Raw genomic sequence first — 115,343 nt, 5'->3', positions numbered from 1 at the left:
GCGGCCTGTGCCGCGCCCTCGGGCACGATCCACGAGAAAGGCGGGGCGGCAAGCGCCGGTAGATGCGGTGCCAGACGCGCCCAGTTCAGCGGTGCGAAAAGGCGGTTTCGGGCGGTGGGGTCGCGCAGGGTCGACAGGATCTCTGCCACGGCGGTGCGCATCGGCAGCATCGCAAGCCCGTCCAGCCGTCCCAACTGCGCCGACAGGGCCGCATTGCGTGCCAGTGCGCCCCCGTCCCCGATAGGGCCCAGTGCCAGCACCGAGGCCGGGTGGCCATCGGCGCGGCGGCGCTCGGCCAGCGCCTCCATCGCCGCATTGGCAGCGGCATAGGCGGCTTGTCCCGGATTGCCGAGACAGGCCGCCACGGAAGACAGAAACAGCACCGCATCGGGGGACTCCGCCCGCTGGCGCAGCACCTGATCAAGGCTGCGGGCCACCCCCAGTTTGGCGCGCAGCACCAGCGCCGTCTCGACGGGGTCGAGGTCGCGGATCAACCGGTCTCGCAGCACCATTGCCGCATGGATCACGCCGCCCAGACGGTGGCCGTCGGCATCGATCTGCGCCATATAGGCCGAAAGCGCGGTGGCGTCGCGACCATCCAGCGCGTGGAGCACCGTGCCCTGATCGGCGGCAACCCATGCGCCCGCCGCCCCGCTGCCAAGGTTCGGCGTGCCCGAGCGTGACAGCAGATGGACCCGTTTGGCCCCGTTCTCGCGCAGGGTTTTGGCCAGAGCCAGCCCCACGCCCCCTGTGCCGCCCAGGATCACCCAGTCGTCGCGGATGGGCCGGTAGGGTGCTGCGGGGCCCGTGGGAAGTGGCGGCGGGGTGATGATGATCTTGCCCACCTGTCTTGCGGCAAACATATGCCCGAAGGCTTCGGCGGCGTCTTCTGCCGCAAAAGGGGTCACCGGTAATGCGGGCAGGCGGCCTTCGGCAAGCGCCGCGCCGATCTTGTGCAGCGTTCCGGCCAGTTGTGCGGGGCGGGCCGCCAGACGCCGGTCCAGATCGAAGCTGTGATAGCTAGCCTCTTCGGGCAACTGTCCGAGCGGCAGGATCGCATTCTCGACAAAGCCACGCTTGCCCAGTTCGATGAAACGGCCGAAAGGGGCCAGTGCCTCGACGGAGCGCAGCATCGCCTCCCCCGCGAGGCTGTTGAGCACGATATCGGCCCCATGTCCGCCGGTCGCGGCGCGCAGCGCATCGGCAAAGTCCAGTGTGCGGCTGTCAAAACAGGCCTCCGCCCCTGCGGCAACCGCCAGTGCCTGCCGCTCTGCGCTCGAGGCTGTGGCAAAGACCCGCGCCCCGAAAAGCCGCGCCACACGGATCGCCGCCAGCCCCAGGCCCCCCGCGCCGCCATGCACCAGCACGATGTCGCCATCCGAGACACGCCCCACACCCCGCAGTGCCTCCCATGCCGTGACATAGGCCACCGGCAGGGCCGCCGCCTGATGCAGGTCCAGCCCCTCGGGCAGGGGCATGACTGCCGCTGCGGGCACGGTCAGATGTGTGGCGAAGGCATCGGCTGCAAAGCCCATGACGGCCATGCCTTTCGCCAGCGGGGCATCGCGGCCCACCCGCTGCACGATACCGGCAAATTCCATACCCAGACCGCCACCGGACGCCCCGCTACGGATCAGCCGCTCGGGCAAAAGACCTTTGGCCAGCATCACATCGCGGAAGTTGAGCCCTGTCGCGGCCACCGCGATTTCGACCTCGTCGGCGCGGGGACGTTGGCGCGGTCTGGGTTGCCACGAGAAGGCAGAGCTGTGGGTTTGGCCCCCGTTCAGGGCCCCGTTCTGGCCCCCGTTCGCTCTGTCATTCAGGCCCAATGCTGCGGCGGGTTCTGCGGGGCGGGGCTGCGGCAGCAGGCGCGGCGCGCGCAAAGCGGAACCGGCGCAATCGACCCAGGGTTCGCGGTCGGCAAGGGCAAAGAGCGCCTCCCAGTCCGGCAGACCGTCGGTCTGCACCGAAATCAGTGAGGCAGCGGCTGCCGGAGCCTCGTTGCGCAGCACCATCACGGCGGCCGCGAGGCCTGCTGTCAGCTGCGCAAATCCGCCCGTATCGCCGTCCCCCATCACCACCAGACGCAGCGGGCGCATGTCGTCTGCATCCAAGGTGGCACGACGCAGCTCCGCCAGCATATCGGCCAGCGCCGTGACCGGATCATCTGCGCCCTGATGCAGCCGCACGATGAGGCGCAGATTGCGTCCGCCGGTATCCAGCCCGCGCAGCTCGGGCGGGCCCTGAGGCGGCGTGGCTGCCGCTGGCCTGTCTGTGCTCGTTGGTGCCACGGAGAGGGACGGGGGCTTGGGGACGGGGCTGCGGCAGGCGGAAATGGTCACCGGCACGGGGCCTGTTCCATCGTAAAACAGCGGCTCGGTCGGTGGCGGTGCGACCGGTGGCGTCGCCCCGTGTTGATCGCGCCCGTCGGGCGGGGACCCGCAGACCGGCTCGGTGGAGAGCGCGACGCAAATGCCACCTGCGGCCAGCGGTGTCAGGAGAGGCGGGCTATGGGGCAGGGCCGTCACCATGATGTCGAACATCCCTGCCTCGGGAGGATCGCGCAGCAGGGGCGCGCAGGCCGCAGGCAACAGGCGGCGCAGGCTTTCACGCGCCGTCTCGTCGGGATGGGACAGCCTGAGGTCGTCAAGGCGCGGATCGGCGGCAAGACGGGTGACAAGCCAGCCGGGGGGCAATCCGACCAGCAGCAAGGCGCAACGTTCTTCTGCGGGCCATTGCCCGAGCAGATCGTCGAGCAGCCGCTCTGCTGTCTGCCAGCAGGCGCGCGTTGCCGCAGAGTGGCGGCGGATATCGGGCTGGTCCATCCCGCGGGCCTGAAGCATGGCCAGTTGCAGGTCGCTGGCGCGGTCGGGGTGCAGACGCAGCACGGTTCCGGCATCGGACAGGTCCGTTTCGGCGCGGGGCGGGGGCGTGCCATAGCCCAGACGGGCCAGCGCGGCCTTGGGCTCATGCCAGCTTTCGGGGCCTATGACCGGCTGTTCTGGCGGGCGCAGCCGGACGGCGCGTCTGTGCCATAAGGCGGGGGCGATCGGTAAGGCATCGGGCCGCGCAAGGGTGAACTCCACCGCGTCCAGCGCCGCCAGTGTCCGGCCGTCAGCGGTTTCAAGTGTGAAGGACGCCTCTAGTCCGCGCTGCCATAGCCGCCCCGGAACAAGCCGCACAGTGGCCGCGGGTCCGGCCTCGGGCCAGAGGGTCAGCCGCCCGATACGGGTGGGCAAAAGCGCCGCACCCGCCGCAAGGGCCTTGGCCAGTGCAGGCGGTGTATCCCCCGCAAGAGCCACCTGTCCGGCATAGGGGGCCAGAAGGTGGAACGCGGCATCCAGCGCCGTCGGGTCCAAAAGGAACTGTCCCGCTGGCGGGTCTCCCGTAAGGGTCGCGCCCAGACCACCGGCTTCCTCGGCCCAGATCCGGCCCAGCCGCCGGAAGGCCGGACCATAATGCAGCCCCTGCGCCGCCAGTGCCGTATAAAGCGCCTCGGTGGGGATGCTCTCGTGGGTGGGTCTGTCCCGACGCGGCGGCGGGGCAATCGCGTCGGGGCGCAAGGTGCCACGCGCGAGCGGCGTCCAGTCGGTTTTTGCAAGCCGTGGGCGCATGTCGATCCCGACACGCCCGCCATCCAGAAGCTTGGTGCGCAGGCGGAGGCCCTCGCCCGCGATATCGGCAGGGTGCAGCAGATCGAACCCCGACAGCGTCAGCGGCGTCTCGGGCCATGTTTCCTGCGCGGCAGACAGGGCCAGCTCGACCAGCGCCGCAGCGGGCAGCACCTGCGCCCCGCCGATCCGGTGATCGGCCAGCCATTCGGGGGCGGTCGGGGTGATTTCGGTTGTCCAGACCGGCAGTTCGCGGTCCGGCCTGCGTCCGGCGAAATGCCTCTGTCCGGCCTCCCCCCAAGCGTCATAGCCGTCCGGCGAAAGCTGCGTGGCATGTTCCACCTCCTGCCACGGGTAAAGCGGCAGATCGGGCGGGGGGGCCTCGGGGAGGCCCGAAAGCTGCGTGCGGTCGATGCGCGCGCCGTGGCACCAGCAGCGCAGGACGGTGGCCTCGGCAGGTTCTGTGCCCTGTGCGGGTGTCGCCGCGCAATAGCTGAGCGGCTGCCCCTCAAGCCGTGCCAGATCGCGGATATTGGCCGCCAGCAGGCGACGGGGCGAGAGTTCGACCACCACGGCGGGCGCTTCGGCACACAGGCTTTTCAGCGCATCGGAAAACCGCACGGTATCCCGTGCATTGCGCCACAGATAGTCGGCGGTCAGATCCTGCGTCTCCAGAAGGCGCCCCAAGGCCGATCCCGCAATCCGGCAGGTCGGCGCGGCAAGCTGTAGCCCCGCGATGTCGGCCATGAACGCGGCGCGCAGCGGTGCGACGGCGGGGGAATGGTAGGGCACCTCGACCCCGAGCGGCATCATGGCAATCCGTTTGCCGCCGATACTGACCTTTGCCAGTTGTTCCAGCGCCTTCTGCGGCCCCGAGACCGTGACCGAGCGCGGGGCATTGACGGCGGCAAGGGCCAGCAGCGGTGCCCCCAATCCGGCAATGGCACGGCTGGCCTCGGCCTCGGACAGGGCCAGCGCGGCCATGCCGCCGCTGCCGCGCAGCGCCTCGAACCGGCGCGAGCGCGAGGCGACAACCCGCGCCAGACCTTGGGGAGTGAGGCATCCCGCAACCGTCAGCGCCGAGAGTTCGCCCACCGAATGGCCGATCACCGCATCGGGGCGCAGCCCTGCGGCCATAAGGCTTTGCGCCTGTGCCACCTGACAGGCCACCAGCAGCGGCTGGGCCACCAGCGGGCTGGCCAGACGCCGGTCGAGATCTGCGGCAAAGAGCTGCTCGGCCAGAGCGTCGATCCCTTCCTGTGCAAAGGCCGCAGCGATCTGGTCGAACCCGTCGCGGAAACGGGCATCATGGCGATAGGCGTCCTGCCCCATCCCCATGATCTGCGCCCCGTTGCCAGGAAAGGCGAAGACGGTCTGCGGGCGCTCGAAGGCCGCGCGCCCGCCAAGGGCTGCGGCCTGACCAAGGGCGATGTCGCGCAGCCGCGCGCTGGCGGTTTCATCGCAGCGCAACGCCAGCCGGTGCGGTAGGGCGGTGCGGCGCGTGGCGGCGGCGGCAAGGGCCTCGCGGGCGTGCGGGCTGGCGTCCAGTCGGGCCGACCAGTGCCCCGCAAGCTTTGCGAGGCTGTCGGGCGAGGCGGCAGACAGGCACAGCCAAGGCGTCCCCGATGACACCGGCACGAAACGGCGGGCAGGCGTGGCTTGTGTCCCGCCCTCGATCAGGGCAACGGCATTGGTGCCACCAAAGCCGAACGCGTTGACCCCCGCCAGCAGGGGGCCCTCCGGCAAGGGCATTGGCGTTGCGGCCACCGCCAGATTGAGACCGTCGAAATCGATATTCGGGTTCGGCGTGTTGAAATGCAGCGATGCGGGCAGAACCCTGTGCTGCATGGCCAGCAAGGCCTTGACCAGCCCGACCAGACCGGAGGCGGGCTCGGTATGGCCGAAATTGCTCTTGGCCGAGCCGATCAGCAGCGGAGCCCGCCTGAGCGATGCGACCGCCCGACCGATGGAGTGCGCCTCGGCAGGGTCGCCGACCTGTGTGCCGGTGCCATGTGCCTCGTAGAAGGCAAGGTCTTCGGGGGCCCGGCCCGCCTGGTCCAGCACCGAGCGGATCAATGTCTCCTGACGGTCGCTGGAGGGCACCAGAAGCGGCGAGGCCCCGCCATCGGTATTGACGCCGGTTGCAAGGATGCGCCCCCTGTGCCGTGCGTGCAGGCGGGCCGCGATTTCGGGCCGCAGAAGGACCAGTGCGATCGCCGCTTCCGAACGGACATAGCCATCCGCGCCCGCATCAAAGGCCCTGCAGCGCCCGCTGGGGCTGAGCATCCGCGCCTGGGAAAAGCCGACAAAGCCGCCCGGTGCGCGCAGCACATGCACGCCGCCGACAATGGCGATATCCAGATCCCCCCGCGACAGCGCCTTTGTGGCGGTGTCCAGCGCCGTCAGGCCGGAGGAACAGGCGGTATCGATGACCTGACTCGGGCCGCCGAAATCGAAACGAGCCGAGATCCGGTTGGCGATGATGGCCAGCGTGTTGCCAAGTGTGAAGGTCGAGCCGCCGCGCGCGGTGTCGTAGTAGTAGGACGAGAGGTTCTCGACGATGGAAGACCCGATAAACACGCCGGTGCGCGGCCCCGACAGGTCGGCCATGTCAAGGCCCGCATCCTCTACCGCTTCCCATGTCGCAACCAGCATCTGGCGTTGCTGGGGGTCCATTTCGGCGGCCTCGCGCGGGCTGATGCCGAAGAAGGCGGCATCGAAATGGTAGAGGTTGTCCAGTTGTCCTGCGGCCAGCGAATAGGTCTTGCCGCGACGGCCCTGCGCCGGATCGTGGTAGAAGGCCGGATCGAAGCTGCGCGCGGAAACGGTTGTGACGGTGCAGCGCCCCTCGGAGAGCACGGACCATGCGGCGGCCAGACCACGCGCGCCGGGCAGGCGCAGTCCGATTCCCGCCACGATGGGCGCGTTGTCATGGTCACAATTCATCGGGCCGCCTTCATGTCAGATCCGCATGAAATAGTTGCCGCCCAGATGGGTGGCCCCACCAGAGCGCAGCACCGTATCGGTTTCTTCGATCGCGATGCCGGAGGTGACGTTAAACATCACCCCTTTCGACCCGCGCGGGGCCGACCAGCCACGCACGGCCATCATGATGCGCTGCCAGATATAGCTGCCGACGGCTGTCGACCGGATATCGGCCCGCAGATAGAGCGTATGCATCACCGTGACCCATGATTTCCGGCTGCCCATGAAGGGGCGGAAGACGTAATAGGCAAAGGCCACCGGCTCGCCGTCATATTCGACATAGAGCGCACCGTTATAGCCGGGATTGTCGCGGATGAAGCCGATGATCTGGTCGAATTGCGGCTGGTCGAAGGGCAGATCGGAAAACAGGCTTTCCTTGTGCATTTGCCGTACCAGCGGCAACACATGCGGGACATCGGCGACATCCTCGCCCAAAACGATACGGACTTTGCCGCGCTCTTCTTCGGAAAGGCTGCTTTCCAATGGCTGTACCTCGCAGATGGTGCCCGACCGGTCCTGTGTGTGGTTTCATAAGGTTACCTTCTGGTTCATCTCATGACCAGAGGGGTTTGGCATTGCGCCGATGCCGTTCGACCAGCGCCCGCGCCTCGCGGTTTTTCACGAGGGGCAGCGCGGGAACGGCCTGATGTCCGGGATCTGCCAGTTCGGGAAAGAGAGACAGGACTTCGGCGCGCCCGTCCGGTGTCAGGAAGTTGAGCGCATGGAGGCCGGGATAAAGCGTTTCGGCCTCCATGCCCTCGGCCATGACCACCGCATGGTGATCCAGCATGAAGTGGTAATACCGGATCTCCTGTGTCTCGCCCTCGATACGGATATCGCCCACGCCCACCAGCAGCTTGGCGGGAACCAGAACTTCGGGCGTGCCGAAGATCCGCTCGGCAATCTTTGACCGGACGGCCAGCCGGTGCTGCGGCGATACGCGCAGGTCGCTATGCGGACGGCCTGTGCCGAAGGCTCCGGCGGGGATGCGGATCGGCAGGAGCTTGGGGTTTGTCATCAGATCGATCAGGTCCAGCCGCCTTTTGCCGATCCAGCGGATCGGGCGCGGCCCGTTGCGGGTAGTCACCAGATCGCCTTCGCGAAGCTGCTCCACGGCGATCTCTCCCTGCGGTGTGGCGATGCGGGTGCCCGCGGCGAAACATACCGCCTCCAGCGCCTCGAAATTCGAGAATGTCGCCTCGGCCAGAACCGTGTCGCCATTGCTGAGGGTGATCGTGTCGCCCCAGCGCACGGTGCCCGACAGCACCGTGGGCATGCCCAGCACCTGCCCGTATTGATCCGAGCGCAATACATTGGTGACGCTGTCGCCAATGCCGTCATTATTGGTGTCGAGCGTGATGCTGCCCGCCGCCAGTGTCAGCGTCCAGTCTCCCACCAGATTGAGCGTATCCGACCCCGTGCCGCCATCCAGATCAATCGCGGCCTGTCCGACTTTCTGGGCCAGTTCCTCTTCCGAGGCGGCACCGGCTTGCGACATATCGAGCTGCACACGGTCATTGCCTGCCCCCATGACGACATCGCGGCCACCGGAATTGTCGAGGATCAGCGTGTCATCGCCATCGCCCATATCGAGCGTGTCGTAAAAGGCGCTGCGATGCAGTTCGACAAGGTCATTGCCGGTGCCCATGCTGATATTGTCAAACCCGATGGTCGATCCGCTATCGGGATGCACCCAAGGCATGTTGGTGGCCACAAGCGTGTCATTGCCACCAAGAAAATTGACGTCATAGAAACGACCGGTGCCGGTCACCGTCGCGCTGGAGGTCTGCAATGTGACATCGGACTGGTTCTGGGAGGGCTTGCCGCTGCCATCGGCGGCGTTTGTCAGCGTGGCGCCATTGGCCCCGCTATTGCCGGTCAGTGTTGCATTGGCCATCCCGAATTCCGCCTGTCCCCTTGAGGTCGGCCCCTCGGGTCAAAGCGACGCGAAAGGTGAGATGAATAGAACGGGAATAGGGTGACTATTCAGTTAACTACGCAGCGCAGGCCCCCTGTGCAGACCGATTTTCCGCCCTGCGGCCTTGGCCTGTGGGGGGGCTTTTAGCCGAAGACGGACCAGCCGGTGAATTTCGCGATCTGTTCTGCGGCATATGTGCCCATATGGGAATTGCCGTAAAGATTGAGGCCGGGCGACCAGACGGCAATCGAGGCGACGCCTGGGGCGATCACCAGAATGCCGCCGCCCACGCCGCTTTTCCCTGGCAGGCCGACACGGAACGCGAAATCGCCCGACCCGTCATAATGGCCGCAGGTCATCATCAGAGCATTGAGCCGCCGCGCCTTTTCGGCGGTCAGCAGCGGCGAGACCCCGGGCAGTTGTGCAATGATCCGGCCTGCGCGTGCCAGTTGGTCTGTGGTCATCTCTATGGCGCATTGATGGAAATAGGTGCCCAGTGTCAGCTCGGGCGCGTTTTGCAGGTTATCGAAGGATTTCAGGTAGTTGGCTAATGCGATATTGCGAAACCCGGTCCGTTCCTCCGAGAGGGCCACTGCGGGGTCGATATGGATGTCATCCTCTTCCGCGGCCTCGCGCAGGAAGGCCAGCACTTCGCTCAGTGCTTCGCGCGGCGCACGCCCTGTCAGCAGGGCATCGGTGGTCACCAGCGCGCCCGCATTGATGAACGGGTTGCGCGGGCGGCCTTTCTCCTGCTCCAGCAGCAGGATGGAATCGAAGCGCGTCCCCGAGGGTTCGCGGCCCACGCGGGTCCAGATCTGTTCGCCATGCCGCCCCAGAACGCAGGCCAGCGTGAAGACCTTCGAGACGCTCTGGATCGAGAAGCGGCGCGCACTGGCGCCCGCATGCAGCAGGCGGCCATCGGCCAGCGCAATCGACACGGCGAATTGCGCCGGATCGACCTTGGCCAGTTCGGGGATGTAATTGGCCACTTCGCCCCAATCGTGGCGGGCGTGGATATCGGCGGTCAGCCTGTCCAGAAAAGCCTGTAGGGCCTGAGCGTCAACGGTCACTTCCGACCTCCTGTCTGAGCGCATCCCAAAGCGCCTCGATTTCCGGCGCAAGATCGCGGCGCGGGCGATAGGCGCAGATCTCGACATCCAGCGCCCATTCCGGCCCGCCAATCGGCCCGATGACCTGCGCGGCCGAGGCATCCACCGCAGAGGCGGGCAACCAGCCGACGCCATGCCCCTCCATGATGATCTCCTTGAGCACGTCGGACATGTCGCATTGCACGGTGATCTTGTAGGCGGGCAGGGCGGGCGCGCGTTCAAGGACATGTTCGAACAGGCGCATGAAATAGGCCTTGTGCGAATAGGAAATCAGCGGGAAAGGATGGCGCGCATTGCCCGGAAAGCCGAAGGTGGTGCGTTTATCCTCGTTCAGCACGGCATAGGGCATGAAGCGGTCGCGGCGCACGACAAGCCGCTCCTGTGCGTCCGAATGCACGGGGCTGGGCAGGGCCAGATTGTCATGGCACAGCAGGATATCGGCATCTCCGGCCATATAGCGGGCCGTCACATCCTGCGTATTGCCCACAATCACCGAGAAAGAGGATTTGACCCGCCCGCGCAGCATCTGTAGCACGCGCTTGAAATCCGACCGTGCCAGACAGTTGGGCGTGGCGATACGCACCTGTGACATCAGCTCGAACTGGTTGCAGCGGATCTTGGAACGCGCCCCCAGCAGGCGCTCGACAGAGGCGGCGGCATCCTCGCGGAACTGCTCGCCCGCCTCGGTCAGGCGCACGGGCACCGCCCCCTTGACGATCAGGGCGGAGCCGACCCAGTGCTCCAGTGATTGTATGCGCCGGCTGAAGGCGGCCTGCGAAACATTGCGGAATTCTGCCGCACGGGTGAAATTCCGCATTTCGACAAGCGCGAGGAAATCCTCCAGCCAACGCATATCCATTCAGTGCACCCGTTACAGTCCGATCGCGCGATAATAATCCGCAATTCGGGCAATGGAAACGGCATAGGCGGCAGTGCGCAGATTTGCGTCGGGCAGGGCCTGTTTCTGGGTGGCGATCTCGTTGAAGGCGCGGGTCATGATCTCTTCCAGACCCGAGCGCACAAGGTCGATTTCCTGCGTGTCGCGGGCGATGCTGGCGCGCAGTTCCTCGGCCAGAGTGTGACCTGAGACCTGCTCGAGCGCATTCACCATCGACAGCCCGTTCGCGATTTTCTGGCGGCGTTCCATCAGGCCGAAGGGGATATGGGTGATGTTTTTGACCCATTCGAAATAGCTTACCACAACCCCGCCCGCATTGACGAAGAGATCGGGCAGGATATGGATGCCACGGCGACCAAGGCAGTCTTCGGCGGCAGCGGTCACCGGCCCGTTCGCGGCCTCGACGATCAGCTTGTAGTTGATGTCTTCGCAATTCGCCTCGGTGATGGCGGCTTCCTTGGCGGCGGGGATCAGGATATCGGCGGCCATATGGGTCAGGCCTTCGGCGCTTGGCACGGTTTCGGCACCGGCAAACCCGCCGATCGAACCGGTCGCGCGGCGATGGGCGGCCACGGCCTCGACATCCAGACCTTCGGCGGTGAAAATGGCCGCGTCATGCTCGACGATCCCGACGATCTTAGCACCGTCCTCGGCAAGGAATTTTGCCGCGTGATAGCCCACATTGCCGAAGCCCTGTATGACAACGCTTAGGCCCTCGACGGTTTTCTGGCCCGAAACGGCGGGCATTTCGGGATGGGCGAGATAGGCGCGCACGGCATATTGCACCCCACGGCCCGTCGCCTCGACACGGCCTTCGATGCCACCACGCGCCACGGGTTTGCCGGTTACGCAGGCATTGACATTCATGGCATCGGCACGGCCGGTCTTGCGGTATTCATCGGCGATCCATGCCATTTCGCGTTCGCTGGTGCCCATGTCGGGGGCGGGAACGTTGCGACCGGGATGGATCAGGTCGCGGCGCGCCAGTTCCTGTGTGAAGCGGCGGGTGATGCGCTCCAGCTCGTCCTCGCTCCAGTCGGAGGGGTTGATGCGCAAGGCACCCTTGGAGCCGCCGAAGGGCACATTGACCAGCGCGCATTTAAGGCTCATGAGCGCGGCCAGCGCCTCGACCTCGTCCATATTCGCGTCGGGCGCATAGCGGATGCCGCCTTTGGCCGGTTCGATATGTTCGCTATGGACCGAACGCCAGCCCTCGAAGCTGTAGATCCGGCCCCGCAATTTCACCCCGAAGCGCACCGCATAGGTGGAATTGCATTGGGTGATCCGCTCGTCCAGTCCTTCGGGCAAGGCAAGATGCGGTGTCGCGTTGGCGATGAAACGTTCGATATTGGCGAAGAATTTTTGATCCGACATGCGTCTGGTCCGGTCCCTGTGAGAAGCGCGATGCCCTGAGCGGGCACCGGTTGCGCCACCAAGCGCGTGGCCGGAGGTAAAGTCTAATGCGTATCCTGCATGGTTGATGCAGGAAATAGCGTTAGCGGCTGAACTTGCGCGGTTTTCCACCCGCCAGCAGAGGCCGGATGCCTGGGCCCCCGCGTGCGCCGCCTGTATTTTTGTGCGGGCGGGGCGCGGGGATAGGTATTTGTTACCTTGCGGCACATTTCCGCCGGACGGGCGGGCAAAACGGGCGGCTGCTATGTGCGACCGGCGCTAAGGGATTGCCTCGAAACACAGAAATTTTCCCACAAAACCGATCAATTTTGCTTTTCAAACTGTGAACATGCCCTAAAACCAGCCTTAGCCAGACAATTTGTCGCAGCTTCTGACGGGAAATGCGCCATGTTGCAGGGCGCGCCACATAAGACCCAACCTATTGTCAGAAAGGTATCCGATGCCCAGTTCCTCTTTCGCCGCGACACGACGCGGGTTTTTGAAAGCGGGCGCTGCGGGTTTCGCCCTAAGCCAGGTGACCAACCCAGCTGCCGCCCAGACCAAGGACGCTCCGCCGCTTGACCAGTACGAACCCGTTTATCTGACGGCGGCGGAATGGTCGTTCCTGATGGCGGCCTGCGCACGGCTGATCCCCGGTGACGAGGCGGCTCCCGGCGCGATCGAGGCGCGGGTGCCGGTGTTCATCGACCGGCAGCTTGCCGGTGAGTATGGCAATGCCGATGACTGGTATATGGACGGCCCGCATGATGCCGCCGCCGATCCGCTGCTGGGCTGGCAGACGCCCCTGACCCCGGCTCAGGTCTATCGCAAGGCCATTCCGGAATTCGACACATGGTGTCGGGCCCAATTCGGCGCGTCTTTCGTTGAGCTGTCTTCTGCCGATCAGGATGCCGCCCTGACCGCCTTGCAAAACAACAAAGGAGACGGCACCGGAGGCGGGCGCGCCGAGATCCTTCCCCCCGAGCTGCGTGACTTCTTCACCATTTTGCTGAGCAATACCAAAGAGGGGTTCTTTGCCGATCCGATGTATGGCGGCAATTACAAGATGGCGGGCTGGAAGCATATCGGCTTTCCCGGCGCGCGGGCGTCCTACACCGAATGGGTGGAGATGCGCGACCAGCCCTATCCGCTCGGGCCGGTGTCGATCAAAGGCGAGAGGGGGTAATCCATGACACGTCAGGCACCCAAAAAAGACGTTGTTGTGATCGGGCTTGGCTGGACCGGTTCGATCCTTTCGATAGAACTGTGCAAGGAAGGGCTGGATGTGCTGGCACTGGAACGCGGCGAGGACCGCGATACCGTGCCCGATTTCAAATATCCCGATGTGGCGGACGAGCTGAAATACGGCATCCGCTACAAATTCATGCAAAAACCGGCCAAATCGACGCTGACCATCCGGCGCACGCTGCAAGAGACCGCCTTGCCCTACCGGCATCTGGGCTCTTTCCTGCCCGGGGATGGTGTGGGCGGTGCGGGGATCCACTGGAACGGCCAGACATGGCGTCCGCAAGAGGTGGAATGGCGGCTGAAATCCTATGTCGAGGAGACCTTCGGCGCGCAGACCATCCCCGAGGGCATGACCATTCAGGATTGGGGTGTGACCGCCGAAGAGATGGAGCCCTATCTGACGCGTTTCGAGAATATGGCGGGGATTTCCGGCAAGGCGGGCAATATCAACGGTAATATCATTGAGGGCGGCAATCCGTTCGAGGCCCCGCGCTCGACCGATTACCCGCTGCCGCCGCTGGTGCAGAACCTTGATGGCGAGATGTTCGCGCAGGCCGCCCGCGCGCAGGGGCTGCATCCCTTCCCGCGCCCCTCGGCCAATGCCTCTGCGGCCTATGTGAACGAATATGGCATGCAGCTTGGTCCGTGCAATTATTGCGGCTTCTGTGAACGGTTCGGCTGTCTGAACTATTCGAAATCCTCGCCGCAGACATGCGTTCTGGGGGCTCTCAAGCGGATGCCGAATTTCGAATATCGGGTCAATTCGGAAGTTCTGAAGATCGAGAAGGCCGAAGATGGCAAGACCGCAACCGGCGTCACCTATTGGGACGAAAAAGCCGGTGAGGAAGTCTTCCAGCCCGCAGATCTGGTGATCGTGGCGGCCTTTTCGCTGCATAACGTGCATCTGATGCTGCTTTCGGGCATCGGCCAGCCTTACGATCCGGTAACGGGCGAGGGGGTGGTGGGCAAGAACTATGCCTATCAGGTGACCGGCGGCACGAGCCTGTTCTTCAAAGAGCATAATTTCGACCCCTTTATCGGCACGGGATCGGTTGGCTATTCGCTGGATGATTATTCTATCGGCCAGATCGATTTTGCCAAGGAAGGCTTTATCGGTGGGAGCTATATCACCGGCGGGCATACCGGCGGTCGCCCGATCCAGCAGATGTCCCTGCCGCAGGGAACGCCAAGCTGGGGGGCGGAATGGAAGGCGGCGACGCAGGAATGGTACGGCCATTCGATGTCGATTGCCTCGCACGGGTCGAATATGGCCTATCGCGATGTCTATCTGGATCTGGACCCGACCTATAAAGACCGTCACGGGCGCCCGCTGATGCGGATGACCTATAACTGGCAGGACAACGATATCCGCATGACACAGTTCATGAAATCGAAGATCGAGCCCATCGCCCAGAGCCTCAATCCCGATATGATGAAATCCTCCTACAAGGAGGCGGGGGCGCAATATGATGTGCGTCCGTACCAGACGACGCATAATACCGGTGGCGTGATCATGGGCACCGATCCCAAGACTTCTGCGATCAACCGCTACCTGCAAAGCTGGGACTGCCACAATGTCTTCGTGATGGGGGCCTCGGCCTTCCCGCAGAACCTGCAATACAACCCCACCGGAGCAGTCGGCGGGTTGGCCTATTGGGCGGTGGATCACCTCCGTAAGGACTATCTGCCCAATCCGCGGCCTTTGATGTGAGGAGGATGAAAGATGCTTAAGTTTCTACGCCTCATCATGTGGCTGGCCATTGCCGCGATCATTGTGATCGCCGCCATGATTCTGGTGCCCCAGCACCGTAGTTCGGCGAAGGACCTGTCTTTCGATGCGCAATGGTTGCCCGCGCATCAGGATAAGACCGGCGAATATGTGGCGCGTGTGGCCGATTGCGCGGCCTGCCACACGGCGGAAGGCGGCACGCCCTATGCGGGCGGGCGCGCGATCGCCAGCCCCTTCGGCACGATCTATGCCTCCAATATCACCCCCGATAAGGCGACGGGGATTGGCGACTGGACACTGGACGAGTTCCGTGCCGCCTTGGTGGACGGCATCGGTAAACATGGCGAAAACCTTTATCCGGCCATGCCTTACGACAATTATCGCAAACTGTCCGAGGCCGATATAGAGGCGCTCTATACCTATTTCCATGACACGCTGGAACCGGTCGAGAACAAGGTGCAGGCGACGGCGTTAAGCTTCCCCTTCAACCAGCGTTGGGGCATTCGCGCATGGAAATGGGTGGGGCTTCCGAAGGTCGGTTTCGTGCCGCCCTCGCAGGATGCGCAGATCGCGCGGGGGGCCTATCTGGTGGAAGGGCCGGGCCATTGTGCGGCCTGCCATAGTCCGCGCAATCTGGCCTTCGCGCAGAATGGCACGGACGCCTCCGATCCCGATTTCCTGTCGGGCGGTGTGATCGATGGCTGGACCGCCCCCGATCTGCGCAGCGCCGATGCGACGATCAAATCGTGGTCGGCGGCCGATCTGGACCTGTTCCTTGCTTCGGGGCGCAATGCCCATGCGGGGGTCTCGGGCGAGATGGCGCTGGCGATCCGCGATTCGCTGCAATATCTCAGCGATGAAGACCGCGCCGCGATGGTCGCCTATCTGCGGTCGATCGCTGCATACCAGCCCGTGGCGGTGACCGGCGAGGCGGCCCCGAAAGCGGCTGTGGCACGACCGGCAGAGCTGAAAGCCGATCTGGATGACGCCACGCGCAAGCTGTTGTTGACGCCCGAGAACCAGCCTTTGGGTGCGCGCCTGTTCATGGATAATTGCGCGGCCTGCCATTTTGCCGATGGTAAGGGGGCGGCGGGGATCTTCCCGGCTCTGGCAGGCAATGCCACTGTGACGGCGAAACAGTCAAACGGGCTGGTGGACACCATTCTGCATGGCGCGGCCATACCGTCGACCGCGCAGCGACCGGCAGAGCTGAAAATGCCCGGATTTGCCGACCGCCTGTCCGATGACGATGTTGCGGCACTGGCCAGCTTCCTGCGCAGCGCATGGGGCAATTCTGCCGATCCTGTCAGCGCCAAGGATGTCAGCGCCTTGCGCTGACCCGCGCCATAGGGATCGATTGCAACAGGAACGGGGCGCCCAGCAGGCGCCCCGTTTTCAATTTCCGGTCTTTGTCCGTTGGCGTGTTCCGGGCCATATCGGCAGGCCCTGCGCCCCAAGCCGGTCAGTCCTAGTTGGTCAGTCCAAGTTGGTCAGTCGGCGCAAGGACGGGGCCTTTCGATTACTTCGACAACTTGATCCATGTGGTCTTGAGCTCGGTATATTTATCCAGCGCATGCAAGGACTTGTCCCGCCCGATCCCGCTTTCCTTGAAACCGCCGAACGGCACGGTCATGTCGTCGCAGTCATAGCAGTTCACATAGGTCAGACCGGCCCGCAATTCCTTCGCGGCGCGATGGGCGGTGCTCAGGTCATCCGTCCAGATCGAGGAGGCCAGCCCGAAGGGCGTGTCATTGGCCACGCGGAGTGCCTCGTCCACATCCTTGACAGTGATGACCGACAGCACCGGCCCGAAGACCTCTTCCTGCGCGATCCGCATGTCATTGCGCACATGGTCGAAGATCGTGGGTTCCAGATAGCAGCCTCCGCTGTCCATGCAGACACGTTTGCCCCCCGTTGCAAGGGTCGCGCCGTCTTCTTGCGCGATATCGACAAAGCCCAGAACGCGCGTCGTGTGGCGTTCGTCCACCATCGCACCAAAACGGGTTGCCGGATCAAGCGGATGACCGGGGGCGAAGGCTTTGCTTTGCGCAAGAAGCACATCGACCACCTCGTCATGAACGCTTTCCTCGACGATCAGGCGGCTGGGGCAGGTGCACATTTCCCCTTGGTTGAAGAAGGCGGAATTGGCCGAGGTTTCGGCGGCGTGGCGGATGTCGTGATAGCTTGACAGGATGATATTGGGGCTTTTGCCGCCCAGTTCCAGCCCGATCTTTTTCAGGTTCGAACGCGCGGCATATTCCATATAGAAGCGCCCGACCGCAGTCGAGCCGGTAAAGAACAGCCCGTCCACATCCATATGCAGCCCCAGCGCCTTGCCCGTTTCCGGGCCCCAGCCGGTCACCACGTTGAACACGCCGGGCGGCACACCCGCTTCCAGTGCCAGTTCGGCCAGCCGGAGCGCCGAGAGCGACGAGTTTTCCGATGGTTTCAGCACAACCGAATTGCCTGCCGCCAATGCGGGCGCGACTTTCCAGCTGGCCATGAGCATCGGGAAATTCCACGGCACAACCGCAGCAACCACGCCCAGAGGCTCGCGGCTGACCAGCGCCAGCGTGTCCGAAGGGGTGGGGGCGATCTCGTCATAGATCTTGTCGATCGCCTCGCCATACCATGCAAAGCAATTCGCCACCGCGCGCACATCAATCGAGGTGCTGTCGGCAATCGGCTTGCCCATGTCCAGCGTTTCCAGCAGGGCCAGTTCGTCGCGATGGGCGCGGACCAGATCGCCCAGACGGCACAGCACGGCCTTGCGTTCGGCAGGCGCGCGCTTGGACCAGCGGCCATCCTCGAAGGCGCGTCGTGCTGCCGCGACGGCCAGATCGACATCTTCCTGACCGCAATCCGCGACCTGCGCGAGGGTGCTGCCATCAACCGGCGAGACCGAGGCAAAGCTGCGCCCCGAAGACGCCGCCACAAATTTCCCGTCAATCAGCGCCTGTGCACGGATCGTCAGATTCTGACGGGCATCAAGCCAGTCCTGATGCGTTTTGAGTGCCATCTGAAGACCCCCATGTTGAAATTGGTATTACATTTTCAAAAATAGTATCACATTTTTTAGAAAGCAATATCATTATATCCGCTGCTCATGGCTGCGGTTTCGGGTCAAACATGGTGATCCCGATACGGGCGGCGCGGTTTAGTGCAAAAGCGGCTGGGTGCGCTGCGCCTCTTTTTGTAGCTTCTCGCGACCCGAGCGCACAATCCCGTCGCGGATATCATTCTCGATGGCCACCACAAGCGCCATCGGGTCCCGCTGGCGCAAGGCATTCAGGATCTCTTTATGGCGGTCCACGCTGTAATATTGCTTTACCTCGCGCACCACCTGCCGCTGGAACGGCCCTAATTGCAACCACACACTTTCAATCAGCGGGATCGCTTGGGAATTGGGGTTGGCGGCATAGAGGCGGCGGTGGAAATCATGGTTCAACTGGGTCAGATCTTCCGTGCGATGCTCCAGAACGGCCTGATCCATTTCATCGTCCATTCTGGTCAAGTCGTTGATAATGACGTCAGAAAAATAGGGAAGGGCACGTTCGGCCGCGTGGGTTTCCAAGGTGATCCGGAGTTGGATCAGCTCCTCGAAACGCCCCGCTTTCATATGCGGGATCGACAGGCGGCGATTGTTGAGAACCTCGAGCGCATTCTCCGAGCTGAGCCGCCGGATCGCCTCGCGCACAGGGGTCGGGCTCAGATCCAGATAGGAGGCCAGACCGCGTATGGTCAGGTTGGTTCCCGGAGCAATCGCGCCCAGCATGATGGCATTGCGCAAGCGCAGATACGCGTATTCCTGCACGGTCAATCCGGGGGCTGCTTTGATATCGGGGAGGTTCAGGTCGCTTGTCTTGCTCATTAAGCGCTACGCTTTTCCGTGCCTTGAAATGTTATGTCACCACCGTGTCAGTTGACTGGAAGTGAAAAGAAGATACAAGTCAGAAAAATGATATCACATTTTTCGAATCAGTATCGCATTTGGGGGGAGCGATGGAACGACAGGATGCGAATCTGTGGTTGCAAGACCATCCGGAGATCGAAAGCGCCCTTGTGACGGTCTGCGATCTGAACGGGATGCTGCGTGGAACGCGCGTTCCTGTGGCGCAGATCGGCAAGCTCTGCGATGCCGGATTGCGGATACCTCTTGCGGCTTTGGGGGTGGATGTCTGGGGGGAGGAGATCGCGCAGCAAGATCCGCTTTTCCCCTCCCGCGAGGCCATCGGACGCGGTGGCATGATCGAGCGCGGGCTGTTACCGATGACATGGGCCGATCCGCCCGCCATCCTTGCCCCGATGACGCTTTCCTGCGCGAATGGCGATCCCTTTCCGGCGGATCCACGGCGCGCCCTTGAAGAGATCACCCGCCGTTTCGCCGCGCTTGGCCTGACCCCCGTTGTCGCGACCGAGCTGGAATTCTACCTCGTCAATCCCGAACCCGATCTGCCGGAACCTCCGAATTCGCCGGTTTCGGGCAAGCAGCTTCACTCCGATGATGTCTATTCCGTCGATGAGCTGCTGCATTTCGATGATTTTCTCAGCGATGTTTTCGATGCCTGTCGCGAGCAGGGCATTCCCGCCGATGCGGCGATTTCCGAAAATGGCGCGGGACAGTTTGAAATCAATATGATGCATGTCCCCGACCCGCTGCGCGCCGCCGATGATGCGATCTTGTTCAAGCAGACGGTGCGGGGGGTGGCCCGCAAGCACGGCCTTGCGGCGACCTTCATGGCCAAGCCCTATGGTGCGCTGTCGGGCAGCGGCTTCCACGTCCATTTCTCGCTGATCGACAAAGACGGTCGCAATGTGTTTGACGATGGCGGGCCGCAGGGCACGGATCTGCTCTGGCATGCGGTGGCGGGGCTTTTGCATACGATGGCCGAATGCACATTGACCTTTGCGCCGCACGAAAACTCCTATCGCCGTCTGGCGCCAGGGTCGCACGCGCCTTCCGCCATTGCATGGGGCTATGAAAACCGCACGGTCGCGGTGCGTATTCCGGGCGGCAGCCACAAGGCACGCCGGATCGAACATCGCGTTGCCGGTGCGGATGCCAACCCCTATCTGGTGCTGGCCAGCATTCTGGGCGGGGCCCTGATGGGGATCGAGGGCAAATGGGACCCCGCCGCCCCGATTACCGGCAATGCCTATGATCAGGATCTGCCGCATCTGCCGCTGGACTGGGCCTCTGCAATCGAGGCCTTCAAGGTCGGGGCGCATGTGCCCGCGATCTACAACCCGCAGCTTCAGCGTATGCTGACGGCCTGCAAGACGCAGGAATTGCGTGTGTTCAACCGCCGCGTGACCGATTTCGAATATCACACCTATCTGGAGACCGTCTGATGAATGCGATGACCGCTTCCTATGCTGGCGCGGGCCAGCACACCGGCAGCTATTATGCTGCCTCGGCCAACCCGTCGCCCCGTCGCCCGCAACTGACCGGCGATCAGGATATCGATATCTGTATTGTCGGTGCGGGATATAGCGGGCTGTCGGCGGGGCTGTTTCTGGCCGAGAAGGGCCATCGTGTGGCGATTGTCGAGGGCGCGCAGGTCGGCTGGGGGGCCTCGGGGCGCAATGGCGGGCAGATCGTGAACGGTCTGAACGCCTCCTTGCAGACCATCGAACGGCGCTATGGCCGCGATACGGCCTCTTTCGTGGCGGGGCTCGTGCAGGAGGGGCAGGAGATCATCCGGGACCGGATTGCCACTTATGACATCCGTTGCGATCTGAAAAACGGCAATATCTTTGCGGGCTATACCGCTGCGCATATGCGCGAACTCGAAGAGCGCAAGGCGCTTTGGGAGAGCTATGGCCATCATAATCAGGAAATCCTGAGCAAAGCGCAGCTGCGCGAGAAAATCGGTTCGGATGTGTTCTCCGGTGGGATGATCGACCATACCGGCGGGCATATGCATCCGCTCAATCTGGCGTTGGGAGAGGCTGCGGCATTCGAACAGAATGGTGGCGTGATCTACGAGCATTCGCCGGTAACCTCTGTCGATACCGAGGCCGCGCGGCCCGTCGTGCGCACCGCCAAAGGCAGCCTGACCTGCAAGACGCTGATCCTGTGTGGCAATGCCTATCTGGGGAAGGTGGTGCCGACGCTGGAATGGCGGGTGATGCCGGTCTCGACGCAGATGATCGCCACCGAACCTCTGGGCGAGGCACTGGCACAGGAAATCCTGCCGGGGGACGAATGTATCGAAGATATCCGCTATATCCTCGATTACTTCCGCCTTTCGGGGGATAAGCGGCTGATTTTTGGCGGCGGGCTTGTCTATGGCGGCACCGATCCGGCGGATATCGAGGCCAAGATCGTGCCGAACCTCAAGAAGGTCTTCCCGCAGCTGTCCAATGTGAAGATCGATTACCGCTGGTCGGGCAATTTCGCACTGTCTTTCTCGCGCGTGCCGCAGATGGGCCGGATCGGTAGCAATACCTATTTCGCGCATGGCTATTCCGGTCACGGGGTCACTGGCGCGCATCTGTTCGGGCGGATCCTGTCCGAGGCCGTGGATGCCGATCTGTCGCGCTTTGATACCTTTGCCAAAATCCCGTGGATTCCGTTCCCCGGCGGGCGGACCTTCCGCGTGCCTTACACGGTCATGGGCGCGTGGTGGTATGCGCTGCGCGATCGTCTGGGTATCTGACCACCGTCCGTTACCTCGTTTTTCAACCCTCGCGCCCCGAAGGGGCCGACACCCCAAAGCGGCACGCCACTGCCCGACGCGTGCCGCAACAAAAACAAAGGGCCAGAGAGGAACTAACCATGGAACAAATGACGCGCACCATTCTTGCGTATCGTAATCATCCGAAAGCGGCATGGGTTCTTGCCAGTGTGCTCGCGGTGATTGCCTTTTTCTATTATCTCTACGTCACCCATACCCCTGACACGTCCTGGGGCGCGCTGAGCCTTTTGCCCACGCTGCTGGTTCTTGTCATGGCCATTGTCACGCGCCGTCCCTTCGAGGCGCTGATCATTGGCGGCTTTGCCGGCCTGATCATGCTGGGCGGGGGCGATCTGATCGCGCATTTCTCAGACCGGCTTTCCAGCGTGATGGGCAGCGAGACCATCGTCTGGATCATTCTGGTCTGCGGCTTGATGGGCGGGCTGATCGCGCTGCTGGAGCATTCGGGCTGTCTTGGCAGCTTCTCGTCATGGCTGCGCACCAAGATCAAATCCCAGCGCCAGTCACTGGTGGTGACGGCCATGATCGGGGTGATCGTATTTATCGATGACTATCTGAACTGTCTGGCCGTCTCGTCCTCGGTCAAGAAGCTGACCGACCATTACAAGGTCTCGCGCGAGAAGCTCGCCTATATCATCGATTCCACCGCAGCGCCGATGTGCGTCATCGTGCCGGTCTCGACTTGGGCGGTGTTCTTTGCGGGGCTGCTGGAAGAAAACGGGATTGCCGCAAGCGGCAAGGGCCTGTCGCTCTATCTCTCGGCGATCCCTTTCATGATCTATGCATGGGTCGCGCTGATCCTCGTGTTTCTGGTGGCTTTCGGCGTCATCAAGGATTTCGGCCCGATGAAAAAAGCCGAAGCCCGTGCCAAGGCCGGACAGCCGATCCCGCCCGATTTTCAGGGCACCGAAATCGAAGCCGTGATCTATGACGGCAAGAAGATGAGCAATGGCGTCGGCATGTTCAACTTCCTCTTCCCGATGGTGCTGCTGGTTGTGGCGACGATCTATTACGAAATCGACCTTCTGCGCGGCGTGCTGCTGACGCTGGTGGCCACGGTCGGACTGTATTACCTGCAGGGCCTGCTAAGCTTCGAGCGCCAGATGGAAGCCATCTTCGACGGTTTCAAGGTCATGCTCTATCCGTTGTCGACGGTGATCGCGGGCTTCCTGCTCAAGGATATCAATGACGCTCTGGGCATGACGCAATATGTCATCGAGTCGCTGACCCCCTTGATGAGCAAGGAACTTCTGCCCGCGCTGGTCTTTGTCTCGCTGGCTCTGGTGGTGTTTGGCACCGCATCGAGCTGGGGCGTGTTCATCATCGCCATTCCGATTGTCGCACCGGTTGCACAGGGCATCCATGCCAATATGGCGCTGGTGATCGGCGCGCTCCTTTCCGCATCTTCCTTCGGCAGCCACGCGTGTTTCTTCAGTGACTCGACCGTGCTTGCCGCACAAGGGGCAGGATGCTCACCCATTTCCCACGCCTTCACGCAATTCCCCTATGCGTTGTTCGGCGCGGTTGTCACGGTGGGCGTCTTTCTCGTGCTGGGCTACGTGATGGCCTGACACGAATGGGGCGGAGGGCTGCGCGGGCAGGTCTCCGCCTCTGGTCTTTCTGGCAGTGAGTTTCAAAGGAGTGGCCATGAAAATCGGAATTTTGCAGACGGGCACGTCGCCCGATGAGCTGAAGCCTATTCACGGCGATTATGATGACCTGTTCAAGCGGCTCTTGGCAGGCAAGGGCTTCAGCTTCGCGACATGGCGCGTTCTGGATGGCGAACTGCCGCACTCGGTGCATGATGCGGATGGCTGGCTGATCACGGGGTCCAAATTCGGGGTCTATGAGGATCACCCCTGGATCGCCCCGCTCGAGGCCTTTCTGCGTGCGGCCTATGCGGCGCAAGTGCCGATTGTGGGCGTGTGTTTCGGGCACCAGATTCTGGCGCAGGCCCTTGGGGGCAAGGTCGAGAAATTCGCGGGCGGCTGGTCCGTCGGGGCCACCGAATACCGGATGGAAGATGGCAGTAAGCAGATGATGATGGCCTGGCATCAGGACCAGGTCGTGGTGCCGCCGCCCGAGGCGCATGTGATCGGGCAATCCGACTTCTGTGCCAATGCGATGCTGGCCTATGGTACGAAAGCCCTGAGCGTCCAGCCGCATCCCGAATTCAGCCCGAGCTTCCTGAGCGATCTCCTCGAAGCCCGTCAGGCGGTCCTGCCGCCCGAGATTGCAGAACGCGCCTATCAGCGTCTGGATGTCCCGCTCAGCTCGGACCGCTTTGGCGAGAAGATTGCGGATTTCTTCAAGATGCCCAGATAGGTTCTGCCGGTTTGAAAACGCGATGCGCGCGGTCTTGCCAAGGACCGCGCGCATTTTTGTGTCTGCCATAGGGGCCGCTGTCTGGTGCGGATCGGCGCTGTTGCAGGACGGGGGGCTGGCCAATCTGGGGACAGCCCCCGCGCCCGACAGGTGCGGACCGGCGGGGGGAGCGCCGATCGCACGGGAGTGTCTTGGGCCGCGCCCTTACACGCTGGGGAAGGTCGCCACCGCCAGCACGGCAGAGGCCGATCCCAGCAGCAGGACTGCAGACGAGAACAGCGTCACATTCGCATCGCATTCGCCCAGAATGGGCAGCATGAAGGGGGTGACACCGTTCACCTCGTCCACCAGCGAAAGCTGAAGGCGCTTGCGCAGGAAAACCGCTGTCCAGAAGCCGCCATAGGCGCAAAGGGCCAGAATGGCGGGCACCCAAAGCCGCCAGCTGTCATCGCCTGCCGTCCAGATCAGATACAGCGAGACAAGCCCGATATACACATAGGACATCACCTGCCAGACGCAGTGGAAGCGCGCATGCGAGGTCCAGGAATGGTTGAACCAATGGGTTTTATTGGTGTCGAACGCGAAGGGAATCGCGCTGTAGCCCAGCGTCGATACGGTCAGCAAAATCTTGGCTGCCAAAAGCATAGGTGATCCTCCCAGATGCTATATATGGGCCGCTCCTCAACGGCTCTGCACCGTAATGTGGTGCACTGTATCGCAATGTGGTAAAATCGCGAAGTGATGTCAAGCGACAGTTTTTGAGATAGATCAAATTTCTCCGCGCCGGTGGGGACGCGGAACGGGGCCTGTTGCTGCCTTGAATCTCGGTAAGTTGCGAAGAATTCGCCACAAAAAAGGGCCTTTTGCCCTATGCGGGGCGGCGGCGCGGCGGAAGGATTTTGGGGCCCGCAGGGTGCGCGCAGGGCGCAGGACAGCCCCGCAGGGCACGAGGCTCTGGGGGACCGCTTGGCAATACAGTGGATCGGGGGCGGGCGTTCAGACGGTGGCGCCGAAGGCGTCCTGCACCCGCTTGCGGAACAGCAGAAGCGCCGCCTTGACGGCAGCGGCATGGCGTTCAAAACGGAATTTCGGCATCGCCACGCCCAAGGCGAGGTTCTGGCCGTTGATCACCGGCAGGGTGATCGCGATGGCGCAGGTCTGTTCCGAGAATTCCTCGTTATCCAGAAACAGTCCCGACTGCGCCTGGGTGCCGACCTGGTCCAGAATGGCCTGCGGATCGGTCAGCGTGTGTTCGGTAAAGCGCTCGGGAGCCGCGCCCAGACGGGCAAGGGCGCTTTCGCGGCCCATCTGGGACAGATGCGCCTTGCCATTGGCGCTGGAATGGATGGGGTGTTCGCGCCCGACATAGGACAGCACGCGGATGCCTTCATGCGCGGCCAGCTGTTCGATCACGATGGCCTTGCCATGATCAAACAGGGTGAGGTCGATATTCTCGCCCACCTCGCGATGCAGGTCTTCCATCAGCGGGCGCAGAAGCTGGCGGATGTCGATCTGGACCTTCGCCCCGAGACGCGCCAGTTCCATGCCCAGCGAAACGCCCTGATGGCCTGCCGTCTTGGCCAGAAGCCCCTCGGCATGCAGGGCGGCGACCAGTCTTTGCACGGTCGATCGCGCCAGCCCTGTGGCTTTGGCGATCTCGCCCAGACTGGCTCCCGGATTGTCCGCTACCACGCGCAGAACGAAGACCGCCCGACTGATCGACTGGCCATCTCTGACCCGGTCCTTATCGCTCACCTGACTCTCCTTTGCGCGGCTTGATCTGTGTTCCAGCTATCGCGCCCCTAGGGTGAACGCAAGCATCCCGCCGCCGGAACGCAGAAAACGCGCCGGATTCTTGCCGCAAGCGCCGGAAACCGGCAGGATCTTACAAGAATTGCGGTGCAAGCGCCTGAGTCAACGCATCCTGCCGCCCCTCAACGATCTGGGCCAGAATCTCGCCTGTGGTCGGTCCAAGGGTGAAGCCCTGATGGCCGTGGCCGGTATTGAGCCATAGCCCCGCCTCTCCGGCGACCGGCCCGACCATCGGCAACATGCCCGCAAGGCAGGGGCGGTGCCCGTGCCACAGGCTGTCGGGAACGGCCTCGCCGATCTCCATCAACTCACCCGCCGCCTGACGGCCGCGTTCCAGCTGCCTGAGGCAGCGCGGGGCCGAGGCGGCGGTCAGCTCGGCGCCGGTGGTGATGCGCAGCCCGCGCGTCATCGAACTCAGCACGATGCCGCTATCGACATCCACATAGGGGCGGCTCAGGGTCTGGGCGGTCCGGTAATGCCCGTGATAGCCGCGTTTGAGGATCATCGGAACCCGCCGCCCGAACCGCGCCAGCAGCGCAGGCGACCACGGCCCCAAGGACACTACCGCCTGTTCGGCATGGATCTTGCCGTCGGAGGTCATGACCGACCAGCCCTGCGCAGGCTCTCGGGTCAGGGTCATGGCCTCGCCGGTGACGATCTGCCCGCCGCGTTCCACGAAGAGGTCGGCATAGGCGCGGGTCAGCGCGCCCGGGTCCATGCTGCTCCACGGGCTGGTCCAGAGCACCATACCCGCGACCTCGCCGGTCAGGGCGGGTTCGGCGGCCTGAAGCTCGGCGCGGCTATGGGTTTCGAAGGGGATGCCATATTCCGCCTCGATCCTTGTGGCATGGGCCTGTGCCGCCTCCAGCGCCTTGGGGCTGCGATACAGTTCGCCCATTCCGCTGCGCCGGATCAGCGGTTCCGCGCCCGAGGCAGAGATCAGCGGCGCATGGTCGAACAGCGCGCGCCGGATCAGCTCGACATAGCTGGCCGCTGCGCGCTTATGCGCGGCCGGAGCCGAGGCACGGAAATAGCGCCACAGGTTCGGCAGCATCGGCAGCACATGTCCGAGATGCCAGACGACATCATTGCTTTGCCCGCTGGCATAGCTCCACAATGTCGCCAGATCGCGGGGGATGGCATAGGGTTCGACCGCTTCGGACTGGATGACGCCCGCATTGCCGTGGCTCGTCTCCAGGCCGGGGGCCTGACGGTCGATCAGGCATACCTCATGTCCGCGTGCCTGCAGGGCAAGGGCCGATCCGACGCCCACCATTCCTGCGCCTAAAACAATAAAGTCAGTCATCTATACAGTCTTTCCGGCCTGAATGCGGCTGAATATGTATCCCTGTATTCGCCATAACCATCAAGCCGATTGTTTGCCGCCCCGTCACAAGGCGCGGTAATGGGCCGGACCACGCCGCCACAGGCAGGGTGTGGCGGCGTGGTCCGCGCAGGGCGCAGAGCTGTGTTTCAGGCCCCTATGGCCCCGTCGTTTATACCCGTCGTTTAAAACAGATGCTCGACCTCTGGCGCGGGGACGAAGCGCCAGTTGCGGCGGGGGCCTGCCATGACGTTGAGATAATACATCTCGAACCCGTGCGGCGCACCGCAGGGATGGTGTCCGCGCGGCACACAGACCACATCGCCATCCCTGACCGCCATCACCTCGTCCAGGGTGCCGTCATCGGTATAGACGCGCTGCACCCCCCAGCCCTGCGCCGGATTGAGCCGGTGATAATAGGTCTCTTCGAGATAGGTGATGCGGGGGAAGTCATCCTCGTCATGGCGGTGGCTGGGATAGGAAGACCAGTTGCCCGCAGGGGTGAAGACCTCGGTCACCAGCAGGCTGTCACAATACGGTTCGGCCTCCATCGCGATATTGTTGATGAACCGGCTGTTGGACCCTTCCCCGCGTTGGGTGAGGGTGATGTTGTCCGGCCCGATCCGGCGTGCTTCATGGCCGCCCTTGCCCGGTGCCTGACAGACGGCGATGGTGCAATCGGTCTGAGCGGCGGCCTCCCAATCGCTGCCATTGGGCAGATAGAGGCAATGCGGCGGGGTCTTCTCGAAGACATCCATCCGCTCGCCCAGAACCCCCCAGTCCTTCCCTGCGCCGCTCACCGCAGCGCGGCCCTCGACCATGACAAGGATCACTTCGTTTGACCCTGTCGCCTCATGCGCGCGGTCGCCCGCTTTCAGCCGGTAAAGCGAGAACCCCACATAGCGCCACCCTGCCGAAGCCGGTGTGATGTCATGGACCTTGCCGCGTGTTCCGAACGGCTTGTGCTGCAAATTCGACATTCTACTCTCCTCTTGCTCCGGCGCGTTTCCGCTGCCGGGCCTCCTCCTGTTTCAGGTTAGAACATGGGGTCCGCGTGGCTTCAACCCGCGCAGGGCGGGTATCGCAAAGGTGTCGTTGGCCTGTTTTTGCAAAGCCCGATTGTGGAAGGTCGTTTTGGAAGGCCCTATCAGCAAGGCGCCTTCAGCAAGGTCTGTGAGGAAGGCCCATGCAAAAGCTCACGCAAAAGCCCGGCCAAAAGGCCGGGCTTGCGTCTGAAAAGCAGGCGGGTTTGCCCGCAGGGGGATCAGTTGGTCGTGGTGGTGGTCGAGGACGAGTCGTCTTCAGCCACAGCGATCCCGACAGCAACGGCCAGAACCAGACCGCCCGCAATATAGGCACCAGCGCCCACGCCCGGCAGGCTGGTCGGACCGGCAAGGCTGTCTGCGCCTTGAGCATGTGCGGTGGAAGCGGCAGTCAACAGCGCGAGAGCGGCGAGAACTTTTTTCATGGGTACACTCCAGTTTGGACAGCAATCACGATTAGGGTAGCAGGCTTAGGGTCACTTTCAATTTTTCTTGTGCGGCGGCGCGCGTTTTTTCGCTCATGCAGAAAATGCCTGTGTCCTATTGCCCGGTCTTTCAGCGGATAATCTGCCGGAATCGGACATAGCCAAGCCGCGGCCCGCCCCATTGGCGGGACTGCCAGAGCGCCCCATCCGCCTTGCCCAGCCAGTAATCATTGACGATCCGCCCACCCTCGGGCGATGTGCAGCGTTCCTCAAGGTGACGCGTGGCGTGATTTTCACCAAGAATTTCAACCATCTCGTCTGGTTGTGCCGTCAATGTGCATTGTAGCGTCAGGCGGATTTCGGAATAGTCGTCGGCGCGGATGACGTAGTGGCGTTCGCCGCCATGTGCCGGACCCATCCGGCCCTGTGCGCCGATCGGCGCGGAGGCTGAGAGCAGATCGAAGCCCAGCCCGCGTGACGCAATCAACACACCATTCCGAAAAGTAAAGGTCGCTTTGTCGGAGCTTTGCCATGTCACCACGGTTCCGGGCAGCGAATCACTCTGCCGCGTGGCGGGGGTGACATAGCCTGTCAGGCCGGTCCGGTCGGGGGTGACCTCCATGACCGGCAGGCCGACCTGTGCAAGCTGGGTGCGCGAAAGCTGCGGCGGGGCAGGCTGGCGCGACTGTTTCAGGGCGGTCATCAGGCTCTTGCCGATCACCTCTTCGCCTTTGGGGGCCTCGACCCCGCCCGAGCAGGCGGCAAGGGCGGCCAGCAACACGACCGGTAGGAGAGCGGAGAACTTCATTGCCAGAACCCTGCCTTCTGTTGTGTCAAGCTCGTTGCATCCTTGCCACGAACAGAGTTGTAAAGCCGTCTGGGCACATCGAGCCGCTGACCGCCATCGCGCTGGACCGGACGGATGGTCAGGCCATAGTTGCTGCGATTGGCATCCCCCGTCAGCCAGTCGATCGGAATGCTGAAGCGGATCCCCTTGTCAAAAGACCCCTCGCCGAAGTCGTCGGACGAGACATCGGTCACGGTCACAAAACCACCCACGGACCAGCCATTGTCGAAGATGCGGTCAATCGACAGGGTCGCGCCATAATCGCCTGCCAGATAGCGCCCGGCATCGACCTCCAGCAGATAGTCGTCAAAGCGGTAATAGGCCGAGACATGGCCGGTCACCACGTCATAATCGCGGAAGCCCAGAAGCTGGTCATAGTCGCGTTGCTTGGCATAGTTCAGCTCGACCCCCAGCCCGAGGGGATTGTCGGCCTGTTTCCACAGCACTTCGCCCGAGACCCCGCCATACATCTGTTCAAACAGGCCCGCGCTGGCACGGGCGTAAAGATCGGGGGCCAGTTTCCAGTTATGCTGCAGATAGAGGTTCTGCACCGTGCTGTCATATTTCGCATATTCGGTCTGGTCGGTGCGCACATGCGGCAGCACCGAATCCGAGCCGCGCCCGTCCTTGATATTGCCCCAAGCGCGCTGGCGCAGCGTGCCCGCCAGCGTCCAGCCCTGTGCGAATTGCCAGCTGGCGCCGAGCTGCGCCCCGACATCCAGCCGGAACGGTTTGGAAGGGTCGAAATAGCCGGGCTTGGTATAGGGGGTCAGCGACCACGAGAATTTCGGGTAGAGATCCTCGTTCCGGCGTGCCTGTGCGGCAAGGGCAGGGGCATCCGTGATGCGGGCCTTGGCCCAAAGCGCGTCGGTTGCATCGGGAAGATATTCGGTGTTCTCCAGCGTGCTGCGGTCAATGTTGAACGCCGAGCCCGCCATCCCGTCCACCATCGGAACGATGTGGAATTCCTCAACCGTCGCAGGCAGATAGCGCGCCAGTGCCCGTGCAACCCGCCCGACAGCCAGCGTTTCGGCCTGATGGCGGGTATTGCGGTAGCGCAGCTCGGCGCTGCGCAGATGCAGCGTCACCGATTCAAGGATCAGGCCGTCTTTGGCAAGCGCCGCTTTCAGATCGGTGTAGATTTCGTCATGCACCGCCTCGCTCTGGACCCAGGAGGGATCCCAATCGCTGGCATCGGCCCATTGGCGGCGCGGCGGCACCGGATCGGGGGCGGCCACGGCAATCGGGGTGATGGCATGGCGCGGATTGAGCTGGAGTTGCGCATTTACCCCCACGATCGAGCCGTAAAGATAATAGGCCCCGACGCGTAGCTGGTCCGAGACCTGATACTCGGCCCCGAAATTGAAGGCGCTCTTGCGCTCGAACACATCCGAGGCCTCTGTTTCGGTTTCATAGCGGTCCGAGGAATATTCGGCCTTCACGCTCCAATTCGCGCCGCTGTCCCATTCCAGCCCCGCAAAAGGGGCGACATCGCCACGGAACCACTGATCGGTCGACAGTTTGCCGCCGCGGCTGTTGCTGTCATAGGACGGACGGTCGCCGGTCGAGGTGATCGCCCCGAAAGACCCGAGCCGCCCCCAGCCAAGCCCCGCGCTGACATGCAGGCGGCCTTCGTTATTCGGGCCGAAGCCGGGCGTGGCAAAGCTTTTCCCCGCGACAATATATTCCGAGGCATTCAGGCCGGTTCCGGCGAAATCCTGTAGCCCCAGCGTGATCTGGGGCGTGTAATGCCCCTCTTTCAGCAGGCGCAGGCGCAGATCGAAGCTGCGGTCGTAATAGGTGTCGAACCCGTAAAGATCGAGATCCTTGATCCCGCTATAGCGGAAGGTGGCCGAGAGCCACGGGAAGGCTTGAAAGGTCAGGTTATAGCGCGAAATGCCACTGGTATAGGAATAGCTGAATGCGGTCTGGCCGTCGGGCAGCATCTCGGCGGATGGCATGTCGATTCCGCCGGGCACCCCGTACATGTTCAGCGATGCGGCCGGAGGCTGGGTGAAATGCAGGTCGCGACTGTCCTGTGCCCGCGCCGGCAGACAGGCCCCACAAAGAAGGGCAGCCGTGATCGCGCTGCGCCATGCGGACGGGTGGTTTTTCACAAGGTTCAACCTTCATTGCCAGACGTGCTGTTCACCATAGAGCACGAAGCCGTGAAGCAGCGCAACCGCTGCTATGCGTTTTCGCCCTTCGCAGGGGCCTTGCTGGCGGGGCGTGTTGTTGTGGCGCCGATAAATGAAGCGGTTGAATTCGGGGACAAAGCCCCCGATATCTGGGCGGATGATGGACAGGAGGCCCGACAATGACCGTGCAAGAGGCAGCAATCAATCCGGCAATCATGCATCCGCAAGTGCTGGAGTTTCTGAAAACCCGCCGTTCGCGTCCGGCCAAGACGCTTGTGGCGCCGGTGCCCGATGACGCGGCATTGCAACCGATGCTGGAGATCGCGGCGCGTTCGCCCGATCATGGCAAGCTGGAGCCTTGGCGCTTTATCGTATTGCGTCGTGCGGCGCTTGAACGTCTGGCCAAGGCCGCGACGGCGGCTGCACAGGCCGAAGGTCTTGCCCCCGTTGACGTCGAAAAGGCGGCCAAGCAGTTCGGGGACAGCCATCTTTGCGTGGCCGTGATCAGCGCCCCCGTTGACAGCGCCAAGATTCCGCAGATCGAGCAGACCCTGTCGGCAGGGGCTGTCTGTTACGGGCTTCTCTGCGCCGCGCTGGCGTCGGGGTGGGGGGCAAGCTGGCTGTCGGGCTGGGCTGCGCATAATGCGGTTTTCGGGCGCGATGTGCTGGGGCTGGCAGACGGGGAATGGGTGGCGGGCTTTGTCCATATCGGCACCGAGGGCGTTACGCCCGTTGACCGCCCGCGCCCCGATCTGGCGCGCATCACCAGCTATGTGACCGAGTAAGGGCCAGCCCATGATCTTTTCGTCGATCCGCCATGCTGTGGAAGATGTGTTCCGGCCCGGCGCCTTGAAAGTGCTGGGGCTGGGCGTCGGGCTTTCGGTCGGGCTGCTGGTGCTTGTCACGGTGCTGTTCACATGGGTTGTGGGGGCGATCACCCCCGACCATTTCACCTTGCCTTTCACCCATTACCAGATCGGTTTCGTCAATGATGTCGCGTCGCTGGCCACCATCGGGCTGATGCTGGTGCTGTCGATCTTCCTGATGATCCCCGTTGCCTCGGCGTTTACCGGCCTCTTTCTGGAGGATGTGGCGGCGCTGGTCGAAGAGGCCCATTACCCCGACCTGCCGCAGATCCGCAAATTCACGCTGGCCGAGACCATCGCCGATAGTTTGCGCTTTCTGGGCGTGGTGATCGTGGCGAACCTTGTCGCTTTCACGGTCTATTTCTTCATTCTGCCCTTTGCACCGCTGCTGTTTTTCGGGCTGAACGGCTATCTGCTCGGGCGGGAATATTTCCAGATGGCGGCGGCGCGCCGTCTGCGCAAGGAACAGGTGCAGGCGCTGTATCTCAAGCATCGCTGGACGGTCTGGATGACCGGCGCGCTGATGGCCGTGGTGTTGACCATTCCGGTGGTCAATCTGGTGGTGCCGGTGCTCGGGGCGGCGACCTTTACCCATCTCTATCACCGCCTGACGGGGCAGGTGCCGAGGCCGCGGGTTCTCTCCTCGCTCTAGCTGCCTTCACGGCAGGGGCCTGCGCCATGTTGCCATTTTCTGGCGGTCGCATAAAACTGGCCGCCAAGGGGCGGTTTGGGCCCGTTTGGAGGATCATCTATGAAACGACTCGAGGGCAAATCCGCCCTGATCACCGGCTCGGCGCGCGGCATCGGGCGGGGCTTTGCCGAAGCCTATATCCGCGAAGGCGCAAGGGTGGCGATTGCCGATATCAATCTGGCCGCCGCCGAAGCGACCGCCGCCGAGCTGGGGCCGCAAGCCTATGCGGTCGAGCTGGATGTGACCTCGCAGGACAGTATCGACGCCGCGATTGCCGCTGTCGTGGCGACGGCGGGCAAGCTGGATATCCTGATCAACAATGCCGCGCTGTTCGATGCGGCGGAAACGGTTGATATTACCCGCGCAAGCTATGACAAGCTTTATGCCGTCAATGTCGCGGGGACGCTGTTCACCATGCAGGCGGCGGCAAAGCAGATGATCGCGCAGGGGCATGGTGGCAAGATCATCAATATGGCCTCGCAGGCGGGACGCCGTGGCGAGCCGCTGGTGCTGGTCTATTGTTCGACCAAGGCGGCGGTGATCTCGATGACGCAATCGGCAGGGCTGAACCTCATCAAGCACGGGATCAATGTCAACGCCATCGCCCCCGGTGTGGTGAATGGCGAACATTGGGCGCATGTGGATGCGATGTTTGCCAAGCTGGAGGGCAAGCCGCTTGGCCAGAAAAAGGCCGAGGTCGAGGCCGGTGTGCCCGCAGGCCGCTATGCCGAACCGTCGGATCTGTCGGGGATGGCGGTGTTTCTGGCCTCCGAAGAGGCGAATTACATCGTCTCGCAAACCTATAATGTCGATGGTGGCCAGTGGATGAGCTGAGGCTCTGACGCGCTGCGGCGCATCCAAGGCACGGCAGGCCTTCTGCATGTCGTGCCTTTTTGCGTTTCCCGAAAGCGTTCGGGGCCGCGTGCGCGCAGACCGATCGCCTCGGGGCGCGTCAGGATGCAGTGACGCTGGCCGCGTTTTCGCGAAAGACAAGATCGGTGTGGTCTACCATGTCTGCGGCCCGTGAGGAAGCCGGTGAGGGAGCCTGTGTGGAATACTGCTCCGCGAGGGCCTGCATCTGTGCATGGGCCGGAGATTTCTGGCAGACAGGGTCTGCGGCGGCCGCATCTCCGGCGATGGCCAGCGCCTGACACCGGCAGCCACCGAGATCCTTGAGCTTGTGTTCACAGGACCGGCAGGGCTCCTGCATCCATTCGGTGCCGCGATAGGCGTTGAAGGCGGGGCTGTCATACCAGATCTCCCGCAGCCCATGGTCCCTGATCGACTGGAAGGTCAGATGGGTCAGGGTCTGGGCCGCATGACATGGCAGAACGGTGCCCTCCGGCGTGATGTTCAGCCCGACAGAGCCCCAGCCATTCATGCAGCGTTTCGGGAAGTCACCGTGGTAATCGGCGGGCACGAAATCCACAACCAGCGTGCCTTTCAGCCTGATGCGCGCCTCGCGGACAAGGCGCTCTGCCTCGCGGGCCTGTTCGCGGGTGGGCATGAGAGGGGCGCGGTTGCGCATGGCCCAGCCATAGAACTGCACGATGGCCACCTCGATCCGGCGCGCGCCCAGTTCGACGGCCATCTCCAGGGCACGGGGCAGCTGGTGCAGGTTCTGACGATGCAAGACGCAGTTCAGCGTGAGCGGCAGGCCAAGCGCACCGATCCATTCTGCCGTCTGCATCTTGCGGTCGAACCCGCCGCGATAACCACCGATCCTGTCGGCCGTGGCGGCATCCATTCCCTGCAACGAGAGCTGCACATGGTCCAGCCCGGCCTCTGCGAGCGCGGTCAGCCGCGCTTCGGTCAGGCCGATCCCCGAGGTGATGAGGTTGGTATAAAGCCCCGCAGCCCGCGCCCCTGCAACCAGATCGGCCAGATCCCGCCGCGCGGCGGGTTCTCCACCGGAGAGATGCAGTTGCAAGACGCCCAGATCTGCGGCCTCGTGGAAGACACGCAGCCAGTCCTCTGTCGCAAGCTCGCGATCTTTCGCGGTCAGTTCCAGCGGGTTGGAACAATAGGGGCAGGAAAGCGGGCACCGATGGGTCAGTTCGGCCAGCATGGCCATCGGGGGCGGGATCTGGCTCATGCAACCTCCAGAATACGGCGCGCGGCAAGCGTGGAGATGAACCCCGCCACATCCGGTGCGATTTCGTCTTCTGGCGCATCGTATTTCGTGGCCAGCCGCCCGACAAGGGTTGCGAAATCTGTGTGGTTGTCGATCTCGGTCAGGATGGCATGGCCGATCTCGTCCAAGGCAATGGTTTTTTCCGGTGCCAGCAGGACCCAGCGGTCGCGCACGCGGTCACGGTGCAGGCGCACACCGCGCGGGATCACCGGCACGGCTGTCGCCGCGATCATGCCGCCACCGCCCGCAGATATGTGCCGGGCTGCCAGCCGCCGGGGGGGATGCGAGCAGGCGTGACATAGGCCGAATAAAGCGCGTCCAGCTGCGCCCAGAGCACATCCGTCTTGAACTCCAGCGCCGCCGCCGCCGCATCCTGTTTTTCCTGCGTATCGGCATGGTCCAGCACCCATTGCAGCCCGAAGGCCACGTCTTTCGGGGCCTCGGACAGGCGGCGCTTGAAATAGGACAGGGCGCGTTCATCCGCAAAATCATAATGTTGCAGAAGCCCTTCGATCCTGTTGGCGTGAATTTTCGGGGCAAAAAGTTCGGTGAGCGAAGAGGCCACCGCCTCCAGCAGGGTCTTGTCCCGCACAAAGCGCAGATAGGCGTCGCAGGCGAAGCGGGTCACCGGAAGCACCCCTTCCCGCGCGGCGACATAGGCGCGGTCGAGGCCGACGGCATCGGCCAGACGCAGCCAGCGTTCAATCCCCCCCTCGTTTTCGCCATGCCCGTCATGATCTTCGATGCGCGAGCGCCAAGCGCGGCGCAGGGCAGGATCTTCGACACGGCTCATGAACGCGGCATCCTTCATCGGGATCGTGTGCTGGTAGTAATAGCGGTTGATCACCCATGCCCGCACCTGATCGGGGGTGCACCGGCCCCCATGCAGCAGGTCGTGAAAGGGATGTTTGTCATGATAGCGTTCGGCCCCGATCTGGCGCAGGCGGGCTTCGAACTCTTCGCGTGTCTGGGTCATAAGGACACCTCCATCCCGTCCCGTCCGATGATCCAGCCCTGCGCCTGAGCGATGGCGGTCTGGGGCGAGGCGGGGTCCAGCACGGGATTGCTGTTATTCATATGGACGAAAATCTTTTTCGCGATATTCAGGCGGGCAAGCTGCGCCATGCTGCCCTGTGGCCCCGAGATGGAGATATGCCCCATGCGCTGTCCGGTTTTCTGGCTGAGCCCCGCCGCGATCATCTCGTTATCGGTCCATAAGGTGCCGTCGAACATCACCAGATCCGCCCCTGCCAGCTTTGTGGCCAGCCAGTCGGGCACATGGGCGCAACCGGGAATGTAATAGGCGCGCCTGCCGCCCGCACGCAGCTCGACCCCGACGGTCTGTTCGCCCAGAAGGCCGGTCTCGACCTCTGCGCCTTCCAGATAGAGCGGCACTTTCCCCGGCACGGCGAAGAGTGTGGCGCTTAGGTCTGGGGCCAGGTCGAAAGGCTGGTCAAGCCGCACGGCGGTCCGCGTCACACAATCGGCGCGCAAAGCATCAAAGACCGGATTCGCGGCCAGCGTTCCGTGAATATCGGCTGTGGCGAAAAGCGTGAAAGGCTGGCTTTCGCGCAAGACCAGCAGGCCCGCCACATGATCGATATCGCCATTGGTCACCAGAACCGAGCGCAATGGCATCTCCCGCAGCCCTGTCGGATGCAGTTCGGGTGTGGCCGCCAGCTGCGTACGGATGTCGGGAGAGGCATTCAGCACCGCCCAATCCCGCCCGTTCCCGCTGACCGCGACCGAGCTTTGCGTCTGTGGCGCAATGCGGCCTTCACGTGCCGCATTGCAATTATCACAACCGCAGTTCCATTGGGGCAAGCCGCCACCGGCTGCCGCACCGAGGATGCGTAGCTTGATCGACATGGTGCAGGCCCCAGCGTTCAGGCGGATTTAGAACAGAACGCCGCCTTCATCCCCGGAATCCGGGCCGTACATGTTGATTTCCATGCCGCAATCGATCTCGCGCAGGACAGGTTTCTTCCAAGCCATGATGTCTCCTCCCATAAGGCTCCCGTTTGATGATTTCTGCATATCGGCACTGGCGCGACAATAATACCAAGGTCGCATGTTCGGCTTCACCTTCGGGCAAGGAAATCATGTCGTCCTTCGGAAGATTCGGGGTCATCCCGTGCATGGGCGGTCCGCTGCGCCTGCCTTGACCATCCTGTTACGACGATATTCCCTCAGGTCATCTGTGGGCATCGGCTTCCTGCAAGGCAAGCGGTTCGGCCCGATAGCTGCCGATTTTTCATGATGAAAGACTTTTTCCAACGTCTTCGCCGGCATTGTGCCCTGTCGGGCAGGATGCGCCCATGTCTCTAGTTAAGCGGATGATTTGCGGCTCCGCGGCGCAACGTGCGGTGGTCTTACGCTTTGTTCAGCCGCCCCTCTGATCCTGAACCGGATTTCCACGCAGGAGGCTTTCATGGCGGACGACTATCACGGAATTACAAGCCTGACCGGACCGGCGCTGAACGGATTTGCGATCGCGCCCGATGACGACGCGGATCTGGCGCAGGTCACACGCGGTATCTATCTGGGGCAGGGCGGGGATCTACGGGTGACGCTGGCCGGTGGTCAGACCGTGACATTCACCAATATTGCGGCGGGGGGCATTCACGGGTTGCGTATCCGCCGCGTCTGGGCCAGCGGCACCACTGCCACCGAGATGGTGGGGCTGTACTGATGATCGGGATCGGATCTGGATTTATGTCGGGCGGCGCGGGCGTGTCGTTGCGCCGCAACGGGGATGGCACGGTGACGGTCGGCGGGGCGGGGCTGGGGTTCCGCTGGTCGGTCGATGGGGGCGGCAGCTGGACCGAGGAAACCACCCTGCCCTTGACCCTTCCGGTCGCGGCCCATCAGGAAGTGCGGGTCGTCGCGTTGGGACCGCCGCGTGTTCTCTTGGCGCAGCAGGTGCCTGTGTTCCTGCTGTTGGGGCAATCCAATATGGTCGGGCGCAACCTCTATGACGGGCTCGGGCGGTTCCCTGCGGGGGTGCGCCAATGGACAAGGGCGGGGGAACTGGCTCTGGTCGAGGAGACGTCCGAGCTGGATTTCGATGACCCGTGGTTGTCGAATGGCGAGGTTTTCGGCCCTGCGGTGACCTTTGCCCGCGCCTATATGGCGGCAAACCCGCGCGAGCCGCTTGTGCTGGTGCCGCGGGCGGTGGGCAATACCGGCTTTGTCGATAATCGCTGGAATCCCGGCGATGATCTTTATGCGGCGACGGTGGCCGATACCAATGCGCTTTTTGCGGCACATCCCGAATGCGTGCTGGCGGGGGTTTTGTGGCATCAGGGCGAAAGCGATGCGCAGGCTGCGGCGGCGGCCACCGCCTATGAGGCCCGCTTTGATGCCATGCTGGCGGGGTTGCAAAGCGAGATCACCGTGATGGAGGCCAGCACGCCGGTCATCGTGGGCGGGTTCTCCTCGGCGGTGGGCAGCGGCTGGCCCTATCTGTCGCAGATTGCCGCGATCCATGCGGATCTGCCCAACCGGCGGTCCTATAGCGCCTATGTCGACGCCTCGGATCTTACGCTGAAAACGGATGGCATCCATCTGGACGCGGCCTCGAGCCGTGTGCTGGGTGCCCGCTATGCGCAGGCCCTGACCCGCGCGCAGAGCCATCAGATCACGCTGGTTGCCGAAGCCGAGGCCGATGCTGTGGCGCATTATCTCTTTGGGGAGGATAATGTGGCCGATACCGATTTGCGGGGCGCCAATGCGCTGAGCGAAACACCGGGTGCGCGGGCGCAGGGCTATATCAGCACCCGCACGGGCGATGGGGGCGGGCTGAAAACGCCGCTGGCCGAGACGGCGCAGATGACGCTGTGTGCTGTGATCCGCAACCCGTCAAGCGATCCTTCTACCGTCTATTTCGGCACTCTCGGGTCCAACACCAGCTTGGGCGAGGGGTTCAACGGGGCGGGGCTGTTTGACAATGGGGCGGCCTCGGCGCTGTATCTCAACCAGAAGAACGATGCGGGCGGCAATACCCTCATGCCGCTGGCCACGCCGACGCCTTTTGTCGAGAACGGCTGGAACTTTGTGGCAATGGTGCTCGATGCGGCCAGCATGTCGGCCTATCTGCATGATGGGACCGCTGCGCAATTTGCCACGCAGGCCATCGCGCGGGCAACGCCTACGGGGAAAGCCATCGCGATCGGGTCGCGCTATTATACGGGTATCAGCGATGCGGTCGATGTGGCGGAGTTTCTGGTCTATGACCGTGCGCTGTCCGAGACCGAACTGGAGGCGTTGGCGGCACGCTCGACCGCCCGTCTGGCGGCGCGCGGGATCACGATCGGTGTCGCACAGCAGAGCCTGCCGCTGGAGACAGCGGCCACAGCGCATTACCTTTTTGGCGCAGACAATCCCGGCCACAGCGATATCGCGGGCGCAAACCCGCTTCTGACAGCCCCCGCATCCGTGTCGCAAAGCCATATCACCACCATGCAGGGTGATAATGGCGGCGTCGAGACACCGGTTCTGGATGCGGAGAGCTTCACGCTCTGTCTGGCGTTACGGGCGACAAGCGGGGCCAGTGGTCAGGGCATTCTGGGCGGCTCGCTGTCCGGCCCCGGGACGGGCAATCACGGCTGGGGCATGTTCGAGAATGGCGGGGCGCTGTATTTCAACGCCAAGACTGCGGGGGCCAATGATGCCATCGTTGCCGAGGCGGCATCGCCGCTTGTGACCGAAGGGTGGAGTTTTGTCGCCATGACCGTGTCTCCCACGGGCAAGAGCTATTTCCGTGGGTCTTCGGGCGGGGCGGTGTTCAAAAGCGATACGCAGACCCGTGACATTGCCACCATTGCCACAATCGGGCTGGGGCCGCTGCGCTATGCCGGATTTGCGGATGCCTATGATATTGCCGAGGCGATCCTGTTCCAAGGGCAGGCGCTGGATCAGGCAGGGTTGCAGGCGGTCTATGAGCGTTCGGTGGCACGTCTGGGCGCGCGTGGGGTGACGCTGGGCTGAGTGTTGGTGACAGGAAGAGCGGGTCTCCTCCCGCAGGGCATTGCCGGCCCTGCGGGAGGATCGTCCTTTTCAGGGGGCGCTTGCGGCGTCGGGCAGGGCCGCCAGTGCGGCCTGCGCCTTGGGGTTGCCGAAGGCCGCAGCCTTCGTGTAAAGCGCCTTGGCCCGTGCCGGATCTTGCGCCACACCCAGTCCGCGTGCGTAAAGCCCCGCTTCTCCGACCATGCCATTGGAGCCGATCAGATCATCGCGTGCGGCGGATTTCCGATACCAGTAAAGCGCCTGCGTGTAGTCTTGCGGGACACCTGCGCCCGTTTCATAGGCCTGCCCGAGATAGAACTGGCTGGTGATATCCCCTGCCTCGGCCGCTTCCGCAAACCATGTGGCGGCGGTTTTGTCATCGCCTTCAGCCTTGGCGATAAGCCCCAGATAACGCGGAGCTTTCATGTCACCGGCTGCCTCGCCCTTGTGGAAATAGTCCTTGGCTTTGGCGGTATCCACGGGCACGCCCAACCCGTCCATATAGATCTTGCCAAGATAGAGATAGCCACGGCTATCCCCGCCCTGTGCAGCGCGTTCCGCCCAGTCTGCGGCGGCTGCATAATCGGGGGTCAGGCCGGTCCCGCCCTCCAGATACAGGCGGGCCAGCTCGCTTGCGGCACTGGCCTGTCCCTGATCTGCGGCCTCTTTATACAGCGTCACCGCCTGCGCCAGATCTCCCTGATCCGTTGCGGTTTTGGCCGCGCGCATGGTCGGATCCGAGGGCGTGCGCATATCGGCCAGAGCAGGGGTGGTCAGGCTGACCAGCACGGGGACGAAGACCGGCACCAGCACGCGCACCAGCATGCGGGAGGGGGGATCAATCGCGAAAGCTTTCATGTTCGGCCTCATATATCGGTGCGCATGATCCATGCGCGGATCGGCGCGATGGAATAGGCCAGGCGCCATGTGTTGCGATGACCGGCGGCGCCCTGCCCGTTATCGGTTGCGGGAATGACGGTGCCTTTGGCAAAGCTGACATAATTGATCCGTGCCCCCTGCGCGATCAGCGCATCGAAGGCGAACTGGAACTGGTCGTCATCCCAGCGGCCATCCCAGATGGCACGGGCCACATGCGCCCCTGCGGCTTCCAGGGCTTCCGTGTCGGCATTCTGGCCGGGGAACGCGCCCGGGTCATCTTGCGAGGTCACGATAAACAGCCGGTTCTGCGCCATAGGGGCAACAAGTTCCGGCCCCCACTGACAGGCAACAAGGAAACTTGCCGCGAAGAAATCGGGATATTTGATATTCATCGCCATGGACAGCATGCCACCGCCGGACTGCCCCGTTGTGTAGCGCCGCGCAGGGTCGATCGGGAATTCCTCGCCCAAAGCCTTGATCAGATTGAGCGTGGTCTCCAGCATGGACGACGTCCGGTTGTCATCATCCGCGATGATTTCCGCATATTGCGGGGCCAGCACAAAGGCAGGCCGTGCCGCCTGATCTTCCGGCGAGGCCCAGCTGATGGCCCCCAGCCCCTGTTTCAGCGTCATCAGCGGATCGGTGCTGGTGGCCCCTGCATCGGGCACGAAGTTGACCAGAGGATAGGTCTTGGCGGGGTCATAGTCTTTGGGGATGAACAGGTTATAGGGCAGGCTATCGCCTGTCTCGGGGTCGTTCCAGACCCGTTGTTCGAACGCATCCAGAACCAGATTGACGACACCAGAGGTCGTGACATCCCCTTCGGGCGTGGCAATGGTGGCCTGCGGAGTGGCCCATGTGACGCCGCTGTCATTGGGGTCGCCCGCCGACCAGTGCGGCTTCTTGCCCGCGGCGGCTGCCCCGTCGGTCTGGGAGGCCGCCGCAGGCATGGCTTGGGGTTGGTCTTCCTGTTTCAGGCGGGCGGCCGCATCATCGGGGGACAGCGCGATGATGAGGAACTTGCCGCTCTGGCTGCGGCTGTCCGGATCTGCGGCCGTGGCGGGAAACACATCGGTAATATTGCGCCCCTCGACGGAGAAGTCCGATGCCTTGATCATATCGGCGCTGAGGCTTTGCGGATATTCCAGCGCGATGGCGACAAATCGCAGACCGTCACCATAGACTTTCGTGATCGCAATGGCTTTAAGCGGGGCGGGAGTGCCGGCCAGAGCCGGAAGCGAAAGGCTGGTGACAAGGCCGCTTGCACCAAGGCCGATAAGAAAGTTACGACGTGTCGTCATGCTGGGTCCTTTCCAAACCGTGTCAGGCCGACCGGCTACCACCTGAATAAACCGGAACCTGATCGGTTCCTTAAATGAGGGACATAGAAACGATGTCAATGGGCGGCGAGGATGGGGCGAAGGCCAAAACAGCCTCGCGCGGGCGTCCCAAAAAACGTTCGGACGAGGCCCGACAGGAGCAGATCCTTGCGGCGGCCATGTCAGCGTTTATCGATAAGGGGTTTGCCCGTGCCACCATGTCCGATATCGCGCGGCAGGCGGGCATGTCGAAGCGCGATCTTTACAAGCAATTCTCGGATAAACAGGCGCTTTTTGCCGCCACGATCGAGTCCCGCCGCCATCTGATCCTTGGTCTGCCCCGCCCTGACGGAGAGACCCTGCCATTGCGCGACCTGCTGCGGCGGGTGTTCCGGCTGGATCTTGACGCGCGCCATGCTGACGAAAGAGATACCCTTATGGCATTGATCCATCGCGAAAGTTTGATGCTGCCCACGCTGAACGCGCTGCTTTACGACGGCCGGATCCTGCAGTTTCGCGAAACGCTTGTGGTCTGGCTGAAAGACGAGATGCAGACCGGACGGGTGGCGCAGGCGCAGCCCGAGCGGGTGGCAGGGATGATGCTGGATCTGGTGTTCGGGGTGTTGTTGCCCAAACGCCGCCCCACGGTCCCCGTGGATCGCCACATGCAGGCCGAAGAGATCCTTGACCGGCTGGAGATCCTGCTGGCGGGGCTGGCGGCCCGTTCGGCGCAAAAACCCGTGTGACGGGCTGTGTGGGAACAAAGGCCCCCGCACCGGCTGGCGGGGGCCTTCGATCTAGAGGGGTTTAGTAGCCTGCGCGTTTCATCTCGCGTTCGGTCAGGGTCTGGGCCTGCGACAGCGCCTGTTCTGCCGTGATCTGGCCGGACAGCGCCGAAGAGAAGACCTGCCCAACCGCCGTGCCGATGCCCTGGAACTCGGGGATACCGACCCATTGCGTGCCAAGATAGGGCACGTCCTGCACCGAGGGATGTTTGACATCGACCGCTTTGATCGAGTCCAGCGTCACATCCGCGAAAGGTGCGGATTTGCGGTATTCGGGATTGGCATAAAGCGACTGGCGGGTGCCGGGCGGAGCATGGCCCCAGCCATCCTCGCGGGCCACCAGATCGGTGTAGTCCTTCGACGTGACCCAGCTGATAAAGGTTTCGGCGGCCTGTGCGTGTTTGGAGCTTGCCGGAACCGACAAGGTCCATGCCCAGAGCCAGCTGCCGTAATTGTCCACGCCGTCTTTATGCGGGAAGCGCGCAAAACCGACATCCTTCGCGAATTTCGCCTCTTTCGGATCGGTGATCACCGAAGCACCGACGCTGGCATCGATCCAGATGGCGCATTTGCCGGTTTCGAACAGCGCGAGATTGTCGTTGAATTCATTGCCCACGGCGCCGGGCGGGCCGTAGTTTTTCATCAGCTCCAGATATTTATCCAAAGCCTCTTTCCATTCGGGGCTGTCGAATTGCGGTTTCCAGTCCATATCGAACCAGCGTCCGCCATAGGAATTGGTCATGGAGGTCAGGAAGGACGTGTTGATCCCCCAGCCCGGTTTGCCGCGCAGACAGATGCCGTAGACCCCTGCCGACGGATCGTTCATTGCCTTTGCCGCCGCAGTGATTTCGGCCCATGTCGGCTTTTCGGGGATGGTGACGCCCGCTTTCTTCGCCAGATCGGTGCGATACATCGTGATCGAGGATTCCGCATAGAAGGGCAGCCCGTAGAGCTTGTCCTCGTAGGAGGCGCTGGCCGCAACCGACGGGATCAGGTCATCGACATCATAGCTTGCCGGAAGGTTGTCCAGCGGCTTCAGCCATCCCTGCTTGGCCCAGATCGGCACCTCGTAATTGCCGATGGTCACCACATCGAACTGGCCGCCATTGGTGGCGATATCCTGTGTGACGCGCTGGCGCAGGAGGTTTTCCTCGAGGACCACCCAGTTGATGTGGATATCGGGGTGTTCTTTGTTGAAGACGCCGGTCAGCCGCTGCATACGCGTGACATCGGCGTTATTGACGGTGGCAATGGTGATCGTTTCTTCGGCAGAGGCCATGCCGGCCCCCAGAAGGACGAGCGCGGTTGTAACAAGCCCGAGATGGGGCATGCGAAGGGTCATTGGTAATATCCTCCCTGATATATCGTGACAGGTGATCCGCTTCGGGCTGGCATATAGCAGGCTATATGCGGCCCAAGGCTCCTCCGGATCAGACTGTCGGGTCGTTGTTCGCCTCTTTACGCTATTGTTTGTTGCTTTTTGACGCAAATAAAAAATGACGTCTGGTGTGATTTAAAAATATGACTGAAATTCTTGACTTTTGTCGCTATGAGCGGTGAGTGAATGCTATTCATAACTCAAATTATGCATATCTCTTTAAAGGGGAACTGATGATGCAACAAATATCCAGCTCTCCGAAGCGAATCCGTCAGACCAATATTCTGGGGGCCTTGCAGGCCTTGCACGAGCACCGCTCGATGAGTCGCGCGGATCTGGCACGGCTCATGGGCCTGAACCGGTCCTCTTCGGGCAAGATCATTGGTGACATGATCGCGCGGGGGCTTGTCCGCGAGGTCCGCGCCACCGCCACGGCAGAGCCGCGCGCGCAGGCCGGGCGTCCGGGGATCTTGCTGGAGCTGATCCCCGAGGCGCTTTGGGTTCTGGGGGTCGAGATTGGTGTCGAGCATATCACAACGGTGCAGGTCGATTTCACCGGCGCGCTGCGCCACTGCCGGACAGAGCCGTTCGAGGGGGACAGGGTTGGTCCGGCAGATGCGGTGCGCCAGTCGATCGCGCAATTACTTGAAGATTTCGATCCGGCTCTGATGGAGCGCTGTGCGGGGGTGGGGATCTCGGTTCCGGCCCAGCTGACCACCGAAGGCGACAGCCGCAAGGTTCGCTCGGCGGCCCTGCTGAAATGGGAAAATGTCGACCTGCGGGAATTGGCGCTGTCCAGCCTTCCGGAATGTTTTCCAAAGACAATTCCGGTGGCCGTCGAAAATGACGCCAATGCATTTGCCATCGGCACGTCCTATTCTACCCCCGATGCGGCCAGCGGTGTCACCTTGTTTCTGCTCCTCGAAGCGGGGATTGGCGGCGGCCTTCTGGTCGAGGGAGAGTTGCTGCGGGGCGGGCATGGGCTGGCGGGCGAGATCGGCCATTTGCATATGCCTGACAGTGCGTTGAATCTGGAGCAAACGATCGGGCGCGCTGCGGTTCTGCGCCGCTTCCGAGAGGTTTCGGGGCTGGCAGAGGCGGATCTTGCGACATTGGAGCAGGAGGTGCGCGACAGGGTGCCCCGCGCGGTGGAGATCGCAGAGGACTGGGCGCGCGGTCTGGCTTGGGCGATCGTGCAGGCCAGCCGGTTGATCGATCCCAATCAGGTGGTGCTGGGGGGATCGCTGGCCTTGCTCTATCCGCTGATTGCGGCGCGCGTGCTGGCCCATATTCGCGATCTGCAGGGCGAGGACTTTCCGGTTCCGGCGATTCATCTGAATGACAAGGCGATGGCCGGATCTGCATTCGGGGCGGCCTGTATGATGCATAAGGCGATCTTCACAAATGCCGAAGAGCGCCCGGCCATTTTGCTAGACAGTTGAAACGGAACGTTTTTTAGCAGAAAAAATATTTGTTGCTAAAAGATGCAAATATGGTCATGCTACGTCCCGCGAATGGAGGAATTCGCGAGGGGGGAAGGTCGGAGCGACAGATGCGTGGCATCTTGTCGGTCGGCGCGGCATGCAGAAATCGTCGGCCCCTCTTCCAGACAGATAAGCCTGAGGAGGACTGCCGCCATGACAGCCTACGCCCCTTGCCATCGGCATTTCGGGTGTCGCGACCGGCGCGATATAAGATCTTGCTTCTATCCCGCGCGGCACTGGCGCATCCTTGCAGGAAGGATGCGCTAAGATGGCCACGAAGCATTCCCGCGCCGCTGCGAGGTTGATGATTTCTCCTGCCGTTATTCTTCTTCTCGGCTGGATGATCGTCCCTCTGGCGATGACGCTCTACTTCTCCTTCCTGCGATACAACCTTCTCATGCCCGGCATGGAAGAATGGACAGGCTTCCTCAATTACGAGTTCTTTGTCACGGATCCTGCCTTTATCACGGCGCTGCTTAACACCGTGTTACTGGTGGTGGGGGTTCTGGCGATCACCATCGTGGGGGGCATTCTTCTGGCGCTGCTGCTGGACCAGCCCTTCTTCGGGCAGGGGATCGTGCGCATTCTGGTGATCGCGCCGTTCTTCGTGATGCCCACCGTCTCGGCGCTGGTGTGGAAGAACATGTTCCTCAATCCGGTCAACGGGCTGTTTGCGCATATCGCGCATCTCTTCGGGCTTCCGGCCTATGATTTTCTGGCCCAGGCGCCGCTGGCCTCGATCATCGGGATCGTCTCGTGGCAATGGCTGCCCTTTGCGACGCTGATCCTGCTGACGGCCCTGCAATCGCTTGATCAGGAACAGCTGGAAGCGGCCGAGATGGACGGGGCCTCGAAACTGGCGCGGTTTTTCTACATCATGCTGCCGCACCTGTCGCGGGCGATCACCGTGGTGATCCTGATCCAAACCATCTTCCTGCTGTCGATCTTTGCCGAGATCCTGGTGACCACCAATGGCGGTCCGGGCGTGGCCTCGACCAACCTGACCTATATGATCTATGTGCAGTCGCTGCTGCAATTCGATGTCGGCGGCGGCTCGGCGGGCGGTGTCATCGCGATCATTCTGGCCAATATCGTTGCGATCTTCCTGATGCGGATGATCGGCAAGAATCTGGAGGCCTGAGATGTCCCGTATCGTCACTCCCCGCCGCAAGGCGCTGACCACCGTGCTTGCCTGGGCTGTGGGCATTGCGATCTTCTTCCCGATCCTGTGGATCTTCATCCTGTCGTTCAAGACGGAAGGGAATGCGATCGCCTCGCCGCTCAAGGTGCTCTTCTCGGGCTGGACGCTGGAAAGCTACCATACCGTGCTCGAACGCTCGAACTACCCGCTATTCTTCATGAATTCGGTCATCATCTCGGTCGGTTCGACCCTGCTGGCGCTGATCATCGCGGTGCCCGCCGCCTGGGCGATGGCCTTTGTGCCGGGCCGTCGGACCAAGGATATCCTGATGTGGATGCTGTCCACCAAGATGCTGCCGCCGGTGGGGGTTCTGGTGCCGATCTACCTGATCTTCCGCGATCTGGGGCTGCTGGACAGCCGCATCGGTCTGGTCGTCGTGCTGACGCTGATCAACCTGCCGATCATCGTCTGGATGCTGTTCACCTATTTCAAGGAGATCCCCGGCGAGATCCTGGAGGCGGCGCGCATGGATGGCGCGGGGCTGAAGGAAGAGGTGCTTTACGTGCTGACGCCGATGGCGGTCCCGGGCATGGCCTCGACGGTGCTGCTCAACATCATCCTCGCCTGGAACGAGGCGTTCTGGACGCTCAACCTCACGGCTTCCAAAGCCGCGCCGTTGACGCAGTTCATCGCCTCCTATTCCTCGCCCGAGGGGCTTTTCTACGCAAAACTCTCTGCCGCCTCGATCATGGCCATCGCGCCGATCCTGATCATGGGCTGGTTCAGCCAGAAACAACTTGTCCGCGGCCTGACCTTCGGCGCGGTGAAATAAGGACATAAGTCATGGGACAAATCACTCTGAAGGGCGTGCGCAAGACCTTTGGCGAAGTCGAAGTCATTCCGCCGCTGGATCTGGATATCAAGGACGGCGAATTCGTGGTCTTCGTGGGCCCGTCGGGCTGCGGCAAATCCACCCTGCTGCGTCTGATCGCGGGGCTCGAGGATCTTTCGGGCGGGCAGATCATGATCGACGGCACGGATGCCACCGAGGCCCCCCCCGCCAAGCGCGGCCTCGCGATGGTGTTCCAGAGCTACGCGCTTTACCCGCATATGTCGGTCAAGAAAAACATCGCCTTCCCGATGAAGATGGCCGGTGTGCCCACCGACGAGCAGGAGCGCCGCATCGCCTCGGCGGCCGAGGCGCTCAACCTCACCGATTACCTGCACCGCAAGCCCGGCCAGCTTTCGGGCGGCCAGCGCCAGCGGGTGGCCATCGGGCGGGCTATCGTGCGCGAACCGGCCGCCTTCCTGTTTGACGAACCGCTCTCGAACCTTGACGCGGCGTTGCGGGTGAACATGCGCCTCGAGATCTCGGAGCTGCACCAGAAGCTCAAGACCACGATGATCTATGTGACCCATGATCAGGTCGAGGCGATGACGATGGCCGACAAGATCGTGGTGCTGCGCGCAGGCCGCATCGAGCAGGTGGGCAGCCCGCTCGATCTCTACCGCAACCCCGATAACCGCTTTGTCGCGGGCTTCATCGGCAGCCCCAAGATGAACTTCATCGAAGGCGAGCGCGCCGCGGCCCGCGGGGCCCATGCCATCGGCATCCGCCCCGAGCATATCGACCTCTCGACCACGCCGGTCGACGGCGCGATCGAGGGTCTGGTTGGCGTCTCCGAGCACCTTGGCTCGGACACCTATGCCCATGTGCAGGTCGAAGGCATCGGCCAGTTCAACGTCCGCGTCTCGGGCGAGGTCGATGTCCATGCCGGCGACACCGTCTGGCTCACTCCCCAAGAGCATAACATCCACCGCTTCGACGAAAACGGTAAAGCGATCCGGTAAACGTATCGCCTTGCGGAAAACATGCATGTGCCGTTTGCAACAAAACCGGCATATGCGTCGTGCTGCCTGATCTATAGAAAGCGCATCTGCCAGATTTATGGCAAAAATTTTCCGATCCTCTTTCTTATTTGTTGCTAGAAGAAACAAAAAGAGGCACAACCTGTTCTGACATGTGATTCAGGGAGGCACTGAACATGAGACGACTTGGTATCCACTCTTTCGTATGGACCAACGGCCAGACCCAGGAAGGGCTGGAAATGGCGCTTGATAAGACAGCCGAGCATGGCTACCGCATGATCGAATTCGCCTATCTGCGCCCCGAACTCTTCGATCTGGACCGGTTGGCCCGGAAGGCGAAGGCGCTGGATGTCGATATCGTGGTGACGATGGGCCTGCCTGCGGCGGCAGATGTCTCCAGTGACGACAAGGCGGTTGTGGCCAAAGGCCGTCAGCTTCTGTCCGATGCGGTCAAGGCGGTGCGCGATATCGGTGGCATCCGTCTGGGCGGTATCCTTTACTCGATGCATGGCAAATATGACAGCATGCCGACCCGCACCGGCTGGATGCATAGCGCCGAGTCCATCGCGGCCACTGCCGAGATCGCCAAGGATTGCGGTGTCGAGATCGCGCTTGAAGTGGTCAACCGCTTTGAATCGAACCTTCTCAATACCACGGCACAGGGTCTGCAGTTCATCAAGGATACGGGCCGCGATGACGTGTTCCTGCATCTGGATTCCTTCCACGCCAATATCGAGGAAGCCGACCCCGCTGCCGCGATTCGCATGGCGGGTGACAAATGCACCTATTACCATTTCAACGAGAATTATCGCGGTTTCCTCGGCACCGGCACGATCGACTTCGCGTCGATCTTCAGCGCCCTTGTCGATATCAACTACGACCGCGATATCGTGTTCGAAAGCTTCTCCAGCGCAATCGTCGACGAGAGCCTGTCGCGCACCTGCGGGATCTGGCGCGATACGTGGACCGATAACAACCCGCTGGCCGCGCATGCCAAGCAGTTCATCGAGCAACGTTGGGCCGAGGCGCAGCGCAAGCGCGAGGTCAATATCACGGCGTAAGGCCGTCGGGACCGTCGGAACAGGGCAGGGGCTTCGGGCCTTGCCCGTTCTTCGCACAGGAGGAGCTATGCGATGAACAATTCTCATCTTGCGCCCGATGCTTTGGGGCCGACCCTTTGTATCGGCGAGATATTGGTGGAAATCGTGGCGACCATGCCGGGGGAGGGGTTTCGTAACGCCCTGCCGCTGATCGGCCCGTTTCCCAGTGGCGCACCGGCGATTTTCATCGACCAGTGCGGGCGTATCGGCGGGCAGGCCGCAATGATCGGCGCGGTCGGTCGCGATGATTTCGGTCAGGTCAATATCGACCGGCTGGTCCGCGATGGCGTCGATGTCTCGGGGATCGCGATCGATCCCGATTATCCCACGGGCAGTGCCTTCGTGCGGTATCGCGAGGATGGATCGCGTGATTTCGTTTTCAATATCGAACGCTCGGCTGCGGCGCGTTTCGGCTGGACGCCTGCGGTTGCGGCGCTGGCCGCGCGGGCGGGACATCTGCATGTCATGGGGTCGGCCTTGTCGATTTCTGGCGCGTGGGAGGTGATCCGGCAGGTGCTGGCGCAGGTCAAGGCGCGCGGTGGCACCCTGTCGCTCGACCCGAACCTGCGCAAAGAGCTGACACAGGACGTCGAAACGCGCGAACGCTTCCTGTGGCTGGTGGGGCAGGCCGACCTGCTTCTGCCCTCGGGCGAGGAGCTGGAAGATGCGGCGGGCGTGGCCGGAGAGGAGGCCGCTCTTGCCGCCCTGTTCGCGCGGGGCATCAAGGAGATCGTGCTCAAACGCGGCGAGGCAGGGGCAAGCTGCTTCCTGCCCGATGGCCGCCGCATCGATGCGCCGTCTTTCGTGGTCGATGCGGTCGATCCCACAGGGGCGGGCGACTGTTTCGGTGGGGCCTATCTGACCTGCCGCAGGCTCGGCCAGCCTGTGGAGAGTGCGCTTGACTATGGCTGTGCCGCAGGTGCGCGCAATGCCACTCTGCGCGGCCCGATGGAGGGCGCAGGCACCCGCGAGGAGCTGGATGCCTTTATCGCAACCACCCAAAGGAGAGCATCATGAATGTCATGTTGCAAGATCTGGCCCCGTCGCGGGCGGCGGGACATCCGGTCGGAATAAGCTCGATCTGTTCGGCCCATCCTGTTGTTCTGCGCGCGGCCCTGCGTCATGGCGCGCGGACACGGGCGACGGTTCTCATCGAGGCGACCTGCAATCAGGTCAATCATCTTGGCGGCTATACCGGTATGACACCGGCGGATTTCGCCGAAATGGTCTACCGGATCGCCGCCGAGGAAAACTGCCCCGAGGATCTGATCCTGTTGGGGGGGGACCATCTTGGCCCCAATCCGTGGCGCGACCAAGACGCGGAAACCGCGATGGCCGAAGCCGAGAAGATGGTGGCGGCCTATGTGGAGGCGGGCTTCCGCAAGATCCATCTGGACGCCTCTATGGGCTGTCGCGGCGAACCCGTCGCGCTGGATGACCATCAGACGGCGGATCGGGCCGCGCGTCTGGCGGCTGTGGCCGAAAGAACCGCGTCGGGTGCGGCGGGGCCGATGCCCCTTTATGTGATCGGCACGGAGGTTCCGCCTCCCGGTGGTGCCGATCACGCGCTGGAGGCCATCACCCCCACCGCGCCCGACGGGGCCAAGACGACCTTGGCCGTCCACCGCGAAATCTTCGCCGCCCGTGGTCTGGACGCGGCCCTGTCGCGCGTGATCGCGATTGTGGTGCAGCCGGGGGTGGAATTTGGCAATCATAACGTCATCGCCTATGACCCCGCACCGGCGAGGCCGCTGATCGATGTCCTGCCAGCGCTGGACGGGCTGGTTTTCGAGGCCCATTCGACCGATTATCAGGGGACCGCGCCCTTGGCACAACTGGTGCAGGACGGCTTTGCCATCCTGAAAGTCGGGCCGGAGCTGACCTTTGCGCTGCGCGAGGCGCTATATGCGCTGGATCTGATCGCCTCGGATCTGCTGCCTGACTATGGCGCGCGGCCTCTGAAAGTGGCGCTTGAGGCGCTGATGCTGGAAAAACCCGCTAACTGGGCGCGTCATTACGGCGGCAATGCGGCCGAGCAGGGTGTCTTGCGGCATTATTCGCTGTCGGATCGTATCCGCTATTACTGGGCCGAGCCGCAGGCACAGGCCGCTGTTGCCGCCCTTCTCGAGGCGCTGCAGGGGCAGGTTGTGCCGTTGCCGTTGATGTGGCAGCACCTGCCTGCCGCGACAGCTTTTGCCGACAGGCCGCTCGACCCCGAGGCCCTGCTTCTCTGGCGGGTCGAAGAGGTGATCCGCAGCTATCATACGGCCTGTGCCGTCTGAGGCCTGCCCGCTGCACGGCGCGCAAACGGGCGCCGCGCGGGGCTTTGTCATTTGCACAGGCACGGGGCTTGTGCCAACACCGCTTGATCCGCGTCCCGATCGGGGCGGAAAGGGAAAAACGTGGAGGAGATGAAGATGAGCAATGAACTAAGCGGCAAGGTCGCCGCAGTGACGGGTGCGGCCTCGGGGATCGGTCTTGCCAGTGCGCAGATGATGCTGGAGGCAGGCGCTACGGTGGTCTTTGTGGACCGTGATGGTGCCGCATTGAAGGCCGTGACCGAAAAGCTGGGCGAGAAAGCCCTGCCGCTGGTCATCGACCTGCTGGACCCCGAAAGCTGTGCCTCGCTTCTGTCGGGCGTGATGGAACTGGCGGGGCGGATCGATATTCTGCACTGCAATGCGGGCAGCTATATCGGCGGCGATCTGGTCGAGGTCACGGACCCCGCTGCGATTGACCGCATGCTCAATCTGAATGTGAACGCGGTCATGAAGAACGTTCATAACGTGATCCCGCAGATGATCGCGCAGGGCTGTGGCGATATCATCGTCACATCGTCGGTGGCAGGGCATACGGCTGTGCCGTGGGAGCCGGTCTATTCGGCCTCGAAATGGGCGATGACCAGCTTTGTCCAGACCATGCGACGCCAGCTGAACAAACATGGCATCCGTGTGGGTTCGGTCTCGCCCGGTCCGGTGGTTTCGGCCCTGCTGGCCGACTGGCCCGAGGAAAACCTGCGCAAGGCCAAGGAAAACGGCGCGCTGATCGAGCCGTCGGATATCGCCGAGGCGATCCTGTTCATGTTGAGCCGTCCGCGCACGGTCACCATCCGCGATGTCGTGATTTTGCCCAGCAATTTCGATATCTGACAGGATCTCCCCGCCGCAGCCGTCATCCGGTTGCGGCGGGGACTGTCTTTCGGGCGCTCAACGATGCGTCAGCATATGCGGCACGAACACCGCATTGTTCTCGCTGTCGCGCAGCCATTCCGGTGCGACTTTCCAGAACCGGCGGATCGCGGGCGCGTTCAGCGCCCGTTCCGGCGTCTCCTCGCAGATCAGACGCCCTTCGGCCAGAAGAAGGGCATGGGTGCAAAACCGCGCGGCAAGGTTCAGATCGTGTAGCGACAGCACCACGGCAGTGCCGGTGCGTTCGGCGAAATCGCGCAGATAGCCCAGAACCGCCAGCTGGTGGTGCAGATCAAGCGCCGATGTCGGCTCGTCAAGCGCCATCACCCGTCCGCCCCGAAACAGCCGCTGCGCCAGCAGGACCCGCTGTTGCTGCCCGCCCGAGAGTGCCGACATCGCCCGCGTTGCCAGATCCCCCAGCCCCAGACGATCAAGAAGGCTGCGGGCCTGTGTGACCGCCTGTTGCGGCACCCGCAGCCCCAGCCGTTCGCGCTGTCCCAGAATGACGCAGTCCAGCACGCTGAGTTCGGAGACGACCGCAAAGGCCTGCGGCAGGTAGCAGATGTCGCGCGGGCCAAGCTGCCTGCGCCCGTCAAGGATCTGCGCCCCCGCGGCCTTGCCCCGCGAAAGCGCCTGTAGCAACGTGGATTTGCCCGCGCCATTCGGGCCGAGAACGGCGGTCAGGCGACCGCAGGGCAGGCTGAAACGCATCGGGGCCAGAATGGTGCGTCGCCCGCGGGTTTGTTGCTCGAGGCTTGCATTCAGCATCCGCGATCTCCGTGACGCAGGATCACCACGGCCAGCATCGGAATGCCGGCAATGGCGGTGACGATGCCCACCGGAATGGCGGCACCGCTGGACAGAAGCTTGGCGGCCACCGATGCCGAACACAGGATCAGTGCGCCGATCACGGCGGCCAATGGCAGCCCGAAGCGGTGATCCTCGCCCACCATTGCCCGCGCCACATGCGGCGCGATCAGGCCGACAAAGCCGATGGTGCCGGTAAATGCCACGGCGGCGGCGGTGAGTGCTGCGGTCAGCAGGAAGACCCGTCGCCGCAAGGCATCGGTGTCCAGCCCCAGACTTTCGGCATTGGCCTCACCCATGCGCAGCGTGGTCAGCGCCCATGTGTCTCTGGCGATAAAGGGCAGGCATAGCAGCACGATACAGCCCGAGACTTTCACCGCCGTCCAATTCGCCTTCAGCAACGACCCGAACAGCCAGAACACGATTTGCTGCAAGACCTCCGGCGAGGCCATGAACTGCACAAGAGACAGCATCGACTGGAAGAAGAACAGCACCGCAATCCCCGCCAGCACTAGGAGCTCCGGTTTGGACCCCTTGAGCCGCGCGACGGCCCAGATCATTGCCGTAGCGCCGAGTGTCGCCAGAAAGGCGCAGGCCGGTGTCAGCAGCCAAGGCGGCACCGGCAGGGCAAGGCGGGTGCCGAACAGGATGGCCAGCGCCGCGCCGAATCCCGAGGCTGCCGAGAACCCTAGCGTGAAGGGCGAGGCCAGCGGATTGGCGAGGATGGTCTGCATCATCAGCCCCGAAATCCCCAAGGCCGCACCCACGATCAGCGCCAGCACGGTTTGCGGCAGCCGGATCTGGAACAGGATCACCGCCGACGCCCTGTCGGCCCCGTCCGGCCCGTCCAGCAGGGTCTGCCACAATTTGGCAGGCCCCATACCCGACGGGCCGGTGCCCAGATCCGCCAGCACCAGAAGCCCCAGCACAACACAGGCAAGCCCCAATGCGAGGCGGCGCTTGCGGGCACGGATTTCCCATGCCCGCCAGACAGTTGTTGCCGCGCTGGTCATGGCATCTTCGTGATGAAGGTGCCCTGCGCCTCGATCGGCATCCAGTCATGATAATAGGCGCGCAGCTCCTCGGCAGGGTCGATATCGGCAAACAGTTTCGGATAGAGGGCTTTGGCAATGGCCCGCGCATAGACGAAATCCGACAGGGTGCGGTTGCCGCCGTGATAGATGCTATACACCTCATGCTGGCGCACTGCGGGCAGGTCGGACCAGCCGGGGCGGGTGAGATAGGCCGCCAGACGGGTCTGGGCCAAGGCCTCCTGTGCGCCGAAACCCAAGCTGACCGCCTGCGGCGCATTGCGCCATTCCGACCCTGCCAGCAAGATCACATCCGGTTGCTGGGCAAGGACATATTCGGGCGAAAGCGGCCCCCAATTCTCGATCTGCCCTTTGGCGATATTCTGGCCGCCCACCAGATCGATCACCCCCGCCCACATGCCGGAGCCATAGGAATTGCCAATGGTTTCCGGGCCTTTCTGGGCCAGTTCCACATAGATCTTCTTATGCGACGGGCCTGCTGTGGCAATGCGCGCCAGCGTGTCGCGGGTTTTCGTCTCGTAAAGATGCACAAGCCTCTCGGCACGTTCGGGCTGGCCCATGACAGCCCCGAGAACACGGGTCGAAAGGACATGGCGCTCTAATGTCTGGGCGTTGTAATCCAGCGCCACCACCGGAATGCCTGCCGCTTCGATCTGTGCCACTCCGGCCTGCCCCAAGGCGGCGGTCTGCCAGCTTGACAGGATCGCCACATCGGGGCGGGTGGCAATCAGCGCCTCGGCCGACAGGGTGTTATCATCGGCATTGCCGAAATCCGGCACTTGTTCAAGGGCCGGAAACCTTGCGGTATAGGCCGCCCATTGGTTCGGGCGCCAATCGGCCCAGGGCGCGCGCGACAGAGCGACGATCTTATCGGCTGCGCCCGCACCGGCAACCGCCAGATAATCCTCGTAGTAAAACCCCAATGCGACACGTTCGGGCACATGTTCCAAATGGATTTCACGCCCGTCGAGATCGGTCACGGTGATGTCGGCCTGTGCCACCAGCGGGCAGAGGGCAAGTGCGGCAACCGCCGCAAAGAAAGTCGTTTTCATATTGAGTTCCAAACCTGTTGCGCAGACCCGCAGATCCGCATGCCAAAACCTGCCGCAGGGCCGCAGACCCGAAACGGCGGTGCCAGAAGACAGCGGAATGCCGCGCAGCACGGCCTTCCGCGATCAGGCGGCGCGCGGTGGTGCACGCGGCTGGACCGGCGCATATAGGCGCAGGATCACAGGCGGCGCGGGGGCAGGGTCGGGACGATAACGGCTGAATTCGGCGGTGCTGAACATCAATTCCGGCACGGCCTGCACCGCAGCCAGAGACAGCGACACGGCAAGGCAGGTCGAGACCTTATGGCGTTGCGGCGCGGGGGCATCGGGGTCTTTGACCGAGCCGTCAGGCAGCATCACCAGTTCTTTGGGGCCTTCGCCGGTGCACAGCACAAGCGTCGTGCCTTCCGCATCGGGGTTGCGCATCATGCCCTGCGGTACGATCCCCGAGAGAAACAGCGCGCAGAGCAGGCACAGACGCAGCAGCCAGACGCCCGCCCCCGCAGAACATGCGGAGCGGCCTCCTGGGGCGCGGGGCGGAGAAGATCGGCCGGACTGCATCATGGGGGCATCTATAGCGGGCAGGTGGGGCCGAGCAAAACGGTTTTTACCTGCCGGAGACTGTGACGGAGGGTGCAAAATGCCGCAGGGGATAAGGCGCGTCCCGAACTGGCCTGTCGAGCGCGGCTTCCGTCCGGACGGGGGCCATACGAAAAACGCGAGCCCGTCAGGGGGGCTCGCGCGGAGAGATCTCAGACGTCTTGCGCCGGTTGTGCGGCAGGGGCTGCCGCGCTGGCCTCGGGCGGGGCAGAAGGTTTGGGCATCACCTCGTCGAACAGCCCGCTCATGCCCTTTTCCATATTCAGCCCGACCTGCTTGCCGATGCTGTCCAGCGCCGGAAGCTGGAAAGCCATCTTGCGCATCTCGTCAAAGGCCTGATTGACCAGCCCGTCACCGCCCGAGGCCTTGGCCCCTTCGGCCGCCGTGGACGCATTACCCAGACCATCGACCTTATGGATGGTGATGCCGCCGATCTTCTCTGCGGGTTTGACCATCTCGGCCACGATCTTCGGCATCGCCTCCAGACGCGCCTGCGCTAGACGGTATTCGACAATGGCCTCCGACAGACCGTTCTCGGCCTCGGCCAATGCGCGGGTGCCTTCGGCCTCGGCCAGCTTGCGCGCGCGCATCCCCTCGGCCTCGGCCAGAGCCTCTTTCTTGGCGGCTTCGGCGCGGATGGTGATCTGGTCGGCCTCGGCCTGCGCCAGTTCGCGCATGGCGGCGGCGCGGTCATCGGCGGCCTCGCGCTCGGCCTTGGCGGCCACACGGATCGAGGTTGCCTGACGCTCGGCCTCTTCCTGCGCGGCAAGAATGGTCAGGCGCTTCTGACGCTCACCCTCGGCCACGCGGCGCTCGGTCTCGATCGCCTCGGTCGCCTTGATGGCCTCGGCTTTGGCCAGATCGGCACGGGCGCGGGCCTGGCTTTCGGCCTCGGATTTCTCGGAGACGGCAATCTGGCGGTCCTGCTCGGCCACTTCGATGGCTTTTTCACGGGCGATACGGGCCTGTTGCGCGGCCATCTCGGCCTCTTCGTGCTGGCGGGCTTTCTCGGCTTCTTCACGGGCGGCCAGCTCTTCCATCTTCACACGCTGGGCAACACGGGCCTCTTCCTGCTCGCGCTCGACCTCATAGCGTTTGACCTCGGCCTCCTGACGCGAGCGGGCCACGGCGACCTCGGCATCCGCCTCGATGGCGGCGCGCTGCTTGCGGCTTTGGGCGATGCGCTCGGCCTGGTTCTTCATCCCTTCGGCGTTGAAGACGTTATTCTCGTCCAGCCCGCTCAGCGGGGTCTGGTCCAGCGCGGTCAGTGAGACGGACTCCAGTTCAAGGCCGTTCTTGCGCAGATCCTCGGTAACGGTCTGCTGCACCTGCTGCACGAAGTTGGCGCGGTTCTCGTGCAGATCGTCCAGATCCATCTTGGCGGCCACAGCGCGCAGACCATCAACCAGCTTGCCTTCCACCATCTCGCGCAGGGCGCGTTCGTCAAAGGTGCGGTCGCCCAGCGTCTGGGCCGCGCGCGCGATGCCCTCTTCGGTGGCCTGAACGGTGACGTAGAATTCCACGCCCACATCGACCCGCATCCGGTCTTTGGTGATCAGCGCGGAATTGCCGTCACGACGCACTTCCAGACGGGTGGTGCGCATATTGATCCGCGTCACTTCATGCAGCACCGGAATGACCAGCGTGCCGCCGTCGATGATGACCTTGCGCCCGCCTGTGCCGGTTTTCACAAGGCTGACCTCGCGGGTCGAACGATTATACATCCGTGAGAAAATCATCGCGATCACCAGAAAGGCCACCACGATCAGTAGCACAGGGATCGCTACACCTAGAATGAGAGTCATTTAAACATTTCCCGTCTCTTACAAACTTTGACGGCAGAAAGCTCTGCCGGAATTTTACGCAATAGGTACCAGACGCAGATCGCCGCCCGGAAGTTTCAGAACCAGCACCTCGGTGCCTTGCGCGATGACATCGCTTTCCGATAGCGGTTCCAGCATGGCATAATGGGTGTTGCCGAAACTGTCGGTCACCCGCACCTGCGCGGGGCTGCCGCGCCGTGCCTCGCCCACCGTGACGACACCGCGCCGCCGCCCCAGACTGCGCTCCGAGATCGCGCTGGTTTCGTCGCGTGGCAGCAGACGGGCGATGACCGATGACAGCCCCCGCGTCAGCGCCAGGGCCGGAACCGCGATCACCGGCACGGCCAGAAGGCGCGGCATGGCCTGCCCGACGATCTGCCACAGGCCGGTCTGGACCGCCAGCCCGAGCCCCGCGAAGAGCGCGCAGAACAGGGTCAGCCAGATTGTGAGCGGCAGTTTGTTCAGCCCCAGCATATCGGTCATGATACCGCCCGCAGAGGGTGTGGCCTCCAGGGCGGCAGGCGAATGGCCGTCAAACGCGCCTTCGATCTGGACCGCGACCTCGGTAGGCAGATCAAGCTCGGCGGCAATTTCGGGGGCGCTCAGTCCGATCAGGTCGGCATCTGCCTCCATATCCAAAGCCAGATCGCCGCTGTCACCCGTTGTCGACAGGCCGGTGAGAAGCATCACCACCTCAAGCAGGAGAAGGGCCACCACAAGGCCTGCGGCAATCAAAAACGGGGTAAGCCCCGGATCATAGAGTAAAGTCATGGATACAAAAGCCAGAAGAGTTGTGTGGTACAATTGCGAAAGATGCCCGCGGGTTCAAGGCAAAACTCTGGCAGGTCACGGGCAGGTTTCCGCCTTTGGTAGAACACAAGGCCATCCGCTCATCCCATGCGGGCCAGAAGCGCGCAGAGGCGGCGGGCCGCGTCCCCAAGCGTATCCTCGTCAAACCCCGCATAGCCCAGAAGCAGGGCTTCTGGTCCGTGCGGCAGGCTGCAATGATCGGAGAGGGCGGCCACGCATAGCCCTGCCTTGGCGGCCTCGGCACTGATCTCGCGGTCGCTGACCCGCCCTTGCAGCTTTGGTCCGAGCCCCGCGCAAAGATGCATTCCGCCCGCATCGGGCGCGAGTTCTACAAACCCCTGCGCCGGTGCCATCGCCGAAAGCAGATAGGCCTGCCGGCGCGCATAAACCCGTCGCATCCGGCGCAGATGCAGCGCGAATTCACCGCTCTCCATGAAACTGGCGAGCGCGGGCTGCGGGGTCAGCGAGGCCTGCCCTCCGACCGCGTCGAAATAGGCCGCGATCTGTGGCAGCATGCGCTGGGGCACCACCATATAGCCGATCCGCAGGGCGGCGCTGAGCAGTTTCGAGAAACTGCCCAGATACAGGACATTCTCCAGCCGGTCGAGCCCCGCCAATGCCGGCAGCGGCTGGCCACGATAGCGGAATTCGCTGTCATAATCATCCTCGATCACCACCCCGCCGGAGCGACCGGCCCATTCCAGAAGCGCCAGCCTGCTGGACAGGGGCATGCTGCGACCCGTCGGGTAATGGCGCGAGGGCGTCACTATCGCGGCTCTGGCGCGGGCGGGGATCTGCGCGGGGTCCAGCCCCTCGGGGCCGATGCGGACCGGATGGGCTCGCGCTCCGCAGGACATCAGGGTGCGTGCCATTTTCGGCCAGCAGGGATCTTCGATGGCCACGGTGGTTTTGGGCGGCAAAAGCGCGCGGAAGATGATCTCGAAGGCGTCGCGCGCCCCCGAGGTGATCACCACCTGCTGCGGGTCGCAGGCAAGCTGACGCCATGCCAGAAGGTGATCGGCGATTGCAGCGCGCAGCGGATACCACCCCAGCGGGTCGGGGCGGGCCAGCAGATCGGCCGAGGGCGCGCGCCAGGCGCGGTCCAGATGACGCGCCCATTGGGCATGGGGCATCAGGGCCGGATCGGGCAGGGCGCTTTGAAAGGGCCGCCAGCTGGCGACCGGTGCGGGCGGGTGACGCGGCACGCTGGCCACCCGTGACAGATGCGGCAGTTCCTGCGCGACAAATGTGCCTGCCCCCTGTCTGGTGACCAGATAGCCCTCGGAAATCAACTGGTCATAGACAATCTGCACTGTCGTACGCGAGACCGATAATTCGGCCGCCAGAACGCGGCTTGCCGGAAGCCTGACGCCGCAAAAGGCGTTGGAGGACAGGATCTTGCGCCGTAGCCCGTCCAGAAGCTGGGCCTGCAGGCTTTCGGCGGCCGCAGGGTCCAGCAGCAGTGCAAACAGGGCGCTGTCCAGATTGGACTGATATGATTTACCGAAATTGGCCATTTATAAAATACCAATATGCCGCCAGACCTGAGGCGGCAAGTTCAATTTCGGATCTCTTCCCATGTCAGATACCCTGCCCGTCACCGAGCGCACCCGCCTTCGCCGCAGCCATGAGCGCGGCTGTTTCGACCGCGAGGCCATTTATGCCATCCTTGACGCGCAGCCGATGTGCAGCGTCGGCTATGTAATTGATGGAAAACCCTTTGTTACGCCCACGCTGCAATGGCGCGAGGGCAATCATGTCTACTGGCACGGCTCCTCTGCCAGCCGTGCGCTGCGCCATTCCCGCGATGCCGACGTGTGTCTGAGCGTCGCCATTCTGGACGGGTTCGTGCTGGCGCGCTCGGGGATGCACCATTCGGTCAATTCGCGTTCGGTCACGCTATACGGGCGGGCGTTCAAGGTGGAAGACCCTGCCGAGAAGCACGCGAAACTGGGGCGCTTTGTCGATACGCTCTTTCCGGGCCGTTATGGCACCCTGCGCCCCGATCATGCGCAGGATCTGAAAGCGACGATGGTGCTGGGGCTGGAGATCGCCGAGGGCAGCGCGAAGACGCGGAGCGGCGGTCCGAAGGACGAGGATGCCGATTACGAGCTGCCGATCTGGGCGGGCGTCCTTCCGGTGCGCAGCGTGGTGGGGGCCCCCGAACCCGATCCGCGCAATCTGCCGGGGGTCGAGATGCCAGCGCATGTGAGGGGGTTCCGGCTCTGAGCTTTGGGCCCGCCTGACGGTTACGGATCGCGGCGGGCCTGAGGACGCATTTTGGTGAGCCACTGCGGAAGCCTCTTGCCGGACAGGGGGGCGCATTGTAGCGAACGGGAATGCAGATCGATATTGATATTGACGATTCCCGCTGGGCGGAGCTCGGGCTTGAGGCGCTTTGTGAAAAGGCGACAGAGGCCGTATGCGCGGCGCTTGGTCTTGAGGCTGACCTTTGCGAGCTGTCGGTGCTGGGCTGCGATGATGCCCGCATCAAGGAGCTGAATGCGGAATTCAGGGCAAAGGACAAGGCCACCAATGTGCTGAGCTGGCCTGCCGAAGAACGGGGGGCCGAAACCGAGGGCGATGTGCCACAGGTGCCGGAGCCCGATATGTTCGGCACGATTGCGCTGGGAGATCTGGCTCTGGCCTATGAAACCTGCATCCGTGAAGCCACAGAGCAGCAGAAATCCGCGCAAGATCACGTTCTTCATCTGATTATTCACGGGTTATTGCATCTTTTGGGCTACGATCACGTGAGGGATGCAGATGCGGTCTTGATGGAAGCGCTGGAAATCCGCATCCTTGAAAAGCAGGGTATCGCAAACCCATATGAATTTTGAGGCCGCCACGCGCGGTGTAATTTTGGAAAGGACGAATGGGACAGGCCGCTGACGGAGCTCTCTCCGCCGAAAGCCCGGTTTCCGAAGAGGAACCGGGAGAAAATTCCGAACCCCGATCGCGGGGTTTTCTTGGACGTTTGTTCGGGGGCTCTGCCGCGGTCGAAGACGCGGTGTATGACGAACCTGCGCAAACACCGCAACACGCCCCGCTTGGCTTGGGCAATCTGCGCCGCATGCGTGTCGGCGATATTGCCATTCCCAAAGTCGAAATCGTGGCCGTTCCGGACGATATCCCGCCCGCAGAACTGGTCGCTGTTTTCCGCGAACATGGTTATTCCCGCCTGCCGGTTTTCCACGAGACATTGGACCAGCCTCTTGGCCTGATCCACCTCAAGGATCTTGCCTTGCAATACGGGTTCAACGACCATCAGCCCGATCATGTGGTGATGCAGGATCTGATGCGCCCGCTGCTTTATGTGCCGCCCTCGATGCCGATCGGGGTGCTTTTGCAGAAGATGCAGGTGCAGCGCATCCATATGGCTCTGGTGATCGACGAATATGGCGGGGTGGACGGCCTTCTTACGCTGGAGGATCTGATCGAACAGGTCATTGGCGAGATCGAGGACGAACATGACGAGGTCGAAGGCGGAATGTGGCGGCAGGAAAAGCCCGGCCAATGGGTCGTGCTGGCCCGTGCGCCGCTCAGCGATTTCGAGGCCGAGATCGGGCATGTGCTGGCCGATCCGGAAGAAGAGCAGGAGATTGACAGTCTGGGGGGGCTGGTCTTCATGCAGATCGGGCGTGTTCCGGCACGGGGCGAAGTGATCGTGGCCGAAAGCGGGGTCGAATTCGAAGTGCTCGATGCCGACCCGCGCCGCATCAAACGCCTGCGTGTGCGCCTGCCCGGAGTGGCTCCGGCAGAGTGAATGTGCTGGATTAAGATCGGCAGGTAAGGTCAGGATTTCTTGCGTATTTTCGGTTTCATGAGATCTCCGGCTCGACCGGTCTGGAACGTGTTGGGTCTGGCCTTTCTGGCCGGTTGTGGCATCGGTCTGGGGCAGGTTCCTGTGAGCCTGTGGCCGGTGGCAATCCTCGCTTTGGGGCTGCTGCTGCGCTTTCTGTCGCGCCAGCGCCCCGCCCATGTCGCTTGGGCCGCCTTCATGGCGGGGGGCGGCCATACCTGTGTGACGATGTACTGGATCACCGAGCCGTTCTTTGTCGAGCCCGAGGTTTTCGGCTGGATGGCCCCTTTCGCGCTGGCGCTGATGGGGGCGGGGTTCGGGGCGTTCTGGGCGGCGGGGGCCGGTCTGGGGGCGCGGCTCGGGCATGGGCCGGTGACACGGGCTTTGGGGATTGCGCTGGGGCTGGGGCTGACCGATGCGATCCGCAGCTACGCGTTCACCGGCTTTCCCTGGGTGCTGTTCGGCCATATCTGGATCGGAACGCCGGTGGCGCAACTGGCCTCTCTGACAGGGCAACTGGGGCTGAGCTGTGTCACCCTGCTGCTGGCGGTCACGCTGTCTTTCCCGGGCCGCTACAGGGCGGGCAAAGGGGGCTTGGGCGCGGGGCTGTGTCTGTGGCTGGGCACGGCGGCGATCTGGGGCTGGGGGCAGGCGCGGCTGGCCACCCCTGTCGACTATCCCGCCCGCCCCGCCGAAATCCGCATTGTCCAACCCAATGCCGAGCAGAAGCTGAAATGGCTGCCACAATATCGCGCCCTGTTCTTCCAGCGCCTGCTGGACCAGTCCTCGGCCCCCGCCAAGACGCCGCTGGATCTGATTGTCTGGCCCGAGACCTCGGTGCCCTTCTTGCTCAACTGGCCCGGCGATGGTCTGGAGATGGTGGCGCAATCGGGCAAGGGGGTGCCGATTGCGCTGGGGATCCAGCGCAGTGACGGGGACCGTTATTACAATTCCCTTGCCGTGCTGGACGGGCAGGCAAGGATCACCGCGCTTTACGACAAGGTGCATCTGGTGCCGTTCGGGGAATATATCCCCTTCGGGGATGCATTGGCGAAGCTGGGGATCAGCGCCTTTGCCGCGCAAGAGGGCAATGGCTATTCGGCAGGGCGCGCCGAAACCGTGCTTGATCTCGGACCGGCAGGGCAGGTGCAACCGCTGATCTGCTACGAGGCGGTGTTCCCGCAGGATATCCGCCATGCGCCCGAACGGCCCGACTGGATCATGCAGATCACCAATGATGCGTGGTTTGGCCAGCTGTCGGGGCCGCGCCAGCATCTGAGTCTGTCCCAGATGCGCGCGATCGAATTCGGGCTGCCGGTGGTGCGCGCGGCCAATACCGGCATTTCGGGGCTGATCGATCCCTATGGGCGCCTGCGGGAGCGTATCGGTATGAACCGCGAGGGGCATCTGGATGTTGCCGTGCCTAAGGCCTTGCCCGTAACGGTTTATGCCCGTCTGGGGGATTGGCCCAGCATCACGGCGATGCTTGTGGCTTTACTTCTCTTAAGGGGTTTTGGGCTAATTATCGTTGACCGGCCCCGCGCAGAGGTCTAGGCAACGGTATCGAACCATCACAACGGCTTCCTGGCGTGGTGGGGATATAACCAACGGAGCACGTCTTTCATGACACGTAAGAACTATATTTTCACCTCCGAGTCGGTCTCCGAAGGCCACCCGGACAAGGTATGTGATCGCATTTCCGACGCCATTCTGGATGCGTTTCTCTCGGAAGAGAAAAACGCGCGGGTCGCTTGCGAAACCTTCGCCACCACCAATCAGGTTGTTGTTGGCGGCGAGGTCGGGCTGACCGACAAAGCCAAACTGGCGCTTTATATGGAAAAGGTTGATGGTCTTGTGCGCGATTGCGTAAAAGACATCGGCTATGAACAAGACGAGTTCCATTGGGCCACTTTGAAGGTCGCCAATTTCCTGCATCCGCAATCGGCGCATATCGCGCAGGGCGTGGATAAGGATGGCGCGGGCGATCAGGGGATCATGTTCGGCCATGCGGTCGACGAGACCCCCGAGCTGATGCCGGCGCCTATCCATTACAGCCACGCGATTCTGCGCCGTCTGGCCGAGGCCCGCAAATCCGGTGCCGAGCCGACCTTGCGGCCCGATGCCAAATCCCAACTCTCGGTGCGCTATGAAAACGGCAAACCGGTCGGGGTGACCTCGATCGTGCTGTCGACGCAGCATGCAAGCGAAAGCCAGAGCTCGGATGATATCCGCGCGATTGTCGAGCCCTATATCCGCGAAGTCCTGCCCGAGGGCTGGATCTCGCCCGAGACCGAATGGTGGGTCAACCCGACCGGCACCTTCGTGATTGGTGGCCCCGACGGGGATGCGGGTCTGACAGGGCGCAAGATCATCGTGGATACCTATGGCGGCGCGGCCCCGCATGGGGGCGGTGCCTTCTCGGGGAAAGACCCGACCAAGGTGGACCGTTCGGCGGCCTATGCCGCGCGCTATCTGGCGAAAAACGTGGTGGCGGCCGGGCTTGCGCGCAAATGCACCATCCAGCTGAGCTATGCGATCGGTGTGGCCAAGCCGCTTTCGGTCTATGTGGACACTTTCGGCACCGGTCAGGTGCCGGACGAGGTGATTGAACAGGCGCTGGTACAATGTATGGACCTGACGCCTTTGGGCATCCGCACCCATCTGGATCTGTGCAAACCGATCTATGCCCGCACGGCAGCCTATGGCCATTTCGGCCGCGCGCCCGAAGCCGATGGCGGTTTCAGCTGGGAAAAAACGGACCTTGTCGAGGCGCTCAAGAAGGCGGTTTGATCTTTGGTCGAAAAAAACGCTAATAAAAACGCGCCTCCAATGTGGGGCGCGTTTTTATTAGGATGATTACATGATCAACGATTTGACCAAGTTGATGGAAGCCAGCCGGTTTTCCCTAGGCGCATTCAAAGGAAACCGTCGAGATGTTTACAAGCAGGAGCTGCGCAAGCTTTTCGCAGATCCTTCGCCCGAAGCCAGAGAGGGCACCTATAACTGTTTCGAGCTGGATCTTTATTACGATTTTCGATCCTACGGCGAAAAGGCGATCAGGCTGCTGTCCGCGATTATCATGACGGACATTATTTGTTTGACCATCTTCAGTCAGGATAAGCTGACCGAGTATCATTCGATGAATGATAAGGCCAAGCCTTGGATGTATGATCATTTTCAGACCCGTTACAAGGAACGGCTGACGCATCTTCTATCCTTGGATCCGGCCCCAGATGAGGAGTGGCTGCTGAACGATTTGTTTGACTGGCCGCAGGTGCCGCAGACCGATCCGCTGGAATTCGCGCCCGAGCGGATCAAACCACTGGCCGAGCAGTTCCTAGCACGGTTCCCCCGCCATGGCGGCGAGGCGCTGAGCTATTTCTTCGACCACCTCCCGCGCGATATCGCGATCGATCTGGTGCTGGATCTCGAGGTCGAGGATGCGGCCCTTGCGTGGCTGCGTCTGGAGCTGGTGGGTTTGGCGCTCTCTTATGAGACTGCGAATGCCGAAGAGGTCGATCTTCCCGGCTATTGGATCGCCTGTCAGTGGGATTTCCCCTATAGTCAATTCTGGCCGCGAACCTCTGGTGGGGCCTGCATTTCCGACGATTATCTCGCGGGGCTTTGGTTCCGAAGCGCGCTGGACATCGGCTTGACGCCTGCGCAAATGATTATGGAGCATATGATCCTCACGCGTAAAGGCACGATCGAATTGGTCAGGCCAGAGAATGCTATGCCCTATGTGGTTCTGCATGACGCGGAGGATTACCGCACCGCGCTAGAGGCCACATTTGCCGCTTATGATCCGGCGCAGCCCATTGAGGCGCGTTATGACCGCGCCTTTGCCGCGATGGATGCCGTGCCGCTTCCTTCGACAGGACAACCCGTAGCCCCGCCTGCCGCCACCGTCTCCAAGGCGCCCCGCCCGGATCGCGGCTCTAAAGGCCTGCTTCCCCTTGTTCTGGTCGCGCTCACCTGTGTGGGTTTGGCCGTGGCGCTTCTCTTTGTGAAATGGTGATCCTATGACGTCTTTCAAAGCTCTTTTAGATGCGAACCGCCATTGTTTCGCGCTACCCGATCCGCATTTCCGCACGGAAACCGAGGCTCTGCTGCGCCAGCTTCTGGATGCGCCCGATCCGGCAGGGGCCGCCATGCGCTATACGTCCTTGGAGCTGGATGTTGCCCGTAACTTCCGGCCCTACAGCCAGAAGGCCGCAGCCCTTCTGGCGGCATTTTTACAGGCGGTGCCCGATTTTGCCTTCCTGTTTCCTCTGGGCCGCCCCGCCGAGGCATTGGTCGGCCCGCATCCGGCCAGTGCGAAAGAGGTCAAAAAGCTCACATCGGTGTTCGAGGATCGCTACCTCAGAATGATGGCCTATGCGCTCTATGAGGACACAGAGGGCGACCTCGACAAGATGCTCGCCAATATGTGCGATTGGCCGGCCCCCGATGATGATTTTTATATTGATGCGTATAAAAATCCCGAATGGCCGCCCGAAGTTGATCGGCTGTGCGAGGAATTCCGTGCCCTGTTTCCCGAGCACGGCGGCGAAGCGCTGGATTACTTTTTAGGTGCGTTGTTTCAAAGCGCAGAAGATCCGGACGGCGCGCCTATCGAGGATTCCGCAACCTCTATGGCGGTTCAGGCGTGGCTCCGGCTGGAACTGGTCGGGCTGGCGGCGCTGTGCGAGGCAATGCGCATCGAAGAGGACGATATTCTGGGCTATTGGCCCGCTGCCTTGTGGGAATATAGCCTGCTGGATGTCTGGGTCGGGCCGGTGCTGCCCAAACCCGATGCGCATGATGCGGTTGTCGCGCTGTGGTACGAGCGCGCCGCCGAGATCGGCATCCGCCCCGCGCGCGAGATTTTCGGCATGGTGAAGACGACGATGCCTTGGCTCTTCGCCCCCGAGGCCCCTTTGGAGCACGGGCAGATGCCTTTGCAGGCCGAGCACGCCGAGGCCTATCGCATAGCCTTCGAGGCCGCCGTTACAGCCTATCGCGGCGCTGACACCCAAGAGGAGGGCCTTGCCAAGGCGCAAGCCGTGCTCAGCAGCCAGCCCCGCCCCGCCCAGACCAGCTACACCCGCGCCGAGGTCCATAAGGTTGCTGCAAAACCGGCCCCTCGTGCCGTACAGCCTGCTGCGGGTGGCATGGGCATGGCGTTCATGCTGGGGTTCGCGGTGCTCTGCCTTGCGGCGGCTGGCGTATTTTTGCTGGCGTTTTAAGGAGATCGAGGTGATCCGGCAAAAACCCTTGGAAGAGGTTCTGGAGCAGAATCGCGCGTATTTCGATCTCTACAGGGACGCTGGATTTGAAAAAGACAGATCTCGTGTCAGTCAGCTTTTCAGTGAAGCGCGACCGACGTATCAAACGGTCGCGCATCCGCAGATAGAGCCCGAGTTCATCGCGCGTATCGCGCCTTTCGGCGCGCGCGGGGTGGATCTTTTGGCCGCTTGTCTACAGGTGCCTGAATTCGCAAGGCTTGTCAGGTTTGGCATTGACCCGAGGGATGATCGCCAATGGTGCAGCGCCGACAAAGAGCTGCGTGCGCTTGCGCCATTTCTGGACCGGATGGTGTCGGCGCTTCAAAGGATGCCTGAGCAGTCGTTGAACGATATGCTCTCTGCGGTGTTTAGCTGGACGCCAGTCGAAATGGTCAAGCCGGACGATACGATGCCGCTCTGGGCCTTGCAACGTGAATTCATCGAGCTTTTCCCTGCAAATGGCGCGCCGCTATTGGGACAGTTCTACCATATGTATCTACAGGGCGGGCAGCAGGAATGTAGTGGCGAACTTCACTGGCGCGCCGAAGTGATTGCCTTTGCGGATTGGTGCCAGAGGATCGAACTCAATCACTATCACTGGCCGTCCCAATGGGTGCTTCAGCAGTGGCGCTTCAAGTTCATTTCGAAATGTGTCGAAACAGAGCTTGGGCCGGTCGAAAGCGGGGAAACTCCCAGCCTGTGGTTTGAACTGGCGGAGAATATCGGTTTCGAAGCGGCGGAACAGGTGCTTCACTATATTAAGGAAGATCGCTCCGACCTTCTTCTCAATAACAAAATGGCCTTCAATACTCCCCTTCGGCTGAAAAGCGGCACTGCACGCCAATATGCTCTTCTTCTAAAACGGGCGGAGCTGGCCTTTGGTCTTGATCCGCAGGTAGAGAGAGGTCTGACGCTTGCGCGGTTGATCATCGGCACGCCGACGGTTGAGGATCTTCAGGCGGCACGGATAGTCCCAGCGGCCAGAAATCCCCAAGCCATGCCGCCGCTCGAAAACCGGGCAGCGAATGATGGCTCGAACCAGACCAGTCTGAAGCCAACCGACTTGCTGATCATCCTGCTTATGCTGGCGGTCGTCTGTGGCACGCTCTACGGAATTGTCGCGATGGTCGCCAAAGTCATTCTGGCCTCGATTATGGCATGAGGATACGCCACCATATTCCTGTTTTACGTATGGCAGGTTTGTGCGTATGGGGCCTTCCCCATGCCCATCGGCTGCCGCGTGTTTATAGCCGCTGCGATATTCGCAAACCTTGGGGGAATGCGTTGTCATCGTGATAACATGCCGTTGAATGGACGCACCATGTCTGAAACGCTCATCGAACTTGCACATGCCAATCGTCCGTATTTCGATGCCCATTTCACCTATCGGCTAGACGCGGATCGTATAATATATCGGGAGAATATATACAGATGGCGCATGGCCTATGCGCATGGTGGCTACCCCGACGATATCGTCGAAATCAGCCAGTCAATCTTGGATACGGACCGCGTTGGCATTGATTTGCTTCTGGCGTGTCTACAGGTGCCGTCTTTCTCCGACGTCTTCCTTTGCCCGTCGGAACTGGCAAGGGGGCGCGTCACAGAGGTCCCCAAAAGGAAGGCCATTGTTGCTATCTATGCCAAAAGGATACGGACCGTTCTCGAAGAAGAACCACGTAGATCGCTGCCGGATATGCTGTGTCAGGTTTTCGGTTGGAAACGGATAAAGCAGCCCTCACCATATCTATGGCAACGCGGCGAGGGGCGCGACTTTCTGAACCAGTTTATGGCACGTTTCCCAGAACGAGGCGCCGAAATTCTGGCTTTTTTTGCGGCGCAGTTCGAGGCGGGGCGTAGCGGAACTGGCATCTCGTATTTACGGTTTCGTGCGGAGCTGGCTGGGCTTTTAGCGTGGTGCGAGAGGATCGACCTGAACCGGATGAACTGGCCTGCGCAATGGGTCATGGCGCAGTGGACACCAGCTTTCAGTGCCTTCGATCTTAAATGCGACATCGGTTCGCCAGAGGCCGAGGAAGCCGCTGATCTGTTGTTTGCTATGGGCGAACGCATAGGCTTTGCGCCTGCCGCCGATATGTTTCGTTTTGTGCAGGCCCATCGGCCGTGGCTGTTTTTCACGGATAGCATGTGTTCAGATGGTCACCCGAAGCTCAAGATGGGCGCTGCACCGGAATATATGCAAACGCTCAGACGGGCAGAGCTGGCCTTCTGCTTGGAGGATGATATCTCGAAGGGGCTTTATCGGGCAGAGTGGGCAGTCACGCAGCCTTCGGGTCTCGATCTACAGGCTTTGCGCGCAAGCACACGCAATAGCCTGCCGTCCCGTTTTCTGGAATGTGTCATGGCGGTTGTCTTCGGTGTGCTCTTCTGCGCCGCGCTCTACGGCATTGTTGCCGCCATCGCCAAGGCCGTGGTCGCAGCGGCTGGCGCATGATGGGCCTTGACCAGAGGGCATGGCATTGGCTATGCGCGCGGGCATGAGCGATGATATCAAAACCCCGGATCACCCCGAACGCGGCTGGCGCAACTTCTATGGTCGCCGCCACGGACCGACGCTGAACAAGGCCCAGAAGGATTATCTGGACGAAGACCTCGAGGCTCTGTCTCCGGGGGCGGTGGATTGGGATGTGAACCCCGAGCGCACGCCCATCGACATGGCCACCCGTTTCAAGGGCAAGCCGGTCTGGCTTGAGGTGGGCTTCGGGGGCGGCGAGCATATGATCCATATGGCCGAGACCTATCCTGAGGTCGAGATCATCGGCTGCGAGCCCTATATCAACGGCGTTGCGATGCTTTTGGGCAAGATCCGGCGGATGGCGGTGCAGAATGTCGCGGTCCATCCCGGCGATGCGCGCGATGTGATGGATATCCTGCCCGCAGGCAGTATCTCGAGAGCCTTCCTTAACTATCCCGATCCGTGGCCCAAGACCCGCCATCACCGCCGCCGCTTCGTGACGCAGGAACATCTGGTGCCTTTGTTCGAGGCGCTGGCCCCCGGGTCCGAATTCCGCATTGCCACCGATATCTGTGACTATGTCCGTCAGGCGGTGCAGGAGGTCCCGAAGGCGGGCTTTATCCCGCAATTCGAGGTGCCCGCGGCTTTTGATTATGACGATCCGCAGGAAGTCTCGGGCGATTGGGACACGCCTTGGGATGACTGGCTGTCGACGCGCTATGAGCAGAAGGCTCTGCGCGAAGGCCGCAAGCCGCATTACCTGACCTATCGCAAGCCCGAGGCATAAGCGCCCAAACCCGTTGCCTGCCGCCCTGTCATGCGCTAGCAGAGGGGCGACAAGACAAGGGAGGTCCATATGTCCGGCCATGGTGATCCGATCCGTATGAGTTCGCAGAAATGCGGGCCGCTTTCTGGTGTGGCCGAGGTGCCCGGTGACAAGTCGATCAGCCATCGCGCGCTGATCCTTGGAGCGTTGTCAGTCGGCGAGACCAAGATCACGGGCCTGCTGGAAGGCGAGGATGTGCTGGATACCGCCAAGGCGATGCGGGCTTTCGGGGCCACCGTGACCCAGCATGGGCCGGGCGAATGGTCGGTGCAGGGCGTGGGGGTTGGCGGCTTTGCCGAGCCCGAGCAGGTGATTGATTGTGGCAACTCGGGCACGGGTGTGCGGCTGATCATGGGCTGCATGGCGACCTCGGATATCACCGCGACCTTCACGGGCGATGGCTCTTTGCGCAAGCGCCCGATGGGCCGTGTGACCGACCCGATCGCCTTGTTCGGGGCCAAGGCCTATGGCCGTCAGGGCGGGCGTCTGCCGATGACGGTGGTGGGGGCGGCCGATCCCGCGCCTGTGACCTACACCACGCCCATGGCCTCGGCGCAGGTGAAATCGGCGGTGCTTCTGGCGGGGTTGAATGCGCCCGGACAGACGGTGGTGATCGAGAAGGTCGCCACCCGTGACCATACCGAACGCATGCTGCGCGGCTTTGGCGCAGAGGTCACCGTTGAAGACACGAACGAGGGCCATAAGATCACCCTGCAAGGCCGCCCCGAGCTGGTCGCCCAAACCGTGGCCGTGCCGCGTGACCCGTCTTCGGCGGCCTTTCCCGTCTGTGCGGCGCTGATCGTACCGGGATCCGATATCACGGTGCCCGGAGTCAGTCAGAACCCGACCCGCAACGGGCTGTTCACCACGCTCAAGGAGATGGGCGGCGATATCGAGTTCCTGAACGAGCGCGAAGAGGGTGGCGAGCCTGTGGCCGATCTGCGTGTGCGTCACTCGGCGCTGCATGGCATCGAGGTGCCGGAAGACCGTGCGGCCTCGATGATCGACGAATATCCGGTGCTCTCGGTCGTGGCCGCCTTTGCGACGGGTAAGACCGTGATGAAGGGCGTGCATGAGCTGCGCGTGAAGGAAAGCGACCGGATCGACGCGATGGCACGCGGGCTTGAGGCCAATGGTATCACGATCGAGGAAGATGAAGACACGCTGATCGTCCACGGCATGGGCCAAGATGGCGTGCCGGGTGGCGGGGTGGCGGCAACCCATCTGGACCACCGGATCGCCATGAGCTTCATGATCCTTGGCTTGGCCGCGCAAAAGCCGGTTTCAGTGGATGATGGCTCGCCGATTGCGACCTCTTTCCCGATCTTCGAGCCGCTTCTCAATGGCCTTGGCGCCAAGATCACGCGGGACTGATATGAGCTTTACCGTCGCCATTGATGGCCCCGCCGCCGCCGGTAAAGGCACGATCTCCAAGGCCGTCTCCGCGCATTTTGGCTTTGCCCATCTGGATACGGGGCTTTTGTACCGTGCCGTGGGCGCGAAAGTGGCCGAGGGGCAGGACCCGTTCCGCGCCGCCGAAGGGCTGGTGCCCGAGGATCTGCAACGTTCGGACCTGCGCACTCTGGGCGCGGGGCAGGCGGCCTCGCGCGTGGCGGCCCTGCCGACGGTGCGGGTGGCTCTGGTCGATTTCCAGCGTCGCTTTGCCGAAAGCCCCGAAGGGGCGGTTCTGGACGGGCGCGACATTGGCACGGTGATCTGCCCGCGCGCGCAGGTGAAGCTGTTTGTGACGGCCTCGCCCGAGGTGCGCGCCCATCGTCGCTGGCTGGAAGTCGGCGGGGATGAGGCGCAGGTGCTGGCCGAGGTCATCGAGCGCGACGAGCGCGACATGAACCGCACGGACGCGCCACTGCGCCCCGCGCCGGACGCGCATCTGCTGGACACCTCCGATCTGAGCATCGAGGACGCCATCGCCCAAGCTATCGCCCTGATCGAGGCCAAGCGCGGTTAGCGTCGGAGGGCCAAGGTTGCAGGCTTTGGCGGGGTTCGTCGATGAAAAATTGTCTTAAATGGCTCGCCAAGGCTGTAGCCGAAAATTTGTTGAACTGGGCGCAGCTGATTGCGGCGGTGGTGCTCGTGCTGGTCTTCGGGCCTGAAGACCCTGATCCTCTGACCTTTTTCTTGGCCATTCTAGGAGTGACGGTCGCGCTGGCTATCCTGACGGGTCTGCTTTGGGGCTTTTGTCGCAAGCTATGGTCAGCCTGTAAGCGCCGAGACAGCTAGGCCGGATTGCCAACAGAGGTCTGTTGCGGCATCATCGGGGCATGCGCCTGATCCTCCTTCTTTGTCTGCGTGCATCGCCCCTTCGTGCCGAGACCCCCGAGGGTTGATGGCCTATCATAGCGATCTGCCGCGCAGCTTTCCGTTGATCGTGAAGACCCCTCCGGAACGGGATGTCTATATCGAGCTGTCCTCCTCTGCCAGCGGCGCGTTTGTGCTGGGTGCGGACCTTTGTCCAGCAACCGGCTGAACCGCTTGATTTCGCGGTCGCGAGGATCTCGTGCAAGGAGGGGTAGGTGCCGGATCTGGCCACCCCCGACAGCCGCCGTCCTGTCGCCATCTGTCAACGCTATCGCCCTACACGAACGCGGTTCAAGGCCGGTCGCCGCCCGCGCCCGCATGCGCCCGATAAGCGGGAAACAGCCGAATGCGACGGAGCATCACATTTGAGGCGTTACAAACGCATCTGCGAGTGAAATAATTTTCACATAGAGGTGAACCATGCGTGAGCTTTTGCGTTAGATGACGAAGGAGATCGGATTATGCGCAAAGTTGTTTACGGCGTTATCGGGCTTTTCATGCTGATCGGCTTCGCTCTCAGTGCTACGGGTGCCGCCGTTTCCGCCAGTTCGCGCAGTCCGATGCCGGATGTGACATTTCAGGGGATCGAAGGGCAGAATTTCCGCCTTGCGGATTGGTCGGACAAGGTCGTGCTGGTGGTGAATACCGCCTCCCGTTGCGGCTATGCGGGCCAGTTCGAGGAGATGCAGGAGCTTCTGGACCGCTATGCCGATCAGGGCTTCACGGTGCTGGCGGTGCCCTCGGATGATTTCCGTCAGGAGCTTCCGACCAATGAGGAGGTGCGCCGCTATTGCGTGATGGCCTTCGGGATCGAGGATATGCCGATGGCGCAGATTACCGCGATCACGGGCACCAAGGCGCATCCTTTCTATGCCTGGCTGCGCGACCGGTATCACTTCGAACCGGACTGGAATTTCAATAAAGTGCTGCTGGGACGCGGTGGCGAGGTGCTGCGCACCTATCGCGCCTCCGATGCGCCGATGTCCGAGGCGATGCGCCGTGATATCGAAACCGCGCTGAAAGGCTAGGGCGGACAGGGCTGCGGGCCGTATTCAGGCTTGCCTGAAAAGGAAAATGCGCTTATATGGGCGCGTCCGAACTGGGGGGCGAGTCTGTCGCGCCCCTTTTTGACTATCCAACGACAAGACCGGTGGAGCCAACCATCAGGCCTGAATAAATCTGTAAAGGAAACTCTAAACGCATGTCGCATAACGCATCCATGGACGAATTCGAAGCGCTTCTTAACGAAAGCCTCGAAATCGACACCCCGAACGAAGGTTCGGTTGTTAAAGGTAAGGTCATCGCAATCGAAGCGGGCCAAGCCATCATCGACGTCGGCTACAAAATGGAAGGCCGCGTTGATCTTAAAGAATTCGCAAACCCGGGCGAAGCTCCGCAGATCGAAGTCGGCGACGAAGTCGAAGTCTTCCTCGATCGCGTTGAAAACGCACGTGGTGAAGCTGTTATCTCGCGCGACAAGGCTCGCCGCGAAGCAGCTTGGGACCGTCTCGAAGCAGCCTACGCAAAAGAGGAGCGCGTCGAAGGCGCAATCTTCGGTCGCGTCAAAGGCGGTTTCACCGTGGATCTGGGCGGCGCGGTTGCGTTCCTTCCGGGCTCTCAGGTCGATGTGCGCCCCGTGCGCGATGCCGGCCCGCTGATGGGTCTGAAGCAGCCCTTCCAAATCCTGAAAATGGACCGTCGCCGTGGCAACATCGTTGTGTCGCGCCGTGCGATCCTCGAAGAGTCGCGTGCTGAACAGCGTGCCGAAGTCATCGCGAACCTCACCGAAGGTCAGGTTGTCGAAGGCGTGGTCAAGAACATCACCGAATACGGTGCCTTCGTTGATCTGGGCGGCGTTGACGGCCTGCTGCACGTCACCGACATGGCATGGCGCCGTGTGAACCACCCGTCCGAGATCCTGACGATCGGCGAGACCGTGAAGGTCCAGGTTGTCAAGATCAACAAAGACACCCACCGCATCTCGCTGGGCATGAAGCAGCTGCAAGCGGATCCGTGGGATTCGGTCGAAGCGAAGTTCCCGCTGGGTTCGGTGCATTCGGGCCGCGTGACCAACATCACCGATTACGGTGCATTCGTCGAGCTGGAAGCAGGCGTCGAAGGTCTGGTTCACGTCTCCGAAATGTCCTGGACCAAGAAAAACGTCCACCCCGGCAAAATCGTTTCGACGAGCCAGGAAGTCGACGTCATGGTTCTGGAAATCGACACCCAGAAGCGCCGCGTTTCGCTTGGCCTCAAGCAAACCATGCGTAACCCGTGGGAAGTCTTCGCAGAGACCCATCCGGTCGGCACCCAGATCGAAGGCGAAGTCAAGAACATCACCGAATTCGGTCTGTTCATCGGCCTCGACAACGACATCGACGGCATGGTTCACCTGTCCGACCTGTCGTGGGAACAGCGCGGCGAAGACGCGATCCAGAACTACCGCAAAGGCGATATGGTTTCGGCCGTTGTCACCGAAGTGGACATCGAGAAAGAGCGTATCTCGCTCTCGATCAAAGCTCTGGACGCAGACACCTTCTCCGACGCAGTTGACGGCGTGAAGCGTGGTTCGGTGATCACCGTGAACGTGACCGCGATCGAAGATGGCGGCATCGAAGTCGAATATAACGGCATGAAATCCTTCATCCGTCGTTCGGACCTCGCACGTGACCGCGCTGACCAGCGCCCCGAGCGTTTCCAAGTTGGCGATCACGTCGATGTGCGCGTGACCAATGTCGACTCGAAAACCCGTCGTCTGGGCGTCTCGATCAAAGCGCGCGAGATCGCAGAAGAGAAAGAAGCCGTGGAACAGTACGGTTCGTCCGATTCGGGCGCATCGCTGGGCGATATCCTCGGCGCAGCTCTGAAGGGCGAGGAGTAATCCTCCTCTCCGGATCTGGTTTCAGATCTTTACCCCGTCCGGTTGTACCGGGCGGGGTTTTTATTTATAAAAGCTTCACATGTGCAGATTTTGCCCAAGGAAAAGGCATTTGGGGAAGGGAAGACAGGTAAATTTTCGCGCGCAAGGCCGCTTGATCGCTAATCAGGTAGTTATTACAGTGCTTTGCTGTTTGTCATGCCGAAAATTCTGCCTATAGTCAGAACAGCACCGCCAATTCTCGCAGGGGGAATTCTTACATGATCCGGTCCGAGCTGATCGCAAAAATTGCCGAAGATAATCCGCATCTCTTCCAACGCGATGTCGAGAAGATCGTGAATACGATTTTCGAGGAGATCATCGAAGCGATGGCCCGTGGAGACCGGGTCGAGCTGCGCGGTTTCGGTGCCTTTTCCGTCAAGAAACGGGATGCACGCACGGGACGGAACCCGCGCACTGGCGATTCCGTTGATGTCAACGAGAAACATGTCCCGTTCTTCAAGACCGGCAAGCTGCTGCGCGACCGTCTGAACGGGGTGGAGGAAGAATAAACATGATCCGCGCCCTGCGTTACGCCATCCTTGCGATCCTTGCGGTCGTTCTTATCGTCATCGCTCTGTCGAACACGCAGATCGTCACGCTGCGCCTGCTGCCGGAAGAAACGGCAGGGGTGCTGGGATTTGGCTGGTCGTTACAGGTGCCGTTGTTTGTGGCGATCATGACGGGCGTTCTGCTGGGGCTCTTGATCGGCTTCGTGTGGGAATGGGCGCGGGAATACCGCATCCGCTCGCGCGGCGCACAAGAGGCCCGTAAGGCCAAGGCGCTGGAGCGTGAGCTGGGGCATCTCAAGCAGCGCCATGAAGGCCCGCAGGATGATGTTCTGGCGGTTCTGGAGCGCGCGCCCTCGGCCCGCTGATCCTCTATGGCCCCCCGCGTCAAAATCTGCGGTCTTAGCAAGCCCGCCCATGTCGAGGCCGTATCCCGGAGTGGTGCGGCCTATGCTGGTTTTGTCTTCTTCCCGAAGTCGCCGCGCCATGTGACGATTGCTCAGGCGCGCGAGCTGGCGCTGATGGTGCCGCTGGGCGTGGCCAAGGTCGCGCTGGTGGTCAATGCAACAGATGCCGAGCTTGATGCCATCACGGCGCAGGTTCCCCTTGATATGCTCCAGCTTCACGGCAAGGAAACGCCCGAGCGTGTGGCCGAGATACGTGCCCGCTATGGTCTGCCGGTGATGAAGGCTCTGGGCGTGGCCGAGCCTTCGGACCTTGAGGCGATCCCCGCCTATGAGGCCGTGGCCGACCAGATCCTTGTGGATGCCAAAGCCCCGAAAGGGGCCGCTTTGCCCGGCGGTAACGGGCTGCCGTTCGACTGGACGCTGATTGCGGGACGCAAATGGTCCAAGCCGTGGATGCTGGCGGGCGGGCTGACCCCCGAGAATGTCGCCTTGGCGATTGCGCGCACAGGGGCCAATCAGCTGGATGTGTCTTCGGGTGTCGAGTCCGCGCCCGGAGTGAAAGAGGCGTCTCTTATCAAAGACTTCGTTGCGGCGGCGGGCGCTGCCTGAGCGGTTTTGGCCAGCCTTGCACAGCGCCAATCTGTGAATAGCCATTGACGGCGCATCTTATTTCGGCAAATCTCCGGCCCTGTCAGGGGAGTCCCGCCTAAGGGACTGAGAGGCTGATTGGAAGCAATTCCGGTGACGCGACCCTTTGAACCTGACCCAGTTGATGCTGGCGTAGGAAGACCGAAGGGCAATTCCGCATTCCATATCCTATGGGCGGTCCTTTCGGGCCGCTTTGGCCCTTGCGGCCCGCAGTGGCCTATTCCCTCGCAGTTTTTGGTTGGGTCTTTTCGAAAGAGGAGACCGACATGAAAGATATCGTCCCGACGATTACCACCGGCGCGCTGATCGGCTCGCGCAAGGTGCATAAGGAAGGCCAGATCCACGCGCTGCGCGTGCCCATGCGCGAGATCGAGATCTCGAACGAGGAGGCGCTGTGCGTCTATGACAGCTCGGGCCCCTATACCGACCCGCTGGCCGAGATCGACATTACCAAGGGCCTGCCCGAGACCCGTGGCGGCTGGCTGCAGGCGCGCGGCGAGATCGAGGAATATGAGGGCCGCGCCATCACCGATGCCGATAACGGCTTTGCCAAGGGCGACCGCCTCGTGGCGCCGTTCCCCGTGCAGCGTCCGCCGCTGCGCGCGATTGGTGACCGCGCCGTGACGCAGCTCGCCTATGCGCGGGCAGGGGTGATCACCCCCGAGATGGAATTCGTCGCCATCCGCGAGAATGAGGGCCGTATGGCCGCCTATACCCGCGATGGTGACCCGATGGGTGCAAACCTCCCCGATCTGGTGACGCCGGAATTCGTGCGTCAGGAAATCGCGGAAGGCCGCGCGATCATTCCCGCCAATATCAACCACCGCGAGCTTGAGCCGATGATCATCGGGCGCAACTTCAAGGTGAAGATCAACGCCAATATCGGCAATTCGGCAGTGACCTCTTCGATGGAAGAGGAAGTCGAAAAAATGGTCTGGGCGATCCGCTGGGGCGGGGACACGGTGATGGACCTCTCGACGGGGCGCAATATCCACAATATCCGCGACTGGATCATCCGCAACTCGCCGGTCCCGATCGGCACGGTGCCTCTGTATCAGGCGCTGGAAAAGGTGGGCGGCGTGGCCGAGGATCTGACATGGGAGATCTTCCGCGACACGCTGATCGAACAGGCAGAGCAGGGGGTCGATTACTTCACCATCCATGCGGGCGTGCGTCTGCATATGATCCCGATGACCGCCAAACGCGTCACAGGGATTGTGTCGCGCGGTGGGTCGATCATGGCGAAATGGTGCCTGCATCATCACCGCGAAAGCTTCCTTTACGAGCATTTCGACGAGATCTGCGATATCTGCCGCCGCTATGATGTCAGCTTCTCGCTGGGGGACGGCCTGCGTCCGGGCTCGATTGCCGATGCCAATGACGAGGCGCAATTTGCCGAGCTGCGCACCTTGGGCGAGCTGACCAAGATCGCATGGGCCAAGGATTGTCAGGTGATGATCGAAGGGCCGGGCCATGTGGCAATGCATAAGATCAAGGCCAATATGGACGAGCAGCTCAAGCACTGCCACGAGGCGCCCTTCTATACGCTTGGACCGCTGACCACCGATATCGCGCCGGGCTATGACCATATCACCTCGGCCATTGGTGCTGCGATGATCGGTTGGTTCGGCACGGCGATGCTGTGCTATGTGACGCCCAAGGAACACCTTGGCCTGCCCGACCGTGACGATGTGAAGACGGGGGTGATCACCTATAAGCTGGCCGCCCATGCCGCCGATCTTGCCAAGGGCCATCCGGGGGCGCAGCGGCGCGATGACGCGATCAGCCGTGCGCGGTTTGAATTCCGCTGGGAAGATCAGTTCAACATCGGGCTCGACCCCGATACCGCGCGCGAGATGCATGACGAGACCATGCCCGCGCAGGCGCATAAGGTGGCGCATTTCTGTTCGATGTGCGGGCCGAAATTCTGCTCCATGAAGATCAGCCATGACATCCGCGCCGAGGCCCAGCGGCAGGAGGGCATGGGCAAGATGGCCGAGAAATTCCGCGAGGGCGGGGCGCTTTACATCCCCGAACCGACCGAAGGCTAACGCCTAAAACTGTGGGCGCAGAAATTTTTGTGCGCCCACAGTGCCGCATTCGAAATATTGCTCTCGTTTTTATGACTGAGGCGCAGGTTTTCTGTGCGCCAGATCACGGCTGCCCGCCTTGCGAAGGCTTCCGTTAGGCGCTAACGCTGCGTTCAGGCCCTTTGGGCATTCTATTTCACGCGGCCACGCAAGGGCGTGATCCGCCAGACGAGACGCAGGAGACGAAAAATGGACTGGACGAAAGTGCTCGCACGCCGCGCGGGCCGGATGAAAGCCTCGGAGATCCGTGAGCTGCTGAAACTTCTCGACCAGCCCGATATCATCTCTTTCGCGGGCGGTATTCCCGACCCCGATCTCTTCCCCAGCGCGGCCTATTCCGACGCTTTTGCCGCCACGATGGCCGATAATAACGGCCATGCGGCGTTGCAATATTCGGTATCCGAAGGCTATCGCCCGCTGCGCGAATGGCTTGTGGGCGAGATGGAAAAGATCGGCGTGCCCTGTGCCGTTGACAATATCATGATCACCTCCGGTTCGCAGCAGGCGCTGGATTATCTGGGCAAGCTGTTCCTGACCGAAAACGATACCGCCGCCGTGATGCGCCCGACCTATCTGGGCGCTTTGGGAGCGTTCAACGCCTATGAGCCGCGTTATATCCCGCTGGATCCGATGTCGAATATCGACCCCGAGACCCTGAAGACGGAGGCCAAGGCCGCCGGCGGCGCGGTAAAATTTGCCTATCTCTCGGCAGATTTTGCCAACCCGACGGGCGAGACCCTGCCCCGTGACGGGCGCGAGCGTCTGCTGGATCAGGCCGAGGCGCTGGATTGCGCGATCATCGAGGATGGCGCCTATCAGAACCTGCGTTTCGATGGCGAGGCGATCCCGCCGATCCTTGCGCTGGACATCGAACGCAAGGGCGGTATCGAGAACACCCGCACCATCTATTGCGGGTCTTTCTCGAAAACGCTGGCGCCCGGTCTGCGCGTGGGCTGGGTTGTGGCGGCAAAGCCGGTGATCGACCGTCTGGTGCTGATGAAACAGGCCGCCGACCTGCATTCGCCGACCCTCAACCAGATCGTGACAAACCATGTGGCGCGCGCGATCTTCCACGAGCATGTGGCCAAGATCAAGGCGGTCTATGCCAGCCGTCGCGACCGGATGCTGGCCGCGCTCGAGCGCGAGATGCCGGCATCGGTCAGCTTCACCCGTCCCGAAGGGGGCATGTTCATCTGGCTGACCTTCGACCCCAAACTCGACGGGGCCGATCTGCTGGCGAAAGCGGTACGCGATGAAAAAGTCGCCTTCGTCCCGGGCGGGGCGTTCTTTGCCGATGGCTCGGGCCAGAACACCCTGCGGCTCAGCTATTCCTGCGCGACCGACGCCCAGATCGACGAAGGGATCGCACGGATCGGCCGCATCCTGCGCTAAGCCATTGCCAGAAAAACGAAACCCCCTGCCATCCATCGATGGCGGGGTTTTTTTTATTTGGGGTGCAGGCGGCTTTGCCGACAGAAATTTCCTTGGGTCATCTTCACGCGAGCGTGTTTTGACAGGTCTTTGCCAAGGGCGCAGAAGCCATTGGTAAGTAAATTGGTCAGGAATTCAGGGCCAATCCGGTATCTCGCAGGAGGGATGTGTCTGACGGCCCAGACCCGTCCTTCCGGCCAAGTCGAAAGGTCTGGTCGATGTTGGCAACCTTGGTAATCGCGCTGCGTGAAGGGCTTGAGGCCTCGCTGATCGTGGGGATCATCGCGGCTTTCCTGCGTCGCAACGGGGTGGGTTTGGGGGCGATGTGGACCGGCGTTATTGCCGCACTCGTGCTGTCACTGGCGGTAGGGCTCGGGCTAAACCATCTGGAACAGAGCCTGCCGCAGGCCCGACAGGAGGCGCTGGAAACCGTCATCGGGGCAGTGGCGATTGTCTTCGTGACCGGCATGATCTTGTGGATGGACAAGCATGGCCGCGATATGCGCAGCAGTCTGGAAAGCGAGGCTGCGGCAGCCCTTGGCGGGCGGCGGGCCTTCGCCCTTGCGCTGATGGCCTTTCTGGCCGTGCTGAAAGAGGGGTTCGAAACTGCCGTCTTCTTTCTGGCAACCTTTTCTGCGGCACAATCCACATTCTGGGCCGCCTGCGGGGCGGTGATCGGGCTGGGTCTGGCGGTGGCCATCGGCTGGGGCATCTATGCCGGTGGAGTACGCCTGAACCTGTCGCGGTTTTTCCGTGTGACGGGGGCATTCCTGCTATTGGTGGCGGCGGGGCTGTGCGTGACCGCGCTGCGCACCGCGCATGAGGCGGGTTGGATCAATGCGGGCCAGCAGCTTGTCGTCAACCTGTCTTGGCTGGTGCAGCCGGGCACGGTGCGGGCGGCGTTGATGACCGGCGTTCTGGGTATCCCTGCCGATCCGCGTCTGATCGAGGTGCTGGGTTGGCTGGCCTATCTGGGTCCGGTGGCGCTGATGGTCTACTGGCCCAAATCGCGTCCGCTTGCACCCCGGACCGCGGCGCGTCTCAAACTTGGTGCGGGGGCGGTTCTGGCGCTGGTCGGGGTCGGGCTTCTGCTGACGCCGCAACCGCGGGCCCGTCTGCGCCAGACCGCACCGCTTACAACGATACAGGGCGATATGTCCGGTGAGTTGCGCCTTGCCCATGCCGATCTGCTGGCCCGTTTCGGTACGGCCGAGCTGCGCCTTGCCCCGATCCGCAGTCAAGATGCCAGCCATAACGGGCAGGCGCTGAATATGGGCGATTACGCGGCGACCCTAGCGATCCCGACAGCGCCCGATAGCGTCAGCTTTGCCGATCTGGTGGCACTGAATGGCGGGCGTAGGCCGATCGGGTTGAACCCCACGCGCTATCCCGGACCCTATGCGGCACAATGGCAGGCCGATATCCAGGCACAGGCCACAAGCGGGCAGGGGGCTGTTGTGGCCGCGCAGGCCCGTAGCAGCGTCAGCGTCACCCTGTCGGGCGGCGGGCTCCAGACCCCGCGCAGCCTGCGTGTGCGCGAGGTGCCGGACGCCGTGCAAAAGGCCATCGGCCCCGCCCGCTGGGCCATCCCCGAAACCTACACGACCCAAGCCAAAGCCGCCTATCGCGATTTCGCGGCGGCCTTGCAGGAATGGCAGTTCTGGTGCCGCCAGTTTCCGCTTGTTCTTCTGGGGGCGGCGCTTGCCTGCGCGTTGCGCGGTGCACGTCAGCGCCGCCGCCTTTCTCCCGAATCTTTCCACTCTACAGCCGGCGCACGCGCCGAACCCGCAGCAAAAGGAATGCCGTAATGCCGTTTTCCCGCCCGTCCTCTCTTGTCCTTCCGCTTGTCGCAACGCTGGCCGCCAGCACGGCTTACGCACAGACGGCACAGAAAAACGATGCTGGTGCCGCACAGGTTGCCATCACCCTGACCGGCGATAATGGCGGCACCTGCGCCCTGAGCGCCAAGGAAGCCGTTGCGGGTCCGGTCACGTTCACCGTCACCAACCAGACAGCCACAGCCCTGACCGAAGTCGAGCTTCTGTCCGGCAATCGCATCATCGGTGAAAAAGAGAACCTCGCCCCCGGTCTGCCGCCCGTGTCCTTTACCGTGACCCTTGGCGGCGGCGATTACGAGATCTACTGCCCCGGCGCGGCAGAGCAGAAGGTGGCCTTCAGCGTCAAGGGCCAGTTGGCACAGCGCCCGCAAGGCAGCGCCTCCGAACTGCTGGCAAAGGGCACCAAAGACTACAATGCCTATGTCAACGAGACCGTTGATGCGATGCTGGTTGCGGTGACCAAACTCAAAACCGATATCGATGCCGGAAATCTTGAGGCCGCCAAGATCGATTATGCGCGGGCCCGCCCGTTTTACGAGCGGATCGAATCCGATGTGGACGGGTTCGTGATGGACGGGTTCGATGCCACGGACAACCACGGCAATCTCGATTACCTCATCGATATGCGGGCCTCGAATGAAGACCCCGCTGTGGGCTGGTCGGGCTATCACGCGATCGAGCGCGATCTGTTCGAACGTGGCGCCATTACCGATGACACCAAGACGCTTGCGGCGGATCTGGTGAAGAATGTCACGCTGCTGGACAAGCTTGCCCCCAGCCTCGATTTCTGGCCCGAGGATCTGGCCAACGGGGCTGCAGACTTGCTGGAAGAGGTCCAGAGCAGCAAGATCAGCGGCGAGGAAGAAGCCTATAGCCATATCGATCTGGCCGATTTCGCGGGCAATGTGGAAGGGGCGGAACAGGCCTTTGCCTATCTGCAACCGGGTATGGAGCAGATCGACCCCGATCTGACCGCGCGTGTCAGCGATGAATTTGCCAAGGTCCGCGCCCTGCTGGACCAGTATCGCGACAATTCGGTGCCCGGTGGGTATGTGCTGTATACGCAAGAGCTGAAAGCGTCGGATAAGGTTAAGCTCAGCAAAGCCATCCAGTCGTTGCAGGAACCGCTGTCGCGTGTGGCCGAGAAGGTCGCGACCGCAGGCTAAGACGCATCTGGGGGCGGGTGGCCTTGTGCCGGCCCGCCCCGTGAGACATCTGTCAGACCGCCTTCTCCCAGCCTGACTTGCAAAGGAGACATCATGGACATCCCCGATTCCCGCCGCCGTGGCCTTCTGTTCGGCGCGGCGCTTTCGCCTTTTGCCGCCCCCGCGTTGGTGTCCGCCGCGCAAGCGGGCGATGACCCCCAAGGCCCGCCCACAGATCAGATAGACCTGACCCATGCCTATCCGTTTTACGGGCCGGGGCCGCAGGCGGGCATCGCGACACCGCCGCAGCGCCATATCGTCTATATGACCTTCGATCTGACCTCGACCGACCCGCGCGATTTGCAGATATTGCTGGCCCGCTGGTCGGCCTCGATCGCCCAGATGATGAAGGGCGAGCCGATCAGCAAGGTCGATCCGGGGCGGCCCAATGCCGGTGCGCTGGATACGGGCGAGGCGCTGGATCTGGCACCGGCCTCGCTGAGTGTGACCGTGGGCTTGGGGCCGGGGGTGTTCGATGACAGGCTGGGATTGCAGGCCTTCCGTCCCAAAGCCTTGCGCCCGCTCAAACATCTGCCCGGAGACGCGCTTTTGCCCGAGATTTCGGGGGGCGATCTTTCGCTACAGGCCTGTGCGGATGATCCGCAGGTGGCCTATCATGCGGTGCGGGTGCTGGCACGGCTGGCCAAATCCACCGGAACGGCGGCAACTCGCTGGGCGATCATGGGGTTCGGTCGGGCTTCGGCAGGGGTCGGGCAGAGCACACCGCGCAATCTTCTGGGGTTTCGGGATGGCACCCGCAATATCGTCACCGAGCAGGACCGCGCGAAATTCGTGTGGTCCGACAATCCCGGCTGGGGGGCGGGGGGCAGCTATCAGGTGGTGCGTAAAATCCGGATGTTCATCGAAAGCTGGGATACCGACCGCGTGGATGACCAGAACGAGGTCTTTGGCCGTTTCAAGGTGTCGGGAGCGCCGCTGACGGGCACGCATGAATTCGATACGCCCGATTTCAAGGCACAGGGGCCGCATGGGCCCGTGATTCCGGCCAATGCACATATGCGTCTTGCGGCGCATGAGCATCATAACGGGCTGAAGATCCTGCGGCGCGGCTATAACTATACCGACGGGATCAACAGTCTGGGCATGCTGGATGCGGGGTTGTTGTTCCTGTCCTACCAGAATGATCCGCATGCGTTCGAGACGCTACAGACCCGTCTGGGGGCGTCGGACGCGCTGAACGAATATATCTCGCATATCGCATCGGGCGTGTTCTTCGTGCCGCCCGCCCCGCCCGAGGGCAGCTATATCGGTGCGCATATGTTTGCGTGAGCGAAGCACCTTCCCCAGCTGCATAAACCCCGCGGCGGTCTGTCGCGGGGTCTTTTTGAGAGACGCGCGGGGGATGTGGGGGCGCAGGGCCGTGGCCCGCACCGTGCCCAGGGCTGCGGCCCGCACCGTGCCGGAGCAGAATGCGGGCCCGCCTTCCGTTGCGCGCCGTCTGTCACGGCGCGGCGGGATCAGCGTTGCGGCTTGGGGGGTGTCATCTTCGCCAGAAAGGCTTTGAATTCCTTTTTCGAGATGATGCCATCGTGGTTGCGGTCCAGCTCTGCGCCGCTTGGCGGTCGGGGATGGTCGGCCTTGCCTTTGGGGGCCGCGCCCTTGGGAGACGCATGGCCGGATTTGGAAGGCGGCGGGCCATCGGGGCGGGGGGCATGTTCGGCCATGAACATGTCGAATTCCTTTACCGTGACCCGTCCGTCATGGTTGCGGTCCATCTCTTTCAGGCTCGGCGGGCGGGGCGGTTCGTCTGCCTCTCTGGCCGGCGGCTTGGTCTGGGCTAGGGCCTGTGTGCTGACGACCGGCCCGCAGGCCAGCAGCGCGGCCAGAGCCACGGTGCCAAAGGGGAGAACACCCGACTGTTTCATGCGTTAATCCTATATGCTTCGACATCCGGCCTTTGTCAGACAAAGGCCGTCTTTTCCGAACGGAACGGGCAGGGGCTTCCGTCGGGCCGGACCGGCCCATGTGGTTGTTAGCGATGGCGGATCAGTAAACTCAGCGCGAGCAGGCAGAGGGCGGTTGCCAGAATGGCAAAACCCGTTGCCAGCGGTGCCAGCGGCAAGGCCAGTGTCAGCAGGCCAAAAATTACCACGGGCACCGAGATCGCCAGATAGCTCACCACGAAATACAGCGAGATCACTCCGGCGCGGTCGGTGTCCGGTGCCGCCGCTCCGATGGCCGCCAGACCGGAGCGGAAGGCGAGGCCATGCCCGAGACCGGCGACCAGCGTGGCCAGAAGGAGCAGAGGCAGATTCTGCATCTGGAAGGCGAAGGCCATGATCGTCGTGCCTGCGCCCAGCACCAGACAGCCCAGTGGCCCGCGCCAGCCTGCGCCGATATGGCCGACCAAGGCCTGCCCGAGGGTCGAGGCAAGGAAAATGAACCCCGCGACGAAGCCGATCAGAAGCGGGCTGTGATAGCCCATGATCTGCCCCAGAAATCCGGGAATGACGGCCGAGTAGAAGCCGAACACCATGAACCCCGCCACGGCGGCAATCGCGGCGGGCAGGAAGGCGCGGCGCACTTCGGGGGGAGTGCGAGCGATTGTGGCGACCAGTCCGGACGGGCCGCTTTCGTGACGCGTTCGGGCACATGGCGGAAACAGAGCGCGGCCAGACAGATCAGCGCCAGATGCAGCAGATAGGGTGTCAGCAAGGGCAAAGGCATCAGCAGGGCGGCGGCTCCGGCCAGCAACGGGCCCGCGCCGAGCCCGCCCATATTGGCGGCGGTCGCGACCAGCACGCCCAGCTTCACATGGCGGGGCGGTGCAAGGTCCATGACGGTTGCGGTGGCCGTCGAGGCAAAGATCCCCGCCGACAGCCCCGAGATCATCCGCGCCAGCAGAACCAGCCAGAGCGGCCCTGCCAGACAGAAGACCAGATCGCTTGCCACCGAAAGACCGACACCGGCATAGAGCATCGGTTTGCGCCCGATCTGGTCGGACCAGCGCCCCGTCAGCACCAATGCGGCAATCACCCCGCCCGCATAGACCGCAAAGATCACGGTGATCATCGCCTGCGACAGATCCATCTGCTGCCGGTAAAGCGTGTAAAGCGGCGTCGGCAGGGTGGTGCCCGACATCGCACAGAAGAACAGCAGGGCCGCAATCAGGAACAGGCCGATGCCTGCGCGCGCGTCGCGGGGGGAAGAAACGGCATCGGTCATCAGGCGTCCTCGCATGGGGAGGGTCAGCATGACCGAGCTTATCATTTCGGGCAAGCGGTTCCGATGCGCCTAGAACCACTGGCCCGGTTCGATCAGCCCCAGATCGAGAAGCTGCTGCGAGTTCCACTGGAAGGGCTCGGCATTATACCAGCGGAAATCCTGAATGGCCCAGGACGAACCGGGATTGGTTTTCAGCGCCTTGGCCGCGCGGAAGGACAGGATCGCGCCGGTCAGGTTATGATGCCACGGGCAGGAATAGGTGTTGTATTCCTCGTCGCTGAAGGTGTGATCGGCACGCAGCGTCAGCCCCTGTGCCGCCGAGAACAGGCCGATGCGGTCGATCTTGCGACGGTTCTCGCGCACATGTTCCTCGAAGCGCCAGCGCAACCCGCCAAAGAAATCGAGCTGCCGCTCCTTGGGGTGATTGTGGTTTTCAGGGTCGAGCCGTGCCAGCGCGTAATAGCCCGCGCGGTCCAGCATCGCATCCTCGCGGCTGACGCCATTGGGATTGGCCTCCAGATCGGCGGTATAAAGGTCGATCACATAGGTCAGCATCGCGGGGCGCCGCTCTTCGGTATGGAAGGCCAGCATTTCGCCCACGCGGCGGGTCTCGCTGAACGGATAGAAGAGATATTCGGCGTTATAGCAATAATACAACCAGACCTTGGGCGGGGTCAGGCTGATGGCCAGATTGACCGCCGCCACCGTCGCACCCGGTTCATGGGTGTCGTAATCGACCCTGTGAACCCGCGCCTCGAACCCTTCGGGCAGGGGCAGGGCCTGCGGCATGAAGGCGATCACCTCTCGGAAGCCACAGTTCAGATGATGGGCCAGCGTGCTGTCCAGCTCGACCTCGTCCTCGACAAGAATCAAGGCCACCGGCCCTTTGGCAAACAGGGACTGGCCCTTGCTGGCAAGATCATCAAGAGAAGAAAATAGCATGGAGCGTCCGGTCTTTTGCGCCAGATTTCCCCAAGAGGCAGGTGATTACAAGAGCGTGATCGCCCGAGCCTGCGGCGCGGGGCATTCTTGCACCACCTGCCATTGCCTTTCTGGTCTGTGAAAACATCACTTTTGGCCGCAGCTTGACGGGCGATGCTTGCTCCATAGGGCAATCTCCGGTATCGGGCAGGCTGCCGATCCGCCACATCCGCCCCCAATCTGTCCGCCAGGAGGTTTCTCTGATGCCCGATTCCAAGCTTGATACCGTTGAGACGCCCGCCGTTCCGGTGCTGAAGAAGCTGCATATCAAGACCTACGGCTGCCAGATGAACGTCTATGACAGCGAGCGTATGGCCGAGGCGATGGGCGGCGAGGGCTATGTCCTGACCGACAGCCCCGAAGAGGCCGATATGGTGCTGCTGAACACCTGCCACATCCGCGAGAAGGCCGCCGAGAAGGTCTATCACGAGCTGGGCCGCCTGCGTCCGCTCAAAGAGGCCAATCCGAACCTGAAGATCGGGGTGGCGGGCTGTGTGGCGCAGGCCGAGGGCGAAGAGATCCGCCGCCGCATGCCGCTGGTGGATATGGTGGTGGGCTCGCAAAGCTATCACAAGCTGCCCGCGATGACCCGCGCGGTGGATCGCGGCGAGAAGCCGGTGGATACCGATTTCCCCGTCGAGGATAAATTCGAACATCTTCCCGAGCGCCCCGTGCAGGCGCGCCCCACCGCCTTTCTGACGGTGCAGGAAGGGTGCGACAAGTTCTGCGCCTTCTGCGTGGTGCCCTATACCCGCGGGGCCGAGGTCTCGCGCCCTGTGGCCCGTATCCTGGGCGAGGCGCGCAAGCTGGTCGAGAAGGGCGTGCGCGAGATCACCCTTCTGGGTCAGAACGTCAACGCCTATCACGGCGAGGGCGAGGAGGGCACCTGGTCTCTGGCGCGTCTGGTGCGCGAATTGGCCAAGATCGAGGGGCTGGACCGGATCCGCTATACCACCTCGCATCCCAACGACATGGAAGATGATCTGATCGCCGCGCATGGGGATGAACCCAAGCTGATGCCCTATCTGCATCTGCCGGTGCAATCGGGGTCCGACCGTATTCTGAAGGCGATGAACCGCAAGCATACCGCGGCGGAATATATCCGCCTGATCGAACGTATCCGTGCCGCCCGCCCCGATCTGGTGCTTTCGGGCGATTTCATCGTGGGCTTCCCCGGCGAGACCGATCAGGATTTCGAGGACACGATGGAGCTGGTGCGCAAGGTGGGCTATGGCGCGGCCTATTCGTTCAAATATTCCGCCCGTCCGGGCACGCCTGCGGCAGATCGCACCGATGCCGTGCCTGCCGAGGTGGCCGATGAGCGTCTGCAACGTCTGCAGGCGCTGATCACCCAGCAGCAGCGCGCCACCCAAGAGGCGATGGTCGGGCGCGAATGTTTCGTGCTGTTCGAAAAGCCGGGCCGTCAGGAAGGCCAGTGGGTCGGCAAGTCGGATTATCTGCAAGCGGTTCACGTTAAAGGTGAAAATATCCGCCCCGGCACATTGGCACGGGTCCGCATTACGGCGTCGGGCCCCAATTCGCTTGCCGGAGAGCTGATCTGATAAAACCGGTTTTGGCGGATCACGTAAAAACCATGCGAATCCGCCAAAATAGAAACAATCCGTGGTTTTTTGGGGACTTGTTTCCATAATCACTACTACATCTTGCGTCTTTACCCTTCCATTGCGTCACTTTTTTGCTAATCTGCCGTGAGTTGGACATTTTGCCGCCCGCTGCATGAAAAATGCCGCTCGGGATGGCATTTAGGGGGACGAGACGGTGATCAGCACTCTCTTGCAAAAAATGAAGCCGGTGGCCGGCTTTGCCCTGGCGGCTGGCATGGTTTTCGCCATTGGCTTTGCCCCGGCACAGGCGCAGCAGACGCGCGCCGAAAAATATATTCCCGGCATCTGGATCGACCCCGATGGCTGCGAGCACTGGGTCATGGATGACGGTGCCGAAGGGTATATGGACAACCGCATCACCCGCGACGGGCGTCCGGTCTGCCACCGCAATGTCTGCGGCATCATTCCGACCGATACGCTGTTTGCCACCGACCGTTCTGCGATCTCGGTTGCGGGGCGTGAATATCTGCGCAACTTCTTCCGCACCGCGCAGGCGCGCAGCTTCATCATTACGGGGCATACCGACAGCCGCGCCTCTGACGAGTATAACATGAAGCTTTCCAAGCGCCGCGCCGAAGCCGTGGCGGGTGTCGCCCGCGAGGTCGGGGCGCCGGTGCTGGCCGTGAACTGGTATGGCGAGCGCCAGCCGCGCGCAACCAATGCCACCCGCGAAGGCATGGCGCAGAACCGCCGCGTTGAAATCATCTGTGTGAAATAAGGGGCCGGTATCATGACTGCCATAAAGACACTCGTGTTGCTGGGGCTGGTTGGGGCAATGGGTGCCTGTACCGCCGTCGGTCCGGACAAAAGCCGTGACCGCGGTTGGGGGTCGAAAGATCTCAGCCAGTTGAAAGCCGGTATCTGGATCGATCCGGAAGGCTGTGACCACTGGATCATCGATGACGGTGTCGAGGGCTATCTCTCGGCGCGGCTTGATGATTACGGCAAGCCGATCTGCTCGGGGGCTGGTCCTGCCGCCACGGCTGTCGGTCCGTTCAAATCGGGCTCGGATATTCCCGACCCGACGCCGGGCTACTGATTCTGTGTGACTTTGCCGGAACTTTCGGGGTCCGGCGCGCAATTCTTGAACCGCACGCCTGTCGTGCGGTTTTTTTTGTCTCAGATTGATGAAATCTCGCGGCATGGATCGTTGCAGACAAAAAGCAAGACTTGCGCAACACACATCTTGGGGGCACCATATTTACTAGGAATCCAGCCAGGAGGATGTATTTGGGCTTCAGTGCGATAACCCCCCCGCCCAGCTCTCAGGATGCCCGCGAGACACTTCTCGAGTTTCCTGATAATAAACTTCTGATCGATCTTTGCGGCGAGTTTGACCGCAATCTCGCACGGATCGAACAGGCCTTATCGGTGCATATCCTCCGACGTGGCAACCAGCTTGCCGTCGTGGGTGCACCAGAGGCCCAAGCCCAGGCGGCTGCGGTTGTGCAGCACTTATACCAGCGGCTGGAAGCCCAGAAACCCATTGAAACCGGCGATATCGATGCCGCCCTGCGCGCCACCGAGCTGGGGGGGACCACGAGCTTCGAAGACCAGCTCGAGATGTTCGCCAAAGGGCAATATGAAATCCGCACCCGCAAGAAACAGGTCGAACCCCGCACCGAGGCGCAGAAAGCCTATGTGCGCAACCTGTTCGAGAACGAGATGGCCTTTGGCATTGGCCCCGCAGGGACCGGCAAGACCTATCTGGCGGTGGCTGTGGGTGTGACCATGCTGATCTCGGGCGAGGTCGACAAGATCCTGCTGTCGCGTCCGGCCGTGGAGGCGGGCGAGCGTTTGGGCTTTCTGCCCGGCGATATGAAGGACAAGGTCGACCCTTATATGCAGCCGCTTTATGACGCGCTGAACGACTTCCTGCCGCAAAAGCAACTCGCGAAGCTGATGGAAGACAAGCGCATCGAGATCGCGCCTCTGGCCTTCATGCGCGGTCGCACGCTATCGAATGCCTTTGTGGTGCTGGACGAGGCGCAGAACGCCACCACCATGCAGATGAAGATGTTCCTGACCCGTCTGGGGCAGGGGTCGCGCATGGTGATCACCGGCGACCGCTCTCAGGTCGACCTGCCGCGGGGGATGCCCTCGGGGCTTGCCGATGCCGAGCGTATTCTGGACGGGGTCGAAGGGATTTCCTTCAATTACTTCACCTCGAAGGATGTGGTGCGCCATCACTTGGTCGCGAAGATCATCAACGCCTATGAAAAAGCCGAAGGCTGACGGCGTCTCTATCACAACCACGAGAGCGGGCCAAAGGCCCGCTTTTTTATGCCCGTAGCCCGCCAGCTTGGCATTGAACAGCGATCAAATCTTGGGCAGTCTTCCCCTGCCTGCGAAAGAATGCCTAACTTCTCGTAGAAAAGGGACAATCTTCTCTTTCTCGTTATTTGTTATCCGTGGCAGCGTGCAGGGATAAGAACTGTCATCTAGACGTCAAAAACGGCGCTTAAACGCGGCGGGGGCAAACCCACGCTACGACCGACTTCGGGGAGAACGACTTTGAAACGAGTGATGCAAAAGTCCGCAATGTTTGCGGCAACCCTGCTGGCCAGCACCGCGCTGGTCCATGCGCAGGACCTGACCGAGCTGGAAGCTGCCGCCAAGAAAGAAGGTATGCTGACCACCATCGCCCTGCCGCATAGCTGGTGTGGCTATGGTGACGTGATTGCGGGCTTCAAGGCGAAATATCCCGAAATTGAAGTGAACGAGCTGAACCCCGATGCGGGCTCCGCAGACGAGCTGGAAGCTGTACGCGCCAATAAGGGCAATACCGGCCCGCAGGCCCCCGATGTGCTGGATGTGGGGCTGTCTTTTGGTCCGCAGGCCAAGGACGAGGGGCTGTTGCAGCCCTATAAGGTCTCGACCTGGGACGAGATCCCCGACACGATCAAGGATGCCGACGGCTACTGGTATGGCGATTACTACGGCGTCATGTCCTTCATGATCAACAAGGACCTCATCGACACCAACCCCGAGGACTGGTCCGATCTGCTGAACTCCGATTATGCGGGCTCGGTGGCGTTGGCGGGTGATCCGCGTGCCTCGAACCAGGCGATCCTGTCGGTTCTGGCGGCCGGTATGGCCGAGGGCGGTGCTGCCGGTAAGGACGCGGGCGAGAAGGGGCTCGAGTTCTTCAAGAAGATGAACGAGGCGGGCAATTTCGTCCCCGTTATCGGCAAGGCGGGCACGCTGGCACAGGGGGCAACCCCGATCACCATCATGTGGGACTATAACGCCCTCGCTGCGCGCGACACGCTCAACGGCAACCCGCCGGTTGATGTTGTGGTGCCGAAATCGGGCGTTCTGGCGGGCGTTTATGTGCAGGGGATTTCGGCCCATGCACCGCACCCGAATGCCGCCAAGCTCTGGATGGAATATCTTTACTCGGACGAGGGGCAGAACCTCTGGCTGAAGGGCTATTGCCACCCCGCGCGCTTCAACGCGATGTCGAAGGCGGGCAAGGTGCCGCAAGAGCTTCTGGATGCGCTGCCCCCCGCAGAAGCCTATGAAAAGGCCTATTTCCCGACCCTTGACGAACAGGCGGGCAATAAGGACGCCGTGGTGGGCGGCTGGGATAGCGTCGTTGGCTCCAACGTCCAGTAAGCATTGATCTGTGATGCCCCTGCACCTGTAGCGCGGGGGCATCCACCTGTTTCGAAATCGGAAAACCTGTGGCCGACCACTCTTCTGCCAAACGCCGGATCCGCCTGACATGGCTGGGGCTTTTGCCCTTTATCGCCTTTATCGTGCTGTTTCTGGCCCTGCCGACGATGAAGATCGTCATCGGTGCCTTCCAGCGGCCCGATGGCAGCTTCACCCTGTCAAACCTTGCGGGGCTGTTTACGCCCACAATCCTCAACTCCTACTGGATCTCGATCAAGATCTCGCTGGCCTCCTCGGCCATCGGCTGTCTGGTGGGCTTCCTGATGGCGGCGGGGATGGTGCTGGGCGGGCTGCCCAAGGCGATCCGCGCGCCGCTTCTGACCTTCTCGGGCGTGGCCTCGAACTTTGCCGGTGTGCCGCTGGCTTTCGCCTTTCTGGCCACCCTCGGGCCGCTGGGCCTTGTGACCATGTTCCTGCGCCATGAATTCGGCATCAATCTGCGCGCGATGGGGTTCAACATCCTCAGCTTCTGGGGCCTGACGATCACCTATCTCTTCTTCCAGATCCCGCTGATGATCCTGATCATTACCCCCGCGCTGGATGGCCTGAAACGCGAATGGCGCGAGGCGGCCTCCTGCCTTGGCGCGACAGGAGCGCAATACTGGCGCATCGTGGCACTGCCGATCCTCTTCCCGACGATCCTTGGCACTTTCGCGCTGCTCTTTGCCAATGCCTTTGGGGCTGTGGCCACCGCCATCGCGCTCACCGGCTCCTCGCTCAATATCGTGCCGATCATGCTCTTCGCGCAGATCCGCGGCGATGTGCTGGGCGACCCGCATTTGGGTTATGCGATGGCCTTCGGGATGATCCTCGTCACGGGGCTCGCCAATGTGATCTATATCGTGCTGCGCATGCGTTCCGAGAGGTGGCTCAAATGACCAAGGCAGCCTCATGGGCTATCATGATCCTCGGCCTTCTTTATTTCATCCTGCCGCTCTGGGGGATGGTCGAGTTCTCGCTCTCGATGCGGCGCGGCGTCTATAGTTTCGACGCCTATGCCGCCGTGCTCTCGGACCCGCAATTCCGCCAGACCTTCAGCTATTCGGTGCTGATGGCGCTTCTGACCATCCTCTTCGGCATCCTGCTGGTGGTGCCCACGGCGTTCTGGGTGCAGCTCAAACTGCCGCGCCTGCGCCCGCTGATCGAGTTTATCACATTGATGCCACTTGTCATTCCGGCAATCGTCACGGTCTTCGGCTATATCCGGCTTTATAATACATCAAGCTGGCTGCCGCTGACCGGCACCACTTTGGGCACCAATTTCCTTCTGGTCATGGGCTATGCCACGCTGTCGCTGCCCTATATGTACCGCGCCGTCGATACGGGGCTGCGCAGCATCGATGTGGCCACGCTGACCGAGGCCGCGCAATCGCTTGGCGCGGGCTGGGTGCGCATCATCGGGCAGATCATCTTGCCCAATGTGCTGGTGGCGGTGCTCTCGGGCTCGTTTGTGACCTTTGCCATTGTTATGGGCGAGTTCACGATGGCAGCGCTTCTCAACCGTCCGGCCTTCGGGCCCTATCTGCAGCTTATGGGCGCCAATAAAGCCTATGAGCCCTTTGCATTGGCGACCATCGCCTTTGTCATCACTTGGGCCTGCATGGGGCTGATCCAGCTGGTCACACGTTTCACCAACCATACCAAGGCGGGTCGATGAGTTTCCTAACGATTTCCCATCTGGAGAAAAGCTTCGGCGCGACCCGCGTTGTCAAAGACTTCAATCTCGATATCGAGAAGGGCGAGTTCATCTCGCTTCTCGGGCCTTCGGGCTGTGGCAAGACGACCGTCTTGCGCATGGTTGCGGGGTTTGAAACGCCCTCGGCGGGTTCAATCACCATCGACGGGCGCGAGGTGTCGTCGCTCAAGCCCAACCAGCGCAATATCGGCATGGTGTTTCAGGCCTATGCGCTGTTTCCCAACCTGACGGTGGCGCAGAATGTGGGCTTTGGCCTGAAGGTGCAGGGCGTGCCCGCCCGCGAGATCGCGCCGCGCGTGGCCGAGATGCTTTCGCTTATCGGCCTGCCCGAAATGGGCGAGCGCTATCCCTACCAGCTTTCTGGCGGCCAACAGCAGCGGGTGGCTCTGGCGCGGGCCCTGGCGCCCAAGCCGCAGGTGCTCCTGCTCGACGAACCGCTTTCGGCGCTTGATGCCAAGGTGCGGGTGTCCCTGCGCAACGAGATCCGCGCCATCCAGAAAGAGCTGGGCATCACCACCATTTTCGTGACCCATGATCAGGAAGAGGCGCTGTCGATGTCGGACCGGATCGTGGTCATGCATCAGGGCATCGCCGACCAGATCGGCACGCCCTTCGAGATCTACAACACCCCCGCCACCCGCTTTGTGGCGGGCTTTGTGGGCACGCTGACCACCGTGCAGGCGCAGGTGATCGACGGGCCGTCGGGTCATGTGAAAATCGGCGGGAATGAGATCTGGCTCTACCGCGAGGTAACGGGCCCCGAGGTAACGCTGGGGCTGCGCCCCGAGATGCTGCGTGTGGGACCGGCCGATTTCAATGCGGGCGAGGCCGCGCTGGCAGGCACCATTCTGGATGTGGATTTTCTGGGATCGGTCATCCGGTTGCGCGTCGATCTGGGCGGCGAGGTGCTGGCGGTGGATCTGTTCAATACCACCCGCGCGGCCCCGCCTCAGGTGGGCGAACGGGTCAGCCTTGCGCTCCACCCGTCGGATGCCTTGGTGATCGGGGCCTGACGCCCCGACCCTTATCTCCCCGCCGCGGGGCTGTGTGACCTCAGTGGAACCGGGTGGGGCGTTCTTCCCAAGGGTCGATGACCAGCAAAAGCCGCGTCTGGCCCGTGCCGGAAATCGGTGGGGAGCGGTGCAAGACGCCGGAGCCTTCCTGTCCGGGCCAGAGCGTGCCGCGCATCAGCCCGACATCGCCCGTGCCAAGCTGGGCCATGATGTCGGTGGCGGTCCCTTGCGTGCCGGACGCCAGCGCGAATTGCGTTGCCTCGCCGCGATAGGTGCACAGCATTCGCGCTTGTAACCGGTCGATATGGAACCGGCGGCAGGCGTCGTTTTCGATGACATCAAGGCGCAGGTTCAGCCGTGTGACGGGGAAAATATCGACAAACACCCCCACCAGATATTCGATATCCGCCTGAAATGCGCGTCGTTCCGGCCCGTCCGGCGTGCGGGCGTCGGCAAAGCTGCGCTCCAGCACCCGCGTCACATCGCGCAGCGCAAGACATTCGGCGCGCAGGGCGGGCAGGCGCGCGGGCGGCAGGTGGTCCAGCCAGTCCAGCAGACCCGCCGGCAGGCGACGCTGCCAGAGGCTGGCCCCGACCCCCGGCGCCTTGAGGCTGCGCAGCACGTTCGCGGTGCTGCCTTGCAAGATGCCCTGTGCCAGATAACGGGCCTCTGGGTCTTCGGTGCTCAGGCGGTCCAGCAGATCATGGGTCATAATAGCCTCGGATTTTACGTTATAGTATAACATAACAAAATAATCCGGTGAGGCAAGCCCGAAGAAGGGCCGCCTTTGGCTGGGGCGTGCCGGGATCGGGTGGCCCGATCACATCCCGCTGGCCAGAAACCCGCCAGATTGCCGCGCCCAGAGACGGGCATAAAGACCGTTCCGCGCCAATAGATCGGCATGGCTGCCCTGTTCCACAATGCGCCCCTGATCCATGACCACAAGCCGGTCCATCGCAGCGATGGTCGATAGCCGATGGGCAATCGCGATCACCGTCTTGCCCTGCATCAACAGATCCAGACGGGACTGGATCGCGGCTTCCACCTCGCTGTCCAGCGCGCTGGTGGCCTCGTCAAGGATCAGGATCGGCGCGTCCTTCAAGGCGACCCGTGCAATGGCAATGCGCTGGCGCTGGCCGCCGGACAGCTTCACACCGCGTTCCCCCACATGGGCCGCAAGCCCCTTGCGCCCCTGCGCATCCGACAGGCGCGGCACGAAACGATCGGCCTCGGCCATTCGCAAAGCGTGGGCGATGTCCTCTTCGGAGGCGTCGGGCCTGCCATAGGTGACATTCTCGCGCACCGAGCGATGCAGGAGAGTGCTATCCTGCGTGACCACCCCGATTGCAGCGCGCAGGCTTTCCTGCGTCACCTGTGCCACATCCTGCCCGTCAATGGTGATCCGCCCCTCGGGGAGATCATGAAAACGCAAAAGCAGGTTGATCAGCGTGGATTTGCCCGCACCGGACCGTCCCACCAGCCCGACTTTCTCGCCCGCGCGGATGGTCAGGTCCAGGTCGTCCAGCACCGCCAGCGGGCGCGCCCTGTCCTCCTGTTCCCCTGCGTCCTGCCCGTAGCGGAAGGTCACATGATCAAACCGCACGGCCCCTGCGGTGACCTGCAGCGGCTTGGCATCCGGCTTGTCCTGCACCGCGCGCGGCAGCGCAAGGCTGGAGATCCCGTCGCGCACGGTGCCGATATTCTCGAAGAGGGCCGAGAATTCCCACATGATCCAATGGGCCATATTATTGAGCCGCAGCGCCAGCGGCACCGCAATCGCGACCGCGCCCACGGCCAGTGTGCCCTCGGTCCAGAGCCAGAGCCCCACCCCCGTGACCGAGGCCACCAGCCAGACATTCAGCAGGCTGAGGGTGATGTCCTGAACCTGTGCCAGCCGCATCTGACGGTAAACCGTGTCGAGGAAGCCGTTCATTCCCTCCCGCATCCAGCGCTCTTCGCGGTCGGAATGGGAAAACAGCTTGACGGTGGCGATATTGGTATAGCTGTCGACCATGCGCCCTGTCATGGCCGAACGTGCATCGGCCTGTTGCTGTGCCACACGCCCCAGACGCGGCACGATCTTCGACAGCATGAGGGCGTATCCCAGCGCCCAGAGCGCAAAGGGCAGGGCCAGCCGCCAGTCCTGATGGGCGGCCAGCGCCAAAGCGCCGAGGAAATAGATGACGACATAGCTGCCCACATCCATCAGCTTCATCGCCACTTCGCGCACGCCAAGGGCTGTCTGCATCAGGCGCTGCGCGATGCGGCCTGCGAACTCATCCTGAAAATACCCGACCGACTGGCGCAGCAGATAGCGATAGGCCAGCCAGCGCACCCTTTGGGGGAAGTTCCCCAGCAGGGTCTGGTGCATCAGCAGACCGCCCAGCAGGTTCAGCCCCGGCAAAAGCACCAACAGCCCCAGCGCCATCAGGGCCAGCCGTGCCCAATTCTCGGCCCAGAACGTCTCGCGCGGGGTGTCGGCCAGCCGGTCCACCAGATCCCCCAGCCAGCCATAAAGCGAGACCTCCACCAAGGCGATCGCGCCGGAGGTCACCCCCAACAGCGCCAGCCAAGGCAGGGCACCACGACTGTAATGGCGCATGAAGGGCCAGAACCTTTCGGGTGGCATCTGCGGCAGCTCTGCCGGATAGGGATCGATGCGCCGCTCGAACCAGGAAAACATCGCGCCTCTTTCGGGTTGGGGTGACAGGGGGGCTGTAGCAAACGGCCCACACAGCCGGACCGGCGGCATTGGCCTGAGGCCGCCTAGGCGCGCGCCTTGCGCACGGCCCGTTCGAGTGCGTCCAGAAAGCGGGACCGATCGGCTTTGGTGAAGCCTTTGTTACGGCCCTGCAAGAACGGGTCGGCGGCACGCATATCGGTCATCAGGTCGCGCATCGCCAGCGCCTGCCCGACATTGTTCTCGGTCAGGGCATCGCCATCATGGCGCAGCACCTGCGCCCCTGCGGCCACGCATTTCGCCGCCAGCGGAATATCATTGGTGATGACGATATCGCCCGCCCCCGCACGTTCGGCGATCCATTTGTCGGCCACATCAGGGCCGGCATCCACCACGATCGTGTCCACCAACGGGTTTTGCGATGGCCGGATGCCACCATTCGAGACGATCTTCATCGGCACCTTATGGCGCGTGCCCACCCGTTCCACCTCGGCTTTCACGGGGCAGGCATCGGCATCAACAAATATGGTCATAAGCGGGTCTCCGTGCGGTCTGTGACAGCTCTAGCCGAAATTCCGCCGCGGGCCAATCCGCCCGAGTAGTAGCGCGAGTAGCGGCGCGCATGGACATCCCCCGCACGGGGTGCGGCAGATTCCGGCAAGGGCTGGGATTTGGCGCTGAATTTTCATGCGACCCATGAATTTTTTGCAAAATAGGCAAGTTATTTGCGTCATATGCAAATTACCCGCTATGCCTAGACATGGCCGGTCCCGCACCGGCCCAAGAAGACTTCCCCAAGACTACTTCCACACAAACAGGGAGCTTTGGACGTGGAACAGGACCTAGCAAATCTGGCGGCAACTGTTGCCGAGTTGAAGGCAAAGGCCGACGGAACCGGCACCACCTTCTCCGAGACATTCTATTTTCTGACGATCCCGCTGATGGTGCTGATCCATGCGGGATTTCTGGCCTACGAGATGGGGGCATCGCGGTCTAAAAACGCGCTGGCCTCTGGGATCAAGAACATTCTGGCCTTCGCGCTGATCGTGCCGTTTTTCTATTTCATCGGCTGGTGGGTCTATTGGGCCTTTCCGACGGGTCTCGACCTTTCGGCGGGGCCGACCGGCGCATCCGGTCTGGCCTATGCCAACGAGGTGGCCGCGCCGTGGTCGCCCAATATGGGGCCCAATCTCGACGACCGGTCCTCGGGCGTGTTCTGGGGCGCCTTCGTGCTGTTTGCGGCCACCACCGCCTCGATCCTGTCGGGGGCACTGATCGAACGGATCCGCCTGACGGGGTTTGTCGTTCTGGCCACCATTCTGGGCGCTTTCGTGTGGATCCTGGCCGCCGCTTGGGGCTGGCATGCGGATGGCTGGCTGGTGACCAAATTCGGCTATCACGATTTCGGAGCCGCAGGCGTCGTGCATATGATCGCGGGGTTCTTCACCTTGGGGGTGACGATGAATCTCGGTCCGCGGATCGGCAAGTTCAACCCCGACGGCTCGGCCAATGCCATTCCCGGCCATTCGATGCCGATGACGCTGATCGGCCTGATGCTGATTATCGCAGGCTTCTGGGGCTTCCTGATGGGCTGTGTGATCGTGCCGGGGGAATCGTGGTCGTGGTCGGTGACGCAGGCGGCGTCGATCTATGGCACGCCGATGACCCTTTCGGGGATGACCTTCAACACGCTGATGGGCATGGCTGGCGGCATTATCGGGGCCTGGATGATCACCCGTGATCCGTTCTGGATGATGTCGGGCGCGCTTGGCGGGATCATCTCCTGCGCGGCGGGGATCGACCTGTGGTATCCGCCGATGGCCTTCGTGATCGGGTTTGCCGGTGCGGTGGCGATGCCGTTCATCGCGTCTTTCGTCGAACGGCGTGGCATTGACGATGCGGTGGGCGCCTTCGCGTTGCATGGCTGTCTGGGCATGTGGGGGCTTCTTGCCGTGGGGCTTGCCGCACAGGGCTATCCGGCGCTCTCCGGACCGGATGTCATTGAAACCAGCTTCACCGGCCAGTTGGTCGGGGCGGTGGTCATGGCGCTTCTTGGCTTTGTGCCGGGCTATGGGGTGTCGTGGTTGCTGAAAATCACGGGCCAGCTCCGTGTGCCTGCCGAAGCCGAAATCACCGGTCTGGACAAGACCAAAGTGCCGGTCGAGGCCTATCCCGAAGCGCTGCATGGCGCGGTTTCGCCCGCCGAATAACCTTTCCCAACAGGAGATAGCCTATGGAAGCCCCCTTTGTTGCAAAATCCTGGGACGGTGTGACCGGCCCGATCTTTGCAGGCTATGGCAGCACAGAGATGCCGTGGCTGGTTGCGACCTACCTTTGCGTGTTGATTGCCGTCATCCTTGGCTGGCGCCACGAGCGTCATGCCTATAAGGCCGCATCGACACATCCTATGTGAGTGCCCTGAGTACGAGTGTCGCGGGGCCACGTCTGACGTGGCCCCGTTCGATATGGCCTTTCTGGCGTAAAGCGGCCGGAGGCTTTCCATTTCCACACCGATGCGCCAAAGTTCTACCAAGCGACCCTGTAGGACATCCCGATGCCGAAATCCGCCAAGACGCGCGCGCCTGCGTCTGTCGACCCCGCCCCGGACCATCTGACCGCTCAGGCGCATGTGCCGATCGACCAGCGCATCGGCACGGCCATCCGGCGCAAACGTCTGGCGCTGAAACTGACGCTGGCGGATGTGGCAGCGGGGGCCGAAATGTCGGCGGCCATGCTGAGCCGGATCGAGAACGGTCAGGCCAGTGCCAGCCTTGATGCGCTCGAGCGGATCTGCGGCGCGTTGGGCCAGTCGATTGCCATGCTGTTTGCCGAGGTCGAGAACAAGAAGGGCGCGGCACAGCTGATCCGTGCCGCCGACCAGCTGGAGGTCGTGCGCAGCGGCACCCGACATGGCCATACCTACCGGCTGCTTTCCTATAATCGCGGGCCGCAGAAATCTTTCGAGCCGTTCCTCATCGAGATGGACAAGGACAGCGAGAGCTATCCCCGCTTTGCCCATCCGGGCACGGAGTTCATCTATATGCTTGAGGGGGAGATGGATTACCAGTTCGGCACGCAGCGTTTTACCCTGACCGCAGGCGATGCGCTGACTTTTTCGGGCGAGGTCGAACATGGTCCGGCCGAATTGCGCTGTGACAGGGTCAAATTCATCTCGATGATCGTCTATGGCGATTGAGCGCGGGGCTTGCCGCATGCCTGCCGCTTTATTGGGGCCCGTCACCGCATAGGACCCGTCACCGCATACGACCCGTCACCGGATTGCGGATGCCTTCAACGGGGAAGGTGCCCATAAGGCGGTACTGGACCTTTGACACGGATCGGCCCATCCTGCGGCCAAAGCGGATCGGGCAGGGGTCACAAGATCATGACGCAAGACGGAAAACGGCAGATCAGGGTCACCTCCAGCCATTGGGGGGCCTTCGAGGTTGAAACGGAGGGCGGGCGCATTCTCTCTGCCCGTCCGTTCTCCGAAGATCCTGCCCCGTCGGCCATTCCTGCCGCCGTGCCTGCCGCAGTGCATCACGACAGCCGGATCGCCCGCCCGTCCATCCGCAAGGGCTGGCTGAACGGGCGGCAGGGCCGGCGCGGCGAGGACAGTTTTGTCGAACTGCCTTGGGACGAGGCGCTGGACATTGCCGCGCAGGACATCGACCGCATTCGCAAGACCTACGGGAACGAGGCGATCTTTGGCGGCTCCTATGGCTGGAGTTCGGCCGGCCGTTTCCACCATGCACAAAGTCAGGTGCACCGTTTCCTCAATAGTATCGGCGGCTATGTGGCCTCGTTCGGCAGCTACTCCACAGGCTGCGCGCAATCGATCATGCCGCATGTCTTCGGCACCGATTTCATCAGCCTGCTCTACCAGCATCAGCAAAGCTGGCAGACCCTGCATGACCACACCGAAACGCTGGTGATGTTTGGCGGGATAAATTCCAAGAATGCGCAGGTCAGCATGGGGGGCATCACCCGGCACGACACCGCAAGCTGGCTGGAGCGGTTCCGCGCCAAGGGGATCTATTGCCTCAATATCGGGCCGCAGCGCGGCGATGCCCCCGAGGGCTGCGACTGGCTGGCGCTCCGTCCCGGATCGGACACCGCGCTTATGCTGGCACTGGCCTATGTGCTGGTGCAGGAAGGGCTGGCGAACGAGGCGTTTCTGGCTCGCTACTGCACGGGGTTCGACCGCTTCCGGCCCTATCTTATGGGCGAAAGCGACGGCTGCCCGAAAGACCCCGAATGGGCGGCGGTGCTGTGCGGGGCCGATCCGCAGCAGATCCGGATTTTGGCGCGGCGCATGGCCCGCACCCGCACGTTGATCACCGTGGCATGGTCGCTGCAACGCGGGGAACATGGCGAGCAGCCCTATTGGATGTCCGCCGTGCTGGCCGCGATGCTGGGCCAGATCGGCCTGCCCGGTGGTGGGGTCGGCTATGGGTACGGCGCGATTGGCGGGGTCGGGAAATCGTTTCGGGCGCTGCAGGGTATGACCCTGCCGCAGCTGGACAATCCGGTGAAAACCGTCATTCCGGTGGCGCGCATGGCCGATATGCTGCGTTTTCCGGGGGCGCGCTATGACTTCAACGGCCAGCAGCCCTGCTATCCCGATATCCGGCTGATCTACTGGGCGGGAGGAAATCCCTATCACCATCATCAGGATCTGAACGCCTTGCACGAGGCATGGCAGCGCCCCGAAACCATTATCGTGAACGAACCTTGGTGGACCGCTACGGCCAAGCGCGCCGATATCGTGTTTCCGGCAACGACCCCCTACGAGCGCGAGGATATCGGGCGCTCGTCAATGGATGACTACCTGTTCTACATGCCCCAGCTTATTCCGGCGGTGGGTGAGGCACGCGACGATTACGCGATTTTCTGCGGGCTGGCAGAACGGCTTGGGGCGGCAGAGCGTTTCAGCGAGGGGCGCATGGCGGCGGCATGGATTGCCGATCTGTATGCGGAGTTCCACCAGACGGCACAGGCGCAAGGTCTGGAACTGCCCGATCTGGCCACGTTGAAAGCGCGCAACTGGGTGCGTCTGCCTCTTGCGACCGAGGGGCCGGACACAACGCTTTTCGCCCGTTTCCGCGCCGATCCCGAGGCCAGCCCCTTGGGAACGCCCTCGGGCAGGATCGAGATTTTCTCGGACACGATCGAGGGCTTCGGTTATGCCGATTGCCCCGGTCATCCGGTCTGGCTTCCTCCCTCGGAATGGCTGGGCACGGCAACAGCGCAGACGCCCCTGCATCTTGTGTCGCCGCAGCCCGGTGACAAGCTGCACAGCCAGTTGGAATGCGCGCTGGCCGATAGCGAGGACGCGCGCCCCGTGGCGTTGATGATCCATCCCGAGGATGCCGCGGCACGCGGGATTGCCGATCGGGATCTGGTGCGCCTTTTCAACAGCCGCGGCGCCTGCCATGCGCGGGCACGGGTGACGCCGGATATCCTGCGCGGTGTCACCGCTTTGCCGACCGGAGCGTGGTATGGCGACCCCGGCAGTGCCGCCGATGCCGATGGCAATCCGAATGTGCTGACGAGAGATGTCGGCACCTCGAAACTTGGGCAGGGTTGTAGCGCCCATACGGCCTTGGTCGAGGTCGCGCGGCTGACACAGGCGCGGTAAGATCCCTTGCGGCGGTTGCCGGATAAAAATGCGATAACCGTGGTTATGTAACAAAAGTCAAACCAACTCCGGCATTGATCCCGGACAAGATTTCGTGCCAATAAAATTTGGCGACACACTATCTGAAGGCATAGGCCTATGATCTCAACTAGGCTGCGCGGGGCGGTCCCGTATCTTGTTACCGCAGTGCTATTCGGCCTCGGGGCTTTTGCCCTGTATCGGCTGATGGCCCATGTCAGTATGGTCGAGGTCGTCCGGCTGATCCGTGCAACGCCGTTTCATGATGTCGTGCTGGCCGTGCTTTGCACCTGTGGCGGCTATGCGGCGCTGGCGGGCTATGACTGGTCGGCCCTGCGGTTCATCGGCAAGAAGCTGCCGCTGGCGGTGGTGCTGACCGGCAGTTTTCTCGGATATTCCATCGGCAATACGGTCGGGGCCGGACCGGTGACCGGCGGTGCCGTGCGCTATCGTATCTATTCGGCGATGGGGCTTTCCGCCTTTGATATTGCGGGGATCTCCCTTTTCTGCTCGTTGTCGTTCGGTATCGGAGCCACGCTGATCGGGCTTGGCGCGCTGGCATGGCACCCCCATGCGCTGGGGGCGGTGATTTCGGTGTCGCCGCATCTGATCCGCTGGGCCGCGATCGGAATTGTCGTGCTAAGCTGTGGCGTGCTGGCGGTAATGTCCATCCGTAAATCCAGCCTGACCCTGCGCGGCATCTCGTTGCAGATGCCGGGACCGGCGCTGTCTGTCGGGCAGTTCTTCTTTACCGCGGCCGAAACGATCCTGTCGGCTGCGACGCTCTATATCCTGCTGCCCGCCGACCAGCTGGGGTTCGCCACCTTCCTCGCGGTCTTTTCGGCGGCCGTGATGGCGGGGGTGCTGTCGCATGTGCCCGGCGGGGTCGGGGTCTTCGAGACGATCATCGTGGCGGCCCTGCCGCATAATGTGCCCGCGCAGGAAATTGCCGCCGGTTTGCTGCTGTACCGCCTGATCTACTATATCCTGCCATTCGCGCTTGCCATGATCCTGATGGCATTGGGGGAAGTGCGTCTGGCCAGCCGCAAGATGATTGCGGGCCGCGCCGATCTGCTGGCCCCCGCGTTTCAGGCGATCAGCGCATTGGCCCCTCTGGCAATGTCGGCCATGACCTTCGTCCTTGGGGCGGCGCTGATGATCCTGCCACTGCTGCCGCCATCCGCCCCGATGGCCGATGGCCTCAGTGATGTCGTGCCGCTGGTGTTTCTGGAAAGCGGGGCCTTGGTGTCAAGCGCCATCGGGGCTTGCCTTGTCGTGCTGGCGCATGGGCTGTTGCGGCGGGTTTCGGGCGCATGGTGGCTGACACAGGTCGCATTGGCGGTTGGCATGGTGGCCAGTCTGGCACATGGCTTCGACTATCCGACCGCGCTTATGCTGCTGGTCGCTTCGCTGATCCTGCAATCGGCGCGTGGTGAATTCTACCGGATGACCCGCCTGACCCGCAATGTGCTGGGGCTGCGCTGGTTCATGCTGATGGTCTGCCTTGCCCTGACCATTCTGGCGACCCTGTTCTTTGTACATAAGGCGGTGCCCTATAACAGCGACCTGTGGTGGCAATTCGCCACCGATAAGGCCGCCCCCCGTGCCTTGCGCGCGGCCTTGGTGGGCTTTCTGGTGATGACCCTGCTTTTGCTGCGCTATGCCCTGCGTCCGGGCAATCTGCATGCCGCCCCCGCAAATGCCGAGGAAATGCAGCGCGCCGCAGCCATTATCGCGCGGCAGGATGACCCGAAGGCCAATATCGCCCTGAGTGGCGATAAGGCGCTGCTGTTCTCGCCAAGCGGCAACAGCTTCCTGATGTATCGCATTCAGGGCGGAAGCTGGGTGGCCTTGCATGAGCCGGTGGGGGACAGGCAAGAGGCCTCGGGGCTGGTCTGGTCGTTCCATGATGCCGCCCAAGCCGCCGGAGCCCGCCCTCTTTTCTACGACGTGCCCGCCACCTCGGCGCATCTGTGGATCGATATGGGGCTGGCCCTGCACAAGCTGGGAGAAGAGGCGGTGGTGCCGCTTGAGAGGTTCAGCCTTGAAGGCAGCGCGCGCAAGCGCCTGCGCACCACCCATGCCCGCGCCCTGCGCGACGGTCTGCGCATGGAGGTCGTCCAGCCGCCGCATAGTGCCGCGCTTTTGCAAGAGCTGCGGCAGATTTCACAGGCGTGGCTTGCGGTTAAAGCCGGTGCCGAAAAAGGCTTTTCCGTCGGCTATTTCAGCGAGGCCTATCTGCAACAGACGCCCGTTGCGCTGATCTACAAACACGACGCCATCGTGGCCTTTGCCAATCTGTGGACCACGCAGACGCAGAGCCGCGCCACCATCGACCTGATGCGCCATCTTCCCGAACGCGCTTCGGGGGTGATGGAATTCCTGTTCACCGAGCTTCTGCTGCATTTCAAGGCGCTTGACTACCAGAGCTTCAGCTTGGGCAATGCGCCGCTTTCGGGGCTGGAAAACCGTCGTGGCGCGCGGCTGAGCAGCCAGCTTGGTGCCTTTATCTACCGTCATGGCGGGCATTTCTACAATTTCGAGGGGCTTCGGGATTTCAAGCAGAAATTCGACCCTGACTGGGAGCCCGTTTATGTGGCCGTTCCGCCACGCGCCAATGCCATCGCCACAGCCACCGATCTACTGACCCTGATCAGCGGCAGCCGTCCCAATCTGCCATCTTTGGGGCCGCAAGCCGAAGCTCCCCAGCCCTAGCCCCAGAGCGAGCCTTGCGTCAGGGTGCAGGGGGCTATGCAATTTGCAACGATTGTCCCTGTGGCAGAGGCTGGCATAACGGTACAAACGCAAAACGCACCGGATTTTTATGCTCTTTACATCTTCCGCCTACGGGCTGCATCTCGACCGTCTTTGCGGCATTCTGGCGGTGGTGATGATCGCCGGTCTGGTCACCGGCCAGATTGGTGCGCATATCTGGGCCGGGTTTGGTGCCCTGACATGGCTGGCCGCCGCTGCCGCTGTGGTGCTGGCCCTTTTGCGGCTTGGCTCGGTGCAGCGTATGGCGCAGATTTTCGCGCTGCTTTCCGTGCTGGTGGCCTTGGCGATTGCGCTGCTCCGGCCCGAGGCGCTGCCGCATATGCAGACCGCCCTGTTCCAAGGCACCGCGTTTTCGGCTTTTCTGACCTCGCTCGGGTTGATCCGCGCGCCTGTCAGGGCCTCGCGCCTTGTCGCACAGGCGGCGGCGCGGCTGTTTGCCGCCTCGGCCAACCGGCGGGCCGGTGCGGTGACCTTTGGGGCGCAGGGTCTTTCGGTACTGTTCAATATCGGCACGATCGGAATGATGTCCGATATCGCGGAAAACCACGCGCGCCATGCCACAGAACAGGGGCGTCCGCCGATCAATACCCGCGTGATGACCCTATGTGCCTTGCGCGGCACGGTTCTGTCGACCATCTGGAACCCGATTGGCGTCGGCTTTGCCATTGTCACCACGGCCATTCCGACGCTCGATCCCGTGGCGTTCCTGCTTCTGGCGCTGGCGTCGGCCTTTGTGATCACATGCGGCACGCTCTGGGCTTTGCGTAAAGAAACGGCGGCCGATCACAGCCCCGATCCGGACCGGAGCACCGATCTTGCAGGCGGGCGGGCGCTGGCGGTTATTTTGTCGGTGGTGCTGGGCCTGATCATCGTGACGTTGGTCCTGCACCGTTTGCTGGAGATCAGCTTTCTGGTGGCGGCCTGCGTGGTGCTGCCGATCCTGTCATGGAGCTGGCCATTTGTCGAACCCGAGATCCGCGCCGCGATGAAAAACAGCGACCCGTTGGGCGGTCTGGGCAAGGCCTCGGCCTCTATGGCCAATGAAGCCACGATCTTTCTGGCGGCGGCGGTGATCGGCGCGGGGGTCACGGTCGGCTTTGCGCTTCTGGGGTGGGGGGCGGGCCTTGGCGGTGAGGGTGTTCCCGCGCTTGTGCCGATCTTGGGCTGCCTGTTTCTGGTGCCGCTGGCGGCGGCGCTGCTGATCCCGCATTCGGTGGTTGTCGTAATGATCGCGCAGTTGCTGGGCGCAGGCCCGATTGGCGCGGCGCATCCGCTGGCACTGGGGCTGAGCCTGTGCCTTGCTTGGGCGCTGGCAATTTCGGCCTCGCCAATCTCGGCCATGTCGATCATCACCGGACGCCAGCTTGGCGTGCCTGCCGCCCGCATCCCCTTCGATCTCAACCGCCGCTTCACGCTGGTTGCACTGGGGCTGGCCGCCGCTCTGCTGGTCGTAACCTATTTCTGGCTTTGAAACGGGCCCTGTAACGAAACGGGGCTTATGAAAAAGGGCGCCTTGCGCGCCCCCTTCCCTTATTCCGCAGCGGTGCTTTCTTCCGCGCTTTTCTCGGCTTCGAGCTTCTCGGCCCGTTCCTCGACCAGCTCGACGATATGGTCGATCATCTGGTCATTGGACATCTTGTGGCTTTGCTTGCCCGCCATATAGATCATGCCCGACCCCGCCCCGCCGCCGGTAAAGCCCAGATCGGTCATCAGCGCCTCGCCAGGACCATTCACCACGCAGCCGATGATCGACAGCGACATCGGCGTCTTGATATGTTCAAGCCGCTTTTCCAGCGTTTCGACGGTCTTGATCACGTTAAAGCCCTGACGCGCGCAGGAGGGGCAGGAAATGATCTGCACGCCACGGGTGCGCAGGCCGAGGGACTTCAGGATCTCGAAGCCGACTTTGACCTCTTCGACCGGATCTGCCGACAGGCTGACGCGCAGCGTGTCGCCAATGCCCATCCACAGAAGGTTGCCCAGACCGATGGCCGATTTCACCGTGCCTGCGGTCAGCCCGCCCGCTTCGGTGATGCCAAGGTGGATCGGGGCATCGGTGACCTCGGCCAGCGCCTGATAGGCCGCCGCCGACAGGAAGACATCCGAGGCCTTGCAGGAAATCTTGAACTCGTGGAAGTCGTTGTCCTGCAACAGCTTGATATGGTCCAGACCGGATTCCACCATCGCATCGGGGCAAGGCTCGCCATATTTCTCAAGCAGGTGCTTTTCCAAAGACCCCGCATTCACGCCAATGCGGATGGAACAGCCATGATCCTTGGCGGCCTTCACCACCTCTTTCACGCGCGAAGCATCACCGATATTGCCCGGATTGATCCGCAGGCAGGCGGCACCGGCTTCGGCGGCCTCGATGGCGCGTTTATAGTGGAAATGGATATCTGCCACGATCGGCACGGGGCTTTCGCGGCAGATCTCGCGCAGAGCCTGCGTCGAGGCCTGATCGGGGGTGGACACCCGCACGATATCGGCGCCCACATCGGCGGCGCGGATAATCTGGTCCAGAGTGGCCTTCACATCCGATGTATCCGTATTGGTCATGGTCTGCACGGAAATCGGCGCATCCCCACCGACCGGCACATTGCCAACCATGATCTGACGGGATTTGCGGCGTTCGACGCTGCGCCACGGACGAACCGGGTTCAGGGACATTGGAGACTCCTTCGGACATGTCGGGGGCAAAGTAAAACAGCCGTCGCACAAGGGCAACGGCTGTCGAGAAGGATTGATCGCCTGACGTGTTTATCTGGCGTGTTTATTCGGTGGCCGGTTTCGGCTCGCCGATCACCTGCCCTGCATCGGCCACCGCAAACATGCTGGTCAGCGCCGCATCTTTCTGCGGATCGGCCACGGCGAAACGTTGCGACAGCGCATCAGGGCTGAGCGTGATATTCTTGGTCACCGCCCCGCGCGCGCCCACCGGCCCATGCGCCACACCATTGACCGCAAAATAGATCGCGCCGGATTCGCCGGTGCGCAGGGTCGGCGGCTCTGCCAGTTTGGGCAGCGTGAAACGCTCGCCTGCATTCATGACTTTTTCCAGCAGGATCGACCCGTCAGCGGCGCGCACCCGCACCCATGAAGGCCGCACAGCCAGAATTTCCACATCCGCCGCATTGGCCGCCGTCACCCGCACCGCATTGCCCGGCGCGTTTTCAGGAGCAGGCTGCGCCTGTCCCTGCCCCATCGCCTGCGCGATGGCCTGATTGATGGCGGATTCGGTGTTGGGAGGGGTCGAGGCCCGCCCCTGATCGACAGACGCGGTCTGGGTCTCGCCGGACAGCACGCCGGTTTTATTGGGATCAATCGCGGCAATCGGCCCGTCGCGGGCAATCAGCACCGGCGTGTCAAGCGTTGCCGGACGGAACAGCCGGTCCAGACTGTCGCCACCGGTATCCGCATCCGCGCTTTTGACGGGATCCGCCGCTTGGGTATCGACCGAAGAAAGCGGGTCCAGCTCGGCCACGACATTGGGCTGCTGGTCCACCGGCGTCAGGTTGACGCGCTGCACCTCTTGTAGCACAGACCAGCCGCCATACCCGATTCCGCCCGCCAAGAGCGCCAGCACAAGCAGCGAGCCGATGGCCCGCGGCTCGATCCGCGACCAGAGGCTGTCGGTTTTCGGAATAAAGACCGCATTGGGATTGCCCAGAGCATTGACGGGCTTTGCCGCAGAGCTAGCTTGGGTTTTAGGGGCCGATGCCTGCGGGGCCATGCCGTGGGTCGGCACAAAGCCCGATTCAAGGCAGAACCTCTCGAACGCCCATTCGGGATCGAGGTTGAGATAGCGCGCGTAGGAACGCACATAGCCGGAGATGAAAGAGGGCGCATCGAAGGCGGAAATGTCGCAGCTTTCGATCGCCGCAATATAGGCCGCCCTGATGCGCAACTCGCGTTGGACATCAAGCAGCGATTTTGAAAGCGTGGCGCGCTCGCCACGCATCAGATCGCCAAGACGCAGATCATAGTCCTCAAAGCCTCTCAGCCCGACATCCTCCTGCGTCGAAGGAGAAGTCCTTCGCCCGATCATTGCTATACTGCCCCTATCGCACTCGAGTGGTCCGATTCGGTTTACTCCGAACTGGTTATCGCAAAGTTATCACAGGCTAGAGAGGTTTACACCGCTAGTTATCGGTCAACCCGCCATTTCGGCGCGATTTAGCTCACAGCGCGACCAGAGGCTATCCAGCGCCCGCACCAGCCCGTCGATCTCCTTGAGCGAGTGCACGGGCGAGGGCGTGAAGCGCAGCCGCTCGGTGCCGCGCGGCACGGTCGGATAGTTGATCGGCTGGACGTAAACGCCGAATTCTTCCAGCAGCATATCCGACAACGCCTTGCAATGCTTGGGATTTCCGACATGAACCGGAACGATATGGCTGCCACGGTCAATGAAGGGAAGCCCCATCGCCTTCAGGCGGGTTTTCAGGATACGTGCATGCTCTTGCTGTTTGTCACGCAGGGCCTGCCCCTCTGCCGTCTTCAGGAAAGCGATCGATGCCGCAGCCCCTGCCGCCACAACCGGAGGTAGCGAAGTTGTGAAGATGAAGCCCGGCGCATAGGACCGGATCGCATCCACCATTTTCGCCGAGGCCGCGATATAGCCGCCAAACACACCGAAGGCCTTGCCCAGCGTGCCGTTGAAAATGTCAATGCGGGTCTCGCCGATCGCCTCGGCATAGCCTGCCCCGCGCGGGCCATACATGCCCACGGCATGCACCTCGTCCAGATAGGTCAGCGCGTTGAACTCTTGTGCCAGATCACAGATTTCCTTGATCGGCCCGAAATCGCCATCCATCGAATAGACCGACTCGAAGGCAATCAGCTTGGGCGCTGCCGGATCATCGGCGGCCAGAAGCTCGCGCAGATGGGCCAGATCATTGTGACGGAAGATCCGCTTGGCCCCGCCATTGCGGCGGATGCCCTCGATCATGGAGGCGTGGTTCAGCTCGTCCGAATAGATGATCAGACCGGGAAAGAGGCTGCGCAGCGTCGAGAGCGTGCCGTCATTGGCGATATAGGCCGACGAAAAGACCAGCGCGGCTTCCTTGTCATGCAGATCCGCCAGCTCGGCTTCGAGACGTTTGTGATAGACGGTCGTGCCCGAGATGTTGCGCGTGCCGCCCGAACCGGCCCCTGTCGCGTCAAGCGCCTCGTGCATGGCTTCCAGAACCACCGGATGCTGCCCCATGCCCAGATAGTCGTTGCCGCACCAGATCGTAATCTCGTGCTTCGTGCCATCATCTTTCGTCCATGTGGCTTTCGGATAGGCCCCTTTTTCGCGTTCAAGGTCGATAAAGACGCGATAGCGGCCTTCTTCGTGAAGCCGGTTGATCGCTGTGTCCAAAGCCTGATCGTAATTCATGGGTTCTGTCCTTGCATCCGTTCGCTGGGTCAGCGTTAGGCCTCTTTAGCACGCCTTACATTGACAAAGGTCAAATTACAGATGCGTGTTTTCAAAGGCTGCTCTTTAAATACGCAATTTTAGAATGATTTCAAATGCACCTATGGTCGCAGCCTATGCATATATGGCAAAGCCGCCATGCCCGTGCTTTGCGCCCGCCTGGGCGGGCGGCACTGGACAGTGCCGCACACGCTGCTAGGGTCGGCCCAAACAAGGAGTATGTGATGTCTGTGGATGCTGTCCTGAACCAAGTCGATGCCGATCTCGACAATGCCATGAACCGCCTGATGGAGCTTTTGCGCATCCAGTCGATTTCCACCGATCCGGCCTGTAAGCCCGAGGTCGCCAAGGCGGCGGAATGGCTGGTGAAGGATCTTCAATCTATTGGCTTCAAGGCAGAAATCCGCCCCACCACAGGCCATCCGATGGTTGTCGCCCGCCATGAGGGCGCAGGCCCGCATCTGCTGTTTTACGGCCATTACGACGTGCAGCCCGTCGACCCGCTGGCCCTGTGGAACACGCCGCCCTTCGAGCCGCAGATCGAGGATACCGCCAAGGGCAAAGTGATCCGTGGCCGTGGGGCGTCGGATGACAAGGGCCAGTTGATGACCTTCATCGAGGCCTGCCGCGCCTATAAAGCGGCCACTGGCACCCTGCCCGGCAATATTACAATTTTCTTTGAAGGCGAGGAAGAATCGGGGTCGCCCTCGCTTGTGCCTTTCATGAAAGACAATGCCGCCGAACTGACAGCCGATCTGGCGCTGATCTGCGACACCGGCATGGTGTCCCCGGGAGTGCCGACAATCGCAGGCAGTCTGCGCGGGATGCTGAAAGAAGAATTCACGCTGAAAGGTCCGCGCATCGACCTGCATTCGGGCTTTTATGGCGGGCCTGCGCTCAATCCGCTGCGCGAAATCTCGAAGCTGATCGCCTCGCTGCATGACGAGACGGGCCGTGTCGCGGTGGACGGGTTCTATGAGGGTGTCTCCGAGGTTCCGGCAGAGCAACTCGCCATGTGGAAGACCTGCGGTTTTGACGAGGCCGCTTATCTGGGCGGTGTCGGCATGACGAAGGCGCATGGCGAAGAGGGGTATTCGACGCTCGAGCAGCAATGGTCGCGCCCGACGGTCGAAATCAACGGCCTCTGGGGCGGCTATCAGGGCGCGGGCTCGAAAACCGTGATCCCCGCCGAGGCCCATTGCAAGATCACCTGCCGTCTGGTGGGGGATATGGACCCCGTCGATGTGCGGGCGAAACTGCGCGCGCATCTGGAAGCGCGCGTGCCGCAGGATGCCGAAATTCACTGGGATAGCAGCCTTGACGGGGCGAAAGCCGCCTTCATGGACACCTCCCGCCCCGAATTCGAGAAAGCGCGTCTTGCGCTGACCGATGAATGGGACCGCGAGGCGGTGATT

The 115,343-nt window shown here is 62.3% G+C and carries 101 protein-coding genes and 2 riboswitches (2 of these 103 cut by a window edge); of the genes, 61 read left to right on the top strand and 40 right to left on the bottom strand.

The window, feature by feature from the left end:
• The 6 genes from WDB86_RS18380 to WDB86_RS18355 form a co-directional block, all read right to left on the bottom strand.
• Positions 1–6,557: the 5' portion of an SDR family NAD(P)-dependent oxidoreductase gene (locus WDB86_RS18380; protein WP_341486024.1), read on the bottom strand. The gene continues 307 nt to the left of window position 1, outside the view; 6,557 of the gene's 6,864 nt are visible here — the first part of the coding sequence; its start codon is at positions 6,555–6,557; the stop codon falls past the left edge of the window.
• 15 nt (positions 6,558–6,572) lie between these two features.
• The gene (locus WDB86_RS18375; RefSeq protein WP_339110045.1) at positions 6,573–7,079 is read right to left on the bottom strand and encodes a GNAT family N-acetyltransferase; all 507 of its coding nucleotides are present in this window, start codon (positions 7,077–7,079) and stop codon (positions 6,573–6,575) included.
• 70 nt (positions 7,080–7,149) lie between these two features.
• Positions 7,150–8,493: a Hint domain-containing protein gene (locus tag WDB86_RS18370; protein WP_341486023.1), complete on the bottom strand. Its 1,344-nt coding sequence runs from the start codon at positions 8,491–8,493 to the stop codon at positions 7,150–7,152.
• A gap of 164 nt (positions 8,494–8,657) precedes the next feature.
• Positions 8,658–9,584 (bottom strand): glutaminase, encoded by a 927-nt coding sequence (locus tag WDB86_RS18365; protein ID WP_330629593.1) that lies wholly within the window; start codon positions 9,582–9,584, stop codon positions 8,658–8,660.
• Entirely contained in the window at positions 9,574–10,482 is a 909-nt protein-coding gene (locus WDB86_RS18360) for a LysR family transcriptional regulator (protein ID WP_341486022.1), read from the bottom strand. Before WDB86_RS18360 ends, WDB86_RS18365 begins: the two co-directional genes overlap by 11 nt.
• A 12-nt stretch (positions 10,483–10,494) precedes the next feature.
• Positions 10,495–11,895, bottom strand: a complete 1,401-nt coding sequence (locus tag WDB86_RS18355; RefSeq protein ID WP_341486021.1) for a Glu/Leu/Phe/Val dehydrogenase — start codon at positions 11,893–11,895, stop codon at positions 10,495–10,497.
• A 478-nt stretch (positions 11,896–12,373) separates the two neighbouring features.
• On the opposite strand from WDB86_RS18355, the gene WDB86_RS18350 reads away from it, so the two are divergent.
• Genes WDB86_RS18350 through WDB86_RS18340 form a run of 3 tightly spaced genes read left to right on the top strand, consistent with a single transcriptional unit; the run spans position 12,374 to position 16,228 of the window.
• Positions 12,374–13,099 carry a gluconate 2-dehydrogenase subunit 3 family protein gene (locus WDB86_RS18350; RefSeq protein ID WP_330629596.1) on the top strand — a complete coding sequence of 242 codons (726 nt, stop codon included), beginning with the start codon at positions 12,374–12,376 and terminating at the stop codon, positions 13,097–13,099.
• A gap of 3 nt (positions 13,100–13,102) precedes the next feature.
• Positions 13,103–14,872 (top strand): GMC family oxidoreductase, encoded by a 1,770-nt coding sequence (locus WDB86_RS18345; protein WP_330629597.1) that lies wholly within the window; start codon positions 13,103–13,105, stop codon positions 14,870–14,872.
• Between the two features lie 12 nt (positions 14,873–14,884).
• Positions 14,885–16,228, top strand: coding sequence for a c-type cytochrome (locus WDB86_RS18340; RefSeq protein WP_341486020.1), 1,344 nt, complete (start codon positions 14,885–14,887; stop codon positions 16,226–16,228).
• Between the two features lie 181 nt (positions 16,229–16,409).
• On the opposite strand, the gene WDB86_RS18335 is transcribed toward WDB86_RS18340, so the two are convergent.
• Positions 16,410–17,909, bottom strand: a complete 1,500-nt coding sequence (locus WDB86_RS18335; RefSeq protein WP_330629599.1) for an aldehyde dehydrogenase — start codon at positions 17,907–17,909, stop codon at positions 16,410–16,412.
• Positions 17,910–18,047: 138 nt separating this feature from the next.
• Positions 18,048–18,761: a GntR family transcriptional regulator gene (locus WDB86_RS18330; RefSeq protein ID WP_330629600.1), complete on the bottom strand. Its 714-nt coding sequence runs from the start codon at positions 18,759–18,761 to the stop codon at positions 18,048–18,050.
• A 131-nt stretch (positions 18,762–18,892) separates the two neighbouring features.
• On the opposite strand from WDB86_RS18330, the gene WDB86_RS18325 reads away from it, so the two are divergent.
• The 4 genes from WDB86_RS18325 (at position 18,893) to WDB86_RS18310 (ending at position 23,916) form a co-directional block, all read left to right on the top strand.
• Entirely contained in the window at positions 18,893–20,242 is a 1,350-nt protein-coding gene (locus WDB86_RS18325; RefSeq protein WP_341486019.1) for a glutamine synthetase family protein, read from the top strand.
• On the top strand, positions 20,242–21,552 hold the full coding sequence (locus WDB86_RS18320; RefSeq protein WP_330629602.1) for an FAD-binding oxidoreductase: 1,311 nt from the start codon (positions 20,242–20,244) through the stop codon (positions 21,550–21,552). The genes WDB86_RS18325 and WDB86_RS18320 overlap by 1 nt, the downstream gene beginning before the upstream one ends.
• Positions 21,553–21,671: 119 nt before the next feature.
• On the top strand, positions 21,672–23,162 hold the full coding sequence (locus WDB86_RS18315; protein ID WP_330629603.1) for a Na+/H+ antiporter NhaC family protein: 1,491 nt from the start codon (positions 21,672–21,674) through the stop codon (positions 23,160–23,162).
• 76 nt (positions 23,163–23,238) lie between these two features.
• A complete protein-coding gene (locus tag WDB86_RS18310) occupies positions 23,239–23,916 on the top strand; it encodes a type 1 glutamine amidotransferase (RefSeq protein ID WP_330629604.1) in 678 nt (225 codons plus the stop codon).
• Between the two features lie 204 nt (positions 23,917–24,120).
• Here WDB86_RS18310 and WDB86_RS18305 read toward each other — a convergent pair whose 3' ends face one another.
• The 7 genes from WDB86_RS18305 to WDB86_RS18275 form a co-directional block, all read right to left on the bottom strand.
• Entirely contained in the window at positions 24,121–24,561 is a 441-nt protein-coding gene (locus WDB86_RS18305; RefSeq protein WP_330629605.1) for a hypothetical protein, read from the bottom strand.
• A gap of 351 nt (positions 24,562–24,912) precedes the next feature.
• Complete coding sequence (locus WDB86_RS18300) at positions 24,913–25,671, bottom strand: IclR family transcriptional regulator (RefSeq protein ID WP_330629606.1); 759 nt, start codon at positions 25,669–25,671, stop codon at positions 24,913–24,915.
• A gap of 130 nt (positions 25,672–25,801) precedes the next feature.
• Positions 25,802–27,034, bottom strand: a complete 1,233-nt coding sequence (locus WDB86_RS18295; RefSeq protein ID WP_330629607.1) for an FAD-dependent oxidoreductase — start codon at positions 27,032–27,034, stop codon at positions 25,802–25,804.
• Positions 27,035–27,237: 203 nt separating this feature from the next.
• Positions 27,238–28,032 (bottom strand): 5-deoxy-glucuronate isomerase, encoded by a 795-nt coding sequence (gene iolB / locus WDB86_RS18290; protein ID WP_341486018.1) that lies wholly within the window; start codon positions 28,030–28,032, stop codon positions 27,238–27,240.
• 284 nt (positions 28,033–28,316) lie between these two features.
• A complete protein-coding gene (locus WDB86_RS18285) occupies positions 28,317–28,520 on the bottom strand; it encodes a hypothetical protein (protein WP_330629609.1) in 204 nt (67 codons plus the stop codon).
• 130 nt (positions 28,521–28,650) lie between these two features.
• The gene (locus WDB86_RS18280) at positions 28,651–29,328 is read right to left on the bottom strand and encodes a YjbF family lipoprotein (protein WP_341486017.1); all 678 of its coding nucleotides are present in this window, start codon (positions 29,326–29,328) and stop codon (positions 28,651–28,653) included.
• Positions 29,325–31,484, bottom strand: a complete 2,160-nt coding sequence (locus tag WDB86_RS18275) for a YjbH domain-containing protein (protein ID WP_341486016.1) — start codon at positions 31,482–31,484, stop codon at positions 29,325–29,327. Before WDB86_RS18275 ends, WDB86_RS18280 begins: the two co-directional genes overlap by 4 nt.
• Positions 31,485–31,499: 15 nt before the next feature.
• Between WDB86_RS18275 and WDB86_RS18270 the strand changes: the two genes are divergently transcribed.
• From WDB86_RS18270 to WDB86_RS18255, 4 genes are all read left to right on the top strand, one after another.
• Entirely contained in the window at positions 31,500–31,688 is a 189-nt protein-coding gene (locus WDB86_RS18270) for a hypothetical protein (RefSeq protein ID WP_406721727.1), read from the top strand.
• Entirely contained in the window at positions 31,685–32,290 is a 606-nt protein-coding gene (locus WDB86_RS18265) for a nitroreductase (protein ID WP_341486014.1), read from the top strand. The genes WDB86_RS18270 and WDB86_RS18265 overlap by 4 nt, the downstream gene beginning before the upstream one ends.
• A gap of 10 nt (positions 32,291–32,300) precedes the next feature.
• Positions 32,301–33,023: an EI24 domain-containing protein gene (locus WDB86_RS18260; protein WP_330629614.1), complete on the top strand. Its 723-nt coding sequence runs from the start codon at positions 32,301–32,303 to the stop codon at positions 33,021–33,023.
• 99 nt (positions 33,024–33,122) lie between these two features.
• Positions 33,123–33,896, top strand: a complete 774-nt coding sequence (locus WDB86_RS18255; protein WP_330629615.1) for an L-iditol 2-dehydrogenase — start codon at positions 33,123–33,125, stop codon at positions 33,894–33,896.
• Between the two features lie 118 nt (positions 33,897–34,014).
• Here WDB86_RS18255 and pqqE read toward each other — a convergent pair whose 3' ends face one another.
• The 5 genes from pqqE to pqqA are packed head-to-tail and all read right to left on the bottom strand — an operon-like array spanning position 34,015 to position 37,191.
• A complete protein-coding gene (pqqE, locus tag WDB86_RS18250) occupies positions 34,015–35,157 on the bottom strand; it encodes a pyrroloquinoline quinone biosynthesis protein PqqE (protein ID WP_341486013.1) in 1,143 nt (380 codons plus the stop codon).
• Complete coding sequence (pqqD, locus tag WDB86_RS18245; RefSeq protein WP_330629617.1) at positions 35,154–35,429, bottom strand: pyrroloquinoline quinone biosynthesis peptide chaperone PqqD; 276 nt, start codon at positions 35,427–35,429, stop codon at positions 35,154–35,156. Before pqqD ends, pqqE begins: the two co-directional genes overlap by 4 nt.
• The gene (gene pqqC / locus WDB86_RS18240; protein ID WP_341486012.1) at positions 35,426–36,172 is read right to left on the bottom strand and encodes a pyrroloquinoline-quinone synthase PqqC; all 747 of its coding nucleotides are present in this window, start codon (positions 36,170–36,172) and stop codon (positions 35,426–35,428) included. The genes pqqD and pqqC overlap by 4 nt, the downstream gene beginning before the upstream one ends.
• On the bottom strand, positions 36,169–37,065 hold the full coding sequence (gene pqqB, locus WDB86_RS18235) for a pyrroloquinoline quinone biosynthesis protein PqqB (RefSeq protein ID WP_341486011.1): 897 nt from the start codon (positions 37,063–37,065) through the stop codon (positions 36,169–36,171). The genes pqqC and pqqB overlap by 4 nt, the downstream gene beginning before the upstream one ends.
• Positions 37,066–37,092: 27 nt before the next feature.
• Positions 37,093–37,191, bottom strand: coding sequence for a pyrroloquinoline quinone precursor peptide PqqA (pqqA, locus tag WDB86_RS18230; RefSeq protein ID WP_330629620.1), 99 nt, complete (start codon positions 37,189–37,191; stop codon positions 37,093–37,095).
• Between the two features lie 436 nt (positions 37,192–37,627).
• On the opposite strand from pqqA, the gene WDB86_RS18225 reads away from it, so the two are divergent.
• Both WDB86_RS18225 and WDB86_RS18220 read left to right on the top strand, forming a co-directional pair.
• Positions 37,628–37,888, top strand: a complete 261-nt coding sequence (locus tag WDB86_RS18225) for a hypothetical protein (protein WP_339109820.1) — start codon at positions 37,628–37,630, stop codon at positions 37,886–37,888.
• Positions 37,888–40,185 carry a sialate O-acetylesterase gene (locus WDB86_RS18220; RefSeq protein ID WP_406737092.1) on the top strand — a complete coding sequence of 766 codons (2,298 nt, stop codon included), beginning with the start codon at positions 37,888–37,890 and terminating at the stop codon, positions 40,183–40,185. The genes WDB86_RS18225 and WDB86_RS18220 overlap by 1 nt, the downstream gene beginning before the upstream one ends.
• 69 nt (positions 40,186–40,254) lie before the next feature.
• Here the strand turns inward: WDB86_RS18220 and WDB86_RS18215 are convergent, their stop codons facing one another.
• Both WDB86_RS18215 and WDB86_RS18210 read right to left on the bottom strand, forming a co-directional pair.
• Positions 40,255–41,061, bottom strand: coding sequence for a tetratricopeptide repeat protein (locus tag WDB86_RS18215; RefSeq protein WP_341486009.1), 807 nt, complete (start codon positions 41,059–41,061; stop codon positions 40,255–40,257).
• A gap of 8 nt (positions 41,062–41,069) precedes the next feature.
• Positions 41,070–42,383, bottom strand: a complete 1,314-nt coding sequence (locus WDB86_RS18210; RefSeq protein WP_341486008.1) for a hypothetical protein — start codon at positions 42,381–42,383, stop codon at positions 41,070–41,072.
• 74 nt (positions 42,384–42,457) lie between these two features.
• Between WDB86_RS18210 and WDB86_RS18205 the strand changes: the two genes are divergently transcribed.
• On the top strand, positions 42,458–43,147 hold the full coding sequence (locus WDB86_RS18205; RefSeq protein ID WP_341486007.1) for a helix-turn-helix domain-containing protein: 690 nt from the start codon (positions 42,458–42,460) through the stop codon (positions 43,145–43,147).
• Between the two features lie 61 nt (positions 43,148–43,208).
• On the opposite strand, the gene WDB86_RS18200 is transcribed toward WDB86_RS18205, so the two are convergent.
• Positions 43,209–44,528, bottom strand: a complete 1,320-nt coding sequence (locus WDB86_RS18200; RefSeq protein WP_341486006.1) for a sugar ABC transporter substrate-binding protein — start codon at positions 44,526–44,528, stop codon at positions 43,209–43,211.
• Between the two features lie 269 nt (positions 44,529–44,797).
• On the opposite strand from WDB86_RS18200, the gene WDB86_RS18195 reads away from it, so the two are divergent.
• The 8 genes from WDB86_RS18195 (at position 44,798) to WDB86_RS18160 (ending at position 53,307) form a co-directional block, all read left to right on the top strand.
• A complete protein-coding gene (locus WDB86_RS18195) occupies positions 44,798–46,006 on the top strand; it encodes an ROK family transcriptional regulator (RefSeq protein WP_330629629.1) in 1,209 nt (402 codons plus the stop codon).
• A 310-nt stretch (positions 46,007–46,316) separates the two neighbouring features.
• The gene (locus tag WDB86_RS18190) at positions 46,317–47,189 is read left to right on the top strand and encodes a sugar ABC transporter permease (RefSeq protein WP_330629630.1); all 873 of its coding nucleotides are present in this window, start codon (positions 46,317–46,319) and stop codon (positions 47,187–47,189) included.
• A gap of 1 nt (position 47,190) precedes the next feature.
• On the top strand, positions 47,191–48,021 hold the full coding sequence (locus tag WDB86_RS18185; RefSeq protein ID WP_330629631.1) for a carbohydrate ABC transporter permease: 831 nt from the start codon (positions 47,191–47,193) through the stop codon (positions 48,019–48,021).
• 11 nt (positions 48,022–48,032) lie between these two features.
• Complete coding sequence (locus WDB86_RS18180; RefSeq protein WP_330629236.1) at positions 48,033–49,040, top strand: ABC transporter ATP-binding protein; 1,008 nt, start codon at positions 48,033–48,035, stop codon at positions 49,038–49,040.
• 194 nt (positions 49,041–49,234) lie between these two features.
• Complete coding sequence (locus WDB86_RS18175; protein ID WP_330629237.1) at positions 49,235–50,119, top strand: sugar phosphate isomerase/epimerase; 885 nt, start codon at positions 49,235–49,237, stop codon at positions 50,117–50,119.
• A 72-nt stretch (positions 50,120–50,191) separates the two neighbouring features.
• Positions 50,192–51,175: a sugar kinase gene (locus tag WDB86_RS18170; protein ID WP_341486005.1), complete on the top strand. Its 984-nt coding sequence runs from the start codon at positions 50,192–50,194 to the stop codon at positions 51,173–51,175.
• Entirely contained in the window at positions 51,172–52,440 is a 1,269-nt protein-coding gene (locus tag WDB86_RS18165) for a D-tagatose-bisphosphate aldolase, class II, non-catalytic subunit (RefSeq protein ID WP_341486004.1), read from the top strand. The genes WDB86_RS18170 and WDB86_RS18165 overlap by 4 nt, the downstream gene beginning before the upstream one ends.
• Positions 52,441–52,575: 135 nt before the next feature.
• Positions 52,576–53,307 carry an SDR family oxidoreductase gene (locus tag WDB86_RS18160; protein ID WP_330629240.1) on the top strand — a complete coding sequence of 244 codons (732 nt, stop codon included), beginning with the start codon at positions 52,576–52,578 and terminating at the stop codon, positions 53,305–53,307.
• Between the two features lie 57 nt (positions 53,308–53,364).
• On the opposite strand, the gene WDB86_RS18155 is transcribed toward WDB86_RS18160, so the two are convergent.
• The 7 genes from WDB86_RS18155 to WDB86_RS18125 all read right to left on the bottom strand — a co-directional run bounded on the left by WDB86_RS18155 (position 53,365) and on the right by WDB86_RS18125 (position 61,004).
• Entirely contained in the window at positions 53,365–54,114 is a 750-nt protein-coding gene (locus tag WDB86_RS18155; protein ID WP_330629241.1) for an ABC transporter ATP-binding protein, read from the bottom strand.
• On the bottom strand, positions 54,108–55,166 hold the full coding sequence (locus WDB86_RS18150; RefSeq protein WP_330629242.1) for an iron ABC transporter permease: 1,059 nt from the start codon (positions 55,164–55,166) through the stop codon (positions 54,108–54,110). The genes WDB86_RS18155 and WDB86_RS18150 overlap by 7 nt, the downstream gene beginning before the upstream one ends.
• Complete coding sequence (locus tag WDB86_RS18145; protein WP_341486003.1) at positions 55,163–56,257, bottom strand: ABC transporter substrate-binding protein; 1,095 nt, start codon at positions 56,255–56,257, stop codon at positions 55,163–55,165. The genes WDB86_RS18150 and WDB86_RS18145 overlap by 4 nt, the downstream gene beginning before the upstream one ends.
• Before the next feature lie 123 nt (positions 56,258–56,380).
• Positions 56,381–56,818: a DUF2946 family protein gene (locus tag WDB86_RS18140; protein WP_330629244.1), complete on the bottom strand. Its 438-nt coding sequence runs from the start codon at positions 56,816–56,818 to the stop codon at positions 56,381–56,383.
• 188 nt (positions 56,819–57,006) lie between these two features.
• Entirely contained in the window at positions 57,007–58,659 is a 1,653-nt protein-coding gene (locus WDB86_RS18135; protein ID WP_330629245.1) for a flotillin domain-containing protein, read from the bottom strand.
• Positions 58,660–58,713: 54 nt separating this feature from the next.
• Positions 58,714–59,448: an OB-fold-containig protein gene (locus tag WDB86_RS18130; RefSeq protein WP_339109833.1), complete on the bottom strand. Its 735-nt coding sequence runs from the start codon at positions 59,446–59,448 to the stop codon at positions 58,714–58,716.
• Positions 59,449–59,567: 119 nt separating this feature from the next.
• The gene (locus WDB86_RS18125; RefSeq protein ID WP_341486002.1) at positions 59,568–61,004 is read right to left on the bottom strand and encodes a PLP-dependent aminotransferase family protein; all 1,437 of its coding nucleotides are present in this window, start codon (positions 61,002–61,004) and stop codon (positions 59,568–59,570) included.
• Positions 61,005–61,065: 61 nt separating this feature from the next.
• Between WDB86_RS18125 and WDB86_RS18120 the strand changes: the two genes are divergently transcribed.
• The 24 genes from WDB86_RS18120 to WDB86_RS18005 all read left to right on the top strand — a co-directional run bounded on the left by WDB86_RS18120 (position 61,066) and on the right by WDB86_RS18005 (position 86,509).
• The gene (locus tag WDB86_RS18120; RefSeq protein WP_339109835.1) at positions 61,066–61,716 is read left to right on the top strand and encodes a pyridoxamine 5'-phosphate oxidase family protein; all 651 of its coding nucleotides are present in this window, start codon (positions 61,066–61,068) and stop codon (positions 61,714–61,716) included.
• Positions 61,717–61,826: 110 nt separating this feature from the next.
• Positions 61,827–62,327 carry an rRNA maturation RNase YbeY gene (gene ybeY, locus WDB86_RS18115; RefSeq protein WP_330629249.1) on the top strand — a complete coding sequence of 167 codons (501 nt, stop codon included), beginning with the start codon at positions 61,827–61,829 and terminating at the stop codon, positions 62,325–62,327.
• 35 nt (positions 62,328–62,362) lie between these two features.
• Entirely contained in the window at positions 62,363–63,253 is an 891-nt protein-coding gene (locus WDB86_RS18110; protein WP_330629250.1) for a hemolysin family protein, read from the top strand.
• A gap of 57 nt (positions 63,254–63,310) precedes the next feature.
• Positions 63,311–64,843 carry an apolipoprotein N-acyltransferase gene (gene lnt / locus WDB86_RS18105; RefSeq protein WP_341486001.1) on the top strand — a complete coding sequence of 511 codons (1,533 nt, stop codon included), beginning with the start codon at positions 63,311–63,313 and terminating at the stop codon, positions 64,841–64,843.
• Between the two features lie 11 nt (positions 64,844–64,854).
• Positions 64,855–64,904: riboswitch (SAM-SAH riboswitch) on the top strand.
• A gap of 8 nt (positions 64,905–64,912) precedes the next feature.
• Entirely contained in the window at positions 64,913–66,079 is a 1,167-nt protein-coding gene (gene metK, locus WDB86_RS18100) for a methionine adenosyltransferase (protein ID WP_330629252.1), read from the top strand.
• 70 nt (positions 66,080–66,149) lie between these two features.
• Positions 66,150–67,307, top strand: coding sequence for a hypothetical protein (locus WDB86_RS18095; RefSeq protein WP_341486000.1), 1,158 nt, complete (start codon positions 66,150–66,152; stop codon positions 67,305–67,307).
• Positions 67,308–67,311: 4 nt separating this feature from the next.
• Entirely contained in the window at positions 67,312–68,517 is a 1,206-nt protein-coding gene (locus WDB86_RS18090) for a hypothetical protein (RefSeq protein ID WP_341485999.1), read from the top strand.
• Positions 68,518–68,527: 10 nt separating this feature from the next.
• Positions 68,528–69,718: a hypothetical protein gene (locus WDB86_RS18085; RefSeq protein WP_341485998.1), complete on the top strand. Its 1,191-nt coding sequence runs from the start codon at positions 68,528–68,530 to the stop codon at positions 69,716–69,718.
• A gap of 159 nt (positions 69,719–69,877) precedes the next feature.
• Positions 69,878–71,008 (top strand): hypothetical protein, encoded by a 1,131-nt coding sequence (locus WDB86_RS18080; RefSeq protein ID WP_341485997.1) that lies wholly within the window; start codon positions 69,878–69,880, stop codon positions 71,006–71,008.
• 43 nt (positions 71,009–71,051) lie between these two features.
• On the top strand, positions 71,052–71,816 hold the full coding sequence (locus WDB86_RS18075) for a tRNA (guanine(46)-N(7))-methyltransferase TrmB (protein WP_341485996.1): 765 nt from the start codon (positions 71,052–71,054) through the stop codon (positions 71,814–71,816).
• Between the two features lie 69 nt (positions 71,817–71,885).
• Positions 71,886–73,229: a 3-phosphoshikimate 1-carboxyvinyltransferase gene (aroA, locus tag WDB86_RS18070; protein ID WP_341485995.1), complete on the top strand. Its 1,344-nt coding sequence runs from the start codon at positions 71,886–71,888 to the stop codon at positions 73,227–73,229.
• 1 nt (position 73,230) lies between these two features.
• A complete protein-coding gene (locus WDB86_RS18065) occupies positions 73,231–73,824 on the top strand; it encodes a d(CMP) kinase (protein WP_330629262.1) in 594 nt (197 codons plus the stop codon).
• Positions 73,825–73,865: 41 nt separating this feature from the next.
• Entirely contained in the window at positions 73,866–74,096 is a 231-nt protein-coding gene (locus WDB86_RS18060) for a hypothetical protein (protein ID WP_341485994.1), read from the top strand.
• 106 nt (positions 74,097–74,202) lie between these two features.
• Positions 74,203–74,343, top strand: coding sequence for a hypothetical protein (locus WDB86_RS18055; protein ID WP_406737091.1), 141 nt, complete (start codon positions 74,203–74,205; stop codon positions 74,341–74,343).
• A gap of 292 nt (positions 74,344–74,635) precedes the next feature.
• On the top strand, positions 74,636–75,202 hold the full coding sequence (locus WDB86_RS18050; protein ID WP_330629265.1) for a glutathione peroxidase: 567 nt from the start codon (positions 74,636–74,638) through the stop codon (positions 75,200–75,202).
• Positions 75,203–75,375: 173 nt separating this feature from the next.
• On the top strand, positions 75,376–77,055 hold the full coding sequence (rpsA, locus tag WDB86_RS18045) for a 30S ribosomal protein S1 (protein WP_330629266.1): 1,680 nt from the start codon (positions 75,376–75,378) through the stop codon (positions 77,053–77,055).
• Between the two features lie 257 nt (positions 77,056–77,312).
• Entirely contained in the window at positions 77,313–77,603 is a 291-nt protein-coding gene (gene ihfB / locus WDB86_RS18040; RefSeq protein ID WP_330629267.1) for an integration host factor subunit beta, read from the top strand.
• Positions 77,604–77,605: 2 nt separating this feature from the next.
• Positions 77,606–77,968: a LapA family protein gene (locus WDB86_RS18035; RefSeq protein ID WP_341485993.1), complete on the top strand. Its 363-nt coding sequence runs from the start codon at positions 77,606–77,608 to the stop codon at positions 77,966–77,968.
• A 6-nt stretch (positions 77,969–77,974) separates the two neighbouring features.
• The gene (locus tag WDB86_RS18030; protein WP_341485992.1) at positions 77,975–78,616 is read left to right on the top strand and encodes a phosphoribosylanthranilate isomerase; all 642 of its coding nucleotides are present in this window, start codon (positions 77,975–77,977) and stop codon (positions 78,614–78,616) included.
• 74 nt (positions 78,617–78,690) lie between these two features.
• Positions 78,691–78,811: riboswitch (TPP riboswitch) on the top strand.
• Positions 78,812–78,921: 110 nt separating this feature from the next.
• Entirely contained in the window at positions 78,922–80,706 is a 1,785-nt protein-coding gene (thiC, locus tag WDB86_RS18025) for a phosphomethylpyrimidine synthase ThiC (protein ID WP_341485991.1), read from the top strand.
• Between the two features lie 228 nt (positions 80,707–80,934).
• Entirely contained in the window at positions 80,935–82,137 is a 1,203-nt protein-coding gene (locus WDB86_RS18020) for a PLP-dependent aminotransferase family protein (RefSeq protein ID WP_339109846.1), read from the top strand.
• Positions 82,138–82,394: 257 nt separating this feature from the next.
• Positions 82,395–83,984 carry an iron uptake transporter permease EfeU gene (efeU, locus tag WDB86_RS18015; protein ID WP_341485990.1) on the top strand — a complete coding sequence of 530 codons (1,590 nt, stop codon included), beginning with the start codon at positions 82,395–82,397 and terminating at the stop codon, positions 83,982–83,984.
• A complete protein-coding gene (efeO, locus tag WDB86_RS18010; protein WP_330629275.1) occupies positions 83,984–85,180 on the top strand; it encodes an iron uptake system protein EfeO in 1,197 nt (398 codons plus the stop codon). Before efeU ends, efeO begins: the two co-directional genes overlap by 1 nt.
• A gap of 93 nt (positions 85,181–85,273) precedes the next feature.
• Positions 85,274–86,509, top strand: a complete 1,236-nt coding sequence (locus tag WDB86_RS18005) for a Dyp-type peroxidase (RefSeq protein ID WP_341485989.1) — start codon at positions 85,274–85,276, stop codon at positions 86,507–86,509.
• Positions 86,510–86,697: 188 nt separating this feature from the next.
• Here WDB86_RS18005 and WDB86_RS18000 read toward each other — a convergent pair whose 3' ends face one another.
• The 4 genes from WDB86_RS18000 to WDB86_RS17985 form a co-directional block, all read right to left on the bottom strand.
• On the bottom strand, positions 86,698–87,105 hold the full coding sequence (locus WDB86_RS18000; protein ID WP_341485988.1) for an EF-hand domain-containing protein: 408 nt from the start codon (positions 87,103–87,105) through the stop codon (positions 86,698–86,700).
• 107 nt (positions 87,106–87,212) lie between these two features.
• Entirely contained in the window at positions 87,213–87,665 is a 453-nt protein-coding gene (locus WDB86_RS17995) for a hypothetical protein (RefSeq protein ID WP_406737090.1), read from the bottom strand.
• Positions 87,641–88,405: an MFS transporter gene (locus WDB86_RS17990; protein WP_406737089.1), complete on the bottom strand. Its 765-nt coding sequence runs from the start codon at positions 88,403–88,405 to the stop codon at positions 87,641–87,643. Before WDB86_RS17990 ends, WDB86_RS17995 begins: the two co-directional genes overlap by 25 nt.
• A 69-nt stretch (positions 88,406–88,474) precedes the next feature.
• Positions 88,475–89,347, bottom strand: a complete 873-nt coding sequence (locus tag WDB86_RS17985; protein ID WP_339109852.1) for a hypothetical protein — start codon at positions 89,345–89,347, stop codon at positions 88,475–88,477.
• A 242-nt stretch (positions 89,348–89,589) separates the two neighbouring features.
• Here WDB86_RS17985 and miaB point away from each other — a divergent pair, with 242 nt between their 5' ends.
• The 8 genes from miaB (at position 89,590) to WDB86_RS17945 (ending at position 97,398) form a co-directional block, all read left to right on the top strand.
• Positions 89,590–90,948, top strand: a complete 1,359-nt coding sequence (gene miaB / locus WDB86_RS17980) for a tRNA (N6-isopentenyl adenosine(37)-C2)-methylthiotransferase MiaB (RefSeq protein ID WP_330629280.1) — start codon at positions 89,590–89,592, stop codon at positions 90,946–90,948.
• A gap of 277 nt (positions 90,949–91,225) precedes the next feature.
• Positions 91,226–91,729: an OmpA family protein gene (locus tag WDB86_RS17975; protein ID WP_330629632.1), complete on the top strand. Its 504-nt coding sequence runs from the start codon at positions 91,226–91,228 to the stop codon at positions 91,727–91,729.
• Between the two features lie 12 nt (positions 91,730–91,741).
• Complete coding sequence (locus tag WDB86_RS17970) at positions 91,742–92,050, top strand: hypothetical protein (protein WP_330629281.1); 309 nt, start codon at positions 91,742–91,744, stop codon at positions 92,048–92,050.
• Between the two features lie 185 nt (positions 92,051–92,235).
• The gene (locus tag WDB86_RS17965; protein ID WP_330629282.1) at positions 92,236–93,246 is read left to right on the top strand and encodes a PhoH family protein; all 1,011 of its coding nucleotides are present in this window, start codon (positions 92,236–92,238) and stop codon (positions 93,244–93,246) included.
• A 291-nt stretch (positions 93,247–93,537) separates the two neighbouring features.
• Positions 93,538–94,629 (top strand): ABC transporter substrate-binding protein, encoded by a 1,092-nt coding sequence (locus tag WDB86_RS17960; protein WP_406737088.1) that lies wholly within the window; start codon positions 93,538–93,540, stop codon positions 94,627–94,629.
• A gap of 68 nt (positions 94,630–94,697) precedes the next feature.
• A complete protein-coding gene (locus tag WDB86_RS17955; RefSeq protein ID WP_341485985.1) occupies positions 94,698–95,567 on the top strand; it encodes an ABC transporter permease subunit in 870 nt (289 codons plus the stop codon).
• Positions 95,564–96,346 (top strand): ABC transporter permease, encoded by a 783-nt coding sequence (locus WDB86_RS17950; protein ID WP_330629285.1) that lies wholly within the window; start codon positions 95,564–95,566, stop codon positions 96,344–96,346. The genes WDB86_RS17955 and WDB86_RS17950 overlap by 4 nt, the downstream gene beginning before the upstream one ends.
• The gene (locus tag WDB86_RS17945) at positions 96,343–97,398 is read left to right on the top strand and encodes an ABC transporter ATP-binding protein (RefSeq protein ID WP_341485984.1); all 1,056 of its coding nucleotides are present in this window, start codon (positions 96,343–96,345) and stop codon (positions 97,396–97,398) included. The genes WDB86_RS17950 and WDB86_RS17945 overlap by 4 nt, the downstream gene beginning before the upstream one ends.
• A gap of 40 nt (positions 97,399–97,438) precedes the next feature.
• Here WDB86_RS17945 and WDB86_RS17940 read toward each other — a convergent pair whose 3' ends face one another.
• From WDB86_RS17940 to WDB86_RS17930, 3 genes are all read right to left on the bottom strand, one after another.
• Positions 97,439–98,110: a DUF1826 domain-containing protein gene (locus WDB86_RS17940; protein ID WP_341485983.1), complete on the bottom strand. Its 672-nt coding sequence runs from the start codon at positions 98,108–98,110 to the stop codon at positions 97,439–97,441.
• A gap of 108 nt (positions 98,111–98,218) precedes the next feature.
• The gene (locus WDB86_RS17935) at positions 98,219–100,081 is read right to left on the bottom strand and encodes an ABC transporter ATP-binding protein (protein WP_341485982.1); all 1,863 of its coding nucleotides are present in this window, start codon (positions 100,079–100,081) and stop codon (positions 98,219–98,221) included.
• Between the two features lie 83 nt (positions 100,082–100,164).
• On the bottom strand, positions 100,165–100,611 hold the full coding sequence (locus WDB86_RS17930; protein ID WP_341485981.1) for a YaiI/YqxD family protein: 447 nt from the start codon (positions 100,609–100,611) through the stop codon (positions 100,165–100,167).
• Positions 100,612–100,908: 297 nt separating this feature from the next.
• Here WDB86_RS17930 and WDB86_RS17925 point away from each other — a divergent pair, with 297 nt between their 5' ends.
• The 6 genes from WDB86_RS17925 (at position 100,909) to WDB86_RS17900 (ending at position 109,983) form a co-directional block, all read left to right on the top strand.
• Positions 100,909–102,288: an ammonium transporter gene (locus WDB86_RS17925; RefSeq protein ID WP_339109858.1), complete on the top strand. Its 1,380-nt coding sequence runs from the start codon at positions 100,909–100,911 to the stop codon at positions 102,286–102,288.
• A 23-nt stretch (positions 102,289–102,311) separates the two neighbouring features.
• Positions 102,312–102,491: a hypothetical protein gene (locus WDB86_RS17920; RefSeq protein ID WP_330629291.1), complete on the top strand. Its 180-nt coding sequence runs from the start codon at positions 102,312–102,314 to the stop codon at positions 102,489–102,491.
• A 141-nt stretch (positions 102,492–102,632) separates the two neighbouring features.
• Positions 102,633–103,274: an XRE family transcriptional regulator gene (locus tag WDB86_RS17915; RefSeq protein ID WP_330629292.1), complete on the top strand. Its 642-nt coding sequence runs from the start codon at positions 102,633–102,635 to the stop codon at positions 103,272–103,274.
• A gap of 189 nt (positions 103,275–103,463) precedes the next feature.
• A complete protein-coding gene (locus tag WDB86_RS17910) occupies positions 103,464–105,719 on the top strand; it encodes a molybdopterin-dependent oxidoreductase (protein ID WP_341485980.1) in 2,256 nt (751 codons plus the stop codon).
• A 138-nt stretch (positions 105,720–105,857) separates the two neighbouring features.
• Positions 105,858–108,452 (top strand): bifunctional lysylphosphatidylglycerol flippase/synthetase MprF, encoded by a 2,595-nt coding sequence (gene mprF, locus WDB86_RS17905; protein WP_341485979.1) that lies wholly within the window; start codon positions 105,858–105,860, stop codon positions 108,450–108,452.
• A gap of 109 nt (positions 108,453–108,561) precedes the next feature.
• Positions 108,562–109,983, top strand: coding sequence for a hypothetical protein (locus WDB86_RS17900; protein ID WP_341485978.1), 1,422 nt, complete (start codon positions 108,562–108,564; stop codon positions 109,981–109,983).
• Between the two features lie 59 nt (positions 109,984–110,042).
• Here the strand turns inward: WDB86_RS17900 and ispG are convergent, their stop codons facing one another.
• From ispG to hemA, 3 genes are all read right to left on the bottom strand, one after another.
• Entirely contained in the window at positions 110,043–111,179 is a 1,137-nt protein-coding gene (gene ispG / locus WDB86_RS17895; protein WP_330629296.1) for a flavodoxin-dependent (E)-4-hydroxy-3-methylbut-2-enyl-diphosphate synthase, read from the bottom strand.
• 103 nt (positions 111,180–111,282) lie between these two features.
• Positions 111,283–112,557, bottom strand: coding sequence for a RodZ domain-containing protein (locus WDB86_RS17890; RefSeq protein ID WP_339109862.1), 1,275 nt, complete (start codon positions 112,555–112,557; stop codon positions 111,283–111,285).
• A gap of 105 nt (positions 112,558–112,662) precedes the next feature.
• Entirely contained in the window at positions 112,663–113,889 is a 1,227-nt protein-coding gene (gene hemA / locus WDB86_RS17885) for a 5-aminolevulinate synthase (protein ID WP_330629298.1), read from the bottom strand.
• 263 nt (positions 113,890–114,152) lie between these two features.
• Here hemA and WDB86_RS17880 point away from each other — a divergent pair, with 263 nt between their 5' ends.
• On the top strand, positions 114,153–115,343 hold the 5' portion of the coding sequence (locus WDB86_RS17880) for a dipeptidase (RefSeq protein ID WP_341485977.1). Its footprint extends 186 nt past the window's final position; only the first 1,191 of its 1,377 coding nucleotides appear in the window; its start codon is at positions 114,153–114,155; its stop codon lies beyond the right edge, outside the window.

This window comes from Thioclava sp. GXIMD4215 (genome assembly GCF_045291555.1).
In the GTDB taxonomy this organism is placed as follows: Bacteria; Pseudomonadota; Alphaproteobacteria; order Rhodobacterales; family Rhodobacteraceae; genus Thioclava; species Thioclava litoralis.
Note: the sequence above shows the minus strand (reverse complement) of the source record. Positions and strands in the feature narration are given on the sequence as shown.

Excerpts from the sequence above, each read along its gene's own strand:
- WDB86_RS18120 (WP_339109835.1), top strand. The coding sequence starts at position 61,066 with ATGTCAGATACCCTGCCCGTCACCGAGCGCACCCGCCTTCGCCGCAGC.
- thiC (WP_341485991.1), top strand. The coding sequence starts at position 78,922 with ATGAAAGATATCGTCCCGACGATTACCACCGGCGCGCTGATCGGCTCG.
- hemA (WP_330629298.1), bottom strand. The coding sequence starts at position 113,889 with ATGAATTACGATCAGGCTTTGGACACAGCGATCAACCGGCTTCACGAA.
- WDB86_RS17910 (WP_341485980.1), top strand. The coding sequence starts at position 103,464 with ATGACGCAAGACGGAAAACGGCAGATCAGGGTCACCTCCAGCCATTGG.
- WDB86_RS18265 (WP_341486014.1), top strand. The coding sequence starts at position 31,685 with ATGACCGTGCAAGAGGCAGCAATCAATCCGGCAATCATGCATCCGCAA.
- WDB86_RS17985 (WP_339109852.1), bottom strand. The coding sequence starts at position 89,347 with ATGCTATTTTCTTCTCTTGATGATCTTGCCAGCAAGGGCCAGTCCCTG.
- pqqD (WP_330629617.1), bottom strand. The coding sequence starts at position 35,429 with ATGATCGCGGCGACAGCCGTGCCGGTGATCCCGCGCGGTGTGCGCCTG.
- WDB86_RS18325 (WP_341486019.1), top strand. The coding sequence starts at position 18,893 with ATGGAACGACAGGATGCGAATCTGTGGTTGCAAGACCATCCGGAGATC.
- WDB86_RS18175 (WP_330629237.1), top strand. The coding sequence starts at position 49,235 with ATGAGACGACTTGGTATCCACTCTTTCGTATGGACCAACGGCCAGACC.
- WDB86_RS18220 (WP_406737092.1), top strand. The coding sequence starts at position 37,888 with ATGATCGGGATCGGATCTGGATTTATGTCGGGCGGCGCGGGCGTGTCG.
- WDB86_RS18185 (WP_330629631.1), top strand. The coding sequence starts at position 47,191 with ATGTCCCGTATCGTCACTCCCCGCCGCAAGGCGCTGACCACCGTGCTT.
- WDB86_RS18145 (WP_341486003.1), bottom strand. The coding sequence starts at position 56,257 with ATGAAAACGACTTTCTTTGCGGCGGTTGCCGCACTTGCCCTCTGCCCG.
- metK (WP_330629252.1), top strand. The coding sequence starts at position 64,913 with ATGACACGTAAGAACTATATTTTCACCTCCGAGTCGGTCTCCGAAGGC.
- lnt (WP_341486001.1), top strand. The coding sequence starts at position 63,311 with ATGAGATCTCCGGCTCGACCGGTCTGGAACGTGTTGGGTCTGGCCTTT.
- WDB86_RS17995 (WP_406737090.1), bottom strand. The coding sequence starts at position 87,665 with ATGGGCTATCACAGCCCGCTTCTGATCGGCTTCGTCGCGGGGTTCATT.
- aroA (WP_341485995.1), top strand. The coding sequence starts at position 71,886 with ATGTCCGGCCATGGTGATCCGATCCGTATGAGTTCGCAGAAATGCGGG.
- ispG (WP_330629296.1), bottom strand. The coding sequence starts at position 111,179 with ATGTCCCTGAACCCGGTTCGTCCGTGGCGCAGCGTCGAACGCCGCAAA.
- WDB86_RS17940 (WP_341485983.1), bottom strand. The coding sequence starts at position 98,110 with ATGACCCATGATCTGCTGGACCGCCTGAGCACCGAAGACCCAGAGGCC.
- WDB86_RS18330 (WP_330629600.1), bottom strand. The coding sequence starts at position 18,761 with ATGAGCAAGACAAGCGACCTGAACCTCCCCGATATCAAAGCAGCCCCC.
- WDB86_RS18370 (WP_341486023.1), bottom strand. The coding sequence starts at position 8,493 with ATGGCCAATGCAACACTGACCGGCAATAGCGGGGCCAATGGCGCCACG.
- WDB86_RS18280 (WP_341486017.1), bottom strand. The coding sequence starts at position 29,328 with ATGAAGTTCTCCGCTCTCCTACCGGTCGTGTTGCTGGCCGCCCTTGCC.
- WDB86_RS17960 (WP_406737088.1), top strand. The coding sequence starts at position 93,538 with ATGCAAAAGTCCGCAATGTTTGCGGCAACCCTGCTGGCCAGCACCGCG.
- rpsA (WP_330629266.1), top strand. The coding sequence starts at position 75,376 with ATGTCGCATAACGCATCCATGGACGAATTCGAAGCGCTTCTTAACGAA.
- WDB86_RS18255 (WP_330629615.1), top strand. The coding sequence starts at position 33,123 with ATGAAACGACTCGAGGGCAAATCCGCCCTGATCACCGGCTCGGCGCGC.
- pqqA (WP_330629620.1), bottom strand. The coding sequence starts at position 37,191 with ATGGCTTGGAAGAAACCTGTCCTGCGCGAGATCGATTGCGGCATGGAA.
- pqqB (WP_341486011.1), bottom strand. The coding sequence starts at position 37,065 with ATGTCGATCAAGCTACGCATCCTCGGTGCGGCAGCCGGTGGCGGCTTG.
- WDB86_RS18310 (WP_330629604.1), top strand. The coding sequence starts at position 23,239 with ATGAAAATCGGAATTTTGCAGACGGGCACGTCGCCCGATGAGCTGAAG.
- WDB86_RS17970 (WP_330629281.1), top strand. The coding sequence starts at position 91,742 with ATGACTGCCATAAAGACACTCGTGTTGCTGGGGCTGGTTGGGGCAATG.
- ybeY (WP_330629249.1), top strand. The coding sequence starts at position 61,827 with ATGCAGATCGATATTGATATTGACGATTCCCGCTGGGCGGAGCTCGGG.
- WDB86_RS18215 (WP_341486009.1), bottom strand. The coding sequence starts at position 41,061 with ATGAAAGCTTTCGCGATTGATCCCCCCTCCCGCATGCTGGTGCGCGTG.
- WDB86_RS18005 (WP_341485989.1), top strand. The coding sequence starts at position 85,274 with ATGGACATCCCCGATTCCCGCCGCCGTGGCCTTCTGTTCGGCGCGGCG.
- mprF (WP_341485979.1), top strand. The coding sequence starts at position 105,858 with ATGATCTCAACTAGGCTGCGCGGGGCGGTCCCGTATCTTGTTACCGCA.
- WDB86_RS18180 (WP_330629236.1), top strand. The coding sequence starts at position 48,033 with ATGGGACAAATCACTCTGAAGGGCGTGCGCAAGACCTTTGGCGAAGTC.
- WDB86_RS18315 (WP_330629603.1), top strand. The coding sequence starts at position 21,672 with ATGGAACAAATGACGCGCACCATTCTTGCGTATCGTAATCATCCGAAA.
- WDB86_RS18195 (WP_330629629.1), top strand. The coding sequence starts at position 44,798 with ATGATGCAACAAATATCCAGCTCTCCGAAGCGAATCCGTCAGACCAAT.
- WDB86_RS18340 (WP_341486020.1), top strand. The coding sequence starts at position 14,885 with ATGCTTAAGTTTCTACGCCTCATCATGTGGCTGGCCATTGCCGCGATC.
- pqqC (WP_341486012.1), bottom strand. The coding sequence starts at position 36,172 with ATGACCCAGACACGCGAAGAGTTCGAAGCCCGCCTGCGCCAGATCGGG.
- WDB86_RS18055 (WP_406737091.1), top strand. The coding sequence starts at position 74,203 with ATGGCCTATCATAGCGATCTGCCGCGCAGCTTTCCGTTGATCGTGAAG.
- WDB86_RS18130 (WP_339109833.1), bottom strand. The coding sequence starts at position 59,448 with ATGACTTTACTCTATGATCCGGGGCTTACCCCGTTTTTGATTGCCGCA.
- efeO (WP_330629275.1), top strand. The coding sequence starts at position 83,984 with ATGCCGTTTTCCCGCCCGTCCTCTCTTGTCCTTCCGCTTGTCGCAACG.
- WDB86_RS18260 (WP_330629614.1), top strand. The coding sequence starts at position 32,301 with ATGATCTTTTCGTCGATCCGCCATGCTGTGGAAGATGTGTTCCGGCCC.
- WDB86_RS18200 (WP_341486006.1), bottom strand. The coding sequence starts at position 44,528 with ATGACCCTTCGCATGCCCCATCTCGGGCTTGTTACAACCGCGCTCGTC.
- WDB86_RS17920 (WP_330629291.1), top strand. The coding sequence starts at position 102,312 with ATGGAAGCCCCCTTTGTTGCAAAATCCTGGGACGGTGTGACCGGCCCG.
- WDB86_RS18075 (WP_341485996.1), top strand. The coding sequence starts at position 71,052 with ATGAGCGATGATATCAAAACCCCGGATCACCCCGAACGCGGCTGGCGC.
- WDB86_RS18360 (WP_341486022.1), bottom strand. The coding sequence starts at position 10,482 with ATGGATATGCGTTGGCTGGAGGATTTCCTCGCGCTTGTCGAAATGCGG.
- WDB86_RS18170 (WP_341486005.1), top strand. The coding sequence starts at position 50,192 with ATGAACAATTCTCATCTTGCGCCCGATGCTTTGGGGCCGACCCTTTGT.
- WDB86_RS18355 (WP_341486021.1), bottom strand. The coding sequence starts at position 11,895 with ATGTCGGATCAAAAATTCTTCGCCAATATCGAACGTTTCATCGCCAAC.
- WDB86_RS18305 (WP_330629605.1), bottom strand. The coding sequence starts at position 24,561 with ATGCTTTTGGCAGCCAAGATTTTGCTGACCGTATCGACGCTGGGCTAC.
- WDB86_RS18095 (WP_341486000.1), top strand. The coding sequence starts at position 66,150 with ATGATCAACGATTTGACCAAGTTGATGGAAGCCAGCCGGTTTTCCCTA.
- WDB86_RS17900 (WP_341485978.1), top strand. The coding sequence starts at position 108,562 with ATGCTCTTTACATCTTCCGCCTACGGGCTGCATCTCGACCGTCTTTGC.
- ihfB (WP_330629267.1), top strand. The coding sequence starts at position 77,313 with ATGATCCGGTCCGAGCTGATCGCAAAAATTGCCGAAGATAATCCGCAT.
- WDB86_RS18345 (WP_330629597.1), top strand. The coding sequence starts at position 13,103 with ATGACACGTCAGGCACCCAAAAAAGACGTTGTTGTGATCGGGCTTGGC.
- pqqE (WP_341486013.1), bottom strand. The coding sequence starts at position 35,157 with ATGAGCCAGATCCCGCCCCCGATGGCCATGCTGGCCGAACTGACCCAT.
- WDB86_RS18110 (WP_330629250.1), top strand. The coding sequence starts at position 62,363 with ATGGGACAGGCCGCTGACGGAGCTCTCTCCGCCGAAAGCCCGGTTTCC.
- efeU (WP_341485990.1), top strand. The coding sequence starts at position 82,395 with ATGTTGGCAACCTTGGTAATCGCGCTGCGTGAAGGGCTTGAGGCCTCG.
- miaB (WP_330629280.1), top strand. The coding sequence starts at position 89,590 with ATGCCCGATTCCAAGCTTGATACCGTTGAGACGCCCGCCGTTCCGGTG.
- WDB86_RS18140 (WP_330629244.1), bottom strand. The coding sequence starts at position 56,818 with ATGATGCAGTCCGGCCGATCTTCTCCGCCCCGCGCCCCAGGAGGCCGC.
- WDB86_RS18225 (WP_339109820.1), top strand. The coding sequence starts at position 37,628 with ATGGCGGACGACTATCACGGAATTACAAGCCTGACCGGACCGGCGCTG.
- WDB86_RS18035 (WP_341485993.1), top strand. The coding sequence starts at position 77,606 with ATGATCCGCGCCCTGCGTTACGCCATCCTTGCGATCCTTGCGGTCGTT.
- iolB (WP_341486018.1), bottom strand. The coding sequence starts at position 28,032 with ATGTCGAATTTGCAGCACAAGCCGTTCGGAACACGCGGCAAGGTCCAT.
- WDB86_RS18060 (WP_341485994.1), top strand. The coding sequence starts at position 73,866 with ATGAAAAATTGTCTTAAATGGCTCGCCAAGGCTGTAGCCGAAAATTTG.
- WDB86_RS18295 (WP_330629607.1), bottom strand. The coding sequence starts at position 27,034 with ATGACTGACTTTATTGTTTTAGGCGCAGGAATGGTGGGCGTCGGATCG.
- WDB86_RS18150 (WP_330629242.1), bottom strand. The coding sequence starts at position 55,166 with ATGACCAGCGCGGCAACAACTGTCTGGCGGGCATGGGAAATCCGTGCC.
- WDB86_RS18065 (WP_330629262.1), top strand. The coding sequence starts at position 73,231 with ATGAGCTTTACCGTCGCCATTGATGGCCCCGCCGCCGCCGGTAAAGGC.
- WDB86_RS18135 (WP_330629245.1), bottom strand. The coding sequence starts at position 58,659 with ATGACTCTCATTCTAGGTGTAGCGATCCCTGTGCTACTGATCGTGGTG.
- WDB86_RS18080 (WP_341485997.1), top strand. The coding sequence starts at position 69,878 with ATGTCTGAAACGCTCATCGAACTTGCACATGCCAATCGTCCGTATTTC.
- WDB86_RS18000 (WP_341485988.1), bottom strand. The coding sequence starts at position 87,105 with ATGAAACAGTCGGGTGTTCTCCCCTTTGGCACCGTGGCTCTGGCCGCG.
- WDB86_RS18165 (WP_341486004.1), top strand. The coding sequence starts at position 51,172 with ATGAATGTCATGTTGCAAGATCTGGCCCCGTCGCGGGCGGCGGGACAT.
- WDB86_RS18125 (WP_341486002.1), bottom strand. The coding sequence starts at position 61,004 with ATGGCCAATTTCGGTAAATCATATCAGTCCAATCTGGACAGCGCCCTG.
- WDB86_RS18320 (WP_330629602.1), top strand. The coding sequence starts at position 20,242 with ATGAATGCGATGACCGCTTCCTATGCTGGCGCGGGCCAGCACACCGGC.
- WDB86_RS18350 (WP_330629596.1), top strand. The coding sequence starts at position 12,374 with ATGCCCAGTTCCTCTTTCGCCGCGACACGACGCGGGTTTTTGAAAGCG.
- WDB86_RS17915 (WP_330629292.1), top strand. The coding sequence starts at position 102,633 with ATGCCGAAATCCGCCAAGACGCGCGCGCCTGCGTCTGTCGACCCCGCC.
- WDB86_RS18020 (WP_339109846.1), top strand. The coding sequence starts at position 80,935 with ATGGACTGGACGAAAGTGCTCGCACGCCGCGCGGGCCGGATGAAAGCC.
- WDB86_RS18285 (WP_330629609.1), bottom strand. The coding sequence starts at position 28,520 with ATGAAAAAAGTTCTCGCCGCTCTCGCGCTGTTGACTGCCGCTTCCACC.
- WDB86_RS18335 (WP_330629599.1), bottom strand. The coding sequence starts at position 17,909 with ATGGCACTCAAAACGCATCAGGACTGGCTTGATGCCCGTCAGAATCTG.
- WDB86_RS18190 (WP_330629630.1), top strand. The coding sequence starts at position 46,317 with ATGGCCACGAAGCATTCCCGCGCCGCTGCGAGGTTGATGATTTCTCCT.
- WDB86_RS18090 (WP_341485999.1), top strand. The coding sequence starts at position 67,312 with ATGACGTCTTTCAAAGCTCTTTTAGATGCGAACCGCCATTGTTTCGCG.
- WDB86_RS18155 (WP_330629241.1), bottom strand. The coding sequence starts at position 54,114 with ATGCTGAATGCAAGCCTCGAGCAACAAACCCGCGGGCGACGCACCATT.
- WDB86_RS17965 (WP_330629282.1), top strand. The coding sequence starts at position 92,236 with ATGTATTTGGGCTTCAGTGCGATAACCCCCCCGCCCAGCTCTCAGGAT.
- WDB86_RS17935 (WP_341485982.1), bottom strand. The coding sequence starts at position 100,081 with ATGTTTTCCTGGTTCGAGCGGCGCATCGATCCCTATCCGGCAGAGCTG.
- WDB86_RS17945 (WP_341485984.1), top strand. The coding sequence starts at position 96,343 with ATGAGTTTCCTAACGATTTCCCATCTGGAGAAAAGCTTCGGCGCGACC.
- WDB86_RS17975 (WP_330629632.1), top strand. The coding sequence starts at position 91,226 with ATGGTTTTCGCCATTGGCTTTGCCCCGGCACAGGCGCAGCAGACGCGC.
- WDB86_RS17950 (WP_330629285.1), top strand. The coding sequence starts at position 95,564 with ATGACCAAGGCAGCCTCATGGGCTATCATGATCCTCGGCCTTCTTTAT.
- WDB86_RS17990 (WP_406737089.1), bottom strand. The coding sequence starts at position 88,405 with ATGACCGATGCCGTTTCTTCCCCCCGCGACGCGCGCGCAGGCATCGGC.
- WDB86_RS18050 (WP_330629265.1), top strand. The coding sequence starts at position 74,636 with ATGCGCAAAGTTGTTTACGGCGTTATCGGGCTTTTCATGCTGATCGGC.
- WDB86_RS18160 (WP_330629240.1), top strand. The coding sequence starts at position 52,576 with ATGAGCAATGAACTAAGCGGCAAGGTCGCCGCAGTGACGGGTGCGGCC.
- WDB86_RS18205 (WP_341486007.1), top strand. The coding sequence starts at position 42,458 with ATGAGGGACATAGAAACGATGTCAATGGGCGGCGAGGATGGGGCGAAG.
- WDB86_RS17930 (WP_341485981.1), bottom strand. The coding sequence starts at position 100,611 with ATGACCATATTTGTTGATGCCGATGCCTGCCCCGTGAAAGCCGAGGTG.
- WDB86_RS18210 (WP_341486008.1), bottom strand. The coding sequence starts at position 42,383 with ATGACGACACGTCGTAACTTTCTTATCGGCCTTGGTGCAAGCGGCCTT.
- WDB86_RS17890 (WP_339109862.1), bottom strand. The coding sequence starts at position 112,557 with ATGATCGGGCGAAGGACTTCTCCTTCGACGCAGGAGGATGTCGGGCTG.
- WDB86_RS18030 (WP_341485992.1), top strand. The coding sequence starts at position 77,975 with ATGGCCCCCCGCGTCAAAATCTGCGGTCTTAGCAAGCCCGCCCATGTC.